The sequence below is a fragment of the Paraburkholderia sp. CNPSo 3272 genome (assembly GCF_024206495.1).
In the GTDB taxonomy this organism is placed as follows: domain Bacteria; phylum Pseudomonadota; class Gammaproteobacteria; order Burkholderiales; family Burkholderiaceae; genus Paraburkholderia.
Window position 1 is genome coordinate 1 of the sequence record NZ_JAMBPQ010000018.1, and the last position, 113,447, is coordinate 113,447.

Below are 113,447 nucleotides of genomic sequence, written 5' to 3' on the forward strand. Positions count from 1 at the left end.
CCCCTTGGGGTGCCGTTTGCCAGTTGTGTTGTTCTGTTTGGTGCGGCCGGGCGCGCGAGCAGACCCGGCCGCACCAAACAGAACAACACAACTGGCAAACGGCACCCCAAGGGGTGAATCAGCATGACGCAAGCCTCGACGGCCCTGCTCGCGCTCGACGGCATTTCCGTGTCGTTCGGGGGCGTCAAGGCCATTACCGATATCAGTTTCGAAGTCGCGGCAGGCGAGATCTGTGCGTTGATCGGCCCGAACGGCGCGGGCAAGAGTTCGCTGCTGAACGTGATCAACGGCGTCTATCGTCCGCAGCATGGCACGCTGCGCTTCGACGGCCATGCTTACCGGCGCATGGACGCGCACGACGCCGCACATCGCGGCATCGCGCGCACGTTTCAGAACCTCGCGCTGTTCAGGCGCATGAGCGTGTTCGAGAACGTGCTGGCCGGGCGCAACCTGCATCGCCGTAGTACATGGCTCGAACAGACACTGCACGTTGGCCGTGCCGCACGGGATGAAGCCTTGCAGCGCGAGCGCGCAGAGCGCGTGATCGAAGCACTGGATCTGCAGCCGTGGCGCGACAGCGTGGTGGGCACCCTGTCCTACGGGTTGCAGAAGCGGGTCGAGCTGGCGCGGGCGCTCGCTGCCGAACCACGCCTGCTGCTGCTCGACGAGCCCATGGCCGGCATGAATACCGAGGAGAAGCACGCGATGGCCGGGTACCTGCTCGATGCCAACGAGCATCTGGGCGTCACGGTCGTGCTGATCGAGCACGACATCGGCGTGGTGATGGGCTTGTCCGATCACGTGGTAGTGCTCGACTACGGAAAAAAGATTGCCGACGGCAGGCCCGACGAAGTCCGCACGAACCCGGATGTGCTGGCGGCCTATCTCGGCACACGTCATTGAGAGGGGGGCGCAATGCAATTCTTTTTCGAGGTGCTGGTAGGCGGACTGCTCGCCGGCGTGATGTATTCGCTGGTCGCGATCGGCTTCGTGCTGATCTACAAGGCGTCGGGCATCTTCAACTTCGCGCAGGGCTCGCTCGTGCTGTTCGGTGCGCTGACTTACGTGAGCCTCGTTGAGCGCGGCTGGAACCCGTGGCTGTCGTTCGCGGCGACGCTCGCCGCGCTAGTACTGATCGCGATCGCAACGGGCCGCTTCGTGTTGCGCCCGCTCGTCAACCGTGCGCCGATCGTGCTGTTCATGGCCACCCTCGGTCTGAGCCTGATTCTCGAAGGCGCGGCGCAGCTGTTATGGGGCGCGCAGGTGCACGGGCTCGATCTCGGCATCGACGACAGGCCGCTGCATCTGGCCGGCGTAATGGTGAGCCGCTTCGACCTGTTCGCGGCCGCCACGGCGGGCGTGCTGGTGCTTGCGCTGTCGCAGCTCGCGAAGCGCTCGCGTTTTGGCCTGTCGCTGCGGGCCGTGGCCGACGATCCGCTTGCCGCGTTCGCGGTCGGCGTGCGGCTGCCGCGCGTCTGGGCAATCGTCTGGGCACTGGCTGGCTTCGTCAGCCTTGTTGCGGGCCTGCTCTGGGGCGCGCGCCTGGGCGTGCAGTTCTCGCTCTCGCTCGTCGTGCTCAAGGCTCTGCCGGTGCTGATCATCGGCGGCTTCTCGTCGATCGGCGGCGCGATCGTCGGCGGCCTGCTGGTCGGCGCAACGGAGAAGCTGGCCGAGGTCTATGTGGGGAGCGTGATCGGCGACGGCATCGAGAACTGGTTCCCCTATCTGCTTGCAATGCTGTTCCTGCTCGCGCGCCCGTCCGGACTGTTCGGCGAGGCGGCCGTCGAGCGCGTTTGAGGAAACCTTGATGGAACTGACCCGTCCCCTCGCCGAACCGCGCCGGCTGAACCTGCGCCAGTTGGCCGTGCCGCTTGCGAGCGCGCTCGTTGCGTTCGCAGGCGTGCCGCTCGTGGCGAACGACTACTGGCTGAACGCGATCCTCGTGCCATTTCTAATCCTGTCCGTGGCCGGACTCGGCCTGAACTTCCTGACCGGGTACGCCGGGCAACTGTCGCTCGGTTCAGCCGCGTTCATGTCGATCGGCGCCTATGCGACCTACAACCTGCTCCTGCGTGTGCCTGCGCTGCCGCTGCCCGTCGGCCTGCTGCTCGGCGGCCTGGTCAGCGCCGCAGCGGGAGCGCTGTTCGGACTGCCGAGCCTGCGCATCAAAGGCTTCTACCTGATCGTCTCGACGCTGGCCGCCCAGTTCTTCGTGGTCTGGCTGTTCACGCGCGTGGGGTGGTTCTCGAACTACGACACGTCCGGCGTGTTGAGCGCGCCGCAGCTCGCGATCGGTCACTGGCGCATCGACACGCCGGTGTCGCGCTACCTGTTCGTGCTCGGTGTCGCGACCTCGCTGTTCGCATTCGGCGCGAGCCTCGTGCGCAGCGAGCTGGGCCGGCGCTGGATGGCCGTGCGCGACATGGAAGCCGCCGCGCGCGTGATCGGCATCCCGGTTGGGCGCAGCAAGCTGCTGGCCTTCGCGCTGAGTGCCTTCGTGCTCGGCGTGGCCGGCGCGCTGTGGGCTTTCGCGTACCTCGGCACGATCGAGCCCGACGGCTTCAACCTGAATCTGTCATTCCAGGTGCTGTTCATCATCATCATCGGCGGCATGGGCAGCATCTCTGGCAACTTCCTGGGAGCCGCCTTCATCGTGTTGCTGCCGATTCTGCTTTCGAACGCGGCTGGCGCGCTGGCCCACGCGGGCATCGGTGCAGACCAGGTGCAGAACCTGCAGAAGATCGTCTTCGGCACGCTGATCATCGTCTTCCTGATCAAGGAACCGGAAGGCCTCGCGAGACTCGTGCAGATCGTCCGTCAACGTCGGCCGAAGCAATCCTGAGCCGTTAATCTCCCCGTCTTATTGTTTCTTTTATCGTTCAAGGAATATTTTGTTATGCGAAATAATGATATTCGTCCCGTTCGCGCCAAGTGGCGACAGTGGTCCTCGGCTTTCGTGGCCGCGCTTGCGCTCACCGTTGGCGCGTTGCCTCAGGTGCATGCGGCGGGTGAGGAGTATTTTCCGCTGCAAAGCTACCGGGTCGGCCCCTACGCAGCCGGTGGCAGCGGCTTCTTCGGCGGCTTTATCGACTATCTCCAGTTGATCAACGCTCGCGACGGTGGCGTCAACGGCGTCAAGCTCGTGTGGAAGGAGTGCGAGACCGAATATGTGGTGGAGAAGGGCGTCGAGTGCTATGAACGCCTGAAGCACGGTGGCCCCGACGGCGCGCCGACCGCGGCCACGAACCCGTTGTCGGTTGGCATTGCCTACGCGACGCTCGACCGTTCGACGGCCGACAAGATTCCGCTCATCACGATCAACCACGGCCGCACCGATTCGACCGATGGCGCCGTGTTTCCCTATGTGTTCCCGCTGCAGCTGAATCCGTACAGCGAGGTCTCCGCGATCGTCAACTATATCGGGCAGCGCTCGGGTGGCCTCGCCGCGCTCAAGGGCAAGAAGATCGTCGTGCTGTATCACGGCTCGCCCTACGGTCGCGAAACGATTCCCGTGGTCGATCTGCTGGCGAAGCAGTACGGCTTCGAGGTGACGCAGATCGAAGTGCCGCATCCTGGCAACGAACAGGGCTCGCAGTGGCTGAAGATTCACCAGCTCAATCCCGACTGGGTGATCCTGCGTGGCTGGGGTGTCATGAATCCGGTGGCGATCAAGACCGCGCAGAAGGTCGGCTACCCTGTCGATCACATCATCGGCAACATCTGGAGCAACTCCGAGGAAGACGTGCGGCCGGCGGGCGACGCGGCCAAGGGTTTCATTTCGATCACGACACACCCCTCGGGCACGGACTACCCGGTGCTGCAGGCGATCAACCAGTACGTGGTGAAGCCCGGCAACGGCAACCTCAAGGACCCGGCGCGCTTTGGCACCGTCTACTACAACCTGGGCGTGGTGAACGGCATTCTGAACGTCGAGGCGGTGCGCGTCGCGCAGCGCAAATTCGGCAACAAACCGCTCACGGGCGAGCAGGTGCGCTGGGGCTTCGAGCATCTGGATCTTGACGAAGCGCGCCTCAAGCAGCTCGGCGCACTTGGCCTCGTCCAGCCGCTCAAGCTGACCTGCGCGGACCACGAAGGCGGCGGCGCTGTGCGCTTCCAGCAATGGGACGGCCAGAAATGGAACGTGATCAGCAACTGGGTGCAGGCCGACCGCGCGCTGCTGCGTCCGATCATCGAGAAATCGGCGCTTTCGTATGCGAAGGAAAAGGGCATTACGCCGCGCGATTGCAGCAAGGACCTCTAACATGACGAGCGCCCCGATCCTGGAGGTCGATGAGATCGCCGTGACCTACAGCCAGATCATCCCCGCCCTGCGCGGGGTCTCGCTGGCGGTGCCCGAGGGCGCGATCGTTGCGCTGCTCGGCGGCAACGGTGCCGGCAAGACGACCACGCTCAAGGCGATCTCGAACCTCGTGCGCGCGGAGCGCGGGGAACTGACGGGCGGAAACATCGTCTATCGCGGCGAAGATGTCGCGCGCGTCGAACCGTGGACGCTCGTCGAGCGCGGGCTTGTCCAGGTGCTCGAAGGACGGCGCTGCTTTGCGCATCTGTCGGTCGAGGAAAATCTGCGCATAGGGTCGTTCGCCAGACGGCCGCGGCGGGCCGAGATCGAAGCGGATCTCGAACGGATCTACGGGATTTTTCCGCGCCTGAAGGTCAAGCGCCAGTCACTGGCGGGGTTGACGTCGGGAGGCGAGCAACAGATGGTGGCGATTGGCAGGGCGCTGATGGCGCGTCCGGCGCTGGTGCTGCTGGACGAGCCGTCGATGGGCCTCGCGCCGATGGTCGTCGAGGAAATCTTCGAAATCGTTGCTTCGCTCAATCGCGACGAGGGCGTGAGCTTCCTGCTCGCCGAACAGAATGCGACGATGGCGCTGCGATATGCGCAGCATGGCTATGTACTCGAAGGGGGGCGTGTGGTTGCCCACGGTGAGGCGGGCGAACTCGCTCAGCTTGAACTGCTGCATGATGCATACCTTGGAGGCGCAGCTGTGGACTACACTGCGCGTCGCTCTGGGCGTGCGAGCTCGATGAAAGTAATCCCTGGCATTTCAGTATCCTAAGTTTTTATACTGCGTGCCCATCGTAGCGGCGGTTGCCTAGCTGACCGTGAAGCCGCCGTCCGCAGCGATGATTTGGCCGGTGACGTAGCTTGCGGCAGGGCTTGCGAGAAAGAACACACTCTGGGCGACTTCGATTGGGGCGGCCATCCGCCCCATCGGAACGCGGCCTGCGCCCATGATCGGCCCGCGTATCCTGAAGGTAGCGCTGATGTTTTTGCCGCCCTCGCTGGCCATTGCGCCTGGCAGGATCGAATTGACGCGGATTCCATCGGCTGCAAACTCACTGGCCAGTGTTCGTGTAATGCTGTCCACGCCGGCCTTCGCGGCGTCGTAGTGGGCGTTGACGCCCCACAACGTGGGTCGAAGCGCACCGACGGAGGATATGTTGACGATCGAGCCGCCTTCGCCCTTTTCCTTCATGCGCCTGATCGCCTCGCGGCAACACAGGAAAGTGCCACGTAACGTGACGTCCTGCATCCGGTCCCACTGCTCCACGGACATTTCGAAAAACTCGGCTTTCGAACGATGCGCAGCGTTGTTGACGAGAATGTCTACGGCACCGAATCTTGCATCGACGGCTGCAAAGAGTGCCTTGACCGAAGCTTCGTCCGCCACGTCCACTTTGTAGGGCAATACAATGCCGCCGTTTGCCTCGATATCCGCTGCAGTTGCGGACGCGGCATCCGGGTCCAGATCGGCGATCACGACATTGGCGCCGGCCTCCGCAAGCAGTCGCGCTGTTTCGCGGCCCAGGCCTTGCGCAGAGCCGGTAACGACGGCGGTCTTTCCCGTGAGATTGAAGATCTGCGCGAGACGTGCGCCGATCTGGCTTTCGCTAAACATGGAATGCTCCGTGTGAGTAGTCGCTGGGAGTTGTGCTTGCTCGCGGGCCTTCAGCTAATCAGAAACCCGCCGTCGAGCGTAATCGACTGGCCCGTCATATAGCGGCCCGATGGCCCGACAAGGTACAAGACCGCCGCCGAGATGTCGGCGGGATCTCCCCATCCAAGCGGCAGGCGTCGCTCTGCATCCGTGCCGGGGCCCGTGAGCTTTCCTGTCTTCAGGCGAGCCTGCGTGTCGGGGTGAAATTGAACCTTGCCGGGCACGGCGCCAGGAAGCACGCAGTTGACGAGGATCTGCTCGGGGGCATAGTCGAGCGCCGCGGAGCGAACCAGGCCCGCTACGCCGGCTCGCGCGGCGCCGTAAGCGCCATTGCCGTTGAGGACTGCATGCATCGCTCCCATGGTGGTCACGTTCACGATGCGGCCACCCCGGCCTGCGAGCAGCATGTGCTTGATCGCTTCGCGCATGCAGAAGAAAACGGACTTCAGGTCGATCGACATGACTTCGTCCCAGGCCGCTTCGGTGAAATCCGTGAGCGGTCCGTTATTGGTCATCGCGGCGCAATTGACCACGATGTCGGGGCTGCCCCAGGTCGCCTTCACCTGCTCGAACAACGCGATCACGGAGGCTTCGCGCTCCACGTCCGTCTCGATCGCGAGAGCTTCCCCGCCTGCCGAAAGGATTCTGTCGACGACACGCTGCATGTGCGCCGCGCTGTGATCCGCGATCACGACCTTCGCGCCGGCCTCGGCCAGCACAGGGGCAATATCGATACTGGAATTGCGTCCCTTGTCGGTAACGACAGCGACTTTCCCGCTGATGCCGAACAGGCGTTCAAGCACGGTCGTGGTCATCTGGTTGTCTCCTGGGGGCTTGTCGATTTTTTTGCATTCTAGCGACAACCCCCGACGCGCAATGGTTACCGTAGGGAACAATTAGAGTGACTAATTTTCATCAATTAGAGCGCTCGAGACGGCACATCGTCTACGGGGTGTGCTTCCGGCTCGTGAACCCGGTGCAATGGCAGGTGGAAGTCAACGATTGCGCAGTTGTCCCGCGATTCGCAATTGCAGCGCTCGATCACGAGATTCATGACCTTATCGGCCGATGACAACCTTCCGGGGCGTTGAATGGCACGGCCACGCGTGCCGCTACCGAGGCCGCATTGCGTATGGCGCTTGACGCTGCCTCCGCAGCAGGGTACATTGTTTAGACCATCATTCACAAATGTGAATGCTGACATAATGATGAGGAGGCAAGCATGTCGGAGATGGTCGTTCGACGCAGCACGACCTGGCACAGGGTGTATGCGTGGGCAGCGCTCGGCGCGCTTTTCGCGTTGGCACAAATCTACGCCTACGTCGCATGGATTCGTTCGGAGGACTTCCACCCCGTCGATGCGGGCACGGACCCGATTCCGGAATCCGTGAAGGCGACGATCGACCATTACCAATGGGTCAGCGTGCTGCTATTGATTCCAGTGGCAATCTGGTTCGTCTACGGAATCGTCAAAAGCCGCCGCATCGACGCGGTGCGTCTCATGATGATCGGCTGGCTCTCGGCATACTGGCTCGATCCATGGCTGGACTTCCTTCGGCCGATGTTCACGTATAACGCCTATGCGGTGAATTTCGGCTGCTGGTGTCGTTTCATTCCGTTCTGGCAATCGCCGCACGCACGCATTGCTGAGCCTGTCTTGATCGACGCGCCCAGCTACTTCTACACGTTCACGGGCACGGCAGTGGTCGCGCTGTGGGCAATGCGTGCGGTCCGCAAGCGTTGGCCCCGAGCAGGCAACGTTGGACTCACGCTCGCGGGCTTTGCAGCCATCTGGATGACGATGGGTTTGCTCGACATCGCCGCCAGCCGCTTCATGGGATTCGACGCATGGCCGGGGGCGTTTCAGCGTTTTTCCTTTTGGGGCGGTCACTACTACCAGTTTCCGGTCTACGAGTTCCTGCTGTTTCCGTCCGCCTTCGTGGCTTCTGCGTTCCTTCTGATTAGCGTCGACAGCAACGGCTACACGGCGATCGAACGAGGCGTCGATCGTCTCGAGTGCCATTCAGCGGTCCGTACGGCGCTGCGCGTGCTTGCCTTCGTCGCGTTTTGCAATGTACTGAATCTTGCCTACACGACTGCAATGGGTGTGCACGCGGTATATGCGGATCCGTGGCCGACGGATATGCCGAGTTGGCTGGCGAACGATCGATGACCAGGCGGAACGCTCAGCGCTTCGACAACGTCGAGTACCACGTAGAAGACGACGTGGCCGTCCTCGCGATGAACCACCCGCCAGTCAATGGGCTGGGCCTCGGAGTTCGTCGCGGGCTCGTCGCTGCGTTCGAAGCGGCGCGGCACGATCCGGAGGTTCGAGCGATAGTGCTCAAAGGCGGCGGCCGTGGCTTCTCTGCAGGCGGCGACATCCGCGAATTCGGCACGCCCGCTGCGGCGGCAGCCCCCGCGTTGTCGCTGCACGTTCATCCGGTGATCGAGGCGAGCGAGAAGCCGGTTGTCGCCGCTATCCACGGATTTGCCATTGGCGGTGGGCTGGAAACGGCGCTGGTCTGCCATTACCGGCTCGTGGCGGACAATGCGCAGATCGGGCTGCCGGAGTGCAGGCTTGGTGTAATCCCTTTGTCCGGGACGCAGCGTTTGCCGCGTGTGCTGGGTTTCGCAAAATCGATTGAATTCATTCTTGGCGCGCAAATCGTGACCGCGAGTACGTTCGCCGGAACAGCGCTATTCGACCGAATCGTCGAGGGCGATGAGCAGCACGTGTTGCGCATGGCGATCGAACTGGCGCGAGAGAAGATCGGCAGCGCGGCATTGCCATTGATAAGCCGGCTGCCATTGCCGGATCAGGATCCGGGTTCCATTGTCGCCAGGGCGCGCGCATGCGTCGCCCGGGGCGATGCGATAGAAATCAAGTGCCTGGATGCCATCGCCGCCGCCGCCGAGTCGGCTGATTTCGAGGCGGGCCTGGCTGCGGCGCGTGCGATTTACGATCGGCTCGCTGCGTCCGATGAGATGTCGAGGCAGCGAGATCTTTTTCTCAAGTCGCGCCAGGACAACCACGCGCGATAAGTGCCGGCTGAACTGCCGCTAGGTGGAAAGCTGCTTGCGCAGGTCGCCTTTTCGCACCTTTCCCGATGGCGTGCGCGGCAGTTCTGCGACGATGCAAAGGTGCTCAGGGGTCTTTTGCTTCGCCACGCCCGCGGCAGCAAAGTGGGTTTGAACCGCGCTCAGGTCGAGTGTCGTGTGTTCGTGCAAGACGACTACTGCACAAACTCTTTCGCCGTAGCGGGCGTCGGGTTGGGCCACGACGGCGACATCGCGCACTGCGGGGTGAGTGGCAAGCACGCGCTCCACTTCAAGCGACGAGATGTTTTCTCCACCGCGAATTACGATGTCCTTCTTTCGGTCCGTAATGGTCAGGCAGCTGCTTTCGTCGAGATGACCAATATCGCCAGTCCGAAACCATCCGTCGAGAGTGAATGCCGCCGCATTGAGTGCCGGGTCCGTGTAGCGGACGAACAACTCCGGTCCCGTGATGAGAATCTCGCCATCGTGGCCCGCAGGCAGGTCGCGGTCCAACTCGTCGACAACGCGCACTTGAGAACCGGGCTGAACGCGCCCGTCCGTATTGGCTCGAATTTCAAAAGGGAAATCGGCCCAGCCAACGCTCACCGTCGAGTGCTCGGTCAACCCATAAGCGCGTGTTCCCGTAAATCCCGCGCGATCGGCCAGTGCGACGTGCTCGGGCGTGACGCCCGTGCCGCCCAGACCGTAAGACACGAGCGACGCCAGGCTGCGGCCGTCGTGATGGGCGGCATCAAGGAGTCCTTGAAGATGGAACGGCGTGCCGCCTGAAAGGCGCACGCGATGCTCTTCGATGAGCCGCGCGGCGAGCGGGGCGTCCCATCGGTCCATGAACACCATCTCGGTGCCGGTGACGAACGGGCGCAACAGAAAATTGAAGCCCGCGATGTGCCCGGCGGGGAAGGGCGTGAGGTAAGGCCCAGGCCCGTCGATGAACGGAATCCGCCACTCTGCGCCAACGGTGCGATGCGAGTGCTGAACGCCTTTGGGCGAAGCCGTCGTTCCCGATGTGTACAGCAGCAGGCAGATGTCTTCCGTCGTTGGCGCGTCCCCCGGATGCCGATCGTGCGTTGTCGCGGCGAGCCGTTGCAGCGCATCGAACGTGATGCCGTTCGCGGGCGCCCGATCGCCAACGACGATAACGCGCTCAAGATCGGGTGGGTCGCCCAGCGCGGCGATACGCTCCAGGTAGTCCGTGCCGCACCAGAGGTCGGGCACGCAGAGAAATCGGGCGCGCGACTGCCGCAGGATGAAGCCAACTTCGGCTGGACCATAGATGTGGACGATCGGCACGAGCACGGCACCGATCTCGAGTGCAGCCAGATACAGCAGCGCCGTCTCGCGCTGTGTGGGGAGCTGTATCGCGATCACGTCGCCTCGACGCAGTCCGATCGCTCGCAGCGCCCTGGCGATTTCTCTCGCGCCGCGCAGCAGGGACTGCGTTGTGCACGTGTAGGCGCCGCCTTGGGTATGAAAATGTAGCGGCGTGGCGCCGTGCTGCTCGACGGCGCGTGCAATCAGCGCCGAGAGAGGCAACTCACTCGACCACGGCGCAGTTGTCGATCCGCGCATGTCGGGTTTCATGCCAGCAACGCCCGCAAGAGGCTCACGAGCGCAAGCGGCTGGTCGAGCATCATGTGATGGCCCGCGCGCGGCATCGTGATGGGCCCTTTCGCGCCGGGAATCGCCGCTACGATGTGGCGCGCGCGATCCGCGCTGACCACGCTGCTGCACTCGGCGTGAACATAGCTCACTGGAACTGTGATCCGGGTCAGCAGGTCCTCCTCGCCTTCAACCGGCTGGAGATCCCGCAGCTTCGGGTCGAAGCGCCACACCCAGCCTTCGTCGGTTTGGCGCAGCGATGTCTGCGCGAGATGTTCGAGAAGCCACGGTGCGCAAGCCTGCTCGGGGATGAGGCGAAAGCGGCTGACGGCGGTATGCCAGTCCGGATAGGGGCGCGGAGGCGGCCGGCGTTCCACGGCAGGCAAGCTGTCGCCGCGCAGCATGAAATACGAATCGAGCACGATGGCATGCGAAAGACGATCGGGAAAAGTCGCACACGCCTGCAGCAGGCGCGATCCGCCGAAGCTGTGACCGACCGCGACGCATGGACCGCAGCCGATTGCGTCCACGACGGCTACGAGGTCGCGCACGAAAACGTCTGCGCCGTATTCCTGCCTGTAGCCGCTGTCGCCCATACCGCTGAAATCGAGAGCGTACACGCGAAAGCGGTCGGTGAAGAACGGCGCAATGAAGTCCCACCAGTGCGTGTGCCCCAGGAAGCCGTGCGCGAAGATGAGCGGAGGTTTTTCAGTGTCTGCGGCATTCCAGGAGACATAGTGCACTGTAGCCCCGCCCGCCTCGGTGAAATGGGAGCGGCGTGGCTGGCTCATGACGAGTTCGAACCAGGAGGGAACACTGATATTCATTGCAGCTCATCCATTGAGCAAGGAGTGTTTCGCAAACCAGTCAGACGAATTTGATGTGCTGTCGATTCGCGTCGATCCATTCCGTCATCGAGGTCAACTGGACACCACGTTCGGAGAGCGAATCGATGTCGACACGATATCCGACCACGTTGATCCATTCCTGCGCATTCACCCAGCCCGGCACGAGTCCCTTTGCTCGTGCCTCGTCCGGCGAGACGTGCGAAACGCTAATCTGCGTGCCCAGAACCTGGCCGAGACGATTTCCCACTTCAGACATCGTGAGCTTCTCCGCAGCCAGCGGTACGGTCTTTGCATGCCAGCGTTGCGCATCGTTGAGCGCGCTGGCTGCAAGCGCACCCACGTCGTCAGCGGCAATCCAGTCGAGTCGCGAGTCGGGCAGCAACGCGCTGAGCAGTACGCGTTCGCGCAGGTGCGGAAACATTGCGCGCGCTTTGGGTTCAGCGAGATTGTCCATCATGAATGCCGGTTGCAAGACAGTCCATGATTCGAAACCCGCGGAGCGAACGGCTTCCTCGACGTCCCATTTGTCCGTCCAGTATTTTTGATTCCAACGCTTTTCGCTCCAGCCCGGAAACGTCAAATGATTGCCGGCCTGCGCCACGGAGGTGTGGACGAATTGCGGGACGCCTGCTTTGCGCGCTGCGTCGATTAGCGTGAAACCCTGGCGGCGTTCGCGATCGCTATGATCGAAATTGGGAAGGAGAACGGAAAAGACGGAGCGGACGCCCTTCAGTGCTTTTTCGAGCGAGTCACGCTCATCCAGATCGCCCTTGAGGGCCTGCGCGTTCATTGCGACGAGCGCCCGTGCCGCCGGCGAATCTGGATCGCGAGTCAGGAAGCGAACCGTTCGTCCAGCCGCGAGGAGGCGGCGAGCCGTTGCACCCCCTTGCATGCCAGTAGCGCCGATGACGAGTATCGCGTCGGATGAATCGGTCATGACTATTCCGGTGATCGAACTATAGAGGTAGGCCAGCCGTGTCGTTGCTGGTCGCATAGCGCACGAAGTCACTCGCCAGGCGACAGGTCATCGCACGAGCGGGCTGGAGTCGTGCTGTTGTTCTAATATTAGCACGATGTTCAGGAAAAGATATGGGGCGAGCGACACGGGCGTACAGGAGCGCGAAGCGGAAAGACGAAGCTTCGTCTTTCCGCGTGACAGGACGATCAATGCTGCGGCCGCAGCGTTTGAACGAGGCCGCCTTCATGGGCGACGATCACTTCGCAGCCCGGCTGATAAACGTCGGCAATCTCGTCGCCGCGCACGCGGTTGCCCTGGAAACCGCGCAAATAGCTCGTTTCGTCGAGCCGCAGGGCATGGTCGCCATCCGCGTCGCGCACAACGATCCGGTCGGGCGCGATAGACGTGAGCGTGCCCACGTAGGGCAGCCGCGGCGCGAACGGGAAACTGCCGCCTTGCGGCAGGATGCGCGTGTCGAGCGAAAGGCGGAAGCGCCCGGAATGATTGCTGAGCCCGGAATGCGGCGTGCGCCGGCTCATCAACAGGACGTCGCCCAGGCGGTAGTTCGTGCGGCGCCATGCGTCTTCGGGCACGCTCGCAAGGTCGATGGGAATGATCTTGTCGCCGTCCTTCTTATGCAGGCACGCAAGCTTGTGCAGCCCTTCCGCTACGGCCAGCCCACCGACTTGCGCATCGATATCGCTGAGTGGAATCCAGCAAATGATGAAGTCGAGGCGGTCGCTGTAGATCGCATCTTCGTGAATAAAGTCGAAGCGCGTGCGGTTTTTGTCGATGGCGGGCGGCGAAGTGCGGTATTCGGTAAACGGCACCCAATAAAGCGGTACCTCGAAGAGCCGCTGGAAGAATGCGCGAGTTGCGGGGTCTTCCATCACCGTTCGCGCGGCGCGCTGCTCATTCATTTCCTTCACGGGAAAGAAGCTGAAATTTTCGCGCTCCTTGCCGGTCCATCGCACGTCCCGATCGTTACGGTCTACGAAGCCGTTGCGATCGAGGTGGTCAACGAGCAGCGCGCGCATGCGTTCGAGCGGCTCGTGGTCCAGTACGTCGCGGAAGAACAGGTAGCCGTCTTCGTCCCAGCGTTGTTGCAACGCGGCGTGATCGCCGAGCAGATCGTTCGAAACGTTGAATTCGCGCATCGTCGGCACGATATCCACGATTGGTGTGCTCACAAATTGTCTCCTCAGGTCGCGGGCGCACTTTGCCGCTGTCTCACAGCAATCCGCGTTCTTCCGAAGTGCGGGTGGTAGTGTCGATGCCCAGTTCCCGCAGCGTCTCGAGTACCGCCGTGGTGGCGGAGGCGACAGCCGGGAAGCCCGCATACGGCAGCGCCTGGATAAGCACACCTTCGAGTTCGCGAGCACTCAGACCGTTGCGCACGGCAATGCGGACGTGGTTCTTCAGTTCGAGTGTCTGCCGGCTGGCGATCAGGATGCCGAGCGTCACGAGGCTGCGCTGCTTGCGCTCGAGCTTGTCGTCGCCCCATACGTCCGCGAACGCGTAATTGACGGCAAGGCGTGAAATATCGGCGCCGAAGCCGGTGGACTCGCTTGCGGCGCGCAAGCCGGCTGCCTTGTCTTCACCCATGATCTCGCCGAATACCTTTAGACCATAGGCGTGCTTTTCTTCGAGGCTCTTCATTTGCGTCTCCTGTTTACCGCGGCGGCGCGGCTATTGGCGGCGGGTAGCGGCTGCGCTTTTCCCGCCATTCTTTTCGCTGGCAATAATGACGATGATGCGTGCTAAGATCGCCGCGAAAGAGGATCAAATTCTGCATATAAGGGGATCGAAATTCGCAAGTCCGCCGCGCCGACTGAGCCAGTGAAAGACGTTGCCGCGCTCGTGCTGCCAGGCAGCTACCTGTCGAGCGTGGGCGCGCTGGTAGATGGATTTGCGCTCATTGCGCGACATGTATTTACGCAGTTTGCGCCGCCGTACCGGCATACGATGAAGACGCAGGTGCGCCTGTTGAGCGCCACTGCCGGCGGTCTCGAGTTCGCCGGCGGCCGAAAGATGGATAGCGACGGCGACTTGCTGGGCGATGCCGAGTACAGCATCGTCTACGTACCAGCCTTTGCAGTGACTAGCGAAGAGGCGCTCGTTACGCTGCTCGACCACGCACAGCCGGTAACGGAGTGGCTGCGTTGGCAACGTGCCCGCGGCGCGGTATTGGCCGCAAGCGGTACGGCGGTGTTGCTGCTCGCGCAGGCAGGCTTTCTCGACGACGGCCCTGCGGCTGTTCCGCGAGTGCTCAGGGGCTTGCTCCGGTCGCGCTATCCGAAGGTGCGCGTGGACACGGGCGTCACGATCGCCGAGCACGGCGGCGCTCACACCTGCAGCGTGCCAGCAAGCGAATGGCAACTCGTGGCGCGCCTCGTCGATCGTGCGATTTCACCGCATACCGCCCAATGGCTCGCTTCGACGACAGGCACGGATGGCGAGCGCGAGGAAGGCCGCCTGTCGAGTGATGATCCGCTCGTGAGCAGCGCGCAGTTCTGGCTCGCACAGCGTTTCGCTCAGGACTTCAAGATCAGCGAACTGGCGGACGTGCTGGCCGTCAGTCACGCCACGTTGCTGCGCCGCTTTACGCGAAGCCTCGGCATGACGCCGCGGGCTTATGCAAGCTCACTGCGTATCGAGTCAGCAAAGAGAATGCTGCGCAACACACAGGTCTCCATCGAGCAGATCGCCGTTATGGTCGGGTATTCAGATGTGCGCGCGTTTCGCAACATCTTCCACAAATACGTTGCGATGAGTCCTTCTGCGTATCGACGGCGTGGCGCGGGCCGCGAATGAAACCGGTCGGCATTCAGGCCGCAAATGCGTCGAGTTCCGCTTTGCCGGTGTCGGTCGAGCGAAACTGTTCGAGCAGGTAATCCACAAAAACCCTGACTTTCGCGGGCAGATACTGGCGGTGGGGATAGTGCACGTAAATGCGCGGCCCCGTACCATCAGCCTCGTCGCCGCGCACCCTGTATTCGGCGAGGACGATTTTGAGTGCTCCGGTGCGCAGATACGGCAGCACAACGGGCACGGATGACGGCGTGATCCCGGCGCCGCTGAGCGCCGCGACGAGGCCGGTGTCCGGCTGGCCTGCCACGGTTAAACGCCCGCGGGGATGGTGAACGAACGTCCTGTTCTTCCGGGCGCCGCGCGTTCGCATGCTTCCCGGCGAGCGTTCGAGATGCAGCGCGGCGAGTCCGAACGGCATGCGGATGCCGACGAACTGGTGTTCCGCCAGTTCATCCGGCGAATGAGGCACGCCTTTGCGTTCGAGGTAATCCGGGCTCGCGACCAGTACGATGGGGTAATCGCACAGCGGACGGGAGACATGATTGGTTCCGCGTCCCCGCGCATGCTGAATACTGACGTCGACGCCGTCGTTGACCAGGCTTGGCGCAATTTCGTCATAGCTGATGTCGATTTCGACGAGCGGATAGCGTTGCAGAAACTCTGCGATCACCGGAGTCAGGCAATGCCTCCCAAACGTCGGCGTGACGGAGACCTTGATCAATCCCTCCGGATGCTCCGGGCTGCGCCGCACATCCGCGACGGCTTCGTCGAGCTGACTCAACAATGGCGCCACCCGTTGATAGAACTGGCGCCCTTCGCTCGTGAGGCTCAGCTTGCGTGTGGTCCGGTTGAAAAGGCGCACGCCCAGTTCACGCTCCAGCGCGGCAATGCTCTTGCTTATGGCAGGCGGGGTGACCTGGAGGCGGGTTGCCGCCGCGATGAAGCTGCCGCAGCGGACGGCCTGAACGAAAGGCTGCAGGTTCCTAATTTCTGGCATCGTCAATTTTTCGGGCAATACCAACGCAGCAACCACAGCAAACCATCAGTTCATGGTCCTGCAGTTCGTATTCACGCTTTGAATTGTTCTCTTGCCCCATGCCTCTTCCAGATCGACCGGGCGGCCCCGTCTATTATTCGTAAATTAGAACGACATTCAAAAATGTATGTCGAACCATGGCCGACGTCAAGTCCGGATACGCCCGATGCGGCCTACGTTCAACAATGTGACCAGGGTTCATCCGCAGTGCACCGCGGTGGAACAAAGGCGATATGCTGGCGGCACGCCAATATCGAAGTCATATCGAGCCATGGAATTGCGGCATCTCAGACACTTTGTTGCGGTTGCGGAGACCCAGCACTTCGGTCGTGCGGCAGCGCGTCTTGGCATGGCGCAGCCGCCGCTCAGCCAGTCGATCATGCGGCTGGAAGAGCAGCTTGGCATCAAGCTCCTCGAACGCACGCCGCGCGGCGTATCCCTCACGCCCGCTGGATCCGCGTTGCTCGCGGAAGCCAAGCCGCTGATCGCGCAAGCGGAATTAGCCGAGCGCCGCGTACGCCAGGCAGCCGACGAACTGGCGAGCCTGAGCGTAGCGTTCGTGCCGATGTGCGCGCTACGCATCATGCCGCTAGCCATTCAGGCGCTGCGCAAGCAATGGCCGGGTGTCGATGTGCGGTTGATCGAACGCGGTAGTGCCCTAACAGTCGCAAGTGTAAAAAACGGTAGCATCGACCTCGGCGTGGTTGTCACCAGCGCCGCGGACGTCTCGGGTCTGGAGAGCGTAGTCATCGAGCGTCTGCGTGTGGTGGCCGCCGTTCCGGCGAAGTGGCCTGTGGCGACGCAGCGTTCGATTCGCATCGCGGATCTCGCGCGATATTCGCTCATCATGTTCCCTCAGCAAATGTCGCAACCGCTATTCGCTGCGTTTGAAGCAGCGCGGCGCGAGGAGGGTTTGTCGCCACGAGTTACCCAACAAGCTCGCCACCCCTATACGATGCTCAACCTCGTTGCTCACGAACTGGGTGTCGGTTTGATGCTGGACTCGGCGCGATATTTGCCCGTGGAAGGGGTTGCTTACGTCGATATCGAGGATGTTCCCGCGCCGGGCGAAACAGAGGTTTCGCTGGTGTGGGCGGATAGGCCTCACAAGCCGTATCACCGTTCGATGCTCGACATCATCCGCGAAATCGCGTCGCCGCCCGGGACGTGATGCGCACAATCGCGTCGACGAGCTGATTCGTTTCGGCTGCTCCTCGCGTCATTCGGTTTCGCGTTCACCTTGACACACCAAGGTGGCGTGTTTATGTTTACGAATGACGTTCACAAAATAACCCGCTCGCATGGCGAGCCAAAGGAGGAGCAGTGAGTACGAATGTGGCGAGTCTTTTCAGTCTCGATCAGAAGGTCGCGGTGGTAACAGGGGCCGGTTCCGGTATAGGCCGTGAGACGGCGCTGTTGCTGGCGTCGGCCGGCGCAGCCGTGGTTGCGGCGGATCTGAACGAGGAAGCGGCGCAGGAGACGGTCAAACAAATCGAAAGCGCGTCCGGTAAGGCAATCGCAGTCAAGGTGGACATCGGCAATGAATCTTCGATTCTTGCGATGTACGAAACCGTTCAGGCGAAGCTCGGGCGTCTCGACATTCTCGTCAACAATGCGGGTATCTACCCGAAGACGCCCTTCGTCGAAACGTCGGCCGAGAAGTGGGACAAGGTTCTCGGCGTGAATCTGCGCGGCACCTTTCTCTGCATGCGCGAAGCGATCAAGCGCATGCAAGCGGCCAGTAACGGTGGATCCATCATCAATATTTCGTCGGTGGCATCGCTACAGCCCGTGATTTTCGACAACGGCGATTACGGCGCATCGAAGGCGGGCGTCAACAATCTCACCAAGGTGGCCGCTCTCGAATTCGCACCGGACGGAATTCGCGTGAACGCCGTGCTACCCGGCGGCGTGGCAACCGAGGGCGCGGCTGCATCGACCAAGGTCCACCAGGCAAGCGGCCCAATTACACAGCCCGGCCGTATGCCCCTGGGCCGCATTGGCGTCGCCTCCGATATCGCGCGTGCCGTGCTGTTCTTCGCATCGCCTGCATCGGATTACGTGACCGGCCAGCTTCTGGCTGTCGACGGCGGCTTCCAGGTTTCCTGATCGCTCACCAGCGGCTCGTTATTTCGCGTTGCCAAGCCGCGTCGGTGACGCGGCTTAGGGCTGCATTTCGCTTCCCCGATTGAATTCGACCCGTTGCGCACGCTTAGCCGCGTGCGTTGCGTGCGCTCGCGCATGCATTGCACGCTACGCCCCGGCGGCTAGTGAAAACACCGACGCAATTAATTGAACGAGTTGTTGCATAACGGGACCCTGTCACCTAGGATGTCCTCATAGAGGCGCCGCGAAAGCGCCCGAGAGGCATAAGCCTGATCGGAGACATGCGATGTACCTTCTCGACAGCGATTTACGTGGTCCTCTCGCGGACTACACGTTCCACTATCGGCGCCAGCGTCCTGGCAGCAATCCTCCCTCGTCGGACGAATCCGATCGAGCAAAACAATCGAATCGGGCGGCGCGTGCGTTGGGTGCGATGGCGCTCCATATCTTCGGCAAGGTGCGCATGGAGGGAGCAGCACGATGAAGACGATCCCGGGCGAGCGCGCTCGAGAGGCGCGCAGGGTATGGCTTCCGCTCATTCTCTTATCGATATCGGCAGCCGCTGTCTGGCTGCTGCAACGCGACCTGCGGATCGAAGAGTTGGGGCGTTCGGCGCTCTTCGACGTCGTGATGACGTTTGCGGTGCTCGGTGCGACGGCATTCGCGGGCATCGTTGGATGTGCGATTGCGAGTCGGGCGCAAAAACATGAAACTGACTTGTCGACAGGCGAAGGTTATTGCTTCGTCGGCGCGGTGATCGGCGCAGTGGTGTTTTTTGTCGCCATGACTTACTAACGGTAGAACCATGAACGAAGAGCTGAGCGCACGCGTAGAAGCGCTGCTGGACAAGCAGGCCATACTCGAATGCGTGCACCGGTATTGCCGCGGAGTGGACCGCATGGATCGGGAGTTGACGCTGTCGGCGTACCACCCGGATGCAATCGACGACCACGGCGCATTCGTTGGGAATGCAGAGGAATTCGTCAACTGGGCCTTTGCGTACCATACCGAGCATCAACTCTCGCACCATCATATGGTGTTCAATCACAGCGTAGAGTTGAAGGGCGACGTCGCGCACGGGGAAACATACTGGCTTTTCTTCGGCGAGAACCGCGTCAAGCCGGACACGCTCGCGGTGGGGCGCTATATCGACCGCTTCGAAAAGCGCGATGGCGTGTGGGCGATTGCCGCCCGCGTTTGCATCTCGGAGGCAATCAACGAGCTCGCGCCGGCAGCAGTGCCCGCTGCCTGGCGGGAAATCCTGATGAGCAATGGTGTCAGTTCTCGAAACCGTGAAGACGTTTCTTACGAGCGGCCTCTTGTGACACGTCAGCCCACCGAGGTCTAGTGGCTTGCATGAGCGTCGGGTGACGCCTGCGACAGATTAACGAGCATGTCATGAAAGCCAACATCGGCAGGGAGCCGACGTTGGCTTTCAGCTATTTGGCAACGGCATGATCGTACTGTGGCCCACAATCGACAGAAACTCGCGCCGCGTGGACGGGTCGTCACGAAACGCACCCAGCATACGGCTTGTCACGAGCGACGCACCGGGTTTATGCACTCCGCGTGTGCTCATGCACTGATGCGCGGCTTCGAGGATTACGGCGACGCCCTTGGGTTGCAGCACGGTGTTCAGCGCATCGGCAATTTGAACGGTCATCTTCTCCTGAATCTGCAGACGCTTGGCATAGACATCGACGAGGCGCGCGAGTTTGGAAATGCCGACCACGCGATGCTCAGGCAGGTAGGCGACATGCGCGCGCCCGATGATAGGCACCATATGGTGCTCGCAATAGCTCTCGAAGCGGATGTCCTTTAGCACCACCATTTCGTCGTAGCCATCCACTTCGGAAAACGTCGTGGCGAGAATCTGCATCGGGTCGGATTCGTATCCCGCGAAGAACTCGCGATACGCGCGAGCGACGCGCGCGGGCGTTTGAATGAGGCCTTCTCTTTCCGGGTCGTCGCCCGCCCATCGGATGAGCGTTCGCACGGCTTCTTCCGCCTGATCCCGCGTGGGGCGAACCGACGTTCCCTCGGCGCCAATCCCGTTGTCTCGCTTGTTCATCAACTCTCCTGATCATTCATGCAGCGTGTGATCCGACTCGGTGCGCGTGTGCGGCACACTCGTGTCGGTGACGTGAATAAAGTGTATATAATTGCACGATGTTCGTAAATACAAACGCACGCAAGCTGCACTCGAGAGGCTGCACGCATGGCAAGCAGGTTGCACTTACATCACAGGATCCGTACATGAAGACGCGCATTACAGAGTTGCTGGGGATTCGATATCCCATTGTTCAAGGAGGCATGATGTGGGTGGGCCGCGCGGAACTGGCCGCCGCCGTCTCCAACGCTGGCGCGCTAGGCACCATTACGGCGCTCACGCAACCTACGCCCGAGGCGCTGCGCAACGAGATTGGCCGCGTCCGATCGACGACGGATCAGCCGTTCGCCGTGAACCTGACCATACTGCCAACGATCAAACCGGTTCCGTACGATGAGTACGTGCAAGCGATCGTGGAAAACGGCGTGAAAGTCGTCGAGACTGCGGGACGCAATCCCGAGCCGTATATGCCGGCGTTCAAGGCAGCGGGAATCAAGGTCATCCATAAATGCACTTCCGTGCGTCACGCGGTGAAAGCCGAGGCATTGGGGTGCGACGCCGTGAGCGTGGACGGATTCGAATGTGCCGGCCACCCGGGCGAAGACGACGTGCCCAATCTCATTCTGTTGCCGGCAGCCGCTGCGAAACTGCGCATTCCGATGCTTGCATCGGGCGGCATCGCCGACGCACGCGGCATGGTCGCGGCACTCGCGCTGGGCGCGGACGGCATCAACATGGGCACGCGATTCATGGCCACGCAGGAAGCGCCGATTCATGAGAACGTTAAGCGCAGGTTAGTCGAGAACGATGAGCGCAACACGGCGTTGATTTTCCGCACGCTGAAAAACACCTCGCGCATTTTCAGGAATTCGGTTGCGGAGAAAGTGCTTGAACTCGAATACAAGGAAGGCGCAACGTTCGCAGATCTCAAGTCACTCGTGAGTGGGGAGCGCGGCAAACGCATGTACGAGACAGGGGATACGGAAGACGGAACGTTTCCGGCTGGTCTCGCGATCGGGCTCATCGAGGATATTCCCACCTGTGCGGAACTCGTGAGCCGCATGGTCGCTGAGGCACGCGCACTCATTCACGGCCGGCTGACCGCGTTCGCACAAGAGCGCTGAGCGCCCGCTAAGGCACGCTAAGGCACGCTAAGGCCCCCTTCGAATACGGCTGCCCGCGCGCGAGTATCAAGCGCGTGCTGGCATCCGGCCTGGTTCTTCAAACGTCACTCGCTCTGATTCAATGGATAACCCCCTCGCGCCGAGCCCTAAAGGCGTTCGAAGACAGCCGCGATACCCTGGCCACCACCGATGCACATCGTCACGAGCGCATAGCGGCCACCGCAACGGTGCAGTTCGTGAATCGCTTTCACTGCAATGACGGCGCCCGTTGCGCCAATCGGATGACCGAGCGAGATGCCCGACCCGTTTGGATTCACCTTCGCGCTGTCGAATTCCAGCTCCTTCGCGACGGCGCAAGCCTGCGCGGCGAAGGCTTCGTTCGCTTCGATCACGTCGAGATCCGCCACGGTCAAGCCCGCGCGCTGCAACGCCTTGCGTGTGGCAGGCACCGGGCCGATGCCCATGTATTGAGGATCGACGCCGGCGTGGGCCCAGGAAACGAGCCGCGCAAGTGGACGAAGGCCGCGTTGCTCGGCAGTGCGGCGCGCCATCAGCAGGACTGCCGCGGCGCCGTCGTTGAGGCCCGACGCGTTGCCGGCTGTGACCGTACCGTCCTTCTGGAATGCCGGGCGCAATTTGCCGAGATCGGCGGCGGTCGTGCCGGGCCGCACATGCTCGTCGGTATCGAAAGCGCTCTCGCCCTTTTTGGTGCGGAGTGCCACAGGCACGATCTGTTCGCGGAAGCGGCCATCGTGAATGGCTCGTGCGGCGCGCCGGTGCGACTCGACGGCGAGCTGGTCCTGGTCGTCACGGGAAACACCGTACTTCGTCGCGACGTTCTCCGCGGTCACACCCATATGGCAGGCGCTAAACGGGTCGGTCAGTGCGCCGACCATCATGTCGATCAGGCGGATGTCGCCCATGCGTGAGCCCCAACGCGCTCCGGTGGCCACATAGGCTGCGCGCGACATGCTTTCCGCGCCTGCGCCGATGGCGATTTCAGTATCGCCGAGGGCGATAGCCTGGGCGGCGGAAATGATGGCCTGGAGGCCGGAGCCGCACAACCGGTTGAGCGTCAGCGCTGGAGCGTCCGCGCTGACGCCGCCCTCGAGCGCGGCGACGCGCGCGAGATACATGTCGCGAGGCTCGGTATGGATCACGTTGCCGAACACCACGTGGCCAACATCGCCACCCGGCAAATTCGTGCGGTCGAGCAATGCACGTACCACTGTCGCGCCTAGCTGCGTAGGCGGAACGCTCGCGAGCGCACCGCCGAAATCTCCAATAGCCGTGCGAACGGCAGCGGCGACGACAACCTCATCCGACATGATGGCTCCTTGGTCCGGAGATCGCTTACGATCCACGTGCAGTGTTTTACAATGTGAATGACGTTCATAAAGTAGCGCATTTTCTAAAGTGTGTCCACGTGATTGTGCAGTGCGCAAGGTTGCGAGCGTCCTGCGTATTTCGCGGGTCATTCGTGCCGGATTCCGGAGGTCGGCATCAGGCGATTCTGGTGGGTCACAACCAATAGACGTGCGTTCGATTTCACGCTATGCTGGTTCACAATGATGATCGGCGTTCAATTATTGGTCAGTCTCGGTGCGCAAAATCTTAGCCGCCGAATGGCGATGCAAGTGTCAGTGGGACGTGGCTTGCCAGATAACAACAGGACGATTCAGATGGATGCAGGTACGGCTTCGCACGACGCCCTGATGGATGTGCCGTTTCGCCCGATACGCCTCGGCAGCATGGATGCCATCGTCGAGCGAAGGCCCGACGGAAGCGTGGTGTATGAACTGAGGGAAGGGCTTGAACCCTATCCCCTGCGCTTGACGCAGCGGCTCGAACACTGGGCGAGCGTCACGCCCGAGCGCGCGTTGCTCGCGCGGCGTACGCCAGATGGCAAGTCATGGGAGTCGCTCACGTATAAGCAGGCGTTCGACGGTGCGCGTGCACTGGGGCAGGCGCTGCTCGATCGAGGGTTGTCCCCGTCTCGTCCGTTGATGATTCTTTCGGATCGGGGATTTGAGCACGCGCTCTTCGCCCTTGCCGCATTGCACGTCGGGGTTCCCTATATTCCCGTAACGCCTGCGTATTCGCTTCTGTCACAGGATTTTTCGAAGCTCAGGCAACTCGCGGCCGTGTGTACGCCTGGCCTCGTCTTCGCGGATGACGGTGCGCAGTATGGCCGCGCATTGCGCGAGGTATTCGGCGACGTAGAGAGTGTCGTCGTCGGTCCGTTGCCAGAGGGGCGTGCCAGTTCGCGTGTAGCAGACTGGCTGAAGACGCCGGTGACCGCCGATGTCGACAAGGCGTTCAATGCGGTCGGTCCGGACACCGTCGGCAAGATCATGTTCACCTCGGGTACGACAGGCGCACCAAAGGGTGTGATCTACCCTCAGCGCATGTTGTGCAGCAATCGCCAACAGGTCGCACAGGTGTTCGCGTTTCTTCAGGACGGGCCGCCGGATCTCGTCGATTGGCTGCCGTGGCATCACACCTTCGGCGGCACCCATAACTTCGGCATGGTGTTGTACGGCGGCGGCACATACTACCTGGACCCCGGCAAGCCAACGCCGGAGGAAATCGGTCCTACTGTGCAGGCATTGCGTGAAATCGCGCCGGTGGTCTACCTCAATACACCCCAAGGGTTGGCCTCGCTCATTCCGCATCTTCGAGCCGACAAGGCACTGCGCGAGAAATTCTTCAGCAAGCTCGCGCTGATCTACTACGGCGGCGCAAGTCTGCCGAAGTACATCTGGGCCGAACTCGACGAACTCGCCGTACGCACTATCGGCCAGCGCGTGCTCATCATGTCGGGGATCGGCGGCACCGAAGCAGGCCCCACGCCGATGTCGGCTGCCTGGGATCCGCGGCGCGAGGCGATTGCGGGTTTGCCTGTGCCCGGCGTCAAAGTGAAGGTGGCGCCGGTCGGAGAGAAGCTGGAAATCCGCTTCTTTGGCGACTGCGTGACGCCGGGGTACTGGAAAGATCCTGAGCGTACCGCCGCCTCGTTCGACGAGGAGGGCTATTTCCGCTCTGGTGACGCTGCAACGTTCATCGACCCGCAGCGTATCGAACTCGGCCTGCGCTTCGATGGCCGCATCGCCGAAAATTTCAAGCTGTCCACGGGCACGTGGGTCAACGTTGCCGACTTGCGCTTGCATGCGCTGAACACTTTCGGTCCGTATGCGCGCGACGTCGTCATTGCGGGTCAAGACCGCGATTACCTGACCGCACTCGTATTCCCCGACGTCGAAGCGTGCCGTGCGCTTTGCGACGACCTTCACGACTCGACGCCGGATGTCGATCAGATCGTCAACAGCCGTGGCGTGCGGGCGTTCTTCCAGAGGGGCGTCGACCAGCTCGCTGCGCGCTCCGGCGGCAGTTCGGCCCGTATCGCGCGCATTGTGATCGAAAGCGAAGCGCCCACACTCGACAACGGTGAGTTGAGCGCGAAGAGTGCGATCAGCCAGCGCAACGTGCTCGAGCGGCGTCGCGGCGTCGTGGATGAGCTTTATCGCACGCCGCCCACGCCGCGCACGCTGGTCGGCAATGCGGGCGCAGCCGAATCAGATCGAGTTCAACGTACCGAAAACGCCGGAAGCTAAACACTATGGATTTTCGCGTAGCCCCCGCCGACATTGCGTTCCGTGAAGAAGTCAGGGCTTTCCTCAGAGATCACCTGCCGGCCGATATGGCTTTTCGCGGGCAACAGGGCTTTCTTGCAGGCGACGACGATTCCCAGCGCTGGACGCGCATTCTGCACGAAACGCGTGGATGGTCGGTGCCGCATTGGCCCGCTGCCTACGGCGGCACGGGGTGGACCGCGATGCAGCGTTATATCTTCGAAGAAGAGTGCTATCTGGCGGGCGCGCCCGCGCAGAATCAGGCGGGTGTATCGCTCGTCGGGCCCGTGATTTGCGAATTCGGCAATGAAGAACAGAGGCGGCGTTTTCTTCCGCCGATTCAGCGGGGGGAAGTGTTCTGGGTGCAGGGATTTTCGGAGCCGGGCTCGGGCTCCGATCTCGCGTCGCTGCGTACGACGGCGGTTCGCGATGGAGATCACTACATCGTCAACGGACAAAAGATCTGGACGAGCTTCGGCGCCTATGGTCAATGGAACTTCGTGCTGGTGCGCACGGACAGCGAAGCGAAGCCGCAAAAGGGCATTTCGTTTCTGTTGCTCGACATGGCTTCGCCGGGTGTCACCGTGCGACCCATTGGGTCGCTCGACGGCTGTCATCACCTGGCCGAAGTGTTCTACGACAACGTGCGCGTGCCCGCCGAAAACCTGATCGGGGAAGTGAACAAGGGCTGGGGATATACGAAGTTTCTGCTCTTCAACGAGCGGGCGTTCCTCGGCGCCGAAGCCCCGGCGCTCAAGCGCTATCTGCGCAAAATCCGGAACTACGCGTCGCGCGAGCGCGTGGCGGGCAAGCCATTGATCGAGGACCCGACATTTGCGGCGCGTCTCGCGCAGCATGAGCTGGAAGTTCGGGCAATCGATATGGCAGTGCAAAAGATTCTGCATCAAGGGATAGACGAGCGCAGCGGCGGCATGGCGATCGGATCCATGCTCAAGGTGCGAGGCTCGGAACTTCACCAAAAGATCACGGAGATGTTGCTGGAGGTGATTGGCGACTACGGCGCCGTGTTCTATCCCGATCCGAATGAGGAGCACGCGCTGCGCGATGCCTCGTTTATCGGGCCCGAATACGCGCCGGGCCTCGCTGCCGAAGTGTTCTACCGGCGCGCTTGCTCGATCTATGGCGGGACGGCCGAGATTCAGCGCAACATCATTGCAAAGGCGATGTTCGATCTGTGATGTCGCGTCGATCTACGATCATCCGTCGATCGCCGTTACGGGCGACCGCATTAATTGCCGATAGAAAGAGGGTGCAGCATGGACTTCGAGTTGAGCGACGAACAGCGGATGTTGCAGGAAAGCGCGCAGCGCTTCGTGCAAAAGAGCTATACGTTCGAACATCGCAGCAATCTGGCTTCGCAAGGCGGCGGCTTTTCGCGGGAGACATGGCACGCGCTTGCAGAGATGGGCTGGCTTGGGATAGCGGTGCCGGAGGAGATGGGCGGGCTCGGTTTCTCGGTGGTGGAAAGCGCCATCGTGGCCGAGCAGATCGGGCGCGCACTGATGCTGGAACCCTACGTAATGTGTGGCGTGTTTCCGGCTTCGCTCGTCACGCACTGCGGGCGCGAAGGACAGCGCGAAACCGTGCTCGGGAAAATCGTCTCTGGTGAAACCGTTTATGCGGTTGCGCACAGCGAACGCGAGTCGCGAGGCCAGGTGCATTACGTCACGGCCACCGCGAAGAAAACGGCCGACGGCGCCTGGCGCCTGGACGGCTACAAAACGCTCGTGATCGGTGCGCCCGTTGCCGATCGCCTGCTCGTCGTTGCTCGCACTTCGGGAGCGGCCGGTGACAAGCACGGTATTGGTATTTTCCTCGTGGATCCGAAGCAGGCGGGGGTGACGCTCAAGACGTGCGCGCTGCTCGACGGCACGCCGTCGGCCGACCTCCTGCTCGAAGGCGTGCTCGTTGCCGATTCCGATGTCGTGGGCGAGGCGGCCCGCGCCTTCGAGGGACTGCAACGCGCAGTCGACGAAGCCATCGTCACGCTTTGCGCGGAACTGGTGGGCGATATGGAAGACGCCATCGAGCTCGCATCGGAATACCTGAAAACGCGCAAGCAGTTCGGCGTTGCGATCGGCAGCTTCCAGGCGCTGCAGCACCGCATGGCCGACATGGCGATCGATGCGATGCAGGCGCGAGCGACCTTGCATCGTGCATTACTGGCGCTCAGCGAGGACAGCGAAAAGCGAAGCGTGGAAATCTCGGGGTGCAAGGCGCAGACTACTCGCAGCGCCAGGTTCGTCACTCAGCAAGGCATCCAGTTGCACGGCGGGTATGGCATCACGAACGAATACAAGGTCGGCCATCACTATCGCCGCCACCTCGTGCTCGACGCGTTGTTCGGCAACATGGACTATCACCTGAATCGCTACGCCCGCCAGATACAACACGAGGCATTGGCCGCGGCGGCTTGAATCCCTATCGAGGCATTGTCATGGACGCAACGAGAGCCGATCTGCTATGCACGACGCGTGAGGACGCCGTGCTCACGCTGACACTGAACAGGCCCGAGGCTCGCAACGCGCTGAACCTTGCATTGACTGAAGTGCTCGTCGATGCACTAAACCGGTTCGAGGCCGATGAAAACCTGCGCGTGCTGATCGTGACGGGCGCCGATCCCGCGTTTTGCGCCGGGCTCGACCTGCACGACTTTTCCGCGCCCGATGCGCCGCGCGCGCGCGTCGCGGAAATGATCGACATGTGGCCGCGCATCACCAAGCCGGTGATCGCGGCCGTGAATGGCGCTGCCGTTACCGGCGGACTCGAGCTCGCGATGGGATGCGATTTCATCATCGCCTCCGAGCGCGCGCGCTTTGCCGACACGCACACGAAAATCGGCGCATTGGCCGGTGGCGGTATGACCGCGCGGCTGCCGCATATCGTGGGCCCGCGGTGGGCCAAGCAGTTCAGCTTCACGAGCGAGCCGATCGACGCGGCCACGGCTTTGCGCATCGGTCTCGTGAACGAGGTGGTCGCCCACGATCAGTTGATGGAGCGCGCAGCGGCGCTTGCGAGGACGATCGCGAGCCGGCGCCCGGAGCTCGTCGCCACAGTCAAGCACGTGATCGATCAGGGTGCGCTAGCCACGCTCGAAGAAGCCTTGCGTATCGAGAAGGCGGCATTGGCGGAACGAAAGCAACGCGGCAGCATGGCGTGGCAGGTGCAGAACTAGTCGTTCTGTCGAACAGAGCTGCGTAACGCGGCGCAGGCGCGTCGACTCATTCAACGACTTCGCCCTACGGCGGCTAACATGACGAATCTCTACGGCCTTCCAGACGACATTCAAGTGAGGGCCGACGGCGGCCTGCGCATCATCACGCTCAACCGACCCGACGATCTGAACGCGTCAACAACGGAAATGCTGTTTAGTTATCCGAAGCTGTTCGCTGCGCTGGCCGAGGATCCCGAAGCGCGCGTTGCCATTCTTACCGGCGCGGGACGGGCATTCAGCGCGGGCGGGGACATGAACCATTTCGTCAAGACGCTTGACGACCCCGCGTTTGCCCGGCGCGTACAAGAGAACGCGCGCCAGACCATACACGGTTTCATCGACGTGCCGATTCCGGTCATTGCGGCGGTCAACGGTCCTGCGGTGGGCTGGGGAGCAACGATGGCCACGCTCTGCGACATCGTCCTGATGTCCGGGAAGGCGTTTCTGGCCGAGCCGCATATCAATATCGGTCTCGTCGTCGGCGATGGAATTTCCGTCGCGTGGCCGCTTTACACGAGTCTGCTACGGGCGAAGGAGTTGATCTTTACGGGCGATCGCATCACTGCGCAGCAGGCGGTCGAATACGGACTCGCCAACCGCGTCGTGGACCCCGAAAAGCTGATGGACGAGGCCCTGGCGCTTGCCGAAAAGCTGCTCAAGCAACCGCGTCACGCGCTGCGCGAAACGAAGAAGCTGATGAATCTCCACCTCCATCGCAGTGCCGCGCAAATGCTCGACACGACGCTTGCGCGGCAGCTTGCGGCGACGCTCAGCGATGAGCATCACGAGATTGCCTCCGCGTTCGTCGCCCAGCAGAAGCGCAAACAAGGCTAATTCGACAAGGTGATTCTCCTTCATCGGCACACCATTCTTATGTGGAGTATGCATGCGCTCTTCGCTTTTCGACTTGACCGATAAGGTCGCCATCATCACGGGATCGAGTCGCGGCATTGGGTACGCCAGTGCGCTCGGCATGGCGGAGCATGGCGCAAAGGTCGTCATCTCCGGCCGCAATGCCGACGCCTGCGAAAGCGCCGCGCAAGCAATCAACGAACAGATCGGCAGCCGCGTGGCCATGCCATTTGCCTGCAACATCGGACGCAAGGCCGAGTTGCAGAATCTCGTGGACGCTGCGAACGGCAAATGGGGCAGAGTCGACATCGTGATGGCCAATGCGGCCATTCATCCGTGGGTTGGATCTGCCCTCGATCTGCAGGACGAAACGTTCAACAAGTTCATGCAGGTCAACGTGCAAAGCAATATCTGGCTCGCTCAGATGACCGTGCCGGGCATGATCGAGCGCGGCTATGGCCGCTTCGTTTCCGTGGCATCGGTGGTCGGCCTTTTCGGCGACGCCGTGACGGGAACCTACGGCCTCACCAAGGCCGCCGACATGCAACTGGTGCGAAACCTCGCGATGGAATTCGCGGCGAAGGGCGTGACGGCCAACTGCATTGCGCCAGGCACATTCAAGACCGAGATGGCGCGATCGCAGTGGGAGGACGAGGCGATGGTCGAATGGTACCGTGGCCGCAATCCGTCGCAGCGCTTCGGCGAAGTCGAGGAAATCGCCGGGCTCGCCGTGCTCCTGGCGTCGCCCTCGGGCGGCTATATCAACGGCCAGACGATCGCAGTGGACGGTGGCCACACGATCTCGTTTCGCTGACTTGCGCGAGGGAACCGCATCGTGCGCCCCCAAATATTCAAGACGCGAATCACCGATCTGCTCGGCATTCGGCACCCCATTCTTTGCGGGGGTCTCGGGCCACGCGTGTCCGACGCCCGGTATGTCGCGGCGGTCGTCAATGCAGGCGGCATGGGGTTCATCGTGGGTGCGGGCTTTCCCGACGCCGACGAATTTCGCAACGAGTTGCGTACCTGTCGCGAACTTGGCGGTGCGAAGAACTTCGGCGTCAATCTCTACATATCGCGGCAAGCGGGCGGTGTGGAGCGTGTCAAACAACAGATCCGCATTCTGATCGAAGAGAAAGTCGCTTGCGTAGAAACGGCGGGTGCGAGTCCGGAAGCGGTCGTGCCCGTGCTCAAGGAGGCGGGCATCAAGGTTTTGCACAAGGTGCCCGCTGTGCGCTATGCACACACGGCGGTGCGGATGGGCGTCGACGGTGTGATCGTCGTCGGCAACGAATGCGGGGGACACCCCGGCATCTATCAGATCGGCAGCATCGTGCAGGCGGCGCAGGCGCCGCAGGAAGTCGGTTTGCCCGTTGTGATCGGCGGCGGCATCGGCACCGGTCGTCAACTTGCAGGCGTGCTGGCGATGGGGGCCGAGGCTGTCATCATGGGCACGCGCATGATGGTTGCCGAGGAGCTGTGGATTCATCCCGAGGTCAAGGCGAAAGTGGTGGCGGGCGACGGCAGCGAGAGCGTAGTGGTCAAGTCTGCGATCCGTGATCACCATCGCGTGCTGCGCAACGAGAGCGCGGAGGCGGTCCTGGAACTGGATCGCGCGCAGGTGACCGAATTCGAGCAATTCCGTCCTCACGTGATGGGCGCGCTCGCACACGATGCCTACGTGACTGGCGACACCCGCAAGGGCATGATCGACTACGGCCACGCGGCGGTCTTTGCCGATGCGGTGAGGAACGTCGAAGCCATCTTCGACGAGATGATCGACGACGCGGTAGCAGCGTCGAACCGGCTGGGCAAACTAATGGTGTAGAAAGTCGTCATGGCGACGATAGAGCGTGCAGCGGGCCTGACAGGTCCGGTACACGTGGCGCCTGGGCTACAACCTCACGCGTAGTTTCAGCAAGTACCGAGCTTCGGCGCAGTGCATCAGGCGAAAAGAGGGCGACGCCGAAACTGAGCATCGCCCCGCGTGCTTTTTTCCGCTTACTTCACGTACTTGCGGAACTCCGGCTTGCGCTTTTCGCGGAACGCATTGCCGCCTTCCTTCGATTCGTCCGTGTCGTAATACATCGCGAGCGCCTGCATCGCGAACGCACCGATACCGCGAATATTTTCGGTGTCGATATTGAACGAACGCTTCGCCAACGCGATCGCGGTGGGGCTCATCTGCAGGATTTCGGCGCACCACTTCTTCGTTTCGGCGTCGAGTTGCTCGGGGGGCACAACCGCATTGATGAGACCCCAGTCGAGCGCTTCCTTGGCACTATATTTTCGGCACAGGTACCAGATTTCGCGCGCACGCTTCTCGCCGATGATGCGCGCGAGATACGCGGTTCCGAAGCCCGGATCGACCGAACCCACTTTCGGGCCGACCTGGCCGAAGATCGCGGTTTCGGAAGCGATCGCGAGGTCGCAGATCGTCACGAGCACGTTGCCGCCGCCGATCGCGTAGCCGTTCACGCGTGCGATGACCGGCTTCGGAATGTCGCGGATGATGCTTTGCAGTTCCTCGATCGGCAGGCCCACCGTGCCGCGGCCGTTGTAGCCGTCGCCCGATTGATCACCGCCCGTGCAGAATGCCTTTTCGCCGCTGCCCGTGAGCACCACGACGCCGATATCCTTGTTCCAGCCCGCAACACCGAAGGCCTTGATGAGTTCTTCGCACGTGTTGGCGCTGAACGCGTTGTAGACGCTGGGGCGATTGATGGTGATCGTTGCGACGCCATCCGCCTCCTTGTAGATAATGTCCTTGAATTCCATGTCGTGTTCCGATGTCGTTTGTTGTTGAACAGGTTTGTGTCGCCGTTTAACCGGCCATCGTCAGACCGCCGGACACACTGATGACCTGGCCGCTGATGAAGGCGGCATCGTCGCTCGCGAGGAAGGCAACCGTGCCGGGGATATCGCCCGGCTCGCCCATGCGTCCGAAGGGCACGGCCTTCACGAGCGCCGCCTTGATGCGTTCGCCTTTCTCGCCTTGCGCGAGGTTGTCGAGCAGCGGGGTCGCGGTGGGGCCGGGGCAAACGACGTTGACGGGAATATGCTGGCGGGCCATTTCGCGCGCCATGGTTTTCGTGAACGCGATGAGTCCGCCTTTGCAGAACGAGTACACCGCTTCCATCGAGGAGCCCACGCGCCCCGCGTCCGACGAGATATTCACGACGCGGCCACGACCACGCTCGGCCATGCGCCGCAGTACGGCATGGTGCATGTTCAGCGGCCCGTACAGATTGATCGCGACAACTTTGTCCCAGAACGGCTTCTCGGTTTGCAGGAAGAACGAACCCATGTCCCAGCCCGCGTTGTTGACGAGCACCTCGATGGGGCCGAGTTCTTCCTCGACTCTCGCCACTGCCGCATGCACGCCCTCGTGATCCGTGATGTCGACGCGGTACGCACGCGCCTTGCCGCCCGCCGCCTCGATTTCCGCCGCGACACGCGCCGCGCCGTCTTCGTTCAGGTCGAACAGCGCGACAGTCGAGCCTTCCTCGCCGAATCGTTTGCTGATGGCGGTTCCAATTCCGCCTGCGGCGCCGGTGACGACGACGACCTTTTCCTTGAGCCCCTTCATTGATTCCCTCCGTGATATGCGAGGCGCTTTCGCGCCAGTTAGTCTTTGCTCAGCGCTTCGGTAACGGCCTCGCCTTTTCCCGTGGCACGGGCGAGGAGCGCGCTGGCTTCGCTTGCGCTGTAGCCCGCTTCGACCAGGACTTCGATGCTGTGCTCGCCTAGATTCGGCGGGAGATAGCGAACGTTGCCGGGCGACTCGGAGAAGTGCACCGGGATCGAGGTCATGACCATGTCGCCTTCGGTCGGATGAGCGAAACGCTGGAAGAAGCCGGTCTCCTTGATGTACGCGTCGTCCATCAGGTCTTTCAGGTCGCGCACGGGGCCGTGCGGCACGTCCGCCGATGCGAAAATGGCGTTCCATTCCGCCGTGGTCTTGTTGAGGATGGCGTCGCCGACGATGCGGTACAGCTCGTTGATGTTGCGCATGCGCTCGGTCATATGGCAGAAGCGCGGGTCGTCGAGCAGATGCGCCGCATCGATCGCGCACAGCACACGGCGCCATTGCTCGTTGTTTACCGCGAGCAGGCAGATGTGCCCGTCCTTCGTCGCGTAGGGCCGGCGATGCGGCGAAAACATGCGCGGATAGCCAAGACCCGTGCCGTCATTGGAGCCTAGCGCGCCTTCCCAAAGATGCTCGAACAGATTGAATTGCAGCATCGTCTCGAACATCGGCACGTGAACGAGTTGACCGAGGCCGGTACGCTCGCGGTGAAAAAGCGCCATGCCGATCGACGACGCCAGCACGTAACCGCAGAACTTGTCGACGATCACGGTGGGGAAGTAACGCGGCGAGCCGTCGGCGTCGCGATTCATGGCGGCAATGCCGGTTTCGCCCTGGATCACGTCGTCAAAGGCGGGGCGGTCCTTGTAAGGGCCGTCGATGCGATAGCCCGCGCCCGACGCATACACGATGCGCGGGTTGCGCGCCCGCACCGCTTCGTAGCCAATACCGAGTCGGTCGGCGGCGCTCGGACGCATACTGTGCACGATGACGTCGGCCGTCTCGACAAGCTTGAACAGCGCTTCACGGCATTCGGCCTGTTTGAGGTTCAGGACCACGCTCCGCTTGTTGCGGTTCATGATCGTATAGAACACCGCCATGTCGGGGTTGCGGCCGGGACCGTTCTTGCGGTTCTGGTCGCCTTCGGGTGGCTCGATCTTGACGACGTCCGCACCCATGTCGCCCAGCAGCTGCGTGGCGACCGGACCAAGCACGTTGATGGTCAGGTCGATCACGCGGACACCGGCTAACGGGCCCGTAGCCCGTTCGAGGGGTTGTTGTGGATTTTCCATGCTCAGGCCTTGTATTCTTTGCCCTTCACGAGTCTGAGCGGCGTGTACACCATGACTTCCGTGCCGTCCTGCTTGATCACGCGGTTACGCGTGCGTACGAGACCAAGTCCGGGGCGCCCGTTGCTGGGCCGGCATTCAATTACCTCGCATTCCACATGAATCGTGTCGCCGACGTAGGTGGGGCCCTTGATATCGAGCTCCATGTTGAGGAACGCGAAGCCGACGCCCTGCATGGTGGCCTGCGTAAGCAGCCCCTCCATGAGCGTAAACACGAGCGCCCCCGGCGCGACACGCCCCTTGATCGCCGACTGCTCCCTTAGAAATTCGGTGTTGGTAAACAGCACTTCCAGCATGCCGGTCACGGAAACGAAATTCACGACGTCCGTTTCGGTGACCGTCCGGCCCACAGTCTTGAACTTGCGTCCAACGGGCAGGTCCTCCCAGTGGATACCCAAACCAACCGTTTCGATGTCTTCCATTGCCTGTCCTCTCTTGTTGTCGCTCGCTTGTTAGCTCGGCTGTCGTTTTCAGTTCTTCTTGATGCGGCCCAGCACGTTGTCCGCGACGATGTTGCGCTGGATCTGGTTGGTGCCTTCAATGATCTGCACCACTTTCGCGTCGCGGAAATAGCGGTTGATCGGGTACTCGTTGGAGATGCCGGCCGCGCCGAAGAGCTGCACGGCGTCGGTCGCGACCTTCATGGCGACGTCCGATGCGAACATCTTCGCCATCGCAGCCATTGGAGCAAGTTCGCGTCCGCTTACGCCCGCGTCGACAAGCGACGCGGTGCGATAGACAAGTTGGCGCGCGGCTTCGGTCTGCGTAACCATGTCGGCGATCATCCAGCGCACGCCCTGGAAGTTGCTGATGGTCTGACCGAACGCTACGCGATCCTGAATGAACCTGACGGCGTGATCGATCGCACCCTGCGCGATGCCGACCGCGCGCGCGGCAACGATGGGGCGGCTCGTGTTGAGCGCTTCCATGGCCACCTTGAATCCCTGGCCGCCTTCCGGCCCGAGACGATCTTCCGCGCGAATGAAGGCGTCGTCGAAATAGAGGGGGCAAGACGCTACGCCTCGCGCACCCATCTTGTCCTCCTCATTACCGATCGTGAGGCCGTGCGTGTTGCGATCGACGATGAAGAGATTGATCCCCAGCGGCTGCCCTTCTTCATCGAGCGTCTTTGCCGCGACGAGAATGAAGTCGGCGATATGCGAGTTCGTGCACCAGATTTTTGAGCCGTTGAGCACATAGCCGCCGCTCTTGCGGCGCGCTGTGGTGCGAATGCCGGATACGTCGGAGCCGCTTTGCGATTCGGTAATCGAGAGCGCGCCGCGCAATTCGCCGGATGCGAGTCCGGGCAGGAGGCGTGCCTTCTGTTCGTCCGTGCCTCCTTCGAGAATGGCGCCAAAGGGGGTCCATTGCACCACCAGCAAATAGCCGGTGTTGTAGCAAACGCGCCCAAACTCCTCGACGGCGATACAGGCCGACATCACACTGCCGGCGCCGCCATACGCTTCCGGAAACGGCAACGTGAAAAGGCCCAGTTCCTTAAGCAGTGCGTACATGTCATGCGGATACTCGGCCGTACGGTCGATCTCGTCGGCGCGCGGTGCCACACGCTCCCTTGCGACGCGACGGATGAGATCGCGGATCTGAACCTGGTCGTCTGTTAGTTCGTATGTCACTTCTAGCTCTCTTGCTGGCGGTTATCCGGATCGGGCCCGGATTCGTCTTTCGGAGCGGGCCAGGTCGTCCCCGCTGACCGCTCCCGAATCACCCCGGCCTCTTCAAAATATTGAACAATGTTCGATAAAGTAAACGATGGATCTGGTGGCCGTCAAGCGCAGAAACCGGCTGCCGCGGGTTTGTCCGAGGTGCGTCCGGAATTTCGCCGGGATGTAGTGTCAGCCTTGTGGGGCGGGGCACGACAGGGCTTTCCCACCGTTGACAGCACGCTTCCGATGCGTTTAATATTTGGAACAGTGTTCGGTTATTTGTTCCATTTTGGCCCGACGTCGCGGCTCGATTTGCGGGAGCCATAAGGCAAAAACGATTTGGAGGAGCGGGGAATGGACTCTCTTTGTCCTGAAGTCGATTATCAGAAGTTTCTGGCCGAGGGCCGTTTGATGATCCAACGCAGCCGCAGCAGCGGCCGCTATGTGTTCTATCCGCGCGTAGCCGAGCCGGTTACCGGGGCGCGCGATCTGGAGTGGGTCGAGGCGTGCGGGAAAGGCACGGTTTATTCCACCACGGTCGTGCGCCAGAAGTCGCCCACGCCGAGCTACAACGTCGCAGTAATCGATCTGGAAGAAGGTGTGCGCATGCTCAGCTGCGTTGAGGGCGTCGAGCCGGAGGCCGTGCGCATCGGCATGCCCGTGCAGGCGAAGATCGTCTACCGGGGGGATGCGGCACTGCTCGTGTTCGAACCAGCCTGACGCCCGCTAACCCGCAACCGGCCGTCAAGAGCCGGTCGCACCTGATGAAAGGTAGATCGAATGGAATTCAACTTGCGCGGGCGTACCGCACTGGTGGCAGGCGCCACCTATGGGATGGGGGAAGCACCTGGGTTGTCGTCGATGGACCTTGCTGCGCGCGCTTGCGTCGACGCGCTGGCCCAGGTAGGACTCACGCCCGGCGATGTGGATGGCCTGTTCGTGTGTACGCCCGATGACATGCTCTCGGCTCTCACGTTCGCCGAATACCTCGGTATTAACCCGAAGTTCACCGACAACAACCGAAGCGGCGGCTCGGCTTTCGAGATTTACGCGCATACCGCGGCAATGGCGTTGTGTACGGGACAGATCGACGTCGCATTGATCGCATACGGCAGCAACCAACGCAGCGCGGCGGGCAAGCTCGTGCAGTCGTCGCGCCCCTCGCCGTGGGAGAGCCCGTATAAGCCGATGAATCCGGTGTCGTCTTATGCGCTCGCGGCAGCGCGGCATATGCACCAGTTCGGCACGAAGCGCGAACATCTGGCCGAGGTGGCTGTCGCCGCGCGCAAATGGGCGCAGCTCAATCCGGATGCCTACGTGCGCACGCCCTTGTCGATCGATGACGTGATGGGCGCGCGTCTCGTATCCGACCCGCTTTCCGTGCGCGATTGCTGCCTCGTGACGGATGGCGCGGCGGCCGTAGTCATGGTGCGCGCCGAGCGTGCCCGCGATCTGACCGACAAGCCCGTCTATCTGCTCGGCGCGGCCTCGGCCACGTCGCACCGCGAAATCGCGAGCATGCCCGATCTCACGGTGACTGCCGCAGCGCAATCGGGCCGGCGCGCGTATGAAATGGCGGGCGTGAAGGCAAGCGATATCGACGTCGCGATGCTGTACGACGCATTCACGATCAACACTATTCTGTTCCTGGAAGACCTCGGCTTCTGCGCCAAGGGCGAAGGCGGCCGCTTCGTTGCGGACGGCGCCATCGCGCCGGGCGGCCGGCTCGCGGTGAATACCAACGGCGGCGGCTTGTCCTGCGTTCACCCCGGCATGTATGGGCTTTTCCTGATTGAGGAGTCGATGCGGCAACTGACGGGTCGCGCCGGCGAGCGCCAGATCCCGGGCGCCAAGCTGGCCATCGCGCACGGCAACGGAGGCGTGCTCTCAAGCCAGGCCACGGTGATTCTCGGAACAGAAGAAACCCTGTAAGACACGCCGGCCGCCCAGGCCACTGTCAACAGCTTTGCATGGGAGACGGACAGATGAGCGTAGAGACCGGCAGCGACGCGACAGAGATCGTCCAGGTCCAGCAAGACGGCGCAATTGCGACCGTTACATTGAATTACCCCCAACGGCGCAACGCGTTTTCATTGAGGATGCGCGAGTCGTTGTATGCGCAACTTTATCGACTGATGCATCACGAGGAAAGCTGCCGCGCGATCGTCCTGACCGGCGCGGGCAACACGTTTTGTGCGGGCGGCGACATCTCGGAGATGCAGGCGCGCAAGGTGCTCGAGTACCGGCAACGCAATGAACTGCCGCTCGGTATCTTCAGACTGATGGTCGAAGGCCCGAAGGCGGTTGTCGCCGCTGTCGAAGGGTTTGCGTTCGGCGCAGGCCTCTCGCTCGCAGCGGCTTGCGACTACGTCGTCACATCGTCGTCCGCGCGCTATGCAAGCGCGTTCGTGAAAGTCGGGCTGCTGCCCGATACGGGGCTCTACTGGTCGCTCTCGCAACGCGTGGGCGGTGGCCTCGCACGTGAGCTCATGCTGAGCGCGCGCGAGTTCAACGGCGTCGAAGCCGGCGAGACCGGTTTCGCGAACCAGGTCGTCGAGCCCGGCGAGGCGCTGAACGCGGCCTTGAAGGTGGCGCAACAGTACGCCGAATTGCCCTCGGTCGCCACCGCGCATCTGAAGGCCGCGCTCGCGAGGGGCATCCGCACGCTCGACGAAGCGATCGAAGCCGAAGTCAACCTGCAGCCCATCCTGCGCCGCAGCCGCGAACACGAGGAAGCCGTGAGCGCCTTCATGGAAAAGCGCAAGCCGGTGTTCGTGGCCGACTGAAGGGAGCCAACATGAGCGAAAAACAAACGGCAGCAACCGAAACGGCGCTGATCGAGGTGACCCGCGAGGGGCCGGTCGCGATCGTGACTTTGAACAATCCGCGACGCCGCAATGCAATGGGGCGCCAGATGCGCCAGTTGCTGCGTGACACGGTGCATCGTCTCATGGTCGACGACCCTGAGTCGCGCGCAATCGTCCTCACAGGCGCGGGCGAGCATTTTTGCGCGGGTGCGGACATCTCCGAGATGACGAAACGCACGATCCTGCAAAGCCGCGAGATCCTGGCGGAATCGTGCGTGGTGGTGCGCGAAATGCAGGCGGGTCCGAAACCCGTTGTGGCGGCGGTGGAAGGCGTGGCCTTCGGCGCCGGACTTTCGCTTGCCGTGGCGGCCGATTACGTCGTCGCAGCGTCGAGCGCGCGCTTTTGTGCTGCGTTCCTGCGTGTGGGGCTGATTCCGGATACCGGCATTCTGTGGACGCTTCCAAAGCGCATTGGCATGGCCCGCGCGAGAGAGATGCTAACGCTCGCCACGGAGATCGACGGCAACAAGGCCGCGGCGATCGACCTCGCAAACGAAGCGGTGGAACCGGGCGCGGCGCGCGCCAGGGCGATTGAGGTTGCACTCGGCCTCGCGGCCCTGCCGCCGCTTGGCGTGGCGCTGCTGAAGGAATCGCTCACCAATGCCGCGACGACCATGGAAGGCGCGCTGCGCGCCGAAATCGACTATCAGCCCATTCTGCGTCAGTCGAAAGACCATCAGGCTGCCTGCAAGGCATTTATGGAAAAGACCACGCCGGTCTTCACCGGTGAGTGAGCGCGGAGACCCATGCGATGAGTAACGAGCAGAAGGAAGTGGCTGCGGGCACCGACGAGGTCGTGCAGGTGCGCCGTGAAGGCGACGTGAGCGTTGTCACGATGAACTATCCCGAGCGTCGCAATGCGTTCTCCATGAAGCTTCGGCTCGCGCTGACCGAGGTGTTTCAGCGACTCATGAACGACGACCCCGACACGCGCGCCATTGTGCTGACGGGCGCGGGCGGTCATTTTTGCGCGGGCGGCGACCTCTCGGAAATGCACGCCACCACGCCGCCATTGCTCGCGCTGCGTGAGCGCATTGCGGTGGGCGTGCGTCTTTTCAAGCTGATTTATACGGGCACGAAGCCCGTCGTCGCGGCAGTGGAAGGCGCGTGTTACGGAGCAGGGATCTCGCTGGCTGCTGCCTGTGATGTCGTGGTCAGCGCCGATACGGCGAAGTACTCGTGCGCCTTCGGCAAGGTAGGTCTGCTGCCCGACACCGGGATTCTCTGGACGCTGCCGCAAAAGGTGGGCGGCGGCAAGGCGCGCGAATTAATGCTGAAGGGGGATGTCATCGATGCAGCCACGGCGCGCCGTATCGGTCTCGTCAGCGAGGTGGCAGCGAGCGGACACGCGCTCGAAGCGGCTATCGAGGCCGCGGCCCGTTTCGCGAGCTATCCCCCGGTTACGCTGGCGCTCCTGAAGGCGAGCCTCGTCAACGCGGGCAACTCGATCGAAGACGCCTGCCGTCTGGAAACCGACTTGAATCCCCTGACCCGTCAAACGAGCGATCACACGGAGGCCGTGAAGGCCTTTATGGAAAAGCGCAAGCCGGTTTTCACGGGCGCCTGAAGCCGCCGTTCTTCATTGCTGTCTTTACTGGAAGTTCAATGCCTATGTTTACGCCTGACCTGCTGAAGAACAAAAGGATCCTGATTACCGGCGGTGGCACGGGGCTCGGCAAGAGTATCGGTCGACGTTATCTCGAACTCGGCGCCGATCTCGTCATCTGCGGTCGCCGCAAGGAAGTGCTCGATGCGACGGCCGACGAATTTCGCGGCGTGGTGCCTGGTGCACGCGTTACGACGGTGCAGGCAGACGTGCGCAGCGCGGAATCCGTCGAGGCAATGATGGACACGATCTGGCAGGACGGCCCGCTCGACGTGCTGCTGAACAATGCCGCGGCCAATTTCATCGCGCGCACGGAAAGCCTTTCGGCGCGCGCGGTGGACGCTGTGCTCGACATCGTGCTGCACGGCAGCTTCTATTGCACGATCGCGGCGGGCAAGCGCTGGATCGATGCGGGCCACGCGGGCAACGTGATCAGTACGGTGTCTACGCCCACGATGACAGGTTCGGCCTTTACGGTGCCGTCCGCTGCGGCGAAAGCCGGCGTTCTGGCGATGACCCGCAGCCTCGCGGTCGAATGGGGCCCGAAGGGCATCCGTCTGAACGCGGTGGCGCCCGGACTTTTTCCAACGCCCGGTGCTTGGGAGCAGCTGTATCCGCCGGGCTCGCAGGTCGAACCGCAGGAGCGCTCCGTACCGCTGCGGCGCTTCGGCGATCACACGGAACTTGCCGATCTCTATGCGTATCTGGCGTCAGACGGTTCCGGCTACATCACCGGCGACATGATCGTGATCGACGGCGGCCGCTGGATGCAGGGCGTTGGCGGCCCGACTTTCCGTGCGATGCAGGACTGGACCGACGAACAGTGGGACGCCATGCGCGCCCATGCGCGCAAGGGTTGAACGATGGGTCCGCTCGCAGGAGTCCAAATCATCGAATTGGCCGGCATCGGGCCAGGCCCCATGGCCGCGATGCTGCTAGCCGACCTGGGCGCGACGGTGTTGCGCATCGAGCGCCGCCAGCCGGTCAAGCTCGGTATCGAGCGCCCGCTGCGCTACAACCTGTTGCTGCGCAACCGGAAGACGATCGCGCTCGACCTGAAAGACGCGGAGGCCGTAGAACTCGTTCTTTCTCTTGTGGAGCGCGCCGACGCGTTGATCGAAGGCTTCCGCCCCGGCGTGACGGAACGTCTTGGACTCGGTCCGCAGGTTTGCCTCGAACGCAATCCAAAGCTCGCCTATGGGCGCATCACGGGATGGGGGCAAGACGGCCCGCTCGCGCAGTACGCGGGGCATGACCTGAACTACATCGCGATCACCGGTGTGCTCAACGCGATCGGCCGCCGCGATCAGCCGCCGTCGATACCGTTGAACCTGATCGGCGACTATGCGGGCGGTTCGCTGTACCTCGCGATGGGGCTGCTCTCGGCGATCCTGCATGCGCGTAACGGCGGCTCAGGCCAGGTCGTGGATGCAGCGATCGTCGACGGTACGGCCAACCTTGCCACCACGTTCTTCGGCATGCAGGCAGCCGGTATCTGGCGTGACGGGCGCGGGACGAATATCACGGACTCCGGATCACACTTCTACGACGTATACGAATGCGCGGACGGCAAGTGGATCACCATCGGTCCCATCGAGGACAAGTTCTATCTGGAACTGCTGCGCCTGCTCGATATCGACCCGCGAACGCTCGGCGCCCAACTCGACGAAAGCAATTGGCCCGCTGTGCGCGCGTTGTTCGCGTTGAAGTTCAAGAGCCGCACGCGCGAGCAATGGACCGCGTTACTCGAGCATTCGGACGCGTGCTTCGCGCCGGTGCTGTCGTGGACGGAGGCGCCGGAGCATGCGCATCTAAAGGCACGCGGCACGTTCATCGAAGTCGACGGCATCGTGCAGCCTGCTCCTGCGCCGCGCTTTTCCGCCACTGAGCCCGCGAAACCGACGGCGCCCGAAGCCCCCGAGGCGGCGACGGTCGACGCCGCGCTCGCCGCGTGGCTCGAACCAGGCCACATTGGCAAGCTGAAAGAAGCGGGAACGCTGGCCTGAGCCGCACACGGCAGGCGACCCAAAAAACGAAACGAGACACTCATGGATCTGCGATATACCGACGAGGAGCTGGCGTTCCGCAATGAGGTGAGAGCCTTCTTCAAGGAAGCGCTGCCCGCCGACATTCGACGCAAGGCCACCCGGGGACAGCGTTATTCGGCGGCCGACCTGCGCCGCTGGCAGCGCATTCTCTACGAGCGCGGCTGGGCGACGCCCGCGTGGGACAAGGCGTGGGGCGGGACCGGCTGGAGCGCCGTGCAGCAATACATCTTCAAGGAAGAGCTGCACATGGCGCCTGCGCCCGAAACACTGTCGTTCAACGTGAACATGATCGGCCCGGTGTTGATCGCGTTCGGCAGCGAAGAGCAGAAGCGTCACTTCCTGCCCCGCATCGCGAGCCTCGAATACTGGTTTTGCCAAGGTTTTTCCGAGCCCGGCGCGGGTTCGGATCTGGCCGCGCTGCGAGCCCAGGCGGTTCGCGACGGCGATCACTATGTCATCAATGGGCAGAAGCTCTGGACCTCGACGGCGCATCACGCGGACTGGATGTTCTGTCTCGTGCGCACGGATTCGAGCGGGAAGAAGCAACAGGGTATTACCTACCTGCTGATCGACATGAAGACGCCGGGCCTGACGGTGCGCCCGATCATCACGATCGACGGGCACCACGAAACCAACGAGGTGTTCTTCGACAACGTGCGCGTGCCGGTTGCGAATCGCATTGGCGAGGAAAACAAGGGCTGGGACTACGCGAAGTATCTGCTCGGCAACGAGCGCAGCGGCATTGCGCGTGTAGGTGTTTCGAAGATGCGGGTGCGGCACGCAAAGGACCTCGCGAAGCGCGTGCCCTGCGGTGATGGGGTGCTGTGGGACGACACGCGCTTTAGGGAGCGCGTTGCGGCCGTGGAAGTGGAGTTGAAGGCGCTGGAAATGACGCAGATGCGCGTGATCGCCGAAAGCAGCGCGCACGAGAGCCATGTGCCGGACCCCAAGACCTCGATCCTCAAGATCAAGGGCTCGGAACTCCAGCAACTTTCCGCCGAACTGCTGCTGGAAGTCGCTGGCCCGGATGCGTTGCCGCTCGATATCGACTTCCTGCGCGGTCTTGGCGACGCCGTTCGCGAGCCCGAATGGGCGCTTACGATCGCGCCGAACCACTACTTTGCGCGTCACGTTTCGATTGTGGGTGGTTCCAACGAGATTCAGAAGAACATTCTCGCCAAGTCGGTATTGGGACTTTGAGCGACGGTCGAACAGCGGAGAAGCATGGGCTATGGACTTTGATTTCACCGATGAGCAACGCATGCTCAAGGATAGCGTCGAGCGGCTCGTGAAGGACGAGTACGGTTTCGAGCAACGCGCGAAGTACCTCGCGCAGCCGGATGGCTTCAGCCGCGCGCAATGGGCGCGCTATGCCGATATGGGGCTGCTCGGTCTTTCGTTCGACGAGGAATACGGCGGCAGCAACTGCGGTCCGGTCGAAACGATGATCGTCATGGAGGCGCTGGGCCGCGCTCTCGCGGTCGAGCCGTACCTCGCAACGGTCGTGCTGGGCGGCAGCTTCGTGCGCCTTGGCGGCAACGCGGCGCAATGCGCGGCGATTCTGCCGCAGATTGCACAGGGCGAACTGCTGATGGCGTTCGCGCACAGCGAAGCGCAGTCGCGGTACGACCTGGCAGACGTGGCGACCACTGCGCGGCGCGAAGGCGACGCATGGGTAATCGACGGCGCCAAGCGCGTGGTGCTGCACGGCGGCAGCGCCGATCTTCTCGTGGTGTCCGCGCGTGTGGCAGGCGGCAGGCGCGAGCGTGACGGCATCGGCCTGTTCGTGGTCAGGAGCGATGCGGCGGGCGTGGCTCGCCGCGCATATCCGACGCAAGACCGGCTGCGTGCGGCAGACATCGACTTCTCGGGCGTACGCGTTCCGGATAGCGACGTGCTGGGCGTGGCGGGTGCCGCGTTACCGCTCATCGAGACGATCGTTGCGCACGCAATCGCTGCGGTGAGCGCGGAAGCCGTTGGCGCGATGGCAGCCGCGCACGAAGAAACCGTCGAATATCTCAAGGTTCGCAAGCAGTTCGGCGTGCCCATCGGGTCGTTTCAGGCGCTCCAGCATCGGGCGGTCGACATGCTGGTCATGGTGGAGCAGGCGCGCAGCATGGCGCTCTTAGCGACCATGATGAGCGAGGAACCCGATGCGGGGGAGCGCGATCGCAGCCTGTCCGCCGCGAAAGTGCAGATCGGACGCTCGGGCCGCTTCGTCGGCCAGCAAGGCGTGCAACTGCACGGCGGCATCGGGATGACCGAGGAGTGCAAGATCGGCCACTACATGCGACGCCTGAGCGTGATCGATATCCAGTTCGGCTCGACCGAACATCATCTGACCCAGCTCGCCAATGCCGGCGGGCTGATCGATGCCCAAGCGTGAGCCGCGTATCCAGCCAAGTATACGGAAACCATTCATGAGCCGAATTACCCCTCCCGATCAATATCAGGAACTGCGCGACGCGCTGCGTGACCTCTCGAAGGAATATCCCGATGAGTACTGGCGCCGCATCGATCACGAGCGCGTCTACCCGGAGGCGTTCGTCGACGCGTTGACGAAAGCCGGATGGATGGCGGCGCTGATTCCTCAGGAGTACGGCGGTTCTGGCCTCGGGCTGACCGAGGCGTCCGTGATCATGGAGGAGATCAACCGCAACGGCGGCAACTCCGGGTTCTGCCACGGTCAGATGTACAACATGAACACGCTGCTGCGCAACGGCTCGGAAGCGCAAAAGCGCAAATATCTGCCGAAGATCGCGAGCGGCGAACTGCGCCTGCAGTCGATGGGCGTGACCGAGCCGACTACCGGAACTGACACGACCAAGCTGAAGACCACCGCCGTAAAGAAAGACGGCCGCTATGTGGTCAACGGCCAGAAGGTGTGGATTTCACGCGTGCAGCACTCGGACATGATGATTCTGCTCGCGCGCACCACGCCCTTGTCGGATGTGAAGAAGAAGTCGGACGGGCTGTCGTGCTTCCTCGTGGATCTGCATCACGCTATCGGCAACGGTCTGACCGTGCGGCCGATTCCCAACATGGTCAATCACGAGACGAATGAACTCTTCTTCGACAATCTGGAGATTCCTGAAGAGAACCTGATTGGCGAGGAAGGCAAGGGCTTCAAGTACATCCTCGACGGGCTCAACGCCGAGCGTGCGCTGATCGCGGCCGAGTGCATCGGCGACGGCTACTGGTTCGTCGATCGCGCGTCGAAATACGCCAGCGAGCGTATCGTCTTCGACCGGCCGATCGGGATGAATCAGGGCATCCAGTTTCCGATCGCCGAGGCATACATCGACGTGCGCGCGGCCGATCTCATGCGCTACAAAGCCTGCGAGCTGTTCGACAACCATCAGGCATGCGGCGCGGAAGCGAATATGGCGAAGCATCTCGCCGCCACGGCTTCGTGGAAGGCGGCGAATGCCTGCTTGCAGACGCATGGCGGCTTCGGTTTCGCCTGCGAATACGACGTCGAACGCAAGTTCCGCGAAACGCGGCTTTATCAGGTGGCGCCGATTTCGACGAACCTGATTCTGTCCTACGTCGCCGAGCACGTGCTCGACCTGCCGCGTTCATTCTGAACATCGAGGGGATCTCATGCGCTTCGAGACCATTCTGTACGACGTAAAGGACCGTATCGCGACGATCACGCTCAACCGTCCTGAACACATGAACACCTGGAACGACCAGGTGGCGACGGAGGTGTACGAGGCAATGCAGGCGGCGGGCGCGGACCGCGGCGTGCGTGTCATCGTCTTCACTGGCGCGGGGAAGGCCTTTTGCGCGGGCGGCGATATTCACAGCTTCGGCGGCGACCCCGCCGCGCTCATGACCAAGCTGCCGCGCCCGTTCGACATGCGCAAGCGCGCGGACTGGCAGACGCGTTGTTCGTATTACCCGGCCATTCCGAAGCCGGTAATCGCCATGCTCAATGGCTCGACCGTCGGAATCGGCCTGATTCACGCGCTCTTTTGCGACATCCGGTTCGCATCGGAAGACGCCACCATCACCACGGCATTCGCGCGCCGCGGTTTGACCGCCGAATACGGCATGGCGTGGATACTCGCGCGCCACGTGGGCCAGGCGCATGCGCTCGACTTGCTGCTCTCGGGCCGCAAGATCAAGGGGCGCGAAGCCGAGCGCATGGGACTCGTGAATCGTGCGATCCCGGCGGAGAAGCTGGTCGAAGAGACTTACGCCTACGCGCGCGACATGGCTGAGTACTGTTCGCCGCGCTCGATGCGCATCATGAAGGAGCAGGTCTGGGACGTGCCTTTCCAGACTCCCCACGAGGCGGTCATGTCCGCGGGGCTGGACATGCCGATCGCCAACCAGTGCGATGACTACAAGGAAGGCATGGCGAGCTTTCTCGAGAAGCGCAAGCCGAACTTCACGGACTACTGAGCACCCACAGGACACCCTCATGCTGAACTACGAAGTCGTCAAGAACTGGCCTATCGAAGATGTCACGCAGACGTACAGCGAGCGCGACGTCATGCTGTACTCGCTGGGCATCGGCTTGGGCGCAGACCCGCTGGATGCCGGCCAACTGCGCTACGTCTACGAAAAGGACCTGCAGGCAATGCCGACTTGCGCGGCCGCGTTCGCGTGGCCGAGATCGTGGATGCGCGACGCGCGTACGGGCATCGACTACCTGAAGCTCGTGCACGGTGAGCAGGACGTCCGTTTCGTGCGGCCGATGCCGGTTGCCGCGACCATCGTCAGCAAGACGCGCGTGAGCCGCATCTCCGATAAAGGTCCGGGAAAGGGCGCGATCGTCGAGCTCATGCGTGACATCGTCGACGCTTCGAGCGGCGAACAACTCGCCGAAGTCCGCCAGGTGTCGTTTCTGCGTGGCGACGGCGGATTCAGCGCGGAGTCGGGCGTGAGCGACGTGCCGCCCGAAACGCTTCCGTCGGTGCCGGAGCGCGCGCCGGATGCGGAATACGTCTTCGCCACCGGTGCCCATGCCGCGTTGATCTATCGCCTTTCGGGCGATGCCAATCCACTGCACGCGGATCCTGAGGTGGCGTCGAAGGCAGGGTTCAGCCGGCCCATTCTGCACGGCCTCGCGACCTATGGCATGGCAGGCTACGCCGCAATTCGCACCTTCGCGGGCAACGATGCTTCGCGTCTGAAGCGGCTCGCCTTGCGACTGACTTCGCCGGTATATCCGGGCGAAGAAGTGCGCTTCCAGTTCTGGCGGGATAGCGACACACGCCTGCGTCTGCGCGCACGCGTCGACGCACGCGATGTGGTGGTGCTGAACAACGGCATCGTGGAAATTGCCTGAAACCGCGCCTGGCAGCGCCGACGCGCTTCGCCGGGCAGCGACTGGAGCCTGACGAATGGACCTGAGAGAGAGTCCCGCCGAAAAAGAATTTCGCGCCACGGTGCGCGAATTCGTAGCGACGCATTTGCCTGACGACATTCGTGATCGCGTGCTGAACTTCCGCCATGTGCCGCGCGAAGATTATGTGCGCTGGCAACGCATTCTGGCCGGGAAGGGCTGGGGCGCACCCGCATGGCCCGCGCAATTCGGCGGCGCCGCCTGGAATGCCGCGCAGCGCAACATTTTCGACGAGGAATGCTTTACCGCGGGCGCGCCGCGCCAGATGCCGTTCGGCCTTTCGATGGTCGGACCGGTGATCCAGAAGTTCGGCGCCGAGGCGCAGCGCGAGCGGTTCTTGCCGCGCATCATCTCGATGGAGGACTGGTGGTGCCAGGGTTATTCCGAGCCGGGCGCGGGTTCGGATCTGGCCTCGCTCAAGACGCGCGCGCAGCGTATCGAGCGTGACGGTCAAGCTTGCTACGTCGTCAACGGCCAAAAGATCTGGACGTCGTTCGCGCAATGGGCGAACTGGATTTTCTGTCTCGTCCGCACGGATGGGAGCGGCCGCCCGCAGGAAGGCATCTCTTTCCTGCTGATCGAAATGTCGACGCCCGGTATCACGGTCAGACCGATCCGCACGCTGGACGGCGGTCACGATGTCAACGAAGTGTTCTTCGACAACGTGGAAGTACCGGTGAGCAATCTCGTCGGAGAGGAGCATCGCGGCTGGTCGATCGCGAAGTATCTGCTCGGACACGAGCGCACCAATATTGCCGGACTTGGCAACTGCAAGCGTTTCATGCGGCGTCTCAAGGAGATTGCGAGCACCGAGTGCAAGCACGGCAAACCGCTCATCGAGGACGTGCGCTTTCGCGATCGCATCGCCAAGGTGGAAATCGATTTGATCGCTCACGAATGGTCGCTTCTGCGCGTGGTTTCCGCCGAAACCGCAGGGCGTCCCATCGGTCCGGAAGCTTCGGTGCTGAAGATTCGGGGTTCGGAGATCCAGCAGGAACTCACCGAGCTGATCATGGAATGCGCAGGTCCCTATGCAGTGCCTTTCGTAAGCGAAGCGCTGGAGGCGGACTGGCGCGGCGAGACCGCGAACGGTGAACTGCTCAACGCGCTGGCGGCGCACTACCTGGACTGGCGCAAGATTTCGATCTACGGCGGTTCGACCGAAGTGCAGAAAAACATCATCGCCAAGCAGGCGCTCGGCATCTGAGGACACGCCATGGACTTCACGCTGGTTGAAGAGGAACAGATGCTGGCCGACGTGGTCGGTCGCTTCGTCGAAAAGGAATACGACTTTGAGGCGAGGCGCCGTCTCGCCGCCACGTCGCAGGGCTGGTCGGATGCGCATTGGTCCACGCTCGCCGAAATGGGCGTGCTCGCGCTGAACGTGCCGCAGGACCACGGCGGCCTTGGCACGGGCCCGGTCGAGACCATGCTCGTGATGGAAGCCTTCGGCCGGGGACTCGTGCTGGAGCCGTTCGTTTCGTCGGCCGTGATTGGCGCGAAGCTCATCGGGCGCGCGGGACACGAGGCGCGCAAGGCGGAGCTGCTGGCCGGCATCGCCGACGGCAGCCTGAAGACCGCGCTCGCGACGCTCGAACCCGGCGCGCGATTCGATTTGTGGAACGTAGCGACGAGGGCCGAAGCAACGCGTGACGGGTACATCCTCAACGGCCGCAAGGGCGTCGTGCTGCATGGCGCCTGCGCGGACATTCTGCTCGTTTCGGCACGTACCGCAGGCGAGCAGGCGGACAGGCACGGCATCACGCTCTTCGCCGTCGACGCGCGCGCGCAGGGTGTGGGCGTCAAAGGGTTTCCCGCACTGGACGGTCAGCGTGTCGCGGAAGTGGTGCTGAACGGGGTGCGAGTCGACCAACAGGCGGTGATCGGCGCGATCGATCAGGGTTACCCGTTGCTCGAATGGACCGTCGATCAAGGCATATTCGCGCTGTGCGCCGAAGCCGTGGGCGCGATGTCGCGGCTGAGCGAACTGACTTTCGAGTATCTGCGCACGCGCAAGCAGTTTGGTTCGCCCATCGGCAAGTTCCAGGCGCTGCAGCATCGCGCTGCCGATATTTTGACCGCGGTGGAGCAGGCGAAATCGATCGTCTATTTTGCGGCCGCCAAGCTCGGAGAAGACGATGACGTCGCTGCCCATCGCGCTGTGACCGCCGCGAAGGCGCTCATCGGGCGCAGCGCGCGCTTCGTCGCGCAGCAGGCGGTGCAGCTTCACGGTGGGATGGGCATGACGGACGAGCTGGCGGTGGGTTGGTATGTGAAGCGCCTCACCTGCATCGACATGATGTGGGGAAACACCGAGCACCATATCGAGCTATACGGCGCGTTCCTATAACCGCGGCTCGCACAGTAACAAGGAAGATTCATTCGGCCCTGCATAGCGGTCAATTCGAAGAAAGGAGACAAACTTATGTCAGCAGATCATGGCGCGACTCCGGAGCTGGCGCCGGTACCTGCGCACGTTCCGCCGGAACGGGTATTCGATATCGATATCTATCACCCGCCCGGAGCGGAAGACGACTACCATCTTTCGCTCAAGAAGCTGCACGCCGAAGGGATTCCCGACATGTTCTGGACGCCTCGCAACGGCGGGCACTGGATCGCAACACGCGGCGACGACATCTATCACATCCTCAAGGACTACGAGAACTTCTCGTCGAAGCAGCTCACCGTGCCGCTCGTCGAGCATCAGCCGTTGCCGCCGATCTTCTTTGATCCTCCGCAGCATACGGCGTATCGTGCGTTGATCGCGCCCGCATTCATGCCGCAGGCGATCAGCAAGCTCGAAGAAAAGGCGCGCGAAATGGCGATCGAGTTGATCGAAGACTTTTACCCGAAGGGAGAAGTGGAATTCGTCTCCGGGTTCGCGCAGCATCTGCCGATCGGCATTTTCATGAACATGGTGGCGCTGCCTGCCGAGGATCGCGAGTACCTCCTGAGCCTCGCCGACAAGATGGTGCGCCCGGTGGACGCCAGGGAGAAGCTGGGCGCGCTCGGCGCTATCTTCCAGTACCTCGGCGTTAAGATCGCCGAACGGCGCGCGAATCCGGGCGACGATCTCATCAGCAAGATCGTGAATTCGAAGATCGACGGGCGTGCGCTGACCGACGAGGAGATTCGCGGTCTGTGCGGGCTCGTGCTGATCGGCGGCCTCGATACCGTTGCGTCCGTAATGGGCTTTATCGCGAGCTTTCTGGCTGGCAGCCCCGTACATCGCAAGCAGCTCATCGACAATCCCGAGCTGACCCAAAAGGCCGTTGACGAGCTTTTGCGCCGCTTCCCGGTGGTCAACCAGGGGCGACGAATCACCCACGATTTCGAGTACAAGGGCGTGCAACTGAAGGCGGGCGATATGATCATCATGCCGACCACGCTGCATGGCCTCGACGAGAGAAAGTTCGACGACCCGCTCACCGTCGATTTCACGCGGCCCACGCCGATTCATTCAACCTTCGGCAACGGTGCGCATCGTTGTCCCGGCTCGTTCCTTGCGCGCGTTGAGCTGAAAGTTTTTCTTCAGGAATGGCTCAAACGTATTCCCGATTTCCAGATCAAGCCGGGCGAGAAGGCGGGTGTTCACGGTGGTGTGAACGGCACGCTGTACCACTTGCCTCTTGTGTGGAAGGTGGCCGGCTGAGCGTCCAGCTGCAGAAGGCGGTGCGCGCCGGCCGCTATCGACGCTGCGCGCACCTGCACCTTCAGGTTCATGGAGATGTTTTGCTCAGCGCGCGCCAGACGACCTTCATGGCGTGGCGGAATGCATCCCGTTCCGGTGTGTTCGTCTCCGACCTGCGGAGAAAGACGACCAGACCTTGCAGATGGGAAAGAAGCAGGGCGCCACGCAGCGTACATTCGGTCGACGCCAAATTTGGGTTGATTTCCGCGATCAGATCCGCCAGAAGCACCTGGAAATCCTCAGTGGATTTGGCCATCAGGGCATGGAGATACGGTTCGTGTTCAGCCAGGCTCCAGGTTTCCAGAACAAACGCGCTAACGCGATTGCCGCCGGGTGCCGTCAGCACAGAGAATGCCTCTTCGACGATCATGTCCAGCCGTGTCTCCGGTGGCCGGTGTTTGTCCTGCGTGATCGCCCGATAGTGTGCGAAATAGCGATTCGTGAATGCCTCGATCGTAGCCCGCAATAGTTCTTCGCGGGTGCTGAAATAGTGCTGCAGGGTCCTCAGCCGGATTCCTGCGTCGCTGGCGATGCGGCGTTGCGTGAATCCAGCGTTGCCTTCCGATGCGAAGACTTCGATCGCAACTTCAATGATGGCTGGCACACGTGTAGATCTGTTCCCCCGCCGCCGAGGCGCGTCCGCTGCCGTCTTGTCGAGGTCTGCCGATGAGATGGTCAGGTCTTTCATCTGTTGTGCTCTCCGTGGCATTTCCTGTCTTCGCACGCGTTGCAAGGGCGAGACGTATAAGACTGGAAACTGTTCCCGCCCCGATGCGTACGTCTTCCGGTTCCGGTCGCACGGCGGCGAGTTTGATCTGATGATACTCCTGGTCAGGCGACGAATAAATAATAGTCCGACGACTAATTAAGTCCAGATCACATGAGGCTCTCAGCCCACAGTATCACGAATACTACTAGAAAAAAGGGTAGATTTATCCATGTCGGCATTTCCCCTGGTACCGTCGGGACTTGATAATGGGTCCGCTGACTACTAATATTTAGTCACTAGACACATTTTCGGCTCCGCAGACGGATCCTCCTGCAACGGCAACCGGAGGATGAGGAACACGGGTGTCTGGGCAGACTGGTTCGGGCCTCCATTTGCGTTCGTGGGTGTGATCGTCAGAGGCGCACACAGAGCGGTTGAAGGAGCAGGGCATGAAGCTTGGAGAAAGTTCTTTGCGTGCGCTCATCGAAAAATGGTTCGCACCCACTGCGACCACCCCGGTGCACGTGAGCCGATGTACCTTCGCAAATTCGAGCCAGACGAGGTGTGTGCTCGCGCGGTCGTCTGCCTCGGACCAGAGGGACCTTTCGATATTCTTCTTTCGGCATGACGATGGGGCCTGGCGAGTGTTCCCTCCTGCTCCCCGAAAACCAGCAATGCACTTTAGCGCAGGAACGGGATAGCGGCGTGCGCAAGTCGCGGTCGACAGCCGGCATATATGGAAGGACTGCCAAGGAAAATGGCATAGTCGCGTAAGCGCTTCGGTCGCTCGCGCAATTCTTCCTTCGTTCGCCGTTGATTCGAAAGACTTAACGCCGCGTCGTCTGTGACGGGTACCGCGCACCGCACCGGGGCGGCGGTACCTGGCCGCGTCCGGCCTGCTTGTCGATTTGTGAACCGCCGCAAGCTTGTTGCGCGAAAGCCCCTTAGTTTTTGTAGCCCATGCGCCCAGGCGAGGCGGACCCCCAAATGCAAGCGCCGACAACCCTCGCTAGCACAACGCGCGCCGCAGGCAGGCGGTGCCGCGTCGGCCCAAGCATGCATGTACGTACCGAGTTAAGCCGATGACAAATATCGAACTCGCGTTTACCCAGGTTTGTGAACGGCGTTCGAAAAAATGTATCGCATAGGGGTGAGCGAGCGTTGACAGTCAGGTTTTGAGCGTTTATCTTTGCGAACAGCATTCGTATTCTGGTGATGCGATGGGCAGTACCCCTGGACGCGATGCGGACGAGGTAGGGAGGGCGGTTTCGCTTCATCGCCAAAAGTCTGCGGCAGTCCAATGGCTTTGGCCGTTTCTGCGGCAGTTCGACAAAGACAAGAGGAGACGCATGAAAAAGAAGAGTCTGAAGCCAAGTGCGATCAGCCTTGGCGTGCACGCAACCTGTATCGCCGCGGCGTGCGGATTGTGGAGCGCGAACGCCAACGCATTCCACTTTGATGTGCCGAACCCGGACATCGACATGGAATGGGATAACACCGTGCGTGCGGATTACGACATCCGGCTTCAGAACCCGGACCACTTCTACACGAACAGCCCGACCTACGACGAAGGCGATCTGTCGACGCCGAAGTTCAGCACGATCCAGGCGATGCTGAACCTCTACAGTGAATTCGATTTCAAGTACAAGGATACGTCCGGCTTCCGGATCAGTATGGACGCGTGGTACGACCCAACGTTCAAGAATCACAACACGAGCAATCCTGCTTTTCCGCCGAACTATCCTGACAACGCGTACACAAGCTACATCAAGAAGTACTACCAGGGGCCAAGCGCGGAGCTGCGTGATGCGTTCGTGTTCAACACGTTCGACCTTGGCGGTCACTCCGTCAACGTGAAGCTCGGCCGCACGGCAGTTACCTGGGGCCAGTCGGCGTTTGCTACGCTGGGTGGCGCCAACTCGGTGGCGATCGGCCAGGCGCCGCTGGACCTGATGAAGCTGACGCAGAGCCCGAGCGCTTCGCTCAAGGAAATCGTGTTGCCGACGGCTCAGGCCGACGTGACGACGAACATTACGGATACGATCACCCTCGGGGCGCAATACACCTTCGAGTGGAACCACGATCGCCTGCCAGAAGGCGGCACGTATTTCGGCGGGGCGGATCCGATTCTCTATGGCCCGCCGGTGGCCAGCTACACGACGATTCCTGGACTGGGCACGTTCGCGATTCCGCGTGTAGCGCCGACCAAAGGTCAGATCGGTGATATCGGTCTTGACGGCAAGTGGCGTGTTGATTCGCTGGCAACCACCTACGAACTGACGTATCGCCACTTCGCCATGAAGATGCCTTGGGCGGCCGTGCTTGTACCTGGCGCTGGGCCGCAACTCTTCCCGGGCACCAATCTGCCGGGAGTCACGGCGAAATACGGCAACGACGTCAACCTGATCGGTCTGGGCTTCAATAGCGCTATCGGCAATGCCGCCGTGGCTGGCGAAGTCTCATACCGCTGGAACATGCCGCTCAATGCAGTCAACACGACGACGGTCAACGACGCGCCGACCGGCCGTACCCTCCATGGTCTTTTGAACGTTACGCAGTCGTTCGGCAAGTCGCCGTTGTGGGACAACATGTTCCTGCAGGCGGAATTCTCGTTCAATCAGTTGCTGAGCGTGCAGTCGAATGCGGGAAATTTCGCCAATTCCAGCTATGACACCACCGGCCAGTGTTCGGCATCGGGCAATTCTGCATTCAATAACTGCTCGACGCGCTTCTGGGCCGGTCTCGGCATCGGTGCGAGCCCGCAGTGGTATCAGGTATTCCCTGGGGTCGACCTGACGATGCCGCTGTTCGTCAATCTGAACCTGAAGGGCTACTCGTCCGTTATCTCGCCTGCCGCCGAGGCGCAAGGGCAGAATACGTTCGTGGTCGGGCTCGACTTCACGATTTACAACAAGCACGAGGTCGATATCACCTATACCTATTACATGAACAAGAAGGGGTATTCGACGGCGGGCGCCGCAACCGCTCTCGGCGCGCCGTACAGCGACAAGTCGTGGCTAGGCATCACGTATCAGACGACGTTTTGATAATGGAGACAGCTGTGAAAAGATTCCCAAAGCTTCTTAAGGCGCTTGCGGTTCTTGCGGCAATCTGGGCCTCGCCATACACGCTAGCCGCCGATAGCGGACTGACGCCGTTTGGCGCCGAGATCGCAGGAAACAAGGACGGGACCATTCCTGCCTATACCGGGGGCATCACGCAGGCTCCCACCGGATTCAAACCGGACTCAGGAAAATGGGCGGATCCGTTTCCCGGTGAAAAACCCATTCTCCAGATCACGGCACAAAACTACGAGCAATACGCGGACAAATTAAGTGCGTCGGCAATTGAATTATTCAAACGCTTTCCGACTTACAGGATGGATATCTATCCGACTCACCGCAGCGTTTCGTATCCGGACTGGTATTTGGAGAACTCCAACAAGAACGCTCAAACCGCGAAGCTTGAAAAGAACGGCCTTTACCTGTCCGGAGCATTTGGCGGAAAACCGTTTCCGGTGCCGAAGAATGGGCAGGAAGCGTTGTGGGACTGGGAGTTGCGTTACGTCGGTACGATCCAACGCAATAACGTGAAAACGTGGTTGGTGGACTCGACCGGTACGCCGATCCTTGCGGCGCAATTCAAGAGCTCCCTCTATTACCCGTACTTCGATATCAAGAAGGAGGATGAATTCCGGAAAAAATCGGGCCTCGCAAACTGGTATTACGTGTACAACGACTACGCGGCACCGGCGCGCCTGATTGGCGATACGACCCTCTTCTGGTACTTCATGGACACGGCGGATCATGATCAGCAGTCCTGGGAATACAACCCGGGGCAGCGTCGTGTGCGGGTGGCGCCGGATCTCGCCTACGATACGCCGAACCCCGGCTATTCGGGGGCAATCACGATGGATGACATCCAGTTGTTCTACGGACGGATCGATCGCTGGGACGCCAAGCTCGTGGGCAAGAAGGAGATGTACATCCCGTACAACGACTACAAGCAGCAGTACGAAACGCCAGCGAGCAAGATCCTCACACCGCACTTCGTCAATCCGGATCACGTACGCTGGGAGCTTCACCGTGTGTGGGTCGTTGACCTGAAGCTCAAGTCGGGTGCGCGCCACGTCTACAGCCGCAAGATGCTTTTCCTGGACGAAGACGGCGGTGGCGGGATGATGGACGCTTACGACCAGTCGGGCAAGCTCTATCGCGGTGGATTCGAGACGACGGTGCCCGCCTACGACTACAAGGTTCCCTATTCACTCGGCAACTGGTTTTACGACTTCAATAGCGGCATTTACATCTTCGGCAGTCACCCCGCTGAGACGCCGGGGATTCTCTTCAACGTGAGCTTCCCGTCCGACTACTACACACCGGAACGCATGCAGTCTGCGGGTGTGCGCTAATTGTCTGCTTATGTAGGGATGAGGTAATTAGTAGCGTCCTGCCTGGCCCCGCCAGGCAAGACGCTTCGGCAACGAGTTTCTACACGGGTGTCGGGTCTCGAAAGTAGCGTTGTTGCTTTTGGTCTTGAGTTATCCAGGAAAGGGATGGTGAAGGCTTTGAAGAAGCACCGGATATTGATGAAGGCGCTGGCATTTGCAGCGGCTGTTTGCATGGCGCCGATGGCTGGCGCGCTCGAGAACGGGATGACGCCGTTCGGCTCGCAAATTGCCGGCAGCAAGGACGGGGCGATTCCTGCGTACACGGGCGGAATCACGCAGGCGCCGGCGGGTTTTAAGCCCGACTCGGGAAGGTGGGCGGATCCCTTTGCTGGTGAGAAGCCGACGATGCAGATCACGGCGCAAAACTACCAGCAATATGCGGATAAATTGAGTGCCAGTTCGGTCGAGTTGTTCAAGCGCTACCCGACGTACCGCATGGATGTTTACCCGACGCACCGATCCGTCTCGTACCCGGACTGGTATCTGGCGAATTCGGAAAAGAATGCGCAGAGTGCGAAGCTCGAAAAGAACGGTCTGTTCGTGGAGGACGCATTCGGCGGTAAACCGTTCCCTGTGCCCAGGAACGGGCAGGAAGCGATGTGGGACTGGGAGCTGCGCTACGTCGGTACGGCGCAGCGCAACAATGTAAAGACGTGGCTCGTCGACGCCAGCGGCACGCCGATCCTCGCGGCTCAATTCAAGAGTTCGACGTACGATTACAAAGTGCCGTATTCGCTGGGCAACTGGTTCTACGACTTCAATAGCGGTGTGTATATCTTCGGAAGCCATCCGGCCGAGTCGCCAGGCGTCTTCTTCAATAGCAGCTTTTCGCATGACTTCTTTACGCCGGAGCACATGCAGTCAAGCGGTATCCGATAGCAGGCGGTAAAGCACTAAGCGCAGCGAACTTGCAGTGCCGGTCCGACCCGGCACTGCACGCCAAAAGTACATAAAGCAGGACTGTTCGCGAAGTCGATCGGCAGTAACTGTGAAGGAGACGCAATGCGCAATACCACGTTTCGTTGGCTGGCCATGGTGGCGGCGGCAAGCCTCGCGAGCGGTGCGGTTTATGCGGGGTTTGCCGACCCGATGCACTCGCCGGCAATCACCAACCCACGCGCTGCACACGAACCCGTGATGGCCGTTGCCCAGGCCGGGCAGCGACTGGTCGCGGTTGGGCCACGCGGCGTCATTCTCGTCTCGGACGACGACGCGGCGCACTGGCGCCAGGTGAACGTGCCAGTGAGCTCCGATCTTGTTGCGGTGACCTTCAAGTCCGCGACGCTGGGCTGGGCGGTCGGACACGATGGGGAAGTGCTCCATACGATCGATGGCGGCAATACCTGGACGCGCCAGCTTGACGGCGAGCAGGCCGCGAAGCTGATGACGGACTATTACGCGAAGCAGCAGGGCGATTCGCCGGACCTGAAGGCCTCGCGCGAGGAGGCCCAGCGCTTCGTGGCCGACCAGGGCGGTCGTCCTTTCCTCGACGTCTGGTTCGACGACGAGCGCTCGGGCTGGGTCATCGGTTCGTTCAACATCATTTTCCATACCGAAGACGGCGGCAAGAGCTGGGTTCCATGGTTCGACCGCGTCGACAACCGTGACGCCCTGAACCTGCATGCGATGCGGCGTATTAACGGGACGCTCTATATCGTGGGCGAGCAGGGCCTGCTGCTCAAGCTCGATCCTGACAAGCAGCGCTTCGTTGCGCTGTCCTCGCCGTCCAAGGGCAGCCTCTTCGGACTCGCCGCGGCTGGCAACGCGATGGTCGTGTACGGCCTGCTCGGCAACGCTTACCGCTCCACCGATGGCGGCGCCACCTGGAGCAAGATCACGCTGCCAACCGGCGCGAGCATCCTCGCCTCAGCCGAGCTCCCGAATGGTCGTCTGCTGCTGGCCACGCAGGCCGGCGAGCTGCTCGAGAGCACCGATCAGGGCGCAACGTTCCACACACTGGGCGCGAGCCAGCCGGGCGGGGTCTTCGCCATGGCGCTGCGCGACGACACCGCGGTGCTGGCCGGCGCAGCCGGCCTGACGCGGGTCACATTGGCGAAGTCGCAATAAGGGGGAGCAGACATGGCTGGCGGCAACAATGCCCGATTCGACAAGATGCCCGTCGTGGCCGATCTTGCCCAGTTCGATTCGCGTTCTGGCAACGCGCTCGAGCGGCTGATCTTCAACCGGCGTCCCTGGCTGATGATCATCTGCGCGATCATCACCGCGGTGCTCGGGTTTCAGGCGACGCGGCTCGATGTCAATGCGAGTTTCGAGAAGATGATTCCGCTCTCGCATCCGTACATCAAGAACTATCTTGCCAACAAGGCGGACCTGAAGGGACTCGGCAACTCGCTGCGTATCGTCGTCGAGAATCCTTCCGGCGACATCTACGATCCGAAATACCTGGCGGCACTGCGTCGCATCAACGATGCCCTGTTCCTGATTCCAGGCGTTGATCGCCCGGGTGTGAAATCGCTGTGGATGCCGATCGTGCGCTGGAACGTGGTGACCGAGAAGGGCTTCGCGGGCGGTCCCGTCATGCCGGACGGCTTCGACAGTTCGACTCAGGCGCTCACACAGCTGCGTACGAACGTGGCGCGGGCCAATATCGTTGGCAGCCTCGTATCCAACGACCTGCATTCGAGCATGATCCAACTGCCGCTGCTGGACCACTACGCGGATACGGGCAAGGCGCTTGACTACGCGAAGCTCTCGCACCAAATCGACGAGGTCATCAAGACCGAAGGCCGGGGCGAGGTGCGCGTGCACGTGGTGGGCTTCGCCAGGCTGATCGGAGACCTGATCGCGGGTCTGAAGCAGGTGGCGATGTACTTCGGTATCGCCGCGGCGATTGCGCTCACCGTGATTTTTCTTTACACCCGCTGCTATCGCAGCACGCTGCTGGTGGTGGCTTGCTCGCTTATCGCCGTGGTCTGGCAGCTGGGCATCATCAGCACGCTCGGTTATGTGCTTGATCCGTATTCGGTGCTGGTGCCGTTCCTCGTGTTCGCGATCGGCGTGTCGCATGGCGCGCAGAAGATGAACGGCATCACGCAGGACATCGGGCGCGGCACGCACCGCTACGTGGCTGCGCGCTATACGTTCCGGCGGCTCTTCCTGGCCGGACTCACGGCGCTGCTCGCGGACGTCGTCGGCTTCGCCGTGCTGATGGTGATCGACATTCCGGTGATCAAGGACCTGGCCTTCACGGCGAGCGTGGGCGTGGGCGTGCTTGTCTTCACGAATCTGCTGCTGCTGCCGGTGCTGCTCTCGTATGTGGGTGTGAGTCCGTCGGCGGCACGTCGCAGCGTGCGCGGCGAGCAGAACGACGAACGCGGCACGTCGTCCGCGGGTGCGCTCTGGAACCTGCTGGACCGGTTCACCGAGCGCCGCTGGGCGGTGGGCGCGATCGTGTGCGCGGCGGCGCTCACGGCAGTCGGCTGGTCGATCAGCCAGCACCTGCAGATCGGCGACCTGGATAGCGGCGCACCGGAGCTGCGCCCGAACTCGCGCTACAACCTCGACAACGCGTACATCAACGCGCACTTCGGGCTGTCGAGCGATCTGTTCGTGGTGATCGGCAAGTCGTCGCACGGCACCTGCGACGCGAACAACTTCCCGCTCGTGCTCGAGGCGGACCGCCTCGAGACCGCACTGCGCGGCGTTCCGGGCGTGCAGACGACGACCTCGGTGGGTGGCCTGACGCGCTGGATGACCTCGGGCTTCTACGAGGGCTATCCGAAGTGGTACACGATCGATCGTGTGCCATCGATCATCAACAAGACGGTCTGGCAAATCCTGCTGGACCATCCGGACCTGATCAGCCAGACGTGCGGTACGGCGCCGGTCATTGCGTATCTGACGGACCACAAGGCGGCAACGCTCTCGCGGGTGATGGAGGTGGCCGAGGAGTTCGCGAAGGCGCACAGTGATGCGGACCACCAGTTCCTGATGGCGGCGGGCTCGGCCGGTATTGACGCGGTGACGAACGTGGTTGTTGCGAAGGCGAACCGCACGATGCTGTTCATGGTGTACGCGGCGGTGATCCTGCTGTGCTTCATCACGTTCCGCAGCTGGCGCGCGGTGGTGGTGGCGGTCGTTCCGCTCGGCATCACGTCGGTGCTGTGCGAGGCGCTCATGGTGAAGCTGGGTATTGGCGTGAAGGTAGCGACGCTGCCGGTGATCGCGCTGGGGGTGGGGATCGGCGTGGACTACGCGCTGTACCTGCTGAGCGTGCAGCTTGCGTACCAGCGCACAGGGCAGCCGCTCAAGGTGGCCTACCGCCACGCGGTTCAGTTCACGGGCAAGGTGGTGGCGCTGGTGGGTGTGACGCTGGCCGCGGGGGTGGTGACGTGGGCGTTCTCGCCAATCAAGTTTCAGGCCGATATGGGCATCCTGCTTACGTTCATGTTCCTGTGGAATATGATCGGTGCGCTGATCCTGATCCCGGCGCTGTCGCATTTCCTGTTGCAAGGGATTTCCCGCAAGGCAGTGGCGAAAGCCCCGGCGGCGGGTTCGTCGCAGGTCGAAGCCTGCAATGGCGAGGTGACCCTGCGGTCGTGACCGTGTGGCATGTGCCGCGTTACGCGGCACTCCCGGCAGAACGAATGTAGCGGCCCGCCATTTGCGAAGATGGCGGGCACGCATTGCGTGCAAGACAGGACACGTCGGGGCGGACGGTGCTGAGCAGGCCTACACCACGGACATCGAGAAGCTCAGGATCTCCGAGACGCCGCCGTCCACCATCAGCATCTGGCCATTCATGTAGGAGCTGGCCTCGGAGGCGAGAAACACGGCTACGCCGCCGAGTTCCTCGGGGTTCCCCCAGCGCCCGACCGAGATATGCGAGCGCACAATCTCCTTCATTTGCGGATTCGATGTAACGGGCTCTGCCATATCGGTGAGGAAATAGCCGGGGCAGATGCCATTGCAACGGATGCCGTGGCGGCCCAGCTCCGCGCCGAGCGATTTCGTGAGTCCGGCGACCGCGTGCTTGCTCGCTACGTATGCCTGGAGCTTCTCGCGGCCCAGTACCGAAACGTAGGACCCCACGTTGATGATGCGTCCGTGCCCGCGTTCGATCATGGGACGAGCGACTTCCTGCGCGAGCAAATACGCGGCCGTGACGTTGGTATCCATCGTCCTTTGCCACATTTCAACCTTCGACTGAAGAAAATCGCTCCATTCGCAAATGCCGGCGTTGTTGAGCAGGACGTCGATGCGTCCATGACGCGCAAGGACGTTGCGTACGCCGTTTCTGATCGCGTCTTGATCCGTGAGATCGAACGGTTCGAGGTCGACGCTGCCGCCCGCCTCACGGATCTTCTGGGCAGCGGTTTCGAGGCTCTCGCGCGATCGCGCGCAAAGAATGACGGTCGCGCCTGCCGACGCCAAAGCATTCGCCATGGCGAAGCCGAGACCGCGCGACGCGCCGGTGACTAGCGCGATCTGTCCGTCCAGTGAAAACAGTTTCATAGTCTGGCTCCCATCGATCATGCAGTGGCTGCCCGCTGGTGGCGAATGACGATCTTGCCGAAATGCTGCTGGCTTTCGAGGTGCCGCAGCGCATCCGGTACGTGTGCAAAGTCATAAACTGAGTCGATTACCGGCCGCATTTTGTGCAGGCCGATCGCGCGATTCATCGCTTCGAAATCCTGACGGGAGCCAACGCGGATCGGCGCGATGGACAGGCCGCGTGTGAAGAATCCCTCGCCGGGAGAGGGAGCGCCGGTCAGCAGCCCCACGACGCTGATCCGGCCGCCGTCCCGCGTGGCGGCAACGGACTTGCCGAACGTTTGGGCGCCCCCAACTTCCACGACCAGATCGACGCCCAGCCCATCGGTCAGGCGCAGCACGGCATCGTCCCATTGCGGCGTTTCGCGGTAGTTGATCGTGGCGTCGGCGCCCAGTTCTGCGAGGCGCTTGAGCTTCACATCGCTCGACGAAGTGGCAATCACGCGTGCGCCGAAGAGACGCGCAAGCTGCAGCGCGAAGATCGATACGCCGCCCGTACCTTGCACGAGGACGGTTTGGCCCGGCAGAAGCGGTGCGTGCTGGCACAACGCGTTCCATGCGGTGACGGCGGCACAGGGCAGCGTTGCCGCCTCCACGTCGGAAAGATGATCGGGAACGCCAACCAGTTCGTCTTCGCTCAATACGGCCCTCTCGCGCAGCATGCCTTCGACTATCGCGCCGCGGCCCAGCATATCCGCGTGTTGCGGGCGGGCGCCGCCATGCCAGTTTTCCGCGAAGTTCGCCATCACCCGGTCGCCCGGCCTGAAGCGCCGAACGCCCGCGCCAACCGCAAGCACGACACCCGCCCCGTCAGAGGCGGGGATGAAATTGGGCGCCATCCAGTCGCGAAACGCGCCATTCATCAGCAACAGCTCGCGAAAATTCAGCGAACTTGCATTGACCTGCACAAGGATCTCACGAGCGCCGGGCGGCGGCGGATCGGGTTCCTCGCGTAGCGCCAGACCTGAAATGCCTTCAAAACGCTCGCATCGATAGAGCTTCATTCGTCGTCTCCATGGTGGTGAACGAGAGCGTCAAATTCATTGCCGAACGACGCCTTGTTCATTCTTCTCGTTGACAGCTGCAAAAAGATGAGTTCAGAATATAGAACATTGTTCAACAAAGCGTTCGGAGCGTCAAATTGAAGATACTGGTCGCGGCGAAGCGCGTGATCGACTACAACGTGAAACCGCGGGTAAAGGCCGACGGTTCGGGCGTCGATCTGACCAACGTGAAGATGGCCATGAACCCGTTCGATGAGATCGCGGTGGAGGAGGCGGTGCGCCTCAAGGAAGCGGGCGTCGCGAGTGAAGTCGTCGTGGTGTCGGCGGGAACTCCCCAATCGCAGGAGGTGCTGCGCACGGCGCTCGCGATGGGGGCGGATCGCGCAGTGCTCGTCGAAAGCGATGCGGAGTTGCAGCCGCTCGCAGTCGCCAAATTGCTGAGCGCCGTGGCCGCGCGGGAAAACCCGCAACTGGTGCTGCTGGGCAAGCAAGCCATCGACAACGACGCAGGCCAAACCGGCCAGAAGCTCGCCGCGTTGCTCGGCTGGCCGCAGGCGACGTTCGCGTTCAAGACGGAAGTCGATGGTCAGCAACTGCTCGTCACGCGCGAGATCGACGGTGGGCTCGAACGCGTCGCGCTCGATTTGCCGGCCGTTATCACGACAGATCTGCGCCTGAATAGCCCGCGCTATGTGACGCTGCCCAACATCATGAAAGCAAAGAAGAAGCCGCTGGAGACGCTGAGTCCCGAGGCGCTGAATGTCGATGTTGCACCTCGCTTGAAGGTTCTCGAAGTGACTGAGCCGCCCGCGCGCAAAGGCGGCGTAATTGTTCCGGATGTTGCAGCGCTGATTGAAAAGCTTCGAAACGAAGCGAAGGTGATCTGATCATGACCATTCTCGTTATCGCGGAACACGACAACGCAACCCTCAAGCGCGCCACGCTCAACGCTATCTCGGCGGCGGGCGCAGCGCCTGGCGACATTCACGTGCTGGTGGCGGGCCACGGCGCCGCGGCGGTCGTGGAGCAAGCGGCGAAAGTCGCGGGCGTTGCCGAGGTGCTCGTGGCGGAAGCACCCGAATACGCTCACGGGCTGCCGGAAAATCTCGCCTCGCTCGTTGTCTCGCTGGCCAGCGGCTATACGCACGTTATCGCCGCTTCCACGGCCGTGGGCAAGAACTTCATGCCCCGCGTGGCGGCGTTGCTCGACAGCGCGCAGATTTCCGATGTCGTCGCCTTCAAGGCGCCCGATGTCTTCGTGCGCCCGATCTACGCGGGCAATGCACTCGCAACGGTCCAATCGTCCGATGCCGTCAAGGTCATCACGATTCGCCCGACCGCTTTCGATGCGGCGCCCACGGGTTCGAGCGCTGCGCCCTCGCGCGCGGTTGCAGCGGCGCCGGCCTTCGATAAGGCCCGCTTTGTCGGGCAGGAACTCACGAGGTCGAGCCGGCCGGAGCTATCCGCGGCAAGCATCGTTGTTTCGGGTGGCCGCGGCATGCAGAACGGCGACAACTTCAAGCTTCTCGACGCACTCGCGGACAAGCTCGGCGCCGCCGTCGGCGCTTCGCGAGCGGCTGTCGACGCCGGCTTCGTGCCGAACGACTATCAGGTCGGCCAGACTGGCAAGATCGTCGCGCCCCAGTTGTATATCGCTGTGGGCATCTCGGGAGCCATTCAGCACCTTGCTGGCATGAAAGACTCGAAAGTCATCGTGGCCATCAACAAGGACAGCGAGGCACCGATTTTTCAGGTGGCCGACTACGGTCTCACCGCCGATCTCTTCGAAGCGGTGCCGGCGCTGACCGCGGCCCTCGATTGACGTTCGCCCGATTGACGTTCGCCCGGATTGACAGCAATCCGGGCGTGAGCCTAGCATCTGAACGCCGTTCACGGAAATTGCACTAATAGTTGCATATTGGTTATCGACCGGGCTGCAAGTCGAGCGGCCGCTACATAAAAAGCCGGAACCGGCGCCTACGCCGGCCATATCACGAAGGAGATATCAATGGGTAACAGAGGTTCCGCTTCGGGTGAACACACGGTCCGACTCGATTTCGTCCCGAAGGACAGTTACCTGTCGAAGCAGTTTCTCGAGCAGGAGAACGAGCGCCTGTGGCCGCGCGTATGGCAGGTTGCCTGCCGGCTGGAAGAGATTCCCAACGTTGGCGACTACGTGACCTTCGATGTGGCGGGCGAGTCGATCATCGTCGTGCGAAAGTCGGCTGAAGAGATCAAGGCTTTTTTCAACGTCTGCCAGCATCGCGGTCGCCGCCTGACCAATGGTTGCGGCAAGGCCGCAAAATTCCACTGCGCGTATCACGGTTGGCAGTGGAATCTGGACGGCAGCGTGGCGCGCGTGCTCGACCGTCAAGACTGGGAAGGCTGCTCGGAGATGACTGATGGCGATCTCCGCCTTACCGATGTCCTGGTGGACACGTGGGGCGGTTTCGTCTTCATCAACATGGACCCGAAGGCCGAACCGCTCGCTAGATTTCTCGAGCCGGTGCCGGAGATCACGAACTGTTTCGAGTTCGAGAAGATGCGCTACCGCTGGTACAAGTCGATTCGCCTGCCGTGCAACTGGAAGGTCGCGCTCGAAGCGTTCAACGAGGGTTATCACGTTGCGGCAACGCACCCGCAGTTGCTCGACGTAGCTGGCGACGACGTGACGCGCAGCTTTGCCTACGGCCGCCACGGCATGTTCGGGTACTCGACGGCCACGCGCATGATCGGTGCGCCGTCGCCGCGTACCGGCAAACCGATGCCGGAGGACGTGCGCCACGGACTCGTGAACTTCTTCCGTGTCATGGAAGAAACCCTCAAGGCGATCAACACCGCTCGTGACTATGAGGCCGCGAAGCGTTTGATGCACGAGATGTCTCCTTCTGGCAACCAGTTCGAAGTCCTTGGCAAAGCGATGGAATTCCAACGCGAAGCGGCCATTGCCGAGGGCGCGGGCTGGCCCGAAATCACGTTCGAGCAGCTCGGCCGCGCCGGCGCGGACTGGCACGTGTTTCCGAATCTCGTGTTTCTCCCGTACCCCGATGGCGCACTGTTCTATCGCGCGCGGCCGGACGGCGACAACCCCGATTCGTGCATTTACGACATCTGGTCGCTTCAGCGCTTCGCGCGAGGCGCGGAGCCGCCGCTGAAGCGCGAGTTCCATTACGGCGTGGACGACTGGAAAGAGAACGCACAGGAAAACTTCGGCCTGATTCTGTGGCAGGACTTCCAGAACATGACCAACGTGCAGCAGGGCATGAAGTCGCGCGGGTTCAAGGGTTCGCGCACGAATCCGCTGCAGGAAACGTCGGTGTCGAACTTCCATCGCGCGCTGCGCGAATTCATCGCGCAGGAGGAGTGATGTCGGGGACCTGGGACGCAAGCTACGATTTCGTGGTGGTCGGCAGCGGTGGCGGCTCGATGTGCGCGGCACTCGCCTGCAAATCGGTGGGCAAGGAGGCGCTCATCATCGAGAAGCTGCCGAAGGTCGGCGGCTCGACCGGTTATTCGGGAGGGGTCTGGTGGCTGCCCAACAATCACGTGATGAAGCGCCACGGCGTAAGCGATTCGTATGAACGCGCACGTCAGTACTTCGACGCGGCCGTGACCTATCAGGGCCCGGGCACATCGGAGGCGCGACGCGAGGCGTATCTGCGCACCGGGCCGAAGATGGCCGAGTTCCTCGAACAGCGCGGCATGGAGTTCGTGTACGCGGATGGCTGGTCCGACTACTACGACACGCTGCCCGGCGGCGAGCCGCGTGGCCGTTCGCTGTTGGCGAAGCTGTTCGACGTGAAGGAGCTTGGCGAATGGGCGCCGCGTCTGTCGCGCTACAAAGGCCCTTCGATGCCGGCCAACTCGGACGAATATCCGGAACTCTTTCTGATGAAGCGGACGTGGGGCGGCAAGCGCAAGGCAATGCAGCTTGGCGGCCGTATGCTCTATCAGAAGATCACGGGCAAAGAGCTGGTTGCCAACGGCGCGGCGATTCAGGGTCGCATGCTGCAGATGGCGCTGCGCGCGAACGTGCCGATCTGGACCGAAACGCCGGTTCGCGAACTCATTGTCGAGGACGGGCGTGTGACCGGCATCGTTGCGGTTCGCAGCGGCCGCGAGATGCGCATCCAGGCCCGTGAAGGCGTACTGCTCAACACCGGCGGCTTTTCACACAACGCGGAAATGCGCCGCAAATACCAGCCGCAGCCTTCATCAGCGGATTGGACGAACGCGAATCCGGGCGATACCGGCGAAATCCTGCAAGCCGCCATCGCGCTGGGTGGCGCCGTGGACTGCATGGAGGAAGCGTGGTGGGTCGTGACGTCGCTCGGCCCCAACGAAGAACTGCCCGAGGGCGCGCGCGCACCGGACGGCTCGCCGCTGCCGTTCATGCATCACCTCGATCTCTCGCTGCCGTTTTCCATCATGGTTGATCAGGATGGCGAACGCTTCTGCGACGAAGCGGGCGCCTACATGGAAATCGGCCAGCGCATGTACCGGCGCCACAAGGAGACCGGCAAGGCCGTGCCCGCGTGGGTCGTCATGGACAGCCGGCAGCGCAGGTACTACCCGTGGGGCACCGCCATGCCGGGGCAGATTCCTCAGAAGTGGCTCGACAGCGGCTACATGATCAAGGCCGATACGCTCGAAGAACTGGCCGCGAAATGCAATATCGACCGCGTCGGTTTGCTTGAGACGGTCAAGCGTTTTAACGGCTTCTGCGCAACGGGCGTCGACGAAGACTACGGGCGTGGTTCGCGCGCATTCGATCGCTGTCACGGCGACCCGACCATCAAGCCGAACCCGAACCTCGGGCCGATCGAGGAGGGCCCGTTCTACGCCGTGCGTATGTACCCCGGCGACGTAGGCACGGCGGGTGGCCTCGTGACCGACGAATACGCACGCGTGCTGAGGGATGACGGCACGCAGATTCCCGGCCTGTATGCCACCGGCAACTGCACGGCGTCCGTGGTCGGCCGCTGCTACCCGGGCGCGGGCAGCAGTATCGGCGCTTCGTTCGTATTTGGTTATATCGCGGCGCTGCATGCGAGCGGCGCGCCAAAAATCTGGTGAGACAGGAGAGATACGAATGAATGCCTATCAGCCGCCCAGCAGTGAAGTCCTGGTCGACATTTACCGGCGCATGGCACTCATCAAGCAGAACGATGAGCGCTTTCGTGCCGTCATCAAGTCCGGAAAACTGGTGATGCCGTATTACTCGCCGCGCGGCCAGGAAGTGATTCCCTCGGCGATGTCGGTGTGCCTCACCGACGACGATTACATCTGCACGATCTACCGCGGCGTTCACGACATGATCGCCAAGGGCGTGCCGCTCAAGGAACTGTGGGCCGAACTCGGCGGCCGCGTGACGGGCGCCTGTAAAGGCAAGGGCGGCCCGATGCACGTCACTCATCCCGCATCTGGCGTCATGGTGACCACGGGTATCGTGGGCAGCTCGATGCCCATTGCCAACGGTCTCGCGCTTGCAGCGCAGATCCGTGGCGAGTCGCGGGTGGCCGTGGCCTACTTCGGCGACGGCGCGTCGAATATCGGCGCATTCCACGAGTCGCTGAATATGGCGTCCGTGTGGAAGTTGCCGGTGATCTTCGTGTGCCAGAACAATGGCTACGCCGAGCACACCAAATACGCCTACGGCACTTCTGTGGCGAATATCGCGCAACGTGCCGTCGCGTATCAGATGCCCGGGGTCACGGTCAACGGCAACGATCCGATCGCGATGCACAAGGCGGCGCGCGACGCGGTCGATCGCGCGCGCAACGGCGGCGGCCCGACGCTCATCGAAGCGAATACGTTTCGCTTTCAGGGGCACGTGTTCGGGGACCCGGACGCGTACATGGACAAGCACGAAAAGGCGGCCTGGCTCGCCAAGGACCCCGTGCCGCTCTTCCGGCAGTGGCTCATCGACGCGAAGCACGCAACGGAAGAGCAACTGGCCGCGATGGAATCCGGTCACGAGGCCCAGATCGATGCAGCTGTCGAATTCACGTTGTCGAGCGAATATCCCGATGTTGCGGAGCTTCAGCGCGACATCTTCAAGGAGGAGGTGATCGCATGAGCCAGGCACCCACGAACATCAACACCATCCAGGCGGTCAACTACGCGCTCGACGACGCAATGGCCGCCGACGCCAATGTGATCGTGCTGGGTGAAGACGTTGCCGACGGCCAGGAAGGCGGCATTGTCGGTGTGACGAAGGGACTGTCTTCAAAATACGGCACGTCGCGCGTGCGTTCGACGCCGATCTCCGAGCAGGCCATCATTGGCGCGGCGATCGGCGCATCGCTGGTCGGCATGCGTCCCGTTGCGGAAATCATGCTGATGAACTTCACGACGGTCGCGATGGACATGATCGTCAATCACGCCGCGAAGCTGCGCTTCATGTCGGGCGGCCAGACCAATGTGCCGATCGTCATTCGCACCATGACGGGCGCGGGGTTCGGCACGGGTGGACAGCACGCTGACTACCTGGAGGCATGGTTCGCGCACGTTGCTGGCATCAAGGTCGTCGCCCCTTCCAACCCGGCCGATGCCTATGGCCTGATGCTGTCCTGCATCCGCGACGACGACCCGTGCCTCTTCATCGAGAACATGCCGTCCTACTGGAATCCCGGCAATGCGCCGGAGCGCGGCGTGGCGATTGCGCTTGGCAAGGCAAACGTGGTGCGCGCAGGCACCGACGTGACGGTGATCAGCTACAGCCGCCGCGTGCAGGAGGTCATGGTTGCCGCAGAGGCGCTCGCGAAAGACGGCATCGCGTGTGAAGTGATCGATTTGCGTACGGTCTCTCCGTTGGATACCGAGACGATTTTGACTTCGGTCGCCAAGACGGGGCGCGCCGTCGTCGTACACGAGGCGGTCAAGCCGTTCGGCGTGGGTGCGGAAATCGCTTCGCGCATTTACGAAGCGCTTTTCCGTGAACTCAAGGCGCCGGTGCAGCGCGTGGGCGCGCAATTCTGCCCTGTGCCGTTCTCCAAGCCGCTCGAGGACGCCTTCGTTCCGGGGGTAGCCGATATCGAAGCGGCGGTTCGCGCCACGTTGAAATGACAGCGGCGCACACCACGGATTTTCATCATCAATAGAGCAACGTCATGACCACACAAGTTCTGCTTCCAAAACTGGGCTTTTCGATGAACGAAGGCACGCTGGCCGAATGGCTGGCCCAAGACGGCGCAACCGTCAACGAAGGCCAGATTCTCTACGCGCTGGAGAGCGACAAATCGATTCAGGAAGTCGAGTCGCCGGCGTCGGGCACGCTGCGCATCGTTGCGCAGGTTGGAGAAGTGTATCCCGTCGGCACGCTGCTGGCGGAAATCGTCTGATCGGCTTCACGCCGTCAAATACTCAAAGGTCGTTTGAAGAGGCATCCGCGATGAGTGTCGAATCCGTTGCTAACCGGCCGCAGGCCAATGCGAATGCCGGACCCGGCGAACCCGTAACGCCCGCATTGGGTGCCAATTTGCCGCCCTGGCCGCAGGTCGACTTCGCCGAATTCGGCGAGGTGGAGATCAAGCCGGTCTCGCGCATCCAGAAGCTCACAGGGGCCTTCCTGTCGCGCAACTGGCTCACGATTCCGCATGTGACGCACCATGACGATGCGGATATCACATCGCTCGAAACGTGGCGCAAGGCGCGCAACGAGGCGAATGCGGCAGTGAAGCTCACACCGCTCGTCTTTCTCATCAAGGCGGTAGTGCGCGCCTTGCAAGAGTTTCCGCAATTCAATGCTTCGCTCGATGGCGATGGCAAGAACATCGTCCTCAAGAAGTACTTCCATATTGGGGTTGCGGTCGACACCCGCTTTGGACTGCTCGTGCCGGTGCTGCGAAACTGCGACAAGAAAAGCGTCGAGGAACTTGCAACCGAACTCGCGGCGATTTCCCTGAAGGCGCGCGAAAAAGGCCTTTCGATGGCGGAGATGTCTGGCGGCTGCTTTTCGATCAGTTCGCTCGGCGGCTTTGGGGGCACCGGCTTCACGCCTATCGTCAATGCGCCTGAGGTGGCGATTCTCGGCGTGACCAAAACACGGCTGACGGCCGTGCCCACGGAAGACGGCGGTATTAGCTGGCGCAAGATGTTGCCCCTCTCGCTGAGCTACGACCATCGCGTGATCAACGGAGCCGATGCGGCGCGCTTCGCCGCATTCATCGGGACCGTGCTGGCCGATCCGCAGGCGCTCGCAGGCTAAAAGAACGAAGTCACAAAACAACGACGGGACTGAAATGAGAACCCTTGGCGAGATGATCGAGCGAAACGCTCGCTTGCATGCCGACCACACGGCGCTCGTGTACGCTGAGCGTCGTTTAACGCACGCTGAGCTAGCCGAGCGCGCGCGCCGCTTTTCGGGGGCGCTATACGAGCGTGGTCTGCGGCGTCAGGATCGAGTTGCGATCCTCGCGATGAATTGTGCGGAGTACTACGAGAGCTACCGCGCATGCGAGTGGGCAGGCTTCATTCTGGCGACCGTCAATTTCCGGCTGGCGCCTGCGGAGATTCTTTATATCCTCAAGGATGCGGCGCCCAAGGCGCTCGTGTTCGAGGCGCAGTACGCGGATGTCGTGGACGGGCTGCGTTCGCAATTGCCAGAAATCGAGCAATACATCTGCATCGGCGACGCGCCGCAGTGGGCTGTTTCATTCGAAACGGTGGTGGACGAGGGCCCGCTGGAAGGGCCGCCGATCCGTTCGAACCCGCAAGACTACGCTTACCTGATGTACACGAGCGGCACCACGGGGCGTCCCAAGGGCGTCGTTCGCACGCACCACGCCATGTGCGTCACCGCGGAAAGCTGCGCGCTCGTCACGGAATTTTCCGGCAACACGCGCGTGCTGCAAACCACGCCGGCGTTCCATGTCGGCGGCATTGGCTTCGTCAATTCTGTGGCCTGGATGGGCGGCACGACGGTCGTGCATCGCGGCTTCGAGCCGAAGCAGATGCTCGAAACGATCGCCGAGGAACGTATCACCTTCACGTTCATGGTGGCCGCCATGCTTCAGGCGGTGCTCGACGTGCCGGAACTGTCGAGCTACGACGTATCGAGCATCGAGAACATCGTCACTGCCGCGGCACCCGTGCCTGCGCCGCTGCTTTCGCGTGGCATCCAGGCGCTCGGCCCCGTGTTTTCGGTTCAATACGGCATGACCGAGAGCAACGCATGCTGGTTGCCTTCTCACGAGGTCAAGCCGCACGGCTCGCCCGAACAGGTTCGACGCCTCGCATCGGTCGGGCGGCCGTGTCCCGGCATCGAGCTACGCATCGTCGACGACCACGGCAACGACTTGCCGCAAGGCCAGACGGGCGAGGTATGGCTGCGCTCGCAGACGCAACTGAGCGGCTACTGGAACAACAGCGTCGCGACAGTGGAAGCACTGCGAGACGGCTGGTATCGCTCCGGCGACATGGGCTATCAGGACAAGGACGGCTACGTCTTCCTCGTCGACCGCAAGAAGGACATGATCATTTCGGGCGGAGAGAACATTTACAGCCGTGAAGTCGAGGATGCACTGGTGCAGCATCCCGCAGTCGTCGACGTTGCCGTGATCGGGGTCCCGCATGAGAAGTGGGGCGAATGCGTCAAGGCGATCGTCGTTCTGCGCCGGGGCGAGCAAGCGAGCGAGGCCGAGCTGATCGAATTTTGTCGCGACCTGATCGCGAGCTACAAGTGCCCGAAAGCCATCGCGTTCGTCGACGAGCTACCGAGGTTGCCGACAGGCAAGATCAGCAAAGTGATTCTGCGCAAGCAGTTTGCGTAGTTGAACCGGTAATCGCTTCATTCAAAGAGAACCGATTATGGCCAAATGGCTCAAGAGTACAGAGTGCGTACAGTTCGAAGTCGCGGAGCGGGTTGCGCGCATCACACTGAATCGCCCGGACAAGCGCAATGCCATCAACAATGCGCTGCTGCAGGAACTCAAGGCGGCGTTGCTCGAAGCCGATGACCTGAAATCGGTCAACGTCATCGTGCTTTCGGGGGCGGGCCGCGACTTCTGCGCGGGCTACGACCTCGTGACGACCTATACGGACCGGGCGGCGGAAGCCGTCGATCCGGGTGAGTATCGCGGCACGATTCGCAGTTTCGACGACGACTGCTGGTCGATGGAGCGGCAGGCGGAGACGGTCAATCTGATGGCCGAAATCCACAAGCCGATCATCGCGCAGGTTCACGGCAACTGTCTTGCAGGCGGCACGGATCTCGCGCTCGCATGCGACATGGTGATCGCCGCCGACAACGCGAGAATCGGTTTTCCCGCTACGCGCGCCAACGGTTCGCCCCCTGCGCACATGTGGTTCTATCACGTCGGCCCTCAGTGGGCGAAACGTCTGCTGCTTTCCGGAGATTCGCTGACGGGAAGAGACGCGGCGAAAATCGGCCTCGTCATGGACGCGGTGCCTGCGGAGCAACTCGAAGCGGAGGCGGGCGAACTGGCGCGCCGTCTGTCTTTCGTCGACGCCGACCTGCTGGCGGCCAACAAGCGCATCGTCAACATCGGCTTGGAACTGGCCGGTTCGCGCACGCTCCAGCGGCTCGCCGTGGAGAACGACTCGCGGGCTCACCAGAGCCAGGGGCCGCGACGCGCGCAGTTCAAGGCAGATATGGAAGCGGTCGGGCTCAAGGAAGCGCTCAAGCGCCGCGACGAGCCTTTCGGCGACGGGATGATCCGCCTGCACGCTCGTGGCAGTTGACGAACCGAACTCGAACGAAGATCCGAACATCATGGACGTTGAACTCACATTGAACGGCGCGGTTGCGACGCTGTGCCTGAACCGCCCCGAGAAGCTCAATGCGCTGACGCCGGAAATGCTGGAGTTGATTCTCGGCCACCTCGATCGCATCGAGCAGGACCCGGAGATTCGCGCGGTCATTCTCACCGGCGCCGGCCGCGCTTTCTGCGCGGGCGCCGACATCAAAGGCAGCGGGGCCGCGCCGCCGCAAATGAGCGTTGCCCATGCGCGCGCTTCGATGGCCGTCTATCAGAAGATCGCGCTCAGACTGTACAACCTGAACAAGCCGATGGTCGCGGCTGTGCGGGGCGTTGCCGTGGGTATCGCATGGAGCTTCGCGCTGTGCGCGGACCAGTTGATCGTTGCCGATACGGCGCAGTTCATTCCCGCGTTCCTGATGCGCGCCACGCTGCCCGAAGGCGGCATGGTGCATCTGCTTGCGCGTCATTGCGGCGAGTTTCGCGCCAAGGAGATCATGTATCTGAATCGGCGGCTGACAGGCAAGGAAGCGCTCGATCTGCGCCTGGCGAGCCACTTCGTCGAGGACGGCGAGCTCGACGCGGCAGCCGCGAAGCTGGCCGGCGAACTGGCGGCCGGCCCGACCTTTTCGCTTGGCTTGACCAAGCAGTTGTTCCGGTTGAACACCGCAAGCATGGAAGAGTTTCTGGCCCAGGAACTGAACGCGGTAGCGCTCGCGGTGAATTCGGAAGACGCGGCGGAGGGCCGGCTGGCGGCGAGAGAGAAGCGAGCGCCTGCCTTCCGTGGCCGCTAAGTGGGGCGCCTGCACGAGCAGCGCGAGCCCGGCTAGTCCGATATACGGGTGCGTAAGAGATTCTGGAGTCGGGAAAAATGAATTTTGCTTATAGCAAGGAAGACGAAGCGTTTCGTCAGGAAGTGCGCCAGTTCTTCAAGGAGCATGCACCCGCCGATATCTCACGCCGGTGGCGCGTTGGCGTGCATCCGCCTGCGCGCGACGACATTCGCAAGTGGCAGGGCATTCTGTACGAACGTGGCTGGGGTGCGCCCCATTTGCCGGTCGAGCATGGCGGCACCGACTGGAGCGGGTTTCGCAAGCATATCTTCATGGAAGAGCTGTACAACGCCGACGCCATGGACTACAGCTGGCAGTCCACGCATATGGTCGCGCCCGTCATCATCGCGTTCGGTTCGGCCTGGCAAAAGGAGCGCTTCCTCAAGCCGCTCCTGCGTGGCGACGAATTTTGGTGCCAGGGATTCTCGGAACCGAACGCGGGCTCCGACCTCGCCGGGTTGAGAACCACCGCGGTACTCGAGGGCGACGAGTACGTCATCAACGGCCAGAAGATCTGGACCAGCGACGCCACCATTGCCGACTGGGGATTCTTTCTCGTCAAGACCGATACGACCGTCAAGCCGCAGCGAGGAATCTCGTTCCTGCTCGTCAAGATGGACACGCCGGGCATTACCGTGCGTCCGATCGTGTCGATCGAAGGCGGCAGGGGTCTGAACGAGGTGTTCCTCGAAAACGTCCGCGTACCGAAGGCGCATCTCGTCGGTGAGGCCGGCATGGGGTGGACCTATGCGAAGTACTTGCTGGAGAAGGAGCGCACGACGAGCGCGTTCCTGTACTTCAACAAGCGTGAGTTGCAACGTGCGAAGGACATTGCCGCTCAGGAGATGGTCGATGGCGTGCGGCTGGTCGATACAGCCGGGTTCGCGCGCAAGGTTGCGGAGGTCGAAGCGGATCTCATGGCGCTCGAGTGGTCGGTGCTGCGCATCCTCGCCGAAGAGAAGAGCGAGCGCAACCTCGATGCCGTAGTGTCCGCGCTCAAGATCAGCGGGTCGGAATTGCAGCAGCGCGTGACGCAGCTCCAGATGGACGCGCTCGGTCCCCGCGTGATGCGCTTCGACGACCACAGCGGCGCATACGCCGATCCCGAGGTCGACGAAAACTGGCCCGATTACGTGGGCGGCCGCACGTCGGGCTATCTCATCGCTCGCGCATCCACCATTTACGGCGGTGCGCGCGAGGTGCAGAAGAACATCATCGCCAAACTCGCATTTGGACTGTAGCCATGGACTTCAACTTCTCCGAAGAACAATTGATGCTCAAGGATGGCGCGCAGCGCTACGTCCAACAGGAGTATGGATTCGAGGCGCGCACGCACATCGCGGCGCAGCAGGAGGGCTTCAGCCGCGAGCATTGGCGCACATACGCCGAGCTTGGCTGGCTCGGGCTAACCATGCCGGAAGAGGTTGGCGGCCTCGGGTGTTCGTTTATCGAAATGGCGATCCTGATGGAGGCGCTCGGCCGCGGCATGGCGCTCGAGCCGGTCGTGCAAACGGCGCTGCTTTGCGCCACGATCATCGAACGAGGCGACTCGCAGCCACAGCGCGAGACGCTGTTGCCTGCAGTCATCGAAGGCAAGTTACTGCTTTCGCTGGCGGATAGCGAAGCGGGCAGTCGCTACAAGGTGGGTTGCCATGCGCGGACCCAAGCTCGCAGAACGTCTTCGGGATACCTGATCAGTGGCGCGAAGACGCTGGTGCTGGCCGGCGAGTCCGCAGATCAACTGCTCGTGACCGCGCGAGTGGAAAGCGCATCGCAAGGCGTTGCCGTGTTTCTTGTCGACCGTCGCGCTGCCGGCGTCACGTGCCGGTCGTATCGCTTGCTCGACGGCTCGCGTGCGGCGGATATCGACCTGCACGACGTCGAGGTCGGCGACGATGCGCTGATTGTCGGACCGCAGCGCGCGCTGGAGGTGCTCACGCAGGCAACGGAACTCGCTATTCTCGCGAGCGTGGCCGAGAACCTCGGCATGATGGAAGCGGTGATGGCCATAACTTCGGAGTACATCAAGGGACGCTCGCAGTTCGGCCAGCCCATCGGCAAGTTCCAGGCATTGCAGCATCGCATGGCGGAGATGTTCGTCGCCACGCAGGAAGCACGCTCGATGTTGTACTGCGGGATCGCGCATCTCGACCGGCCGCCGGCCGAACGCAGCCGCGCCATCTCGGCGGCCAGGGCGGTTGCCGCGCGTGCCAATCGCTTCGTTTGCGCGCAGGGCATCCAGTTGCACGGCGGCATGGGGCTGACCGAGGAATATCCGGTCGGCCATTACTTCCGCAAGATGGCGATGATGGAAAAGATGTTCGGCGATATCGACTTTCATCTCGACCGCGTTGCGGCAAGCAACCGCACACCGGTAACGGCGTGAGCCCGGAGGAGCAGATCGTGCAACGCGTGAAAGACAAGATTGCGATTGTGACCGGGGCCGCATCGGGTATCGGCGCTGCTTGCGCCGCGAGGCTCGCGCAGGAAGGCGCCTTGCTGGTCGTGGCGGATCTGAATCTCGAAGGCGCGCAGGAGCAGGTTCGCCGTATCAAGGAGTCGGGCGGCCAGGCGGTTGCTGCGCGTGTCGATATCGGTGAAGAAAGCTCGATCGATGCGTTGTTCGATCTGACGCTCGAGACCTGGGGCGGCCTCGATATCCTGCACAACAACGCTGCCGCCACGTCGCTTTCCAGTACGGTCGACGCGGCGGTCGAGGCCGTCGACGTCGCCGTCTGGGACGACACGATGCGCATCAATCTTCGCGGCACCATGCTGGCTTCGCGGCGCGCGCTGCCGCTCATGCGCTCGCGCGGCGGCGGTTCGATCATCAATACCTCTTCGGGCTCCGCTCAGGCGGGTGCGCTGGGGTACAGCGCCTATGGTGTCTGCAAGGCGGGCATTGAAAATTTGACGCGCTACATCGCCGCGCAGCATGGCAAGGAAGGCATACGCTGCAACGCGATTGCTCCCGGGCTGATCGTCACACCTGTGACTCAGGCGTACTACGCGGGCGAACTCGGCGAAATGATGCTCAGCCACCATCTCACGCGTCGCCTCGGGCTGCCCGAGGATATTGCGCACGCGCTCGTGTATCTCGCTTCGGACGAGGCCGTGTTCGTCACGGGACAAGTGTTCAATGTCGATGGCGGACTGCTTTCTCACCAGCCGTACTATGCTGACGAAATCCGCGCACGTTCGGCCAACGCGGCCAGCGCGGCCAACGTGGCGAAGGGGGCGGCATGACGACGGACCCCAGCCTTCTGGCGCGCGTCGAACGCATCGAGGCGCAGCTCGCCATTCAGCAGTTGCCGGTGCGGTACGCGCTCGCGGTAGATTCGCGCGATCTGGACAGCCTCGTGCAACTGTTCGCCGAAGACGTCGATTGCGGCCGCTGGGGCGTGGGGCGCGCTGCGCTGAAAACGTTCTACGGGTCCGAACATATCCTGCGCGGCTTTTATCGCAGCATCCACCAGATCTGCGGCCACGCAGTCGATTTCATCGATCCCGACCACGCGACGGGAAGCGTATATTGCCGCGCGGAGCACGAGGACAACGGCTCGTGGGTGGTGATGGCGATCTGTTACTTCGATCACTATGTGCGGCGCGACGGGCAGTGGTATTTCGAGCGGCGCGAAGAACAGCACTGGTATTCGACGGACTGGCTCTCACGTCCCGGCGCGCCGCGCTTCCAGAACTGGCCAGGCAAATATGAGGGCGACCGCTACGAGCCGCGTCTTCCGCAGGGCTTTCCGACGTGGGCGGCGTTCTGGAGCAAAAGCGAACAGCACGCCATCGATGCATTGACGAAGGCGCCCTAGGCGCGGTTGCGCCTTCGGCGTTAGCGGAGGTGCGCGTGCATCAAAGCGCCGCTTCCCCGCGCAAGAGCACGTCGGCGCCACCGTCTGCGAAGGGAACCTGGCCCACCATGTAGGCGTTAGCCGCACTGGCGAGGAACGCAAGGAGCGGAATGATCTGCTCAGCGCTCGCATAGTCCCGTACGGCGGTGGGCACACCGGCTGCAAGCGCCTCGCGGCCCTCGGCAGTTTCCAGCAGCGGCGCGACCATCGGCGTTTTCACAATGCCCGGCGCGATCCCGTTCAGCAGCACACCTTGGTCCGCCCAGCCGGGCAGCACCGCCGTGCGCCGTAGCCATTGCGTCAGCGCGCGTTTGGACGACGCATAGCATTGCGCGCCGATTTTTGCGGCCTGTTCCCTCGCGGCAGTTTCGTCGCCGTCGAGGCACAATTCGACAAGGCGCGTATCGACGGGATGAAGCGAGGCCAGTGAAGAGATCACCACGACGCGGGGCTGCGTGCCACGCTGGAGGAGCGGCAACAGGCGCGGCAGCAAGTCCGCAACGCCGAAATAATTCACCGATACCAGCGTATCGCCAGCGACGGGGGGAGATACCCCGGCGCACGCGACCACCGCGTCGATCGATGGCGCAATCTCCTGCACGCGCGCGACAAGCGCCACGCGTGCCGCCGGGTCGGCGAGATCCGAACACACATGGGCATTGTGCAGATCGACGCCAATCACCCGTTCGCCGAGTGCCGTCAAATGACGGGCGAGCGCAGCGCCCATGCCGGAAGCCGCGCCGGTGATCAGCGTCGTGCGGGGTGCGTGCGCACTCATGATGCTCAAGCCCCCGAGCCGGGCAGACGCACTACCAGGCCGTCCAGTTCCGGCGTCATGAAGATCTGGCACGTCAGACGGCTGTTTTCGCGCACGTCCATTGCGCAGGTGAGCATGTCCACTTCATAGGACTCGGCCCCTGGCATGTGGCCGCGCCAGGCTTCGTCGACGTAGGCGTGGCAGGTCGCGCAGCTGCAGCTGCCGCCACAATCGCCAAGAATGCCGGGAATCTGGTTGTTCACGGCCGTTTGCATGACCGAGTCGCCAACGTTGGCGCTCACGGCGGCTTCGCTGCCGTCCGGCTGGATGAATCGAATGAGCGGCATGGCTTCTGGACCTCTGAAATTTAGGTGGACTGGGGAAGCAGACTTTTCAACGGGATCGACTCGTCGGCGAGATCAGCTGCGCGAACCGGAATTTTCTCGGCAACAAATCGCTTGGCGAGCATGAATTCGGGCGCGCGGCTCACGGTATCGGCAGCGAGCATGACGCCGTCCTTGAGATAAAACGCCGAGAACGAGCGGGTTTCTGGACTGCCGCGCAGCACGAATTCGTCGTAGCCCTGGGACAGGCCGACCATCTTGAGCTTCAGATCGTATTGATCGGACCAGAACCACGGCACGCTGTCATAGACGCGCTCCTTGCCGCACAACGCCGCCGCCGCGGTGCGGGCCTGCTCCAGCGCATTGGGCACCGACTCCAGACGCAGGCGGCGGCCAAGCGTTGGGTTGGGGTGGTTGGTGCAATCGCCCACCGCGAAAATGTCCAGATCGGAGGTACGCGTATGCTCGTCCACCACAATGCCGTTGTCGACGGCGAGCCCCGCGGCCTGCGCGAGTTCGGTGGCGGGCTCCAGTCCCACGCCGACGATGACGAGATCCGCCGCGACGCGGGTGCCGTCCGCGCAGCACACGGCGGCAACTGCGTCGCCGGATGCGTCGAGTTCGAATCCGCTCACGATCGCATTCGTGCGAATGTCGACTCCGGCCTCGCGGTGCACTTTCTCGTAGAACGCGGAAAGCTCCGGCGCCGTGACGCGCGCGAGCACACGCGGCAAAGCCTCGAGCACGGTGACGTGCAAGCCGCGCTTCACGGCCACGGCGGCGACTTCGAGGCCGACATATCCGCCGCCGATGATCACGAGGCGCGAGCCCGCATGAAACTGGTTTCGAATGCGCGCTACGTGATCGAGCGTGCGAAGGTAGTGGAAGTTCTGCAGCTTCTCGATAGCTTCGATACCCGGCAACGCGAGCCGCCGCGCGCGGCCGCCGGTGGCCAGAACGAGCTTCGCGTAGCTGATCTCGCTGCCATTGGAAAGCGTGACCCGTTTCGTCTCGCGGTCGATGTGCTCCGCGCGCGTAGCGGGTATGAACTCGACGCGTGCCTTGTCGTATGTCGACAGCGGTTTCAGGTACAGCTGCTCGGCGGTCGATTCGCCCGACAGGAACGCCTTTGAAAGCGGCGGCCGCTGGTACGGCAAGTGCGGTTCTTCTCCCACCATCACGATGCGCCCCGTCCATCCCTGGTCGCGAATTGCGGTCGCGCACTCTCCCGCAGCATGACCCGCGCCGACGATCAGCGCGATGTTTTCTGCGTCCACAGCTGTCATAAGGCGAACTCCGTCTCGCATGGCCGCGCGCGCTGCGGCCTCAGTTATTTTGAATGATGTTCTAAATTGTGAACGACGATCGGCGCGACTGTCAATGCTCATCAACCCCGCTCATGCCCGCCGTGGGTCCCGCGCGGAGTTGACCATCGCTTCGATGCCGCCAACCGCAAAGCGGATCAAATAGGTACGCATGCGCTCGATATGTTGTGCCGAAAGCGCGCGCGTCCCCGATCGGGCTTCCTTCGCGTACAGCTCGTTGAGTACCAGATGAAACACGGACTCGACGAAATGCTGCACGAGCTCGACAGTTTCACGTGTGGCGCCAGGCAGCGCCTTGGCGAAGGCGTCGCGGTAGCGCGCAGCCGCCGGCGCGTACTGGTCATAGAACGGCGCCGAGAGGTCGGGGCGCTCGAGCAGGCAGCCGATCTGGGTCAGCAGGCGCAGATAATTTTGCCACCCAGGGTCGCCGCTTTTCAGGTGCGCAAAGGCAGGCGCGGAAAGCGCGGTCACGATGGCTTCCACATCGGGTCGATCGCGATGCAACGGAGCGAGCGCCGCTTCCAGCGATTCGATCACCTGCTGGCTGATCAAGGTTGCGCGGCGGCCGATCGCCTGCTGGAACAGGGCGTCCTTGCTGCCGAAGTGGTAGCGCGCGAGGCTCAGTTCCATGCCGCAGCCCTGCATGATGTCGCGAATCGACGTACCGAAGTAACCGTGCATCGCGAACAGCCTTTCGGCCGTATCCAGAATGCGCTCGGGCGTTGTGCTGCGAGCCGAAGCGCGAGGCTCCTTGTTATCGGCTGCCGGGCTGCTGGCGGCTTGGGTATTCCTCGACGACATAGTTTCCCTTTCATTACGGGCGCAATCCGGTCAAGCGCCGGCAGCCCCTTCAACCGAATGATAAAACGGTCTTGCACAATCGTGCAAAATCGAACATAGTTCAACTATAGGTACTTTCGGCTGCCGGTACCTGCAATCGAACGACTAATGGAGACTGGAATCATGGCTGTCGCGCTGCGACTTGAAGACTTCGACGATCCGACGTTCAACCCCTTTTTCGAGGATTCGCTCGCTTACGGAGCCGATGCCAACCCGTATCCCCGCATTGCCGAGCTACGCGACAAAGGCACGGTCCAGGAAGGGGACTATCGTGTGTTGATGGGCGGTGCGGCGGACCTGACGATGTCCGACGTGGCGCATTACTGCGTATTCGGATACGACGAGGTTGCGCAGGTTCTCGGCGATCCGGCGACGTTCTCGAACAAGTCGTACGAGCGCAATATCGGCATCAGCTTCGGACGCAGTATTTCGACGATGGACGTGCCCGAACACCCGCGCTACCGCCGCATTTTCCAGAAAGCATTCTTGCCGCACACCGTGGCGGCATGGGGCGACACACTGGTCGATCCCGTGGTGAGCGAACTGATGTCGAAGTTCGTGGATCGCGGGCATGCGGATCTTGTCGAGGAGTTCACGCTTCACTATCCGTTCAATATCATCTATCGCCAGCTCGCATTGCCGCCGGCAGACGTGAAGGTCTTCCACAAGCTGGCGATCGCACAGACCCTGGTTTCGATCGACGTGGCGCACGGCGTGGAGGCGTCGACGAAGCTGGGCGCTTATTTCGCGCAACTCGTCGAGGCGCGCCGCAGCAAGCCCGGCGACGATCTTGTCAGCGCGCTGGCCACCGCGGAAGTCGATGGCGAATTGCTGCCGGACGAGGTCGTTATTTCGTTCCTGCGCCAACTCGTGAATGCGGGCGGCGACACCACCTATCGCGCAACCAGCGTGCTGCTGCTCGCATTGCTGCGCGATCCCGCGCAGCTCGAAGCGGTGCGCCAGGATCGTACGCTGGTCGCGCAGGCGATCGAAGAGGCCCTGCGCTGGGACGGCCCCGTATTGATGCAGTCGCGCATGGCGACGCGTGACGTCACGCTCGGTGGCGTCGAGATTCCCGCAGGCGCATTTCTCGACGTGCTGGCGGGCAGCGCCAATCGCGATCCCAGCCGCTTCCCCGATCCGGACAAGTTCGACATCTATCGCAAACCGGCTCACCGGCATTTCGCGTTCGCCTATGGACCTCACGTGTGCATTGGTCAACACCTCGCGCGTGTGGAGATGACGCGCGCGCTCAACGCGATTCTCGACCGGCTGCCAAATCTTCGTCTCGATCCAGCCGCGCAGGCTCCGCAGATCAACGGCATCATGATGCGCGTTCCGCATTCGATTCCCGTCGTCTTCGGCTAATCAAAACAAAGCGGGCCTCATGGGCTTTGCACGGGGCCGACCGATAAGGCAAGTGCCGCCGGCCAGCTCGCGCATGGAGCTGCCCGGCGCGCACCGACGGTGGAGAACGCATCGATGATGGAGTTTGACGATGTCGTGGTTGGCGCGGGCGCTGCGGGTTGCGTGCTTGCCAACCGTCTCTCGCAGAGCGGGCGCCATACGGTGCTGCTCGTTGAAGCAGGACCCGAGGACCGCAGTCCCCTGATCCGGATGCCCAAGGGATTCGGAAAGCTGCTGGGCGATCCGGCTCACGCCTGGTTCATCCCCGTGCAGCCCGACGACGGCAACGGGCACCGCAATGAAATCTGGCTTCGCGGCAAGATGCTCGGAGGTTCGAGCAGCATCAACGGCATGGTGTACATGCGCGGACATCCTGAGGACTACGACGGATGGGGTGAGCTGGGCGTGGAGGGCTGGAGCTGGCAGAACCTGGCGCCGTGCTTCAGGCAGATCGAAGATCACGCGCTGGGCGCCGACGAGCTGCGGGGTTCGGACGGCCCACTGAAAGTCTCGCCGTATGCGCAGCGCAACCGTATTGGCGACGCTGTACTCGAGGCGTGCCGGTCGCTTGGCATTCGGCGCGTGGAGGACATCAACCGGCTCGATCACGAGGGTGTGGCCTATCTGATCTATACGATACGCAACGGACAGCGGCAAAGCTCGGCCGAAGCCTTTCTGAAACCCGCCCGTTCGCGCAAGAATCTCACGGTCGTTACCGCGACGCAGGCCGCGCGAATCGTCTTTGACGGCACGCGCGCAACTGGCGTGCAATGCGAAAGCGCAGGGCAGAAAATAGTTTACCGTGCACGCCGCGAAGTCGTGCTGTCGGCTGGAGCGATCGAGTCGCCGCGGCTTTTGCAGTTGTCGGGCATTGGCGATCCCGTTCATCTGCAGTCGCTTGGCATTCCGGTCGTGGCAGCGAGACCGGGCGTCGGGCTCAACATGCGCGAGCACTATTTGTATATGGTGCAGGCGCGCCTGCGGGAATGGCGCGATTCGCAGAACCGGCAGTTTAGCGGCCTGCGCCTTTGGCGCAACGCGATGCAGTATTTCCTGTTCCGCCGTGGCGTTATGTCGCTCGGCTCGTATCAGGTGGGCGGTTTCGTCAAGACTGCCCCTGACGCGAAGCGCCCCGACGTTCAGTTGATGATGGCGCCGTACTCGATGGATTTCGGCGCGGCCAGCTATGCGTTCGAAACGTTCCCTGGCATGCAGCTTTTCAGCTATCCACTGCGTCCGCGCAGTGAGGGACACGTGAAGATCCAGTCGGCGGACCCTCGCGTGCCGCCAGAAGTTGTTGCGAACTACCTTGCCGATACGTACGACCAGCGGATGGCGGTCAACGCATTCCGGCTCATGCGCAACGTGATGGCCGCCGAGCCGCTCGCTAGCCTGCTGGAAGGAGAGACGCGTCCAGGTCCTGCCGTTCAGACCGACGCTGAGATTCTCGACCTCTACCGGCGCGAGGGGCAGTCCGGCTATCACGCTTGCGGGACCTGCAAGATGGGCTCCGGTCCGCTTGCCGTGCTCGATTCGCGCTTGCGCGTGCGGGGCGTCGAAGGCCTGCGCGTGATGGATCTCTCCGTGACGCCCACGATGATTTCCGGTAACACCAATGGCCCCATGATGGCGATGGCATGGCGCGCCGCCGGCCTGATCCTGGAGGATGCACGATGAGCCATCTCGAGGACTACGGCAGGCGCTTTGCGAACATCGAATTCGAGCGGCGCGATGGCGTACTACAGGTACGCCTGCACACGGACGGCGGGCCGCTCAAGTGGGGCGCGCTCTTCGGCAGCATTCACAGTCAGCTAGGCGAGGCGTTTTACCAGATCGCACGCGACCTCGAAAATCGCGTAGTGATCCTGACGGGCACCGGCGATGCATTCTGCGACGCCATGAACTTCGCCGAGCTGCCGGCGGAACCGCTTGCGCAAATCTGGCCGCGGCTTCAGCGCGAGGGGCAGGACTTGCTCATGCAACTGCTGGACGTTCCGGTTCCCGTTATCGGCGCGATCAACGGCCCGGCGTTCATTCACGCCGAGTTGCTCGTGCTGTCCGATATCGTGCTTGCGGCCAGTCACGCGGAAATCTCGGACCAGGCGCACTTCGTTCACGGCGTCGTGCCGGCGGATGGGGTGCAGATCGTCTGGCCGATGTTGATCGGGCATAACCGCGCCCGACATTTTCTGCTCACCGGTGAGCGCATGACGGCACAACGCGCCTGGGAGCTTGGTGTGGTCGGCGAAGTCGTCGCGCAGGAAGCGCTGCTCGATCGCGCCTGGGAGATCGCCCGCGGCCTCGCGGGGAAGCCGATCGAAACTCTGCGCTATACCCGCGCGGTCTTTGCTCAGCCGTTCAAGCGCCGCATGGCCGACGAACTGGGCTACGGACTCGCGCTCGAAGGGCTCGCCGGTATTGCCGCGCAGTCTGGCAAGACCTAGCCCGTCAAAGCGACATGTTCACGAATGGGAGACACGATATGGACCTGGCAGTGCAAACATTAACCGGGCGAAACGCGATCGTTCAAAAGGCGCTCGACCGTGCGACGCGGGAGGGTGGCGAGATCGGCGTACAGGTGGCGGCCTATCTCAATGGCAAACTCGTGATCGACGCATGGAGCGGCGTGGCCGATCCGGCCACCGGCCGCCTCGTTGACGGCGATACGCTCTTCAACGTCTATTCGGTGACGAAGGCCGTCGCGGCAACCGCGCTGCACATTTTGGCGGACCGCGGGCTCATCCAATACGACGCGCCGGTGACGCGCTATTGGCCGGAGTACGGCGCGCATGGGAAAGACAAGACGACGGTGCGCGATGTGCTGACTCACCGCGCCTGCGTGCCGCAGATGCCGGACGGTGTGACGCCGGAACTGATGTGCGACTGGCAATGGATGACGCGCGCCATCGCGAACCTGGAGCCGCTTGCCGAGCCGGGCACGAAGACGCTTTATCTTTCGATGACCTTCGGCTGGATAGTTGGCGAACTGGTCCGACGCGCCGACCCGAAGAAGCGCTCGCTGGGCCGCTTCGTTCAGGAGGAGATTGCGAAGCCGCTCGGTATAGACGATCTCTGGATTGGCATTCCTGATGAAGCGGAGCCGCGCATCGCTCGACTTACCGATGCAATGGTGCCGGTTCCCGCGGAATATCTGCCGCCGCTGTTCCTGCGCTCTATGCCGCAGCAGGTCGCGTTGACGCCGCCGGTGTTCGAGCGCCCGGACGTACGTCGCGCCGAGGTGGCGGGCGTAGGCGGGATCTTCAACGCGCGTAGTGAAGCGCGTTTCTGGGCGATGCTCGCGTGCGGCGGCGAGCTGGACGGCGTGAGGATCCTTTCGAAGGAACTCGTGGCCACGCTGAATACGCCGCGCGCCAACAGCGAAGAGCCGGACCCAGTGATGTTCGGCTTTCCGATTCCGATCACGATCGGCGGCTTCTGGTTCGGCGGCAGTCATCCGCCGGTGACGGCGGCGCGTTCGCCGCGCGCATTGTGTCATCCGGGGCAGGGCAATTCGATCGGCTGGGCGGACCCGGACACGGGACTCGCGGTGGCAATCTGCCACAACAAGCTGTTCAATCCGACCACGCCGGAAGAAGATCCACTGCTCCCGATCGCCGTTGCGATTCGTGAAGCGCTGGATCTGGAGTGATTGGCGCAATGGTCATCGATATCGCGCATTTGCAGCAATGGACTGGGCGCACCGAGGAGGTGCGGGACCAGGTCACTCTCACGCCGATGGCGGCGCTCGCCGCCATGCTCGACCGCGACGACCCGCCAGCAGCGGCTGGCGATGACTTGCCGCCGTTGTGGCACTGGCTTTATTTTCTGCCGGTTCATCGTCAGTCGATGGTCGGGTCGGACGGCCATCCAAAGCGTGGAGGTTTCCTCCCGCCTGTCGACCTGCCTCGGCGCATGTGGGCGGGCAGTCAGCTCGAGTTTCTGCGGCTGCTGAAGGCGGGCAGCGCGACCACGCGTCTTTCGCGCATCGAAAGCGTTGCGCACAAGCAGGGGCGCACCGGCGATCTCGTGTTCGTCAAGGTCAAGCACGAGGTCAGTGACGTTGACGGAGTCGCGATCGTCGAACATCAGGATGTCGTTTATCGCGACCATCCGGCTGCGAGCGAAAAGCCCGCTGCCCCACAGGCCGCGCCCGCGGGCGCTCAGTGGGCGCGGGAGGTCGTGCCCGATCCCGTGCTGTTGTTTCGCTATTCGGCGCTTACCTTGAATGGTCATCGTATTCACTACGATCGGCCATACGCGATCGGCGAAGAGGGGTATGAGGGGCTTGTCGTGCATGGCCCGCTGCTCGCCACGCTACTCATGGACTCGCTGAGATCAAAGCTGCCGGACGCGCGCGTGCGATCGTTTTCCTTCCGCGCGGTCAAACCGGTCGTGGACACGACACCTTTCTATGTCTGCGGAAAGCGGGACGAATCGGACCCCGGCAAGGTGATCTTGTGGATTTCGGGCAGTGACGGGTCGTTGCGCATGGAAGCATCGGCCGTGCTCGCCTGATGTGTTGAATCCGGTCCGCTAAGGTGTTCTATCTTCCGGGGACCCGTCTCTGAACTGGAGTTTTATGCGTTCGTTTCTTTTTGTGCCTGGGAGCAAGCCCGAGCGATTCGCCAAGGCGCTCGCGGCAGGCGCCGACGCGGTGATCGTGGACCTCGAAGACGCCGTCGCGGACGCGGATAAAGCGTCCGCGCGCGCCCATGTTGCCGATGCCGCGCGAACATTTGCGGCTGCGCCTGTTCGCGTGCTGTTGCGCATCAATGGTGTTAGCACTCAGTGGTTCGAGGATGACCTCTCACTTGCGGCGCTCGATGGTATCGATGGCATCGTGCTGCCCAAGGCGGAGAATTCGGCAGCGCTGACCGCTGTCGCCACAGCAACGCAGAAGCCGATATGGCCGATCGTCGAATCCGCCGTGGGCGTGTGGAACGCGTTGGAAGTGGCGCGCATGCCCGGTGTCGAACGGCTCATTTTCGGCTCGGTGGATTTCGAACTCGATCTCGACTGCGACGGTTCATGGGACGCGTTGCTGCACGCACGTTCGCGCATCGTGCTGGCCTCGCGTGTAGCCGGAATTCAGTCTCCGGTGGATGGCGTAACCGTGGCGATCGATGATCGGCAGCAGCTCGCGGACGACTCGTCGAAGGCACGGTCGCTGGGTTTCGGCGGCAAGCTGTGCATTCATCCGCGCCAGGTTGAAGTGGTCAACGCTGCGTTCAGCCCGAGCGCAGACGAAATTGCCAAGGCGCAGCGAGTCGTCGAGGCGTACGAGCGCGCTGAAGGCGGGGCAGTGTCCGTGGATGGACGGATGGTGGACTTGCCGGTCTTGCTCAAGGCAAGACGCATCGTCGGTTTGTCCGAAAAGACCGAAAGCGTGCGCGGTTCGGTAGAAGCGTAAGGAGAACTGCGGGGCGCCCGCGCCGCCACCGCATGATGTGGCGCGGGCATGGTCCGATTGAATTTACACCGGATCCCACGGCGTCAGAGCCATGGAGGGCACGTTCGGGAAGAAGCTCGATTCGAACGCCGGCATGACCTGCTCGGCAATCGCTTCGGGCGTCCAGCCGCCGTCGCGATGCAGCGAGCGGATCATGCGGATCTGGTTGAAGAAGTAGATTTCGTTGGCGCGCACACCGAAGATCTGCCCCGAAACCTTGGTGGCCTGGTCGGAGGCAAGATACACGGCGAGCGGCGCAATCTTGCGCGATTCCATGCGCTTGAGAATCTCGACGCGTGCCTTTTGCTCGGGCGTTTCCGAGGGAATCGAGGCAGTCATCGCAGTCCATGCCCACGGCGCGATGCAGTTAGAGCGCACGTTGAATTTGGCCATGTCGAGGGCGATCGACTTCGACAGACCGACGACCCCCATCTTGGCGGCCGAGTAGTTGGCTTGCCCGATATTGCCGATCAGACCCGACGTGGAGGTCATATGAACGAAGCTGCCGCCGTTTTGCGCCTTGAAATGCGGTGCCGCAGCACGCGCCACGAAAAACGAGCCGTTCAGGTGGACGTCGACCACGGCCTTCCACTCGTCGAGGCTCATGTTGAAGAACATGCGGTCACGCACGATGCCGGCGTTGTTCACCACACAGTCGATGCGACCGAACGTGTCCAGCGCGGCCTGCACGATCTTCTGCGCCGAATCCCATTCAGCGACGCTGTCCGTCGAGACAACCGCTTGTCCGCCGGCCTCCTTGATTTCCGCGACAACGCGCTGTGCGGCGACTTCGCCGGTTTCGGCGTTGCGACCGAGGTCGTTGACGACGACCCTGGCGCCGTTCGCCGCGAATTGCAGCGCGAAATCGCGCCCGATGCCGGCTCCCGCACCCGTTACCACTACCACCTTGTCCTTGACGAAATCGCTCACTCTTGTCTCCGTTCGATACAGGCGTTGATGTAGAAAAGCTCGCCTCGGTATAATAGCAAAACTGAACAGCGTTGCATAATATGAACGCTGCCATGTTGAGGCAAGTGTGACGATTCATCCATTCGAAGACGACGAAATGAAAGGAGACGCAAGATGAATCATAAGAAAGGCTGGAATGTGCCTGACCATGTTCCTCAAGAACTCGTGGTCGATTTTGACTATATGAACCCGCCCGGAGCACAAGACGATGTTCATCTGGCATGGAAGTCGCTGCACGCGGGGCCCGACATCGTATGGTCCCCTTACTATGGCGGGCACTGGATCGCCACGCGAGGCGAAGATATCGAGGCGATGCAGAAGGACCACACGCGCTTCTCGCATCAAAGCGTCAACATTCCGCCGCTCAACGAGTCGAGACTCGTGCCGCTCGAACTCGACCCGCCTGAGCACACTGCATACCGCAACCTGATCACGCCGGCTTTTCTTCCACAGGCGATCGCATCGCTCGAGAGCGATGTGCGCAGTCTTGCAATCGAGTTGATCGAAAAGATCGCTCCGCAAGGCGAATGCGAGTTCGTCTCGGAGTTCTCGAAAATCCTGCCGATCGTGATTTTCCTGCGTCTCGCGGATCTTCCGTTGAGCGACCGCGAGCAGCTGCTCGAGTGGGCGGAGTGGGCCGTACGCGGCAATCTCGAAGAGCGCATCGAGTCCCAGCACCGCCTTGGCGGCTATATCGCCACCTGGGTGGAAAAGCGCAAGGCGCAGGCGGGCGGCGATCTCGTCAGCCTGATTGTCAACGCGCAGATCGATGGCAAGCCGATCAGCCCCGAGCGCATGTTCGGCATGTTTATCGTCGTGCTGTTCGGCGGTCTCGATACCGTCGCCTCGTTGATGGGTTTCATCGCACGTTTTCTCGCCGAGAATCCCGCGCACCGGCGGCAGCTCATCGGGAATCCCGAACTGATGGTGTCGTCGGTCGACGAATTGATCCGGCGCTTTGGCGTGGCGAATACCGCGCGACTCATCACTCAGGACATGGAATACAAAGGCATCCAGTTCAAAAAGGGTGACCAGATTCAGTTGCCGAATTCCCTGTTCGGCCTCGACGACCGCAAGTTCAGCAACCCGCTTGCCGTCGACCTCACGCGCAAGCCGGTGATGCACGCTGCCTTCGGCAACGGGCCGCATCGCTGCCCCGGCTCGTTTCTCGCGCGCACGGAGATCAAGGTGTTCCTGCAGGAATGGCTCAAACGCATTCCTGATTTTCGCATTCGCGAGGACGACAGGCCACGATGCGGCTCGGGCTCCGTCAACGGCATGCTTTATCTGCCGCTTGCCTGGGACGTAGCGCCCTGAAAACAACCCCACCTCAACGACTCATAGAGCGATCATGAAAAAGTGGCAATGCATTTTTTGCGGGTTTTACTACGACGAAGCAATGGGACTTCCGGGGGAGGGCATCGCGCCCGGCACCCGCTGGGAAGACATCCCGGATGACTGGGCATGCCCCGAGTGCGGCGCGACCAAGGCCGACTTCGTGATGGTCGAGGTGGAGGTCTGAGGGCTAGGGCACGCGCACGGCGCCAGGCCGTGCGCTGCGTCGCCCAGTGTCAAACGCGCTCGAATACGGCGGCGATACCCTGGCCACCGCCGATGCACATGGTCTCGAGCGCATAGCGTCCCTTTCGGCGCGTGAGTTCGTGCAGGAGCGTCGTCATGATCCGTACGCCCGTTGCGCCAATCGGGTGGCCGAGCGAGATGCCGGAGCCGTTCACGTTGAGCCGGTCGGTATCGTGCCAGTTCCAGCCTTTGAGGACTGCCAGCACCTGGCATGCGAACGCTTCGTTCACTTCGACGAGATCCATCTGATCGAGCGAGAGGCCCGTGCGCGCCATGAGCTTCTGGACCGCAGGCACGGGGCCGATCCCCATACGCGAAGGCTCGCAGCCGGCGGCGGCCCAGCCCGTCAGCCAGGCGATGGGTTCGAGGCCGAGTGCTTCGAGGCGGTCTTCGGCGACGACGAGGCAAGCGGCCGCGGCGTCATTCTGCTGGCTGGAATTGCCGGCGGTCACCGTGCCGCCCGGCATCAACGCGCGAAGCTTGCCGAGACTTTCCATGCTGGCGTCCGCACGGAATCCTTCGTCTCTGGAAAAGAGGAGCGGTTCGCCCTTCTTCTGGGGAACGCTGACCGCAATGACTTCTTCGGCCATGCGGCCCGACTCCCACGCCGCGGCCGCGCGCTGATGGCTGCGCAACGCGAATTCATCGGCGGCCTCGCGGCTGATTCCGTAGTCGGTGGCGAGATTTTCCGCCGTCTCGATCATGCCGGAGATATAGCCGAAGCGAGATTCGGGCTGCGAGCGCTCCCGGCCGCGTGCGAGACGGTCGTGAAACTGGACGGAGCCCGAACGGGCGCCCCAGCGCATGTCCGTGCTGTAGTACTCGATGTTGCTCATGCTTTCCACGCCGCCGGCCAGCACCACGTCGGCGGCGCCGGTCTGAACCATCATCGCCGCGGTGGCGAGCGCCTGCAGGCCGCCGCCGCAGCGACGGTCCAGTTGCATGCCCGGCACCTCCACGGGCAGGCCCGCCTGTAGCGCGATCCAACGGCCCACGCAGGGCGTTTCGCTGCTCGCGTACGATTGTGCGAACACGACGTCGTCGATGCGAGCGGGATCGAGGCCCGCTCGCCGGATCGTTTCGTTCGCAACGAGTGCGCCGAGTTCTTCGACGGATACGCCGCGCAGGCTACCGCCAAAGGTGCCAACGGGCGTTCGTACCGGGGAGACAATTGCTGCGCGTTTCATGGGGGATTTCCTTGCAGGGTTTCGAGTTTCTGATTCGGGTCCGATTGCACTCAGGCGACGAGCGTCGCACTTCCGGAACGATTGGATGGCGGGGCGCCGGCCATCTGGTCGAGAGCGCCACGATGGTCCGGATGGGCAATCACAAGGATGCGCTCGCGCCGTTGCCGCAGCGTCAGTCCGCGCAGATCGGCAACGCCATATTCCGTCACCACGATCCCGGCATCGCTGCGTGGCGTGCTGACCGGCCCGGTCAACGACGCGACAATGCGGGTGGCTCCCTTGCCAGCCGTGGAGGGCAGTGCGATGACGGGAACGCCGCCGCGGGAGCGTCGCGCGCCGCGCAGGAAGTCCAGCGCGCCGCCCACCGCACCCACGTACACGCCCCCTGCAATTTCGGCGTTGATCTGCCCGCTCAGATCGACTTCGACCGCCGAGTTGATGGCCACGAAGCGATCGATGCTCGCGAGCACATGCGGGTCGTGCGTGTAGCGGGTCGAACGAAACTCGATGGCCTCGTTGCGGTGCGCGAACTCGTGAATGCGGCGGCCACCCATCATCACGCCGGCGATGGTCTTGCCTGTGTCGATGGATTTGCGCGCATTGTTGATGACGCCGCTTTCCATGAGATCGGCGACTTTGTCGCCGATGGTGCCGGAATGAATGCCGAGATCTCGACGATCGGTGAGGCACGCAAGGATCGCCTCTGGAATCGCGCCGAGACCGAGTTGAATCGTGGCGCCGTCTTCGATCAAACTTGCTGTGTACTGCGCGATCGCCAAATCCGTTGCGCTTGCTGCGCTGGGCGAACTTTCAGGCAAGGCGCGCGACGTCGGCAGGATGAAGTCGATCTCGTCGTCGCGAAGGTAGCGCTCGCCATATGTCCAGGGCGCCTGCTCATTCACTTCCGCAACGACGACGCGCGCGTGCTTCAGTGCCGGAATCAGATACTCATGCGCAACGGACAGGCTATAGCGCCCCAGTGAATCGGGCGGCGCAAGCTGCAGCAGCAAGACGTCGATGGGAAACCGGCCCGACTCCATCATCTGTGGAAACTGCGAGTAGTGGCACGGAAGAATATCGAGTGCGCCCGCCTTGGCCAAAGCGCGGTTGGCGCCTGTGCCGCAGTATGAAACGAAATCGATGCAGTCCGCGTGCTCCGGGCGGCAGGTGTCGAAACTGCTGGCGCCCAGAAAAATCCGAAACGCGCCGATGCTGTGCCGTTGCTCTAGCAACTTTCTCGTGAGCGGGAGGGGTTCCGCGTTCGATTGGCCCCATGCAATGGTATCTCCGGGACGAACGATGGATGCGAAGTCGACGGAGTCCGCCTCTAGCAGTAAAGGCATGATGTTGTCCGCGTCAGTGCGTAGTTTGAGTCATTTGCGCAACGGCATGGGGCTCGTCGAACTGCCCACGCGCGGCGCCCGAAGCGATGAGTTCAGCGATCCGTTCTTCGCTGTATCCGATGCTGCGCAGTACGGCCTCCGTATGCTGACCAAGGCGCGCAACGGCGAGCGGCGGTGCGGCAGGCTCCATGCGGAAGTGAATCGGGCTTGCAACGTGTTTGCGTCCGGACGGATCGCTTTGAATCATCGCGCGCTCATGCGCATGCGGATGGTCGAGCGCTTCGGCGATCGAGAGCACCGGTGCGACGCTGATGTTTCTGCCATCGAACCAGTCGAGCCATTCATCGAGCGTGCGGCTCAGGAAGGTTCGCGTCAGGAATGCGCGCACCCGCGTTTGACTTTCGCCGGCCGGACCGATGGCGTCGCCGACCAGATCAGGCCGGCCGAGTGGCGTAAGCAGGTTGGTGGCAAAGCTGCGCTCCCGGCCGCCGAGGCAGAGCCATTTGGAATCGGCGGTCTCATAGCTGCTGAGCAGTGCGAGCCCGCTGTCGTCGTCTGGCGTTTCCTGAGATGAAACGTCCGGCGTGTTGAGCAAGCGGCCACTCAGATACGGCTGCGCCGTGAGCGCCGCATCGAAGAGCGAGATGTCGATATAGTCGCCGCGCCCTGTTTCTCGCGCGCGCAGGAGTGCCATCAACACAGCGGACAACGCGGTCAACGAACCGGCCAGCGCGGCGAGCGACGGCCCTGTGGTAACGGGCATCCCGCGGCTATCGCGCGGCAGCGTGCCCGCAAGCGCTTGAATCACCGGATCATGGGCGGGCAGTTGAGAGAGCGGGCCGTTCTGTCCAAATGCGGTCATCGCGCAATAAACGAGTCGCGGGTTCGTCCGGCTCACCGTGTCGTAGTCGATGCCAAGGCGCGCGGCCACGCCCGGCCGCGACGATTCGATGACCACGTCAGCCTCGTTCATCAGCTTGAGCGCGGCCTCGCGTCCATCGGGATGCTTCAGGTCGAGGGCGATGCTGCGCTTGCCGCGGTTGATCGCGGCGAAGAACGCGCCGTCCGTGCCCGGTGCACCGCGTGTGGGGTCACCGGCGACCGGTTCTATCTTGATGACTTGCGCCCCGTGTTCCGCGAGATTGGCGGCGAGGAATGGACCCGGCATGAACTGTGACAGGTCCACGACGCGAAGACCGGTGAGTTTCATGCGAGAGCGGCTCCGAAGCCGAGCTGGCGTTGCGCGATTGCGGCAGCCTCCTTCACGATGCGTCCGATCAATTCCGCACAGGTCGGCAAGTCGTGGATGAGACCGGTCACGATCCCGGCGGGGAACGCGCCGCCTTCGACTTCTCCCGTGACGAACGCGTCCATCCAACGCTTCGCTCCGGTCAGCGCGTAGAGGTCGGTGTGCGTCACGTGCCCGCTGCGTTCCAGTTCGAGCGCGGCGAGGCTCACACTGTTCTTGACCACGCGACTCGAATCGCCGATCGAGCGGCCGACCAGCACCGTATCGCGCTCCGTCGCTTCCAGCAGACGTTGCTTGATCGCCGGGTGGACCTGCGATTCTTGCGTGAGCATAAACCGCGTGCCCATATTGACGCCGTCCGCACCGAGCGCCAGCGCCGCCATCAGACCGCGCCCATCGGCGAAGCCACCGGAGGCGAGAATCGGCACCTTGAGCTTGTCGGCGGCGGCGGGAATCAGGACCAGTCCCGGGATATCGTCTTCGCCAGGGTGTCCCGCGCATTCGAACCCGTCGATGCTGACGGCGTCCGCGCCGAGCGATTCGGCCTTCACCGCATGGCGGACCGTGACACACTTGTGGACCACCTTGACGCCGTGCGTCTTGAATTCGGCTATGTATTTCGCGGGATTGCTGCCTGCCGTTTCCACGACCTGCACACCCTGCGAAACGATGGTGCGCACATACGCGTCATAGTCGAGACCGGCATTCGCGCCGAGTACGGTCAGATTCACACCGAACGGCTTGTCCGTGAGCGAACGCACTTTGTCGATCTCACGCGCGAGCGCGTCGGCGCTTGCATGCGTATGCGCCGAGATGAACCCAAGACCGCCTGCGTTGCCTACGGCCGCTGCCAGTTCGGCGCGCGCCACCCAGCGCATGCCTCCTTGAATGATGGGGTATTGAATGCCGAGTAATTCAGTAATGCGATTGACTTTGGGTTTCATCGCGTGCCTGTAGTCTGGGTAGGGAGTGTGGGTGCCAGAAAAGGGCGCTGGACGCGCGCGGCCTGGCGTGCTCGGTTCGCCACGGCAGAAGTGGCTTTTTTTCAGCGATTCAACAATCGCGGAACTGCGGCTTGCGTTTTTCGGCGAAGGCGGCCATTCCTTCCTTGCGGTCTTCGGTCGCGAAAGTCGAATAAGCCATGCGCCGCTCGAACAGGATGCCTTCGGCGAGGGTCGATTCGTAGGCACGGTTGACGCACTCTTTCGCCATCGCCACGACCGGTTGTGAGAATCGCGCGATTTCGTCGGCTGTTTTCAGGGCTTCGTCGACGAGCGTATCGACGGGAACGATGCGGCTCACGAGCCCGCATCGTTCGGCTTCGACAGCGTCCATCCTGCGGCCCGTGAGAATCATCTCCATCGCCTTCGATTTGCCGAGCACGCGCGTGAGGCGCTGCGTGCCGCCGGCGCCGGGAATGGTTGCGAGCGTGATTTCGGGCAGGGCGAAACGCGCGTTGTCGGCGGCCAGAATGAAGTCGCACATCATGGCCAGCTCGCAGCCCCCGCCCAGCGCGAGACCGGCGACGGCGGCGATGACCGGTTTGCGGCAACGCGAGGTGCGCTCCCAGTTCGACGTGATGAACTGATTCTTGTAGACGTCCATGTACGTCCATTCGCTCATCATCTTGATGTCGGCTCCGGCGGCGAACGCCTTTTCACTGCCGGTGAGCACGATCGCGCCAATGGCCGGATCGGCTTCGAGGCCGTCGAGTGCGGTCGTCAGCTCGTCCATCAACGGGTTGTTCAACGCGTTATAGGCTTGCGGACGGTTCAGCTTGATCAAGCCGGTCTTGCCGTGAATTTCGACGATGATCGTCTCGTAGGCCATGGTCTTTCCTTGCGGGAATCAGGGTGAACACTTAAGCCAGCTTCGGTATCTGCTCGGCCGTAGATGCGTTGGCTGCGGCACCCCGTGCAGACTGCGTCGGGTCGTGCCGCGCGTTGCCAAATTTATGAACGACGTTTATGATTCTGAATGTGTGACCCGGCTTTGTCAATTGAGCCCGTGGTCGGATTTGCTAACGGAAAATACCGCGAGGAGACAGTGCATGACGACTCGTCACGAGGACGGACAGATTCGCGTTGAACAGCGCGCAAACCTGCTTTTGATAGGGATCGACCGGCCGGAAAAGCGCAACGGCTTTACCCCGAAGATGTTCGAGGAACTGGCCGCTGCTTACACGCGGCTCGAGAACAGCAGCGATCTGTTCTGCGCTCTGGTCTATGCCGAAGGCGACCACTTTACGGCCGGGCTCGACATGCCGAAGATCGCGCCGTTGCGCCGTGAGGGCAAACCCTTGCTTCCGGAGGGCGAGGTCGATCCGTTCAACTTGCGCGCGCCGCTGCGCACCAAGCCGGTCGTCATCGCTCTCAAGGGAATCTGCTTTACGGTCGCGGTCGAATTGATGCTCGCGTCGGAAGTGGCGGTGGCCGCCGATAACTGCCGTTTCTCCCAGCTTGAAGTGAAGCGGGGGATCATGGCAGGTTGTGGTGCGACGTTCCGGATGGTCCAGCGTGCCGGCTGGGGCAACGCGATGAAGGTGCTGCTCACCGGCGACGAGTTCACTGCCGAGGAGGCGCGCCGCATGAACTTCGTTCAGGACGTCGTGCCGGCGGGCCAGGAATTCGACCGCGCGCTGGCTATCGCAGAGCGAATCGCCGCGCAGGCGCCGCTCGCCGTGCAGGCCACGATGCAGAACGCGCGTGTTTCACTGGGGCAAGGCTGGCAGGATGCCTACGCGACGATTCAGTCGACGCAGCAGTTTCTCTACAACACGGAAGATGCAAAGGAAGGCGTTCAGTCCTTCGTCGAAAAACGTACGGCGAAGTTCGTCGGACGCTGAGGCATGGCTTGCGGCGCGGCGGGTATGAATTCAAGGGGACAGTTTGATATGACAAAAGGCGCGTTGACGGGAGTTCGCGTACTCGACCTGAGCCGTATTCTCGCGGGGCCCTGGGGGGCGCAGATGCTGGCGGATCTCGGCGCGGAGGTCATCAAGGTCGAGCGTCCGGGCAAAGGGGACGATTCGCGGCAGTTCGGCCCGCCGTTTCTGATGGATCGGGAAGGCAAGGTCACGCGCGAGTCGACGTTCTTTATCAGCGCGAACCGCGGCAAGAAGTCGATTACGTGCGATATTTCGACGCCCGACGGCCAGGCGCTGGTCCGCTCGCTGGCTACGCATTGCGACGTGCTGCTCGAGAACTATAAGGTTGGCGACCTGAAACGCTACGGGCTCGACTACGAGAGCCTCAAAGTCGTCAATCCTCGCTTGATCTACTGCTCGATAACGGGGTTCGGACAAACCGGGCCGTACAGCCCGCGCCCCGGATACGACTCGATTTTCCAGGCGATGGGTGGTCTGATGAGCGTCACCGGCAACGGCGACGACGTGCCGGGCGGCGGACCGATGAAAACCGGGCCCAGTCTCGCGGACATCCTTTGCGGCCAGTACGCGGCGTCCGCGATCATCGCCGCGCTCTATCATCGCGACGCGGCGCAAGGCGGCAGTGGGCAGGGGCAGTACATCGACCTCGCGCTGCTGGATGCGATGATCGCCGCCACATCGCACTATGCAAGCCAGTACCTCGTTTCAGGTCAGGTTCCGGTCCGGCGCGGTACGGAGGGAAACGGCGGCATGCCGTCGCGCATGTTCCGCTGTGCCGATCGCGACATCATGATCGTTGCGGGCAACAATGAACAATACGCGCGGATGTGCCAGGTCCTCGGGCATCCCGAACTTGCCCGCGACCCGCGATTCAGCGAGATTGCACTGCGAGTGAAAAATCGCCGCGCGCTTGGCGAAGTGTTCGAACCGCTGATCGCCGCATGGCAAAGCGATGAATTGCTGGCGGCCCTAGACGCCGCCGGGGTGCCGGCGGGGCCGATCAACGATCTGGCGCAAGTGTTCGCCGATCCCCATGTGCAAGCGCGTGCGATGTGTATTGAAGTCGCGCATCCGCTTACCGACGAGGCGGTTCGTATGGTCGCCAATCCGGTGAAGATGTCGGGCACGCCTATCGACTCGTATGGAGCGCCGCCGATGCTCGGTCAGCATACGGACACCGTGCTTCGCGATGTGCTGGGCATGGCGCAATCGGACATCGATCTCCTGCGCGAAAAGAAAGTGCTGTAGAAAGCGAAAAACCTGCGAGGCGCAGCCCTTCGGGGCTCGTTTATCCATGGCTTTTCGACATCAGTTAGGATTGCAAATATACAAGCCGCTGCGAGATTGCTGCACAGCGCGGCGGGCACTCGTTTTTTATCGCGCTAATGGATCAGGGATGAACGGCGCAAAAAAAGACCTTGGCCAGGTGTCCCGCAGCCAAGGCCTAAACTCCACACGCTCTCGCGAAGTGTGCCGGAGGAGAAATATGTGAGCGCTCTCGATCGAGTTCGTACGCGTCTCGTGCGAACTCGCCCTCAGATCGAGGTGTCCCAGCTAATGCAACTATTGGTTCGATTAAATTCTCTGCGACTGCTGCATAATGCAACTCCCTGTTTCATATATTGCAACTGTGTTCAAAAAGACGCACTAAAGCATTGACTGTCCGCCGTCCACACTGATAGTCTGCCCCGTTATGAAATTAGCGTCGTCACTGCACAGAAATGCAACTGTTCGTCCAATATCGAGCTCAGGATCGCCGAAGCGGCCAAGCGCGATTTCAGCGAGATAGCGCGAGCGTTCCTGGGGATTGGCTTCGAGGTAAGCTTCAGCGGCTGGCGTGAGCGCTGCCGGGCAAATGACGTTGACGGTGATGCCATAGGCACCCCATTCGCGCGCGGCAACACGCGAAAGCCCACGAATGCCCTCCTTGGTTGCGGCGTACGCGCCGAATCCCTTGAGCCCTTCGATGCCTGTGCGCGAGCCGAAGTTGACGATGGCGCCGCGGCCCTGTGCCTTCATGTGCGGCAATACGGCCTGCATGAAATACAGCGTGCCGTACAAGCCGGACTCGAGTGTGTTGCTCCAGTCGTCGTCGGTAACGGACTCGAGCAGCACACCCGGGCTGCTGCTTTGTGCGTTGTTAATAAGCGCGTTCACGCGTCCGAAACGCTCAATGGCAAGTTCGACCGTGCGCACGGCGTCGGCTCGATTGCGCGTGTCGCCAGGCACGACGAGCACTTGGGAACCGAGGGCGCTCAGTTGCTCGGCAGCATGCGTCAGTTTGCTCTCCGTGCGGCCAGTCAGCACGAGGCACGCGCCCTCGGAGGCGAGCGAGCGGGCAATGCCGAGTCCAATACCTTGGCCGCCTCCGGTCACGATGGCGACCTTTTCTGCCAGTTTTTTCGTGTACATGGGTGATCCAGAAGTGAAGTTGATGCTGCTGTTCGACGCGCGTGCGTGTTACGTAAATGCTGCACAGTCCGTCGCGCCAGCATTTCAATTTTGTGAACGTCGTTCAACTATATCTCAACTTGGATGAGAGGGTGCCCTGGCGTATTCCCGAATTCGGGCAGTGCAAAAGTGTGCCAAATTGTGATCGTTGTAAAACTATGTGAATAGTTCCCGTATAATCGATAGAGTCAATTCATGGGGAAAATCATGTTGAAAGAGACCTCAGCGCCGGCGGACCGGGATGTCAGCGGGCCACGCTCGCTGACCCGGCTCCTCGGAATTTTCGATGTGCTGGCGAAGTCCCCGGAAGGGATGTCGCTGGCGGAACTGAATGTCGCCCTGGAGTCACCGAAGAGCAGTCTGCTCAATCTGCTGAGACCTCTAGTGGCGGAAGGGTTTTTGATGCACGACGCAGGCCGCTATCGCCTCGGGCCGTCGATTTTCCGGTTGTCCGCGGGCGTGATGGCCGCGTGGAATTTCTCGAAGATGCTGCGCCCGTTCCTGGTGGATCTCTCGAAAAGCACCAATGAAACCGTGTATATCGGCGTCCTCGACATCGAGCACAAAGAGATCACCTATGTAGACGTGATCGAGAGCGAACAATCCGTGCGCTATTCGATGCACATCGGTTTGCGCCGTCCGCTCTATTGCACGGCTGCGGGGCGCGTGCTGTTGGCTCATGCGCCGGACGCTTTCGTCACCGACTACATGAAGACGGTCAAGTTCGAGCGTCGTACGCCGCAAACGGTCGCGACGAAGAAAGCGCTGCGTGACGAACTCGATCACATCCTCGAAACCGGTTTGTCGGTGAGCCGCGGCGAATTGCTGCCGGACTCCGCGGGTGTGTCGTCGCCGATCTTCGGGCCGAACGGTAACGTGATCGCGGCGATGGCGATTGGTGCGCCGCTCGAGCGTTTTGATCGCGAACGCCCGCAACTCGAGCAGAATATGATCAGGGTGGCCCAGCGCGCGTCTGCATTGGGTGAAGCCGAAGGGGAGTGACCGGCCAGCGTGCCGTACATTGAGGCATATGCTTCAATGTGCGGCACGCATGGCGAATTTGAAGAAGCGTTGGACCAGCGTGTGACAGATCGTCCGCAACGACGATCAATGGGCGTGACGCTTCGGCAGCATGAAGGCGATCAGCAGTCCGGCAATCGAACTGCAGGCGATGTAGGCGAATACAGAAACATAGCCACTGTCGCCAGCAAACGCACCACCGTCATTTCCCGCCGCCGCGCTGCGCAGCAGCACGAATACCGCCTGGGCGCCTACCGCGAAGAAGCACGAGAAGAAGACGTAGAGCATGCCCGTTGCCTCGCCTGTCTGATGCACAGGCGTTGTTTCCACGATCTGGTTGTACAGCGCCGTGCTCGCGAAGGCGAGCCCAAACGAGCACAGGACCGCGCCTGGAATAAAGAGCAGCAGGCTGCGATGAAGCACGATCAGCGAGGCCCAGGCAAAGGCCAGAATGACCATGCCGATCAAGGCAGCGCGACGAGCCTTGTACCGGGCCGCAATGCGGCCGCTCCACGGGCTCGCGACCATCGCGACGATGTTGACGCTGAACATCAGCAATCCGGCCGCTGTCGCGCTCAGCCCGAACCCGGCGTGCGTGCCCGCAGGCTGCTGGGCAAGCAGCGAGAAAACCTGCCCCAGCTGCATGCCGCCTGCCGCGAGAAATGCCATGCAGGCATTCGCCAATATGACTTCGCGCGTCTTCAGCAGACGCACGTTGATGAGCGGATGACGCGCCTTGAGTTGATGCCGCGCCCATAGTCCGAGTACGACAATCCCGCCGACGATCAAGCCCCATAGCCGCGCATCGCCAAACCCCCACGCGCGGATTTGTTGCACTGCGAAGAGAATGGCGCACAGTGCCGGAGCGAACGCAAGGCCTCGAACGTAGTCGATCCGTACGCCGGGATGCGGCGGCGACGGCGGGGTCCAGGCGCGTACGGCAGCGACCGCCACCACGCAAAGCGCGACTTTGAACCAAAAGCCGCCTTGCCAGGAATAGTGATCCACGACGACGCCCGCACCAATGTAGACCAGCCCCGCGGATACCATGCCGGCAGCACTGATCAGGCCCACCGCGCCAGGCAGCCTCGCCGGTGGCAGGTTCTCGCGGACCAGGCCGATGGAGAGCGGCGTAATGCCCGCCGCGATCGATTGCATTGCGCACCCAGTGAGGAGCATGCCGACATGGGTTGCACATGCGGCGACCACCGCGCCGGCGGCAGCGACCGACATCACCACGAGCAGAATGCGACGGTAGCCTAGCAAGTCGCCGAGTCGTCCGCTTAGCGCGGCAAAGATGGCCGAGCCGAGCCAGTAGGCGGTAACGGTCCAGCTCACGGCGTTCGAGGCAGGGAAGGCCTTGTAGAGCGTGACCAGCACCGTATAGATAACGACGATACCGGACGAGGATGCCACCGCGGCTAGCAGGATCGCCATCGTGAACCCGCGCGGGGGACTGGCAACGGGCTGTGTTCGGTGTGCCTGCTGCTGGAGGACTTCAGCTTGCATAAACGTCTCCGGTTGTACGTATCGTTTCGAGTATACTCATATACGAACAATGTTCGAATTTATGTTTTCCGGGGAATACTATGCGAACTTCAGGAGTGACGACGGTGCCGGCCGATATCAATTCGATATCGACGTTTCCGGGTTCGATATGAGAGTTTTTGGGCTGATGGCTTGAGCCGATACTTCTCTCAAGGGCGCACGTCCAGCAGCGCTCCCCCATAACCAGGAGAGAGTCCATGCAAGCGTATCAAGGGAAGATCTACGACGCCGACACGCACTTCTACGAAGTCGAGGACGCATTCAACCGCCACCTGCCCGAGAAGTTCAAGAAGGACTGGTCGTTCAGCAGCCGTGTGACGGCAGACGGCAACCGCTGCATGTATGTCGGCGAGCGCAAGGTGGAAATCAGCGAAGGCTACACCTCGGCCGAGGGGCACGTGCCGCCGCCGGGCAAGCTGCATGAATGGCTGCGCGCGATGAAGGACGGCAAGGACAACGTCGACATGCGCGTCGCCCCGACGCCGGACATGTTCAATCGCGACGCCCGCTTGAAGAAGATGGACGAATTCGGCGTGGAAGCCTGCACGATGTACATCGGCGAAATGGTCGCGTGCATTTCCTACCTCAACGAGCCTGCCGCCGCAAATGCCGTGTTGCATGCGTATAACCAGTGGATGCTCGACGACTGGGGCTTCAACTACAAGGACCGGATCTACACGACGCCGGTCGTCACGCTCGACGATCTCGACGCCGCCGTCGCCGAGGCCAAATGGCTGGTCGCGAACGGTGTCCGCGTAATCCTGATGCCGATGGGGCCGTTCAATGGCCGTGCGCCTGCGGACCCGTATTTCGATCCGTTCTGGTCGATCCTCAACGAAGCAGGCGTGCGTGTCACGTTCCACGTGTCGGAAGCGATCTACATGAAGGATCACATGGCGGTGTGGGGCGAGCCGGTGCAGCAGTCGCGCCAGCGTCAAACCGCCTTTGTCTGGATGCACGGTTACGGCGAGCGTCCGGTGATGGAAACGCTGTCATCGTTCATCTTCTACAATTTCTTCGAGCGTTTCCCACGCGTCAAACTGTGCAGCGCGGAAAACGGTGCCGAATGGGTGCCGTCGCTGCTCGTGAAAATGGACAAGTGCCGGGGCATGGCGAAGAATGGTTACTGGCCGTGCGGTCAACTGAAGAAGCGCCCGAGCCAGATCTTCAAGGAAAACGTGTTTGTGGTCGCGTATCCCGAGGACGACATCGGCCAGATCATCGCGCAGACCGGATCGTCGGACTTCCTGCTGATGGGCTCCGATTATCCGCACGCGGAAGGCGTGCCGCAGCCGAAAGACTTCGCGGCGGAAGCGCTCAATGGACTTACCGAAGAAGACACGCGCAAGATCATGTACGACAACGGCCGCAGGTTCATCCCGCTGCAGGCGTAATCGAAGTCGCGCGGGGCGCCGGTGCTGCGGGAGTCGCAGCCGGCTATTGCGCGGCGGCGCGACCCACCGTCCCGCGCTGTCTCTTCTTTGTGAACAGGCTAGCCATGAATATTTCGGACTATAAGGCGTTATTACTCGAACGCGACGGCGGCGTCCTGAGCGTCACGCTCAACCGCCCCGAAACGCTCAATGCGTTTGACGAGCAGATGGACATGGAGATGTCGCGGCTCTTTCTCGATGTCGCGGAGGACGACGAGACCCGTGTTGTCGTGTTGACGGGCGCTGGACGCGCATTCAGCGCGGGGGGAGATATCGAGCACATGCAGCAGGTCATCGACAACCCGGCGTTGTTTCTGGAAGGCATGCAGCGCGCCAAGAAAATCGTCTTCTCGATGCTCGATTGTCCGAAGCCGGTCATCGCGAAGATCAACGGTCATGCAATTGGTCTCGGCGCGACGATCGCGTTGTTTTCGGATCTTAGCTACGCGGCCAATCACGCGAAGATCGGCGATCCGCACGTGAAAGTCGGCTTCGTAGCGGGCGATGGCGGCGCGGTGATCTGGCCGCAGCTCGTGGGTTACGCAAAGGCCAAGGAATACCTCTTGACGGGTGACCTTCTCACCGCGGAGGAGGCGGCACGCCTCGGCCTCATCAATCATGCCGTGCCCGCCGACGAACTCGACGCGGTTGTCGATGCCATGGCAAAACGGCTTGCGAATGGCGCTGCACGTGCGATTCAGTGGACCAAGGCTTCAATCAATATCGGACTCAAGCAACTTGCGCATTCGATTCTCGACGCGTCGATTGCCTACGAGGCGCTGTCGAATTTGACGCAAGACCATCAGGAAGCGGTCAACGCGTTTCGCGAGAAGCGTGAGCCGGTATTCAAGGGACGTTGATTTTATTGCGCCGGGCGCGGGACGAACCGCAGCGCCGGGCCCGGACAGGGAGTGATTGGACATGCAACGCGTAGTGGTGGTCACTGGCGGTTTTGGCATGCTGGGACGCGCGGTGGGTCGTGTATTTGCCGACAACGGGTGGAAGGTCGCGCTGATCGACAAGGCGCCTGCGCCAGACAAAGCCAATGCGGCACAATTGAATGCAGCGTGGTGGCGCGGCGGCGTCGAGCTGACCGATCTTGATTCGGCGCGTTCGGCGATGGCAGCGGCTGTTGAGCAGCTTGGCATGCTCGATGCCCTCGTTAACGTGGCAGGCGGATTTCGTTGGGAGACGCTCGTAGACGGTAGCCTCGACACCTGGGATCTGATGTACCAGATGAACGTGCGCACGGCCGCCACGGCAACGAAAGCTGCACTCGACTACTTTGCTGGCGGTGCGCAGGGCGGTCGCATCGTCAATATCGGTGCCGGCGCCGCGCTCAAGGCAGGTATGGGGATGGGCGCATACACTGCGTCGAAATCGGGGGTGATGCGTTTGACGGAAGCGCTGGCAGAAGAACTCAAGGGGCGTTCAATTACCGTGAACGCTATCCTGCCGGGCATTATCGACACGCCGCAAAACCGTAACGACATGCCCGACGCGGACTTTTCGCGCTGGGTGCGGCCCGAGGAAATTGCCAACGTGATTCTTTTTCTCGCTTCGGAAGCTGCATCGGGTGTAACCGGCGCATTGATTCCGGTTACGGGGCGAACTTGAAGTTGCGCAAACTGGAAACGGCGGTTGACGCCTGATTCGAGGCGTCAACCGCGTAATGGCGTTTCACGTGAGGCGCGCGAGCGAATCGTTGCTGAATCCGAGAAAGGGCTCGCCAAGGCGGGCACGCCGAGCCCAGTTCGGGTCGTGCAGAAGCGAACGTCCCACGCCAACAAGGTCAAACTCGTTGCGCGAGAAACGATCCAGCAGTGGTGTCAGGTCGGGTTGTACCGATGTCTCGGCTCCGGCCATGGAATCGTAGTAACCCTTATTAATACCGATTCCGCCCACCGCCATAGAATACCGGCCGGTCACTTTCTTTACCCAGCCCGCGAGATTCATCTCCGAGCCCGGGAATTCCGCGCGATTGAAATAGCGCGTGCTCGCCTCGAAGATATCGACGCCGGCTTGCGCTAGCGGTGCGAGGATCTGTTCGAGCTCGTGCGGATCGTTGGCGAGGCGAGCACGGAAATCCTGCTGTTTCCACTGTGAAAAGCGGAATGTAATCGGCATCGTATCGCCGATCGCTTCGCGGATTGCACGCACGACTTCCGCGGCAAAGCGGCTGCGGGCCGCGAGATCCTTACCCCATTCGTCCGTGCGTTGATTGGTCTGCGCCCAAAGGAACGCATCGATCAGATAGCCGTGACCGCCGTGGATGGCGATACCGTCGAATCCGGCGGCCTTCGCAAAACGTGCGCTTCGACCGTAAGCGGCGATGACATCGGCGATCTCGACGTCGGTCATTGGCCGCGTTGGCGGCATGACCCGCTCCATGTAGGCTGCGTTGAGCGAGGTCGTGCGTCCGGACGGCCCCCACAGTCCCGATGGACGCAGTGGCGTGGCGGCAGGGAAGGGGCCTGTGTTCGCCTCTTTCATCGGCCCCATATGCCACAGTTGCGGAAAGATAACGCCCCCGCTTGCGTGAACTTCGTCCGTCACTCGTCGCCACGCGGCGACCGACTCTTCTCCGGCGAGCACGGGAATCGAATTTTCGCCAAGTCCTGCTTCGCCAAGCGCCGCCGGGTGGTCTACACCGACACCTTCCGTGATGATGAGGCCTGTCTCGCCCTGAGCGCGCCGCTTGTAGTAGGCGGCGACGTCACTGCCGGGCAGTCCATTGGGGGAAAAACCGCGAGTCATGGGGGACATGACGATACGGTTGGCAAGCGTGACGCCTCTAACGGCGAGAGGCGTAAAGAGCGATTCGGTGCTCATATCCATTCATATAGTTGACTTGCGTGCGAATAATGATACGCTATGTCTTGCCGATGAAAAAGGAAATATTGGCGCCGGGCAGATACGGCGTTGAAGAGGAGGATGGCATTGGAACAAGTACATGCGCCGGCGTCAGATGCGCTTGAAGAGGGGGGCGAAAAGCTCATTCCCGAGGGCTTTGCATTGATGCCCGAGTTTGGCCCCTTCCATCAGATGTTCGGACCTACGTACTTTCGCAAGAGCGAGCGCGGGCACGTCGTTGGTATGTATGTGCGCGAGGCGCATCGGAATCTCGGCCAGATGATGCACGGCGGCGCCGTTTGTATGCTGGCGGATACAGCCATTACGTGGGCAAGCAAGTATTCGCGCCAACCGGCGGTGAAGGTGTTGACGACGGGCCTGACGGTCAACTTCATGGGCAACGCGGAGCCGGGCGACTGGGTGGAGGCCCATGTCGACGTTCTGCGTTCTGGAAAACGAGTGATTTTGTCGGACTGCCGGATCTGGGCCAATGCGAAATGCATTGCCCAGGCATCCGGGCAGTTTCAGGTGATGGGCGAAGTCGCCAGCTAGTCTGCCGGCGAGGCGGGCGCGCTGCGAACTTTACTGCATTGCCCTGGCCCGAACCTTATCGAGCGTTGCGCGATACTTCCAGGCGGTCAACAGGATCCGATGAATCCGCTCGGCCCTGCGCTTGCGTTCTGCGCGCGTAGTCTGGATCGCGAGGTGCACTTCAGGGGCACCGGTGACCAGCGTGAGGAGGTCGCGTGCCGCGTTCGCGGGGTCGTCGATGTCGATCATGCCATTCGCCGCTGCGGCTTCCAGAACGCCCGTAAGCGGCTCTAGCATCGTCACTACGAACTGCAGAAACTGCCTGGCGACGTCCGGGAAACGTATCGCTTCGCCGATCACCATGCGCGAAGTGTGCATGCTGTCGGGAATGGCCATGTGTTCGACGAGTGCATCGATGAGGGATGCCAGGTTCGTCGAAAAATCGCGGCTGGGCTCGATGTGCTGAGCGATCTTGCCGCGCAGATCGGACATCCCGCGCCAGACGATGGAGCGGAAAAGCTCTTCCTTCGTGCCAAACTGGCGGTAAACGGTCGTTTTGCTGACGCCTGCAAGGGATGCGATTTCCTCGACCCTGGCGGCGCCGAAGCCCTCCCGCATGAAGACCGACTTGGCGGCGTCGAGCAGCCGCTCGCGCAGCTGGAGCGCGTCGTCGTGGGTGGGCCGGCCGGCCGTTCGAGGTTTGCCCGCCGCAGCGAGCCGTGAGGCTCCGTCGGGAGCCTGAACTGCCATAGGTTTGGACATCGTTGAGCGTTTGATGACGGAATTAGGGCATCAGTATACTCACGAGCCCCAAGGGGCGCCAATCATGGCGCCCCCTGGGGCTCGAAGCGCTCGCGAAAGGGGTCAAACGTTGATCATTCCCCGCACATACGACTCCATCGTGCCCGCGCACGAGAGCTTGTCTTCGCCTTCTTCCAGGTCGGCATAGCGCCCAACCTGCCTGATCAGCGGTCCGTTGAGGCCGTCCGTGTTGCCGGCCGGTGAGAAGTCCACCGTGACTTTGTCGCCAGTGATGAATCCGCCCCAGTATCCCTCGGCCAGGAGGTCGAAAAACGCGAAGCGGCCCTCCATAGCGCCCCTGCCATCCGCAGGATTCAGCAGTTGCTCACCGGACTTGTCGAGCACGAATGGAACGATCCAGGGGCAGATTGCGTAGCCTTGGGCTACTTCCGACCAGGGGCCGGTCCCGATCATTTCGGACATGCCATAACTGTTCTGGACGTTCTCTGGGCGAATGCCATAGAAGCGTATGATCTGCTCTCGATAGTCGGCGGGCGCTGAGGTGCCTTTCAATCCGCCGCCGGTCGTGATCACGGTCTCGGGGTGGCAGATTCCATCGGCGAAGCCGCGTTGGCGGGCGCGCTCCACGAGCGTCCAGTGCAGCGACCAGTTGCCCTGCACGAGAACGGGCACGTCGCGCTGCGCGAGCAGCTTGTCGAGAAAGCTGTCGATCATCGCGCCAGTATGGCGCTGTCGCGCCACCGCATGCTCCTGAAAAGCTGCGACTTCGCTGGGTTTGGCGGAGCCGTCGGCAATGGCACGACGCATGCGGCCCATCGAGATCGTTGCGGAAGCAAACACCGGCTCGTCGAACATCAGCGTGCTCTCGGCGCCAAGTCGCTTCGCTGCGCCGAGTACCGGTTCGATGTGACGATGCGCACCGGCCGGCGGCATCATCAGGAAGACCGGGCGCTTGCCGAAATCACGGCGGATCAGTTCGTTACCGTGAACGCCGAGTTTCACACACGACTCGGTGACGTTCTCGAGATCGGCTCGCGTCTGGTTGATGAAGCTGCATTTCCCGGACGTGCCGCTTGAGCTGAACACGTAGTGTCCCGCTTCGCGCAACCGGCCCATCCATGTGTCGACGTCTTCCACGCCCGTCATATCGACGTCGCTCACTGGGGCGCTCGAAAGCGTCTGCAGCCACGCCGCGAGATGTTTCCAGCGGCCGTTGTCGATGAATTGCTCGGGGTAGCTCTTGTAGATCTGATGCGCGAACAGGAGCGGAACCATGTCCGCGTGGCGGTCGATGGATTCAACGCCCATGTCGTCCGCCCGGCGGCGCAGCAGCCTGATCTGGTTGCGGCGCTCGGCGAAACGCTCTTGCATGGCGGCGAGCTGAAGCTCGCGAAGGTCCTCAGGATGGTTGCGGAACGGATCGGCGTCACCGCGAAGCATTGCGTAAAATGGGTCCAGTGCGGACATGTCGTCTCCCGGGCAACGAGCTTCTGCAGCGTTAGCGATCGAAGTCAGTGGAACTCGACACGTCGAGCCACGCTTCAAGATTGTCCTGCACGGACGCGAGCTTCTTTCGGACGACGTCGACGGCATCCGGGCCGAGCGGCAACCGCAGCGGCGGGTTCTCCGCAGACACCGCGCGCACGACGGCGGCGGCGGCCTTGGCTGGATCTCCCGCCTGCGTGCCGTGGTAGCCGCCCATCATCTGGCGCATCTTGCCCACCGTTTCAGCGTAGGCAGGCGATTCGATCTCGCTCCATTTCAGCGAGCCGCCCGCGAAATTCGTGCGAAAACCGCCGGGTTCGACGATAGTCACGTGAATTCCGAACGGCTTTAGTTCTCGCGCGAGCGATTCGGACAGGCCTTCGATCGCGTGTTTCGAGGCGCAATAGAAGCTGCAGCCCGTGATTCCGATTACGCCGGCTACCGAGGAGAAGTTCACGATGTGCCCGCGTTTTCGCTCGCGAAAATGGGGCAGCACGGCGCGGATCACGTTGACCGTGCCAAACACGTTGGTATCGAAGAGCCGACGCGCTTCTGTGTCGGAGACTTCTTCGAGTGCGCCGAACAGGCCGTAGCCGGCGTTATTCACAAGAACGTCGATTGCGCCCGCCCGGCCAAGAGCCTGTTCGACAGCGCGCGGAACCGATGCGGCGTCGGTGACGTCGAGCAGCACGCCGTACGCGCGCCCGGGCGCGAGACTTTCGAATGGCGCTAGCTGCGCGTCGTTGCGCACAGTGCCCACCACCTTGTCACCGCGTGCGAGGGCCGCTTCCGCAAGGGACCGGCCGAAGCCGGACGAAACTCCCGTGATGAACCACACGGCCGGATTTGTCGTTTGCTCAGTCATTGTGGAGTAGGTCTACATAATATTGAAAAGAATTGCCTCAATTGGCAATACGGGCTTCGGTCATATCCGCAATTTCTCCGCGGACATAGGCGTCGATCGTGCCGGCACACGAAAGCTTGTCGTCGCCGCCGGGCAGATCCTTGTAGCGCACCACGTCGCGTATGACGGGCGTTCGCACGCCGTCGATGCCATGGCCGAACTCCACGGTGACCTTGTCCCCGCTGATGACACCGCCCCAGCGGCCGTCGGCGAGCAGATCGATCATCGCAAGCCGTCCTTCGACGACACCTTTTCCGGCACGTGGATTCAGCAGCTGCTCGCCGGTGGAATCGAGCACTAGCGGGACGAGCCACGGCGGTACCGTCCACGCTTTCGCTTCATGGAACCACGGGCAGAACCCCGATACTTCGCCCATGCCGTATCCATCGTTGAAATTGGTCGCGTTGAAATTGAAGAAGCGTTCGCACTGCTGCTGGAAGTCTTCCGGCAAATTCGCACCCTTCTTGCCGCCGCCGATACTGATGATCGTATCGGGGTGGAAGTCGCCGTCGGGAATGCCTCGTTCGCGCGCCGTGACTACGATCTGGTAGAGCATCCCCATCATGCCCATGATGAACATCGGTTCGTGGCGCCGCTCGAGCAACTCGTCGATGAAGCGCCGGAAGTCGGCTTGCACACGCGCGGTGCGTTCACGATTTTCGTTCTGGAAAGCTTCGATTTCGCTGGGCAACGCAGTGCCGTCCGCAATCGCCCGCCGCATGCGCGCCATGCGCGTGGTCTGGGCGGCGCTTTGTGGCACATCCGACATGTAGTGAACGTCGCCAGGCAGTGCAATCGACTCGGCGAACTTCGCCATGCGCTCGGTACCGGTGTAGGACCCGGAAGAGGGCGTCAACAGGTACGCGGGATAACGGCGCGACCGATCGCGCATGGCGCTTGCCGCCCAGCGAATACCCTGGTCGAGCAGGCGCCAGCCGAGCTCACGGTCGGTTTCGCTCTGGTAGATGAATGACTGCTTCCCCGAGGTGCCGCTCGAACTCATCACATAGTGGCCGTTGCGGCGCAACTCGTTGATCCAGTCGTCGAGATTGGCGACTCTACTGTAGTCGAGCCCATCGATCTTGTTCGTCGTAAGGGTTTGAAGCCATGCCGTGAGATGACGCCATTTGCCGCTTTCGATGAACGAATCGGGATAGCTTTTGTAGACGGCGTCGGCGAATAGCAGCGGCACTGCGTCGTCCAGCGTGCCAAGTTCCGTTACACCGGCGTCGCTGGCCCGCTTGTCGAGAATGCGAATCTGTTGACGGCGCTGCGCGAAACGCTCCCGTACGGCGTGCAGCTGAACGGTATGGAGGTTTTCAGGCGCGTTGCGAAAGGGGTCCTGCAGATCGGTGAATTGCAGGAGGGAGGAAAGGGCATGCATTATCGCGTCTCCCCCTGGTTCGGACCCGATTCTTCCGAGACCCATTTCATGAATCGGTGGATCGGGAACATGCCGTCATGGGGGTAGCCACCAACGCCGTCCGAAATCGATTCGCCCAAAGCGACCATGCGCTGCACGCCTGCGCACGCAAGGGCGTCGCGCACCTCGGTTACCCGATGCGGCGGATAGATACCGACGGTCTGCGTCGCGACAGTCGCGTAGCGAGCCCCGTCGCGCAAGCTGCCCACGGGAATGACGTTGACGGTCTTGCAGATCGGATGGAAGTCAACCATTTCGTCCGAGCGCACGACGAGACCCTTGCCGTCGTAGCCGCCGAACACGCGATAAAGCGGCTCCATTTCACGCAGCACGTCGACGGCTTCGCGAATGTCGCTCGGCACCAGCGGACCCTGGCCATCGCCATAACGGTAGTCGTCGCCGAGTGCGAGAGCGAGTTGCTCGCAGTAGCGGTCGGCGTCATCTTCGTCGCCTTCGATGAACTGATAGCGGCTTGCATTGCACGCATCCTGGTTGAACGACAGCACATCGGCGGCGCCCGCACGCGCGACCTCACGCAGAACCGCGTCGGAAATGAAGGCCTCGCGGCCAATAAGGGAGATGGACACCTTGGGGTCGAAGGCAACCAGTTCCAGACCCGGCCCGGCGTAGCGCATGACGTGGCGTACCGCGCTATCGCCGCCCCAAACGACGATTTTGTCGAAATACTGCGGGCGATAAAGAATGGACTCGACGTTCTCGTCACCTCCGCGCCAGTAGGCGGCGGAAAAAGACTGCGTGACGGGATGGTTCGGATCGATTTCGGCCATCGTGCGCAGAATCGCGGTGGCGGTAAACAGGTCGTTCGACGGTAGCTTGAGCAGGTGCACGCCTTTCGTCAGCGCGGCGCGCATCACGGTCATGGCCGCAACCATCGGCGAGTTGCCCGCCAGAATGTGAACGAGCCTCGGCGGGAAGGCGCGCAGACGGCTAGGGCGGCCGCGCAGCGTGCGTTCTACCCAGCCGTCGACGAGCCTCGCGTCGCCAAGGCTCACACGCAACTCGTCTTCGATTACCTCGCGCAAAAACAGGTTAGGTATATCCCGATAGCAGTTCTCGAGGATCCGGCGTCCCAGGGGACTA

General features: G+C 62.1%; 107 protein-coding genes (1 of these 107 running past the window's edge). 71 read left to right on the forward strand and 36 right to left on the reverse strand.

Annotated elements, in window-relative coordinates; genetic code table 11:
• Window positions 1-123 precede the first annotated feature (123 nt).
• Genes M3I53_RS21500 through M3I53_RS21520 form a run of 5 tightly spaced genes read left to right on the forward strand, consistent with a single transcriptional unit; the run spans window position 124 to window position 5,081 of the window.
• The gene (locus M3I53_RS21500) at window positions 124-903 is read left to right on the forward strand and encodes an ABC transporter ATP-binding protein (protein WP_254317867.1); all 780 of its coding nucleotides are present in this window, start codon (window positions 124-126) and stop codon (window positions 901-903) included.
• A 12-nt stretch (window positions 904-915) separates the two neighbouring features.
• The gene (locus M3I53_RS21505) at window positions 916-1,797 is read left to right on the forward strand and encodes a branched-chain amino acid ABC transporter permease (protein WP_254317868.1); all 882 of its coding nucleotides are present in this window, start codon (window positions 916-918) and stop codon (window positions 1,795-1,797) included.
• A gap of 10 nt (window positions 1,798-1,807) precedes the next feature.
• On the forward strand, window positions 1,808-2,842 hold the full coding sequence (locus M3I53_RS21510) for a branched-chain amino acid ABC transporter permease (RefSeq protein ID WP_254317869.1): 1,035 nt from the start codon (window positions 1,808-1,810) through the stop codon (window positions 2,840-2,842).
• Between the two features lie 54 nt (window positions 2,843-2,896).
• A complete protein-coding gene (locus M3I53_RS21515) occupies window positions 2,897-4,261 on the forward strand; it encodes an ABC transporter substrate-binding protein (RefSeq protein ID WP_254317870.1) in 1,365 nt (454 codons plus the stop codon).
• A 1-nt stretch (window position 4,262) separates the two neighbouring features.
• Complete coding sequence (locus M3I53_RS21520; protein ID WP_254317871.1) at window positions 4,263-5,081, forward strand: ABC transporter ATP-binding protein; 819 nt, start codon at window positions 4,263-4,265, stop codon at window positions 5,079-5,081.
• A 36-nt stretch (window positions 5,082-5,117) separates the two neighbouring features.
• Here M3I53_RS21520 and M3I53_RS21525 read toward each other — a convergent pair whose 3' ends face one another.
• Both M3I53_RS21525 and M3I53_RS21530 read right to left on the reverse strand, forming a co-directional pair.
• The gene (locus tag M3I53_RS21525) at window positions 5,118-5,924 is read right to left on the reverse strand and encodes an SDR family NAD(P)-dependent oxidoreductase (RefSeq protein WP_254317872.1); all 807 of its coding nucleotides are present in this window, start codon (window positions 5,922-5,924) and stop codon (window positions 5,118-5,120) included.
• Between the two features lie 50 nt (window positions 5,925-5,974).
• Entirely contained in the window at window positions 5,975-6,778 is an 804-nt protein-coding gene (locus tag M3I53_RS21530) for an SDR family NAD(P)-dependent oxidoreductase (protein WP_254317873.1), read from the reverse strand.
• A gap of 407 nt (window positions 6,779-7,185) precedes the next feature.
• On the opposite strand from M3I53_RS21530, the gene M3I53_RS21535 reads away from it, so the two are divergent.
• Both M3I53_RS21535 and M3I53_RS21540 read left to right on the forward strand, forming a co-directional pair.
• The gene (locus M3I53_RS21535; protein WP_254317874.1) at window positions 7,186-8,136 is read left to right on the forward strand and encodes a spirocyclase AveC family protein; all 951 of its coding nucleotides are present in this window, start codon (window positions 7,186-7,188) and stop codon (window positions 8,134-8,136) included.
• Window positions 8,133-9,008 (forward strand): enoyl-CoA hydratase-related protein, encoded by an 876-nt coding sequence (locus M3I53_RS21540; RefSeq protein ID WP_254317875.1) that lies wholly within the window; start codon window positions 8,133-8,135, stop codon window positions 9,006-9,008. Before M3I53_RS21535 ends, M3I53_RS21540 begins: the two co-directional genes overlap by 4 nt.
• 18 nt (window positions 9,009-9,026) lie before the next feature.
• On the opposite strand, the gene M3I53_RS21545 is transcribed toward M3I53_RS21540, so the two are convergent.
• From M3I53_RS21545 to M3I53_RS21565, 5 genes are all read right to left on the reverse strand, one after another.
• Window positions 9,027-10,607, reverse strand: coding sequence for an AMP-binding protein (locus M3I53_RS21545; RefSeq protein ID WP_254317993.1), 1,581 nt, complete (start codon window positions 10,605-10,607; stop codon window positions 9,027-9,029).
• Window positions 10,604-11,452 (reverse strand): alpha/beta fold hydrolase, encoded by an 849-nt coding sequence (locus M3I53_RS21550; protein WP_254317876.1) that lies wholly within the window; start codon window positions 11,450-11,452, stop codon window positions 10,604-10,606. The genes M3I53_RS21545 and M3I53_RS21550 overlap by 4 nt, the downstream gene beginning before the upstream one ends.
• A 40-nt stretch (window positions 11,453-11,492) precedes the next feature.
• A complete protein-coding gene (locus M3I53_RS21555) occupies window positions 11,493-12,410 on the reverse strand; it encodes an NmrA/HSCARG family protein (protein ID WP_254317877.1) in 918 nt (305 codons plus the stop codon).
• 227 nt (window positions 12,411-12,637) lie between these two features.
• Window positions 12,638-13,621, reverse strand: a complete 984-nt coding sequence (locus M3I53_RS21560; RefSeq protein ID WP_254317878.1) for a phytanoyl-CoA dioxygenase family protein — start codon at window positions 13,619-13,621, stop codon at window positions 12,638-12,640.
• 40 nt (window positions 13,622-13,661) lie between these two features.
• Window positions 13,662-14,090 carry a carboxymuconolactone decarboxylase family protein gene (locus tag M3I53_RS21565; protein WP_090869961.1) on the reverse strand — a complete coding sequence of 143 codons (429 nt, stop codon included), beginning with the start codon at window positions 14,088-14,090 and terminating at the stop codon, window positions 13,662-13,664.
• A gap of 180 nt (window positions 14,091-14,270) precedes the next feature.
• On the opposite strand from M3I53_RS21565, the gene M3I53_RS21570 reads away from it, so the two are divergent.
• A complete protein-coding gene (locus tag M3I53_RS21570; RefSeq protein WP_254317879.1) occupies window positions 14,271-15,245 on the forward strand; it encodes a GlxA family transcriptional regulator in 975 nt (324 codons plus the stop codon).
• Between the two features lie 13 nt (window positions 15,246-15,258).
• On the opposite strand, the gene M3I53_RS21575 is transcribed toward M3I53_RS21570, so the two are convergent.
• The gene (locus M3I53_RS21575) at window positions 15,259-16,275 is read right to left on the reverse strand and encodes a LysR family transcriptional regulator (RefSeq protein ID WP_254317880.1); all 1,017 of its coding nucleotides are present in this window, start codon (window positions 16,273-16,275) and stop codon (window positions 15,259-15,261) included.
• Between the two features lie 274 nt (window positions 16,276-16,549).
• Here M3I53_RS21575 and M3I53_RS21580 point away from each other — a divergent pair, with 274 nt between their 5' ends.
• The 5 genes from M3I53_RS21580 (at window position 16,550) to M3I53_RS21600 (ending at window position 19,732) form a co-directional block, all read left to right on the forward strand.
• A complete protein-coding gene (locus M3I53_RS21580; protein ID WP_254317994.1) occupies window positions 16,550-17,449 on the forward strand; it encodes a LysR family transcriptional regulator in 900 nt (299 codons plus the stop codon).
• Between the two features lie 152 nt (window positions 17,450-17,601).
• On the forward strand, window positions 17,602-18,387 hold the full coding sequence (locus M3I53_RS21585) for a glucose 1-dehydrogenase (RefSeq protein ID WP_254317881.1): 786 nt from the start codon (window positions 17,602-17,604) through the stop codon (window positions 18,385-18,387).
• Between the two features lie 283 nt (window positions 18,388-18,670).
• Window positions 18,671-18,868 carry a hypothetical protein gene (locus tag M3I53_RS21590; RefSeq protein WP_254317882.1) on the forward strand — a complete coding sequence of 66 codons (198 nt, stop codon included), beginning with the start codon at window positions 18,671-18,673 and terminating at the stop codon, window positions 18,866-18,868.
• On the forward strand, window positions 18,865-19,179 hold the full coding sequence (locus M3I53_RS21595) for a hypothetical protein (protein WP_254317883.1): 315 nt from the start codon (window positions 18,865-18,867) through the stop codon (window positions 19,177-19,179). Before M3I53_RS21590 ends, M3I53_RS21595 begins: the two co-directional genes overlap by 4 nt.
• A gap of 10 nt (window positions 19,180-19,189) precedes the next feature.
• Window positions 19,190-19,732, forward strand: a complete 543-nt coding sequence (locus M3I53_RS21600) for a nuclear transport factor 2 family protein (RefSeq protein ID WP_254317884.1) — start codon at window positions 19,190-19,192, stop codon at window positions 19,730-19,732.
• Between the two features lie 87 nt (window positions 19,733-19,819).
• Here the strand turns inward: M3I53_RS21600 and folE are convergent, their stop codons facing one another.
• A complete protein-coding gene (gene folE, locus M3I53_RS21605) occupies window positions 19,820-20,455 on the reverse strand; it encodes a GTP cyclohydrolase I FolE (protein ID WP_254317885.1) in 636 nt (211 codons plus the stop codon).
• Window positions 20,456-20,640: 185 nt separating this feature from the next.
• On the opposite strand from folE, the gene M3I53_RS21610 reads away from it, so the two are divergent.
• Window positions 20,641-21,618, forward strand: coding sequence for a nitronate monooxygenase family protein (locus M3I53_RS21610; RefSeq protein ID WP_254317886.1), 978 nt, complete (start codon window positions 20,641-20,643; stop codon window positions 21,616-21,618).
• 146 nt (window positions 21,619-21,764) lie between these two features.
• Here the strand turns inward: M3I53_RS21610 and bktB are convergent, their stop codons facing one another.
• Entirely contained in the window at window positions 21,765-22,946 is a 1,182-nt protein-coding gene (gene bktB / locus M3I53_RS21615; RefSeq protein ID WP_254317887.1) for a beta-ketothiolase BktB, read from the reverse strand.
• 102 nt (window positions 22,947-23,048) lie between these two features.
• Between bktB and M3I53_RS21620 the strand changes: the two genes are divergently transcribed.
• The 7 genes from M3I53_RS21620 to M3I53_RS21650 all read left to right on the forward strand — a co-directional run bounded on the left by M3I53_RS21620 (window position 23,049) and on the right by M3I53_RS21650 (window position 31,165).
• Complete coding sequence (locus tag M3I53_RS21620; protein ID WP_254317888.1) at window positions 23,049-25,232, forward strand: AMP-binding protein; 2,184 nt, start codon at window positions 23,049-23,051, stop codon at window positions 25,230-25,232.
• Window positions 25,233-25,237: 5 nt separating this feature from the next.
• Complete coding sequence (locus tag M3I53_RS21625) at window positions 25,238-26,449, forward strand: acyl-CoA dehydrogenase family protein (protein WP_254317889.1); 1,212 nt, start codon at window positions 25,238-25,240, stop codon at window positions 26,447-26,449.
• A 78-nt stretch (window positions 26,450-26,527) separates the two neighbouring features.
• On the forward strand, window positions 26,528-27,688 hold the full coding sequence (locus M3I53_RS21630; RefSeq protein WP_254317890.1) for an acyl-CoA dehydrogenase family protein: 1,161 nt from the start codon (window positions 26,528-26,530) through the stop codon (window positions 27,686-27,688).
• Between the two features lie 20 nt (window positions 27,689-27,708).
• The gene (locus M3I53_RS21635; RefSeq protein ID WP_254317891.1) at window positions 27,709-28,446 is read left to right on the forward strand and encodes an enoyl-CoA hydratase; all 738 of its coding nucleotides are present in this window, start codon (window positions 27,709-27,711) and stop codon (window positions 28,444-28,446) included.
• A gap of 78 nt (window positions 28,447-28,524) precedes the next feature.
• Window positions 28,525-29,319, forward strand: a complete 795-nt coding sequence (locus M3I53_RS21640) for an enoyl-CoA hydratase/isomerase family protein (protein WP_254317892.1) — start codon at window positions 28,525-28,527, stop codon at window positions 29,317-29,319.
• A 52-nt stretch (window positions 29,320-29,371) separates the two neighbouring features.
• Window positions 29,372-30,151, forward strand: coding sequence for an SDR family NAD(P)-dependent oxidoreductase (locus tag M3I53_RS21645; RefSeq protein ID WP_254317893.1), 780 nt, complete (start codon window positions 29,372-29,374; stop codon window positions 30,149-30,151).
• A gap of 21 nt (window positions 30,152-30,172) precedes the next feature.
• The gene (locus M3I53_RS21650) at window positions 30,173-31,165 is read left to right on the forward strand and encodes a nitronate monooxygenase (protein ID WP_254317894.1); all 993 of its coding nucleotides are present in this window, start codon (window positions 30,173-30,175) and stop codon (window positions 31,163-31,165) included.
• A gap of 173 nt (window positions 31,166-31,338) precedes the next feature.
• Here the strand turns inward: M3I53_RS21650 and M3I53_RS21655 are convergent, their stop codons facing one another.
• From M3I53_RS21655 to M3I53_RS21675, 5 genes are read right to left on the reverse strand one after another with little or no spacing between them, the layout of a single operon-like run.
• A complete protein-coding gene (locus tag M3I53_RS21655) occupies window positions 31,339-32,115 on the reverse strand; it encodes an enoyl-CoA hydratase-related protein (RefSeq protein ID WP_254317895.1) in 777 nt (258 codons plus the stop codon).
• A gap of 46 nt (window positions 32,116-32,161) precedes the next feature.
• On the reverse strand, window positions 32,162-32,926 hold the full coding sequence (locus M3I53_RS21660; protein WP_254317896.1) for a glucose 1-dehydrogenase: 765 nt from the start codon (window positions 32,924-32,926) through the stop codon (window positions 32,162-32,164).
• A gap of 38 nt (window positions 32,927-32,964) precedes the next feature.
• A complete protein-coding gene (locus tag M3I53_RS21665) occupies window positions 32,965-34,218 on the reverse strand; it encodes a CaiB/BaiF CoA-transferase family protein (protein ID WP_254317897.1) in 1,254 nt (417 codons plus the stop codon).
• A gap of 2 nt (window positions 34,219-34,220) precedes the next feature.
• On the reverse strand, window positions 34,221-34,697 hold the full coding sequence (locus tag M3I53_RS21670) for a MaoC/PaaZ C-terminal domain-containing protein (protein WP_254317898.1): 477 nt from the start codon (window positions 34,695-34,697) through the stop codon (window positions 34,221-34,223).
• Window positions 34,698-34,745: 48 nt separating this feature from the next.
• Complete coding sequence (locus M3I53_RS21675; RefSeq protein ID WP_254317899.1) at window positions 34,746-35,909, reverse strand: acyl-CoA dehydrogenase family protein; 1,164 nt, start codon at window positions 35,907-35,909, stop codon at window positions 34,746-34,748.
• 384 nt (window positions 35,910-36,293) lie between these two features.
• On the opposite strand from M3I53_RS21675, the gene M3I53_RS21680 reads away from it, so the two are divergent.
• The 15 genes from M3I53_RS21680 (at window position 36,294) to M3I53_RS21750 (ending at window position 51,468) form a co-directional block, all read left to right on the forward strand.
• Window positions 36,294-36,659, forward strand: coding sequence for a Zn-ribbon domain-containing OB-fold protein (locus tag M3I53_RS21680; protein ID WP_254317900.1), 366 nt, complete (start codon window positions 36,294-36,296; stop codon window positions 36,657-36,659).
• Window positions 36,660-36,719: 60 nt separating this feature from the next.
• On the forward strand, window positions 36,720-37,871 hold the full coding sequence (locus M3I53_RS21685) for a thiolase (RefSeq protein ID WP_254317901.1): 1,152 nt from the start codon (window positions 36,720-36,722) through the stop codon (window positions 37,869-37,871).
• 53 nt (window positions 37,872-37,924) lie between these two features.
• Window positions 37,925-38,725 (forward strand): enoyl-CoA hydratase/isomerase family protein, encoded by an 801-nt coding sequence (locus M3I53_RS21690; protein WP_254317902.1) that lies wholly within the window; start codon window positions 37,925-37,927, stop codon window positions 38,723-38,725.
• An 11-nt stretch (window positions 38,726-38,736) separates the two neighbouring features.
• Window positions 38,737-39,540 (forward strand): enoyl-CoA hydratase/isomerase family protein, encoded by an 804-nt coding sequence (locus M3I53_RS21695; protein ID WP_254317903.1) that lies wholly within the window; start codon window positions 38,737-38,739, stop codon window positions 39,538-39,540.
• Window positions 39,541-39,557: 17 nt separating this feature from the next.
• Window positions 39,558-40,373 (forward strand): enoyl-CoA hydratase/isomerase family protein, encoded by an 816-nt coding sequence (locus M3I53_RS21700; protein ID WP_254317904.1) that lies wholly within the window; start codon window positions 39,558-39,560, stop codon window positions 40,371-40,373.
• A gap of 44 nt (window positions 40,374-40,417) precedes the next feature.
• Window positions 40,418-41,272 (forward strand): SDR family oxidoreductase, encoded by an 855-nt coding sequence (locus M3I53_RS21705; protein WP_375542564.1) that lies wholly within the window; start codon window positions 40,418-40,420, stop codon window positions 41,270-41,272.
• A 3-nt stretch (window positions 41,273-41,275) separates the two neighbouring features.
• On the forward strand, window positions 41,276-42,418 hold the full coding sequence (locus M3I53_RS21710) for a CaiB/BaiF CoA-transferase family protein (protein WP_254317906.1): 1,143 nt from the start codon (window positions 41,276-41,278) through the stop codon (window positions 42,416-42,418).
• Window positions 42,419-42,460: 42 nt separating this feature from the next.
• The gene (locus M3I53_RS21715; protein WP_254317907.1) at window positions 42,461-43,660 is read left to right on the forward strand and encodes an acyl-CoA dehydrogenase family protein; all 1,200 of its coding nucleotides are present in this window, start codon (window positions 42,461-42,463) and stop codon (window positions 43,658-43,660) included.
• 31 nt (window positions 43,661-43,691) lie between these two features.
• On the forward strand, window positions 43,692-44,846 hold the full coding sequence (locus M3I53_RS21720) for an acyl-CoA dehydrogenase family protein (RefSeq protein ID WP_302057780.1): 1,155 nt from the start codon (window positions 43,692-43,694) through the stop codon (window positions 44,844-44,846).
• Window positions 44,847-44,880: 34 nt separating this feature from the next.
• Window positions 44,881-46,047, forward strand: a complete 1,167-nt coding sequence (locus M3I53_RS21725; protein WP_254317909.1) for an acyl-CoA dehydrogenase family protein — start codon at window positions 44,881-44,883, stop codon at window positions 46,045-46,047.
• Between the two features lie 16 nt (window positions 46,048-46,063).
• Window positions 46,064-46,870: an enoyl-CoA hydratase gene (locus M3I53_RS21730; RefSeq protein ID WP_254317910.1), complete on the forward strand. Its 807-nt coding sequence runs from the start codon at window positions 46,064-46,066 to the stop codon at window positions 46,868-46,870.
• Window positions 46,871-46,889: 19 nt separating this feature from the next.
• On the forward strand, window positions 46,890-47,759 hold the full coding sequence (locus M3I53_RS21735; protein ID WP_254317911.1) for a MaoC/PaaZ C-terminal domain-containing protein: 870 nt from the start codon (window positions 46,890-46,892) through the stop codon (window positions 47,757-47,759).
• Window positions 47,760-47,814: 55 nt separating this feature from the next.
• Window positions 47,815-49,023: an acyl-CoA dehydrogenase family protein gene (locus M3I53_RS21740; protein WP_254317912.1), complete on the forward strand. Its 1,209-nt coding sequence runs from the start codon at window positions 47,815-47,817 to the stop codon at window positions 49,021-49,023.
• 9 nt (window positions 49,024-49,032) lie between these two features.
• The gene (locus M3I53_RS21745; protein WP_254317913.1) at window positions 49,033-50,166 is read left to right on the forward strand and encodes an acyl-CoA dehydrogenase family protein; all 1,134 of its coding nucleotides are present in this window, start codon (window positions 49,033-49,035) and stop codon (window positions 50,164-50,166) included.
• Between the two features lie 75 nt (window positions 50,167-50,241).
• Complete coding sequence (locus tag M3I53_RS21750; RefSeq protein ID WP_254317914.1) at window positions 50,242-51,468, forward strand: cytochrome P450; 1,227 nt, start codon at window positions 50,242-50,244, stop codon at window positions 51,466-51,468.
• Window positions 51,469-51,535: 67 nt separating this feature from the next.
• On the opposite strand, the gene M3I53_RS21755 is transcribed toward M3I53_RS21750, so the two are convergent.
• Window positions 51,536-52,195: a TetR/AcrR family transcriptional regulator gene (locus tag M3I53_RS21755; protein ID WP_254317915.1), complete on the reverse strand. Its 660-nt coding sequence runs from the start codon at window positions 52,193-52,195 to the stop codon at window positions 51,536-51,538.
• 1,370 nt (window positions 52,196-53,565) lie between these two features.
• Between M3I53_RS21755 and M3I53_RS21760 the strand changes: the two genes are divergently transcribed.
• The 5 genes from M3I53_RS21760 to M3I53_RS21780 all read left to right on the forward strand — a co-directional run bounded on the left by M3I53_RS21760 (window position 53,566) and on the right by M3I53_RS21780 (window position 61,229).
• A complete protein-coding gene (locus M3I53_RS21760) occupies window positions 53,566-55,263 on the forward strand; it encodes a DUF1302 domain-containing protein (RefSeq protein WP_254317916.1) in 1,698 nt (565 codons plus the stop codon).
• A 2-nt stretch (window positions 55,264-55,265) separates the two neighbouring features.
• Complete coding sequence (locus M3I53_RS21765; RefSeq protein WP_302057781.1) at window positions 55,266-56,627, forward strand: DUF1329 domain-containing protein; 1,362 nt, start codon at window positions 55,266-55,268, stop codon at window positions 56,625-56,627.
• A gap of 144 nt (window positions 56,628-56,771) precedes the next feature.
• Window positions 56,772-57,545, forward strand: a complete 774-nt coding sequence (locus tag M3I53_RS21770) for a DUF1329 domain-containing protein (RefSeq protein WP_254317918.1) — start codon at window positions 56,772-56,774, stop codon at window positions 57,543-57,545.
• 123 nt (window positions 57,546-57,668) lie between these two features.
• Entirely contained in the window at window positions 57,669-58,733 is a 1,065-nt protein-coding gene (locus tag M3I53_RS21775) for a YCF48-related protein (protein WP_254317919.1), read from the forward strand.
• Between the two features lie 12 nt (window positions 58,734-58,745).
• Window positions 58,746-61,229 (forward strand): RND family transporter, encoded by a 2,484-nt coding sequence (locus M3I53_RS21780; protein ID WP_254317920.1) that lies wholly within the window; start codon window positions 58,746-58,748, stop codon window positions 61,227-61,229.
• A gap of 129 nt (window positions 61,230-61,358) precedes the next feature.
• On the opposite strand, the gene M3I53_RS21785 is transcribed toward M3I53_RS21780, so the two are convergent.
• The gene (locus tag M3I53_RS21785) at window positions 61,359-62,141 is read right to left on the reverse strand and encodes an SDR family oxidoreductase (protein WP_254317921.1); all 783 of its coding nucleotides are present in this window, start codon (window positions 62,139-62,141) and stop codon (window positions 61,359-61,361) included.
• 17 nt (window positions 62,142-62,158) lie between these two features.
• A complete protein-coding gene (locus M3I53_RS21790) occupies window positions 62,159-63,184 on the reverse strand; it encodes an NAD(P)-dependent alcohol dehydrogenase (RefSeq protein ID WP_254317922.1) in 1,026 nt (341 codons plus the stop codon).
• Window positions 63,185-63,321: 137 nt separating this feature from the next.
• On the opposite strand from M3I53_RS21790, the gene M3I53_RS21795 reads away from it, so the two are divergent.
• From M3I53_RS21795 to M3I53_RS21865, 15 genes are all read left to right on the forward strand, one after another.
• Window positions 63,322-64,071, forward strand: coding sequence for an electron transfer flavoprotein subunit beta/FixA family protein (locus tag M3I53_RS21795; RefSeq protein ID WP_254317923.1), 750 nt, complete (start codon window positions 63,322-63,324; stop codon window positions 64,069-64,071).
• Window positions 64,072-64,073: 2 nt separating this feature from the next.
• Window positions 64,074-65,006 carry an electron transfer flavoprotein subunit alpha/FixB family protein gene (locus M3I53_RS21800; RefSeq protein ID WP_254317924.1) on the forward strand — a complete coding sequence of 311 codons (933 nt, stop codon included), beginning with the start codon at window positions 64,074-64,076 and terminating at the stop codon, window positions 65,004-65,006.
• 186 nt (window positions 65,007-65,192) lie between these two features.
• Window positions 65,193-66,551, forward strand: a complete 1,359-nt coding sequence (locus M3I53_RS21805) for an SRPBCC family protein (RefSeq protein ID WP_254317925.1) — start codon at window positions 65,193-65,195, stop codon at window positions 66,549-66,551.
• Window positions 66,551-68,260, forward strand: coding sequence for an FAD-binding protein (locus M3I53_RS21810; protein WP_254317926.1), 1,710 nt, complete (start codon window positions 66,551-66,553; stop codon window positions 68,258-68,260). Before M3I53_RS21805 ends, M3I53_RS21810 begins: the two co-directional genes overlap by 1 nt.
• A 16-nt stretch (window positions 68,261-68,276) precedes the next feature.
• Complete coding sequence (locus tag M3I53_RS21815) at window positions 68,277-69,263, forward strand: thiamine pyrophosphate-dependent dehydrogenase E1 component subunit alpha (RefSeq protein ID WP_254317927.1); 987 nt, start codon at window positions 68,277-68,279, stop codon at window positions 69,261-69,263.
• Entirely contained in the window at window positions 69,260-70,252 is a 993-nt protein-coding gene (locus tag M3I53_RS21820) for an alpha-ketoacid dehydrogenase subunit beta (protein ID WP_254317928.1), read from the forward strand. Before M3I53_RS21815 ends, M3I53_RS21820 begins: the two co-directional genes overlap by 4 nt.
• A gap of 44 nt (window positions 70,253-70,296) precedes the next feature.
• Window positions 70,297-70,527, forward strand: coding sequence for a lipoyl domain-containing protein (locus M3I53_RS21825; RefSeq protein WP_254317929.1), 231 nt, complete (start codon window positions 70,297-70,299; stop codon window positions 70,525-70,527).
• Window positions 70,528-70,577: 50 nt separating this feature from the next.
• Window positions 70,578-71,393 (forward strand): 2-oxo acid dehydrogenase subunit E2, encoded by an 816-nt coding sequence (locus M3I53_RS21830; RefSeq protein ID WP_254317930.1) that lies wholly within the window; start codon window positions 70,578-70,580, stop codon window positions 71,391-71,393.
• Between the two features lie 34 nt (window positions 71,394-71,427).
• Window positions 71,428-72,957, forward strand: coding sequence for a class I adenylate-forming enzyme family protein (locus M3I53_RS21835; protein ID WP_254317931.1), 1,530 nt, complete (start codon window positions 71,428-71,430; stop codon window positions 72,955-72,957).
• 37 nt (window positions 72,958-72,994) lie between these two features.
• Window positions 72,995-73,888, forward strand: coding sequence for a crotonase/enoyl-CoA hydratase family protein (locus M3I53_RS21840; RefSeq protein WP_254317932.1), 894 nt, complete (start codon window positions 72,995-72,997; stop codon window positions 73,886-73,888).
• Entirely contained in the window at window positions 73,878-74,699 is an 822-nt protein-coding gene (locus tag M3I53_RS21845; protein WP_254317933.1) for an enoyl-CoA hydratase/isomerase family protein, read from the forward strand. Before M3I53_RS21840 ends, M3I53_RS21845 begins: the two co-directional genes overlap by 11 nt.
• A gap of 77 nt (window positions 74,700-74,776) precedes the next feature.
• The gene (locus tag M3I53_RS21850) at window positions 74,777-75,979 is read left to right on the forward strand and encodes an acyl-CoA dehydrogenase family protein (protein ID WP_254317934.1); all 1,203 of its coding nucleotides are present in this window, start codon (window positions 74,777-74,779) and stop codon (window positions 75,977-75,979) included.
• 2 nt (window positions 75,980-75,981) lie between these two features.
• A complete protein-coding gene (locus M3I53_RS21855; protein ID WP_254317935.1) occupies window positions 75,982-77,124 on the forward strand; it encodes an acyl-CoA dehydrogenase family protein in 1,143 nt (380 codons plus the stop codon).
• A 17-nt stretch (window positions 77,125-77,141) separates the two neighbouring features.
• Window positions 77,142-77,984: an SDR family oxidoreductase gene (locus M3I53_RS21860; RefSeq protein WP_254317936.1), complete on the forward strand. Its 843-nt coding sequence runs from the start codon at window positions 77,142-77,144 to the stop codon at window positions 77,982-77,984.
• A complete protein-coding gene (locus M3I53_RS21865; RefSeq protein WP_254317937.1) occupies window positions 77,981-78,559 on the forward strand; it encodes a nuclear transport factor 2 family protein in 579 nt (192 codons plus the stop codon). The genes M3I53_RS21860 and M3I53_RS21865 overlap by 4 nt, the downstream gene beginning before the upstream one ends.
• Window positions 78,560-78,599: 40 nt before the next feature.
• On the opposite strand, the gene M3I53_RS21870 is transcribed toward M3I53_RS21865, so the two are convergent.
• The 4 genes from M3I53_RS21870 to M3I53_RS21885 form a co-directional block, all read right to left on the reverse strand.
• Complete coding sequence (locus M3I53_RS21870) at window positions 78,600-79,376, reverse strand: SDR family NAD(P)-dependent oxidoreductase (protein ID WP_254317938.1); 777 nt, start codon at window positions 79,374-79,376, stop codon at window positions 78,600-78,602.
• A 5-nt stretch (window positions 79,377-79,381) separates the two neighbouring features.
• On the reverse strand, window positions 79,382-79,702 hold the full coding sequence (locus M3I53_RS21875; RefSeq protein WP_254317939.1) for a 2Fe-2S iron-sulfur cluster-binding protein: 321 nt from the start codon (window positions 79,700-79,702) through the stop codon (window positions 79,382-79,384).
• A gap of 20 nt (window positions 79,703-79,722) precedes the next feature.
• The gene (locus M3I53_RS21880; protein ID WP_254317940.1) at window positions 79,723-80,985 is read right to left on the reverse strand and encodes an NAD(P)/FAD-dependent oxidoreductase; all 1,263 of its coding nucleotides are present in this window, start codon (window positions 80,983-80,985) and stop codon (window positions 79,723-79,725) included.
• Window positions 80,986-81,096: 111 nt separating this feature from the next.
• Window positions 81,097-81,825, reverse strand: a complete 729-nt coding sequence (locus M3I53_RS21885) for a TetR/AcrR family transcriptional regulator (protein ID WP_254317941.1) — start codon at window positions 81,823-81,825, stop codon at window positions 81,097-81,099.
• A gap of 162 nt (window positions 81,826-81,987) precedes the next feature.
• Between M3I53_RS21885 and M3I53_RS21890 the strand changes: the two genes are divergently transcribed.
• The 6 genes from M3I53_RS21890 to M3I53_RS21915 all read left to right on the forward strand — a co-directional run bounded on the left by M3I53_RS21890 (window position 81,988) and on the right by M3I53_RS21915 (window position 88,681).
• Window positions 81,988-83,232 carry a cytochrome P450 gene (locus tag M3I53_RS21890; protein WP_254317942.1) on the forward strand — a complete coding sequence of 415 codons (1,245 nt, stop codon included), beginning with the start codon at window positions 81,988-81,990 and terminating at the stop codon, window positions 83,230-83,232.
• Window positions 83,233-83,346: 114 nt separating this feature from the next.
• Window positions 83,347-84,948: a GMC family oxidoreductase gene (locus M3I53_RS21895; protein WP_254317943.1), complete on the forward strand. Its 1,602-nt coding sequence runs from the start codon at window positions 83,347-83,349 to the stop codon at window positions 84,946-84,948.
• The gene (locus M3I53_RS21900) at window positions 84,945-85,715 is read left to right on the forward strand and encodes an enoyl-CoA hydratase/isomerase family protein (protein ID WP_254317944.1); all 771 of its coding nucleotides are present in this window, start codon (window positions 84,945-84,947) and stop codon (window positions 85,713-85,715) included. Before M3I53_RS21895 ends, M3I53_RS21900 begins: the two co-directional genes overlap by 4 nt.
• Window positions 85,716-85,765: 50 nt before the next feature.
• Window positions 85,766-86,920 (forward strand): serine hydrolase domain-containing protein, encoded by a 1,155-nt coding sequence (locus M3I53_RS21905; protein WP_254317945.1) that lies wholly within the window; start codon window positions 85,766-85,768, stop codon window positions 86,918-86,920.
• An 8-nt stretch (window positions 86,921-86,928) separates the two neighbouring features.
• Window positions 86,929-87,786: a MaoC family dehydratase N-terminal domain-containing protein gene (locus M3I53_RS21910; RefSeq protein WP_254317946.1), complete on the forward strand. Its 858-nt coding sequence runs from the start codon at window positions 86,929-86,931 to the stop codon at window positions 87,784-87,786.
• A gap of 64 nt (window positions 87,787-87,850) precedes the next feature.
• Entirely contained in the window at window positions 87,851-88,681 is an 831-nt protein-coding gene (locus M3I53_RS21915) for a CoA ester lyase (RefSeq protein WP_254317947.1), read from the forward strand.
• Window positions 88,682-88,744: 63 nt separating this feature from the next.
• On the opposite strand, the gene M3I53_RS21920 is transcribed toward M3I53_RS21915, so the two are convergent.
• Entirely contained in the window at window positions 88,745-89,650 is a 906-nt protein-coding gene (locus M3I53_RS21920) for an SDR family NAD(P)-dependent oxidoreductase (protein WP_254317948.1), read from the reverse strand.
• 153 nt (window positions 89,651-89,803) lie between these two features.
• On the opposite strand from M3I53_RS21920, the gene M3I53_RS21925 reads away from it, so the two are divergent.
• A complete protein-coding gene (locus tag M3I53_RS21925; protein WP_254317949.1) occupies window positions 89,804-91,006 on the forward strand; it encodes a cytochrome P450 in 1,203 nt (400 codons plus the stop codon).
• Between the two features lie 34 nt (window positions 91,007-91,040).
• The gene (locus M3I53_RS21930) at window positions 91,041-91,211 is read left to right on the forward strand and encodes a rubredoxin (RefSeq protein ID WP_254317950.1); all 171 of its coding nucleotides are present in this window, start codon (window positions 91,041-91,043) and stop codon (window positions 91,209-91,211) included.
• Window positions 91,212-91,260: 49 nt separating this feature from the next.
• Here the strand turns inward: M3I53_RS21930 and M3I53_RS21935 are convergent, their stop codons facing one another.
• The 5 genes from M3I53_RS21935 to M3I53_RS21955 all read right to left on the reverse strand — a co-directional run bounded on the left by M3I53_RS21935 (window position 91,261) and on the right by M3I53_RS21955 (window position 96,879).
• Complete coding sequence (locus M3I53_RS21935) at window positions 91,261-92,457, reverse strand: acetyl-CoA C-acetyltransferase (protein WP_254317951.1); 1,197 nt, start codon at window positions 92,455-92,457, stop codon at window positions 91,261-91,263.
• Window positions 92,458-92,507: 50 nt separating this feature from the next.
• Window positions 92,508-93,800 (reverse strand): acetyl-CoA hydrolase/transferase family protein, encoded by a 1,293-nt coding sequence (locus tag M3I53_RS21940; protein WP_254317952.1) that lies wholly within the window; start codon window positions 93,798-93,800, stop codon window positions 92,508-92,510.
• A 13-nt stretch (window positions 93,801-93,813) separates the two neighbouring features.
• Complete coding sequence (locus tag M3I53_RS21945; RefSeq protein ID WP_254317953.1) at window positions 93,814-95,010, reverse strand: CaiB/BaiF CoA-transferase family protein; 1,197 nt, start codon at window positions 95,008-95,010, stop codon at window positions 93,814-93,816.
• Window positions 95,007-95,993 carry a nitronate monooxygenase family protein gene (locus M3I53_RS21950; RefSeq protein WP_254317954.1) on the reverse strand — a complete coding sequence of 329 codons (987 nt, stop codon included), beginning with the start codon at window positions 95,991-95,993 and terminating at the stop codon, window positions 95,007-95,009. The genes M3I53_RS21945 and M3I53_RS21950 overlap by 4 nt, the downstream gene beginning before the upstream one ends.
• Window positions 95,994-96,102: 109 nt before the next feature.
• The gene (locus M3I53_RS21955) at window positions 96,103-96,879 is read right to left on the reverse strand and encodes an enoyl-CoA hydratase (RefSeq protein ID WP_254317955.1); all 777 of its coding nucleotides are present in this window, start codon (window positions 96,877-96,879) and stop codon (window positions 96,103-96,105) included.
• Window positions 96,880-97,099: 220 nt separating this feature from the next.
• On the opposite strand from M3I53_RS21955, the gene M3I53_RS21960 reads away from it, so the two are divergent.
• Both M3I53_RS21960 and M3I53_RS21965 read left to right on the forward strand, forming a co-directional pair.
• Entirely contained in the window at window positions 97,100-97,894 is a 795-nt protein-coding gene (locus M3I53_RS21960; RefSeq protein WP_254317956.1) for a crotonase/enoyl-CoA hydratase family protein, read from the forward strand.
• Window positions 97,895-97,942: 48 nt separating this feature from the next.
• Entirely contained in the window at window positions 97,943-99,184 is a 1,242-nt protein-coding gene (locus M3I53_RS21965) for a CaiB/BaiF CoA-transferase family protein (RefSeq protein WP_254317957.1), read from the forward strand.
• A 399-nt stretch (window positions 99,185-99,583) separates the two neighbouring features.
• Here the strand turns inward: M3I53_RS21965 and M3I53_RS21970 are convergent, their stop codons facing one another.
• Window positions 99,584-100,348 (reverse strand): SDR family NAD(P)-dependent oxidoreductase, encoded by a 765-nt coding sequence (locus M3I53_RS21970; RefSeq protein ID WP_254317958.1) that lies wholly within the window; start codon window positions 100,346-100,348, stop codon window positions 99,584-99,586.
• A gap of 246 nt (window positions 100,349-100,594) precedes the next feature.
• Here M3I53_RS21970 and M3I53_RS21975 point away from each other — a divergent pair, with 246 nt between their 5' ends.
• A complete protein-coding gene (locus M3I53_RS21975; RefSeq protein ID WP_254317959.1) occupies window positions 100,595-101,389 on the forward strand; it encodes an IclR family transcriptional regulator in 795 nt (264 codons plus the stop codon).
• A 105-nt stretch (window positions 101,390-101,494) separates the two neighbouring features.
• Here the strand turns inward: M3I53_RS21975 and M3I53_RS21980 are convergent, their stop codons facing one another.
• Window positions 101,495-102,916, reverse strand: coding sequence for an MFS transporter (locus M3I53_RS21980; protein WP_254317960.1), 1,422 nt, complete (start codon window positions 102,914-102,916; stop codon window positions 101,495-101,497).
• Window positions 102,917-103,152: 236 nt separating this feature from the next.
• On the opposite strand from M3I53_RS21980, the gene M3I53_RS21985 reads away from it, so the two are divergent.
• The 3 genes from M3I53_RS21985 to M3I53_RS21995 all read left to right on the forward strand — a co-directional run bounded on the left by M3I53_RS21985 (window position 103,153) and on the right by M3I53_RS21995 (window position 106,005).
• Window positions 103,153-104,349 (forward strand): amidohydrolase family protein, encoded by a 1,197-nt coding sequence (locus tag M3I53_RS21985; RefSeq protein WP_254317961.1) that lies wholly within the window; start codon window positions 103,153-103,155, stop codon window positions 104,347-104,349.
• A gap of 104 nt (window positions 104,350-104,453) precedes the next feature.
• The gene (locus M3I53_RS21990; protein WP_254317962.1) at window positions 104,454-105,248 is read left to right on the forward strand and encodes an enoyl-CoA hydratase/isomerase family protein; all 795 of its coding nucleotides are present in this window, start codon (window positions 104,454-104,456) and stop codon (window positions 105,246-105,248) included.
• A gap of 61 nt (window positions 105,249-105,309) precedes the next feature.
• Window positions 105,310-106,005, forward strand: a complete 696-nt coding sequence (locus tag M3I53_RS21995) for an SDR family NAD(P)-dependent oxidoreductase (protein WP_254317963.1) — start codon at window positions 105,310-105,312, stop codon at window positions 106,003-106,005.
• A 63-nt stretch (window positions 106,006-106,068) separates the two neighbouring features.
• Here the strand turns inward: M3I53_RS21995 and M3I53_RS22000 are convergent, their stop codons facing one another.
• The gene (locus M3I53_RS22000; protein ID WP_254317964.1) at window positions 106,069-107,220 is read right to left on the reverse strand and encodes an NADH:flavin oxidoreductase; all 1,152 of its coding nucleotides are present in this window, start codon (window positions 107,218-107,220) and stop codon (window positions 106,069-106,071) included.
• A 102-nt stretch (window positions 107,221-107,322) separates the two neighbouring features.
• Here M3I53_RS22000 and M3I53_RS22005 point away from each other — a divergent pair, with 102 nt between their 5' ends.
• A complete protein-coding gene (locus M3I53_RS22005) occupies window positions 107,323-107,793 on the forward strand; it encodes a PaaI family thioesterase (RefSeq protein WP_254317965.1) in 471 nt (156 codons plus the stop codon).
• A gap of 30 nt (window positions 107,794-107,823) precedes the next feature.
• On the opposite strand, the gene M3I53_RS22010 is transcribed toward M3I53_RS22005, so the two are convergent.
• The 5 genes from M3I53_RS22010 to M3I53_RS22030 form a co-directional block, all read right to left on the reverse strand.
• Window positions 107,824-108,522 (reverse strand): TetR/AcrR family transcriptional regulator, encoded by a 699-nt coding sequence (locus tag M3I53_RS22010; RefSeq protein ID WP_254317966.1) that lies wholly within the window; start codon window positions 108,520-108,522, stop codon window positions 107,824-107,826.
• Window positions 108,523-108,636: 114 nt separating this feature from the next.
• Window positions 108,637-110,001: a hypothetical protein gene (locus M3I53_RS22015; RefSeq protein WP_254317967.1), complete on the reverse strand. Its 1,365-nt coding sequence runs from the start codon at window positions 109,999-110,001 to the stop codon at window positions 108,637-108,639.
• Window positions 110,002-110,032: 31 nt separating this feature from the next.
• Entirely contained in the window at window positions 110,033-110,884 is an 852-nt protein-coding gene (locus M3I53_RS22020) for an oxidoreductase (RefSeq protein ID WP_254317968.1), read from the reverse strand.
• Window positions 110,885-110,921: 37 nt separating this feature from the next.
• Complete coding sequence (locus M3I53_RS22025) at window positions 110,922-112,307, reverse strand: hypothetical protein (protein ID WP_254317969.1); 1,386 nt, start codon at window positions 112,305-112,307, stop codon at window positions 110,922-110,924.
• On the reverse strand, window positions 112,307-113,447 hold the 3' portion of the coding sequence (locus M3I53_RS22030; RefSeq protein WP_254317970.1) for an acyl-CoA reductase. The gene runs 320 nt beyond the window's last position; 1,141 of the gene's 1,461 nt are visible here — the last part of the coding sequence; its start codon lies beyond the right edge, outside the window; its stop codon occupies window positions 112,307-112,309. Before M3I53_RS22030 ends, M3I53_RS22025 begins: the two co-directional genes overlap by 1 nt.

Coding starts and splice junctions, on each gene's coding strand:
- M3I53_RS21500 (WP_254317867.1), top strand. CDS start 124: ATGACGCAAGCCTCGACGGCCCTGCTCGCGCTCGACGGCATTTCCGTG.
- M3I53_RS21505 (WP_254317868.1), top strand. CDS start 916: ATGCAATTCTTTTTCGAGGTGCTGGTAGGCGGACTGCTCGCCGGCGTG.
- M3I53_RS21510 (WP_254317869.1), top strand. CDS start 1,808: ATGGAACTGACCCGTCCCCTCGCCGAACCGCGCCGGCTGAACCTGCGC.
- M3I53_RS21515 (WP_254317870.1), top strand. CDS start 2,897: ATGCGAAATAATGATATTCGTCCCGTTCGCGCCAAGTGGCGACAGTGG.
- M3I53_RS21520 (WP_254317871.1), top strand. CDS start 4,263: ATGACGAGCGCCCCGATCCTGGAGGTCGATGAGATCGCCGTGACCTAC.
- M3I53_RS21525 (WP_254317872.1), bottom strand. CDS start 5,924: ATGTTTAGCGAAAGCCAGATCGGCGCACGTCTCGCGCAGATCTTCAAT.
- M3I53_RS21530 (WP_254317873.1), bottom strand. CDS start 6,778: ATGACCACGACCGTGCTTGAACGCCTGTTCGGCATCAGCGGGAAAGTC.
- M3I53_RS21535 (WP_254317874.1), top strand. CDS start 7,186: ATGTCGGAGATGGTCGTTCGACGCAGCACGACCTGGCACAGGGTGTAT.
- M3I53_RS21540 (WP_254317875.1), top strand. CDS start 8,133: ATGACCAGGCGGAACGCTCAGCGCTTCGACAACGTCGAGTACCACGTA.
- M3I53_RS21545 (WP_254317993.1), bottom strand. CDS start 10,607: ATGAAACCCGACATGCGCGGATCGACAACTGCGCCGTGGTCGAGTGAG.
- M3I53_RS21550 (WP_254317876.1), bottom strand. CDS start 11,452: ATGAATATCAGTGTTCCCTCCTGGTTCGAACTCGTCATGAGCCAGCCA.
- M3I53_RS21555 (WP_254317877.1), bottom strand. CDS start 12,410: ATGACCGATTCATCCGACGCGATACTCGTCATCGGCGCTACTGGCATG.
- M3I53_RS21565 (WP_090869961.1), bottom strand. CDS start 14,090: ATGAAGAGCCTCGAAGAAAAGCACGCCTATGGTCTAAAGGTATTCGGC.
- M3I53_RS21580 (WP_254317994.1), top strand. CDS start 16,550: ATGGAATTGCGGCATCTCAGACACTTTGTTGCGGTTGCGGAGACCCAG.
- M3I53_RS21590 (WP_254317882.1), top strand. CDS start 18,671: ATGTACCTTCTCGACAGCGATTTACGTGGTCCTCTCGCGGACTACACG.
- M3I53_RS21595 (WP_254317883.1), top strand. CDS start 18,865: ATGAAGACGATCCCGGGCGAGCGCGCTCGAGAGGCGCGCAGGGTATGG.
- M3I53_RS21600 (WP_254317884.1), top strand. CDS start 19,190: ATGAACGAAGAGCTGAGCGCACGCGTAGAAGCGCTGCTGGACAAGCAG.
- folE (WP_254317885.1), bottom strand. CDS start 20,455: ATGAACAAGCGAGACAACGGGATTGGCGCCGAGGGAACGTCGGTTCGC.
- M3I53_RS21610 (WP_254317886.1), top strand. CDS start 20,641: ATGAAGACGCGCATTACAGAGTTGCTGGGGATTCGATATCCCATTGTT.
- bktB (WP_254317887.1), bottom strand. CDS start 22,946: ATGTCGGATGAGGTTGTCGTCGCCGCTGCCGTTCGCACGGCTATTGGA.
- M3I53_RS21625 (WP_254317889.1), top strand. CDS start 25,238: ATGGATTTTCGCGTAGCCCCCGCCGACATTGCGTTCCGTGAAGAAGTC.
- M3I53_RS21630 (WP_254317890.1), top strand. CDS start 26,528: ATGGACTTCGAGTTGAGCGACGAACAGCGGATGTTGCAGGAAAGCGCG.
- M3I53_RS21635 (WP_254317891.1), top strand. CDS start 27,709: ATGGACGCAACGAGAGCCGATCTGCTATGCACGACGCGTGAGGACGCC.
- M3I53_RS21640 (WP_254317892.1), top strand. CDS start 28,525: ATGACGAATCTCTACGGCCTTCCAGACGACATTCAAGTGAGGGCCGAC.
- M3I53_RS21645 (WP_254317893.1), top strand. CDS start 29,372: ATGCGCTCTTCGCTTTTCGACTTGACCGATAAGGTCGCCATCATCACG.
- M3I53_RS21655 (WP_254317895.1), bottom strand. CDS start 32,115: ATGGAATTCAAGGACATTATCTACAAGGAGGCGGATGGCGTCGCAACG.
- M3I53_RS21660 (WP_254317896.1), bottom strand. CDS start 32,926: ATGAAGGGGCTCAAGGAAAAGGTCGTCGTCGTCACCGGCGCCGCAGGC.
- M3I53_RS21665 (WP_254317897.1), bottom strand. CDS start 34,218: ATGGAAAATCCACAACAACCCCTCGAACGGGCTACGGGCCCGTTAGCC.
- M3I53_RS21670 (WP_254317898.1), bottom strand. CDS start 34,697: ATGGAAGACATCGAAACGGTTGGTTTGGGTATCCACTGGGAGGACCTG.
- M3I53_RS21680 (WP_254317900.1), top strand. CDS start 36,294: ATGGACTCTCTTTGTCCTGAAGTCGATTATCAGAAGTTTCTGGCCGAG.
- M3I53_RS21685 (WP_254317901.1), top strand. CDS start 36,720: ATGGAATTCAACTTGCGCGGGCGTACCGCACTGGTGGCAGGCGCCACC.
- M3I53_RS21690 (WP_254317902.1), top strand. CDS start 37,925: ATGAGCGTAGAGACCGGCAGCGACGCGACAGAGATCGTCCAGGTCCAG.
- M3I53_RS21695 (WP_254317903.1), top strand. CDS start 38,737: ATGAGCGAAAAACAAACGGCAGCAACCGAAACGGCGCTGATCGAGGTG.
- M3I53_RS21700 (WP_254317904.1), top strand. CDS start 39,558: ATGAGTAACGAGCAGAAGGAAGTGGCTGCGGGCACCGACGAGGTCGTG.
- M3I53_RS21705 (WP_375542564.1), top strand. CDS start 40,418: ATGTTTACGCCTGACCTGCTGAAGAACAAAAGGATCCTGATTACCGGC.
- M3I53_RS21710 (WP_254317906.1), top strand. CDS start 41,276: ATGGGTCCGCTCGCAGGAGTCCAAATCATCGAATTGGCCGGCATCGGG.
- M3I53_RS21715 (WP_254317907.1), top strand. CDS start 42,461: ATGGATCTGCGATATACCGACGAGGAGCTGGCGTTCCGCAATGAGGTG.
- M3I53_RS21720 (WP_302057780.1), top strand. CDS start 43,692: ATGGACTTTGATTTCACCGATGAGCAACGCATGCTCAAGGATAGCGTC.
- M3I53_RS21725 (WP_254317909.1), top strand. CDS start 44,881: ATGAGCCGAATTACCCCTCCCGATCAATATCAGGAACTGCGCGACGCG.
- M3I53_RS21730 (WP_254317910.1), top strand. CDS start 46,064: ATGCGCTTCGAGACCATTCTGTACGACGTAAAGGACCGTATCGCGACG.
- M3I53_RS21735 (WP_254317911.1), top strand. CDS start 46,890: ATGCTGAACTACGAAGTCGTCAAGAACTGGCCTATCGAAGATGTCACG.
- M3I53_RS21740 (WP_254317912.1), top strand. CDS start 47,815: ATGGACCTGAGAGAGAGTCCCGCCGAAAAAGAATTTCGCGCCACGGTG.
- M3I53_RS21745 (WP_254317913.1), top strand. CDS start 49,033: ATGGACTTCACGCTGGTTGAAGAGGAACAGATGCTGGCCGACGTGGTC.
- M3I53_RS21750 (WP_254317914.1), top strand. CDS start 50,242: ATGTCAGCAGATCATGGCGCGACTCCGGAGCTGGCGCCGGTACCTGCG.
- M3I53_RS21755 (WP_254317915.1), bottom strand. CDS start 52,195: ATGAAAGACCTGACCATCTCATCGGCAGACCTCGACAAGACGGCAGCG.
- M3I53_RS21760 (WP_254317916.1), top strand. CDS start 53,566: ATGAAAAAGAAGAGTCTGAAGCCAAGTGCGATCAGCCTTGGCGTGCAC.
- M3I53_RS21765 (WP_302057781.1), top strand. CDS start 55,266: ATGGAGACAGCTGTGAAAAGATTCCCAAAGCTTCTTAAGGCGCTTGCG.
- M3I53_RS21770 (WP_254317918.1), top strand. CDS start 56,772: ATGGTGAAGGCTTTGAAGAAGCACCGGATATTGATGAAGGCGCTGGCA.
- M3I53_RS21775 (WP_254317919.1), top strand. CDS start 57,669: ATGCGCAATACCACGTTTCGTTGGCTGGCCATGGTGGCGGCGGCAAGC.
- M3I53_RS21780 (WP_254317920.1), top strand. CDS start 58,746: ATGGCTGGCGGCAACAATGCCCGATTCGACAAGATGCCCGTCGTGGCC.
- M3I53_RS21785 (WP_254317921.1), bottom strand. CDS start 62,141: ATGAAACTGTTTTCACTGGACGGACAGATCGCGCTAGTCACCGGCGCG.
- M3I53_RS21790 (WP_254317922.1), bottom strand. CDS start 63,184: ATGAAGCTCTATCGATGCGAGCGTTTTGAAGGCATTTCAGGTCTGGCG.
- M3I53_RS21800 (WP_254317924.1), top strand. CDS start 64,074: ATGACCATTCTCGTTATCGCGGAACACGACAACGCAACCCTCAAGCGC.
- M3I53_RS21805 (WP_254317925.1), top strand. CDS start 65,193: ATGGGTAACAGAGGTTCCGCTTCGGGTGAACACACGGTCCGACTCGAT.
- M3I53_RS21810 (WP_254317926.1), top strand. CDS start 66,551: ATGTCGGGGACCTGGGACGCAAGCTACGATTTCGTGGTGGTCGGCAGC.
- M3I53_RS21815 (WP_254317927.1), top strand. CDS start 68,277: ATGAATGCCTATCAGCCGCCCAGCAGTGAAGTCCTGGTCGACATTTAC.
- M3I53_RS21820 (WP_254317928.1), top strand. CDS start 69,260: ATGAGCCAGGCACCCACGAACATCAACACCATCCAGGCGGTCAACTAC.
- M3I53_RS21825 (WP_254317929.1), top strand. CDS start 70,297: ATGACCACACAAGTTCTGCTTCCAAAACTGGGCTTTTCGATGAACGAA.
- M3I53_RS21830 (WP_254317930.1), top strand. CDS start 70,578: ATGAGTGTCGAATCCGTTGCTAACCGGCCGCAGGCCAATGCGAATGCC.
- M3I53_RS21835 (WP_254317931.1), top strand. CDS start 71,428: ATGAGAACCCTTGGCGAGATGATCGAGCGAAACGCTCGCTTGCATGCC.
- M3I53_RS21840 (WP_254317932.1), top strand. CDS start 72,995: ATGGCCAAATGGCTCAAGAGTACAGAGTGCGTACAGTTCGAAGTCGCG.
- M3I53_RS21850 (WP_254317934.1), top strand. CDS start 74,777: ATGAATTTTGCTTATAGCAAGGAAGACGAAGCGTTTCGTCAGGAAGTG.
- M3I53_RS21855 (WP_254317935.1), top strand. CDS start 75,982: ATGGACTTCAACTTCTCCGAAGAACAATTGATGCTCAAGGATGGCGCG.
- M3I53_RS21865 (WP_254317937.1), top strand. CDS start 77,981: ATGACGACGGACCCCAGCCTTCTGGCGCGCGTCGAACGCATCGAGGCG.
- M3I53_RS21870 (WP_254317938.1), bottom strand. CDS start 79,376: ATGAGTGCGCACGCACCCCGCACGACGCTGATCACCGGCGCGGCTTCC.
- M3I53_RS21875 (WP_254317939.1), bottom strand. CDS start 79,702: ATGCCGCTCATTCGATTCATCCAGCCGGACGGCAGCGAAGCCGCCGTG.
- M3I53_RS21880 (WP_254317940.1), bottom strand. CDS start 80,985: ATGACAGCTGTGGACGCAGAAAACATCGCGCTGATCGTCGGCGCGGGT.
- M3I53_RS21885 (WP_254317941.1), bottom strand. CDS start 81,825: ATGTCGTCGAGGAATACCCAAGCCGCCAGCAGCCCGGCAGCCGATAAC.
- M3I53_RS21890 (WP_254317942.1), top strand. CDS start 81,988: ATGGCTGTCGCGCTGCGACTTGAAGACTTCGACGATCCGACGTTCAAC.
- M3I53_RS21895 (WP_254317943.1), top strand. CDS start 83,347: ATGATGGAGTTTGACGATGTCGTGGTTGGCGCGGGCGCTGCGGGTTGC.
- M3I53_RS21900 (WP_254317944.1), top strand. CDS start 84,945: ATGAGCCATCTCGAGGACTACGGCAGGCGCTTTGCGAACATCGAATTC.
- M3I53_RS21910 (WP_254317946.1), top strand. CDS start 86,929: ATGGTCATCGATATCGCGCATTTGCAGCAATGGACTGGGCGCACCGAG.
- M3I53_RS21915 (WP_254317947.1), top strand. CDS start 87,851: ATGCGTTCGTTTCTTTTTGTGCCTGGGAGCAAGCCCGAGCGATTCGCC.
- M3I53_RS21925 (WP_254317949.1), top strand. CDS start 89,804: ATGAATCATAAGAAAGGCTGGAATGTGCCTGACCATGTTCCTCAAGAA.
- M3I53_RS21930 (WP_254317950.1), top strand. CDS start 91,041: ATGAAAAAGTGGCAATGCATTTTTTGCGGGTTTTACTACGACGAAGCA.
- M3I53_RS21935 (WP_254317951.1), bottom strand. CDS start 92,457: ATGAAACGCGCAGCAATTGTCTCCCCGGTACGAACGCCCGTTGGCACC.
- M3I53_RS21940 (WP_254317952.1), bottom strand. CDS start 93,800: ATGCCTTTACTGCTAGAGGCGGACTCCGTCGACTTCGCATCCATCGTT.
- M3I53_RS21945 (WP_254317953.1), bottom strand. CDS start 95,010: ATGAAACTCACCGGTCTTCGCGTCGTGGACCTGTCACAGTTCATGCCG.
- M3I53_RS21950 (WP_254317954.1), bottom strand. CDS start 95,993: ATGAAACCCAAAGTCAATCGCATTACTGAATTACTCGGCATTCAATAC.
- M3I53_RS21955 (WP_254317955.1), bottom strand. CDS start 96,879: ATGGCCTACGAGACGATCATCGTCGAAATTCACGGCAAGACCGGCTTG.
- M3I53_RS21960 (WP_254317956.1), top strand. CDS start 97,100: ATGACGACTCGTCACGAGGACGGACAGATTCGCGTTGAACAGCGCGCA.
- M3I53_RS21965 (WP_254317957.1), top strand. CDS start 97,943: ATGACAAAAGGCGCGTTGACGGGAGTTCGCGTACTCGACCTGAGCCGT.
- M3I53_RS21970 (WP_254317958.1), bottom strand. CDS start 100,348: ATGTACACGAAAAAACTGGCAGAAAAGGTCGCCATCGTGACCGGAGGC.
- M3I53_RS21975 (WP_254317959.1), top strand. CDS start 100,595: ATGTTGAAAGAGACCTCAGCGCCGGCGGACCGGGATGTCAGCGGGCCA.
- M3I53_RS21980 (WP_254317960.1), bottom strand. CDS start 102,916: ATGCAAGCTGAAGTCCTCCAGCAGCAGGCACACCGAACACAGCCCGTT.
- M3I53_RS21985 (WP_254317961.1), top strand. CDS start 103,153: ATGCAAGCGTATCAAGGGAAGATCTACGACGCCGACACGCACTTCTAC.
- M3I53_RS21990 (WP_254317962.1), top strand. CDS start 104,454: ATGAATATTTCGGACTATAAGGCGTTATTACTCGAACGCGACGGCGGC.
- M3I53_RS21995 (WP_254317963.1), top strand. CDS start 105,310: ATGCAACGCGTAGTGGTGGTCACTGGCGGTTTTGGCATGCTGGGACGC.
- M3I53_RS22000 (WP_254317964.1), bottom strand. CDS start 107,220: ATGAGCACCGAATCGCTCTTTACGCCTCTCGCCGTTAGAGGCGTCACG.
- M3I53_RS22005 (WP_254317965.1), top strand. CDS start 107,323: ATGGCATTGGAACAAGTACATGCGCCGGCGTCAGATGCGCTTGAAGAG.
- M3I53_RS22010 (WP_254317966.1), bottom strand. CDS start 108,522: ATGGCAGTTCAGGCTCCCGACGGAGCCTCACGGCTCGCTGCGGCGGGC.
- M3I53_RS22015 (WP_254317967.1), bottom strand. CDS start 110,001: ATGTCCGCACTGGACCCATTTTACGCAATGCTTCGCGGTGACGCCGAT.
- M3I53_RS22020 (WP_254317968.1), bottom strand. CDS start 110,884: ATGACTGAGCAAACGACAAATCCGGCCGTGTGGTTCATCACGGGAGTT.
- M3I53_RS22025 (WP_254317969.1), bottom strand. CDS start 112,307: ATGCATGCCCTTTCCTCCCTCCTGCAATTCACCGATCTGCAGGACCCC.